This is a genomic window from Cryobacterium sp. Hh7, assembly GCF_004403155.1.
Classification (GTDB): domain Bacteria; phylum Actinomycetota; class Actinomycetes; order Actinomycetales; family Microbacteriaceae; genus Cryobacterium; species Cryobacterium levicorallinum.
Map to the genome: position 1 here is coordinate 1 of NZ_SOHG01000040.1, position 114,075 is coordinate 114,075.

103 protein-coding genes and 1 pseudogene are annotated in these 114,075 nt (G+C 65.5%); 28 read left to right on the forward strand and 76 right to left on the reverse strand.

Annotation, left to right across the window (positions count from 1 at the left end; translation table 11 throughout):
• Positions 1 to 856: 856 nt before the first annotated feature.
• Positions 857 to 1,396: a GNAT family N-acetyltransferase gene (locus E3T43_RS11535; RefSeq protein ID WP_092449814.1), complete on the reverse strand. Its 540-nt coding sequence runs from the start codon at positions 1,394 to 1,396 to the stop codon at positions 857 to 859.
• A 60-nt stretch (positions 1,397 to 1,456) separates the two neighbouring features.
• Positions 1,457 to 2,758 carry a tyrosine--tRNA ligase gene (tyrS, locus tag E3T43_RS11540; RefSeq protein ID WP_134442380.1) on the reverse strand — a complete coding sequence of 434 codons (1,302 nt, stop codon included), beginning with the start codon at positions 2,756 to 2,758 and terminating at the stop codon, positions 1,457 to 1,459.
• Positions 2,759 to 2,903: 145 nt separating this feature from the next.
• Here tyrS and E3T43_RS11545 point away from each other — a divergent pair, with 145 nt between their 5' ends.
• Both E3T43_RS11545 and E3T43_RS11550 read left to right on the forward strand, forming a co-directional pair.
• Positions 2,904 to 3,533, forward strand: coding sequence for a DNA-binding protein (locus E3T43_RS11545; protein ID WP_134472563.1), 630 nt, complete (start codon positions 2,904 to 2,906; stop codon positions 3,531 to 3,533).
• A complete protein-coding gene (locus tag E3T43_RS11550; protein ID WP_134472564.1) occupies positions 3,530 to 4,129 on the forward strand; it encodes a hypothetical protein in 600 nt (199 codons plus the stop codon). The genes E3T43_RS11545 and E3T43_RS11550 overlap by 4 nt, the downstream gene beginning before the upstream one ends.
• Positions 4,130 to 4,249: 120 nt before the next feature.
• On the opposite strand, the gene argH is transcribed toward E3T43_RS11550, so the two are convergent.
• The 17 genes from argH to infC all read right to left on the reverse strand — a co-directional run bounded on the left by argH (position 4,250) and on the right by infC (position 22,127).
• Positions 4,250 to 5,680: an argininosuccinate lyase gene (gene argH, locus E3T43_RS11555; protein WP_134472565.1), complete on the reverse strand. Its 1,431-nt coding sequence runs from the start codon at positions 5,678 to 5,680 to the stop codon at positions 4,250 to 4,252.
• Between the two features lie 7 nt (positions 5,681 to 5,687).
• A complete protein-coding gene (locus E3T43_RS11560; protein ID WP_134472566.1) occupies positions 5,688 to 6,887 on the reverse strand; it encodes an argininosuccinate synthase in 1,200 nt (399 codons plus the stop codon).
• A gap of 208 nt (positions 6,888 to 7,095) precedes the next feature.
• A complete protein-coding gene (gene argF / locus E3T43_RS11565; protein ID WP_134442389.1) occupies positions 7,096 to 8,025 on the reverse strand; it encodes an ornithine carbamoyltransferase in 930 nt (309 codons plus the stop codon).
• A 96-nt stretch (positions 8,026 to 8,121) separates the two neighbouring features.
• Positions 8,122 to 9,303: an acetylornithine transaminase gene (locus tag E3T43_RS11570; RefSeq protein ID WP_134472567.1), complete on the reverse strand. Its 1,182-nt coding sequence runs from the start codon at positions 9,301 to 9,303 to the stop codon at positions 8,122 to 8,124.
• The gene (gene argB, locus E3T43_RS11575) at positions 9,300 to 10,208 is read right to left on the reverse strand and encodes an acetylglutamate kinase (protein WP_134442392.1); all 909 of its coding nucleotides are present in this window, start codon (positions 10,206 to 10,208) and stop codon (positions 9,300 to 9,302) included. Before argB ends, E3T43_RS11570 begins: the two co-directional genes overlap by 4 nt.
• 2 nt (positions 10,209 to 10,210) lie before the next feature.
• Entirely contained in the window at positions 10,211 to 11,392 is a 1,182-nt protein-coding gene (argJ, locus tag E3T43_RS11580; RefSeq protein ID WP_134442394.1) for a bifunctional glutamate N-acetyltransferase/amino-acid acetyltransferase ArgJ, read from the reverse strand.
• The gene (argC, locus tag E3T43_RS11585; protein ID WP_134442396.1) at positions 11,389 to 12,435 is read right to left on the reverse strand and encodes an N-acetyl-gamma-glutamyl-phosphate reductase; all 1,047 of its coding nucleotides are present in this window, start codon (positions 12,433 to 12,435) and stop codon (positions 11,389 to 11,391) included. The genes argJ and argC overlap by 4 nt, the downstream gene beginning before the upstream one ends.
• A 170-nt stretch (positions 12,436 to 12,605) precedes the next feature.
• Positions 12,606 to 15,200, reverse strand: a complete 2,595-nt coding sequence (pheT, locus tag E3T43_RS11590) for a phenylalanine--tRNA ligase subunit beta (RefSeq protein WP_134442398.1) — start codon at positions 15,198 to 15,200, stop codon at positions 12,606 to 12,608.
• A complete protein-coding gene (gene pheS / locus E3T43_RS11595) occupies positions 15,200 to 16,258 on the reverse strand; it encodes a phenylalanine--tRNA ligase subunit alpha (protein ID WP_134442400.1) in 1,059 nt (352 codons plus the stop codon). The genes pheT and pheS overlap by 1 nt, the downstream gene beginning before the upstream one ends.
• Positions 16,259 to 16,278: 20 nt before the next feature.
• The gene (locus E3T43_RS11600; protein ID WP_134442402.1) at positions 16,279 to 17,193 is read right to left on the reverse strand and encodes an amino acid ABC transporter permease; all 915 of its coding nucleotides are present in this window, start codon (positions 17,191 to 17,193) and stop codon (positions 16,279 to 16,281) included.
• The gene (locus E3T43_RS11605; protein WP_134343670.1) at positions 17,190 to 17,837 is read right to left on the reverse strand and encodes an amino acid ABC transporter permease; all 648 of its coding nucleotides are present in this window, start codon (positions 17,835 to 17,837) and stop codon (positions 17,190 to 17,192) included. Before E3T43_RS11605 ends, E3T43_RS11600 begins: the two co-directional genes overlap by 4 nt.
• A 145-nt stretch (positions 17,838 to 17,982) precedes the next feature.
• A complete protein-coding gene (locus E3T43_RS11610; RefSeq protein ID WP_134472568.1) occupies positions 17,983 to 18,855 on the reverse strand; it encodes a glutamate ABC transporter substrate-binding protein in 873 nt (290 codons plus the stop codon).
• Positions 18,856 to 18,906: 51 nt separating this feature from the next.
• The gene (locus E3T43_RS11615) at positions 18,907 to 19,695 is read right to left on the reverse strand and encodes an amino acid ABC transporter ATP-binding protein (RefSeq protein ID WP_134442406.1); all 789 of its coding nucleotides are present in this window, start codon (positions 19,693 to 19,695) and stop codon (positions 18,907 to 18,909) included.
• 263 nt (positions 19,696 to 19,958) lie between these two features.
• Positions 19,959 to 20,759 (reverse strand): RNA methyltransferase, encoded by an 801-nt coding sequence (locus E3T43_RS11620; protein ID WP_092449846.1) that lies wholly within the window; start codon positions 20,757 to 20,759, stop codon positions 19,959 to 19,961.
• 125 nt (positions 20,760 to 20,884) lie between these two features.
• Positions 20,885 to 21,277, reverse strand: a complete 393-nt coding sequence (rplT, locus tag E3T43_RS11625) for a 50S ribosomal protein L20 (RefSeq protein ID WP_092449848.1) — start codon at positions 21,275 to 21,277, stop codon at positions 20,885 to 20,887.
• Positions 21,278 to 21,313: 36 nt separating this feature from the next.
• Complete coding sequence (rpmI, locus tag E3T43_RS11630) at positions 21,314 to 21,508, reverse strand: 50S ribosomal protein L35 (RefSeq protein WP_092341054.1); 195 nt, start codon at positions 21,506 to 21,508, stop codon at positions 21,314 to 21,316.
• Positions 21,501 to 22,127, reverse strand: coding sequence for a translation initiation factor IF-3 (gene infC / locus E3T43_RS11635; protein WP_104127223.1), 627 nt, complete (start codon positions 22,125 to 22,127; stop codon positions 21,501 to 21,503). The genes rpmI and infC overlap by 8 nt, the downstream gene beginning before the upstream one ends.
• A 289-nt stretch (positions 22,128 to 22,416) precedes the next feature.
• On the opposite strand from infC, the gene E3T43_RS11640 reads away from it, so the two are divergent.
• On the forward strand, positions 22,417 to 22,782 hold the full coding sequence (locus tag E3T43_RS11640) for a DUF1844 domain-containing protein (RefSeq protein WP_104132443.1): 366 nt from the start codon (positions 22,417 to 22,419) through the stop codon (positions 22,780 to 22,782).
• A 66-nt stretch (positions 22,783 to 22,848) separates the two neighbouring features.
• Here the strand turns inward: E3T43_RS11640 and E3T43_RS11645 are convergent, their stop codons facing one another.
• From E3T43_RS11645 to E3T43_RS11680, 8 genes are all read right to left on the reverse strand, one after another.
• Positions 22,849 to 23,637 carry a DNA-formamidopyrimidine glycosylase family protein gene (locus E3T43_RS11645; protein ID WP_134442407.1) on the reverse strand — a complete coding sequence of 263 codons (789 nt, stop codon included), beginning with the start codon at positions 23,635 to 23,637 and terminating at the stop codon, positions 22,849 to 22,851.
• Positions 23,630 to 28,393 (reverse strand): ATP-dependent helicase, encoded by a 4,764-nt coding sequence (locus E3T43_RS11650; RefSeq protein WP_134472569.1) that lies wholly within the window; start codon positions 28,391 to 28,393, stop codon positions 23,630 to 23,632. Before E3T43_RS11650 ends, E3T43_RS11645 begins: the two co-directional genes overlap by 8 nt.
• 48 nt (positions 28,394 to 28,441) lie before the next feature.
• A complete protein-coding gene (locus tag E3T43_RS11655) occupies positions 28,442 to 29,281 on the reverse strand; it encodes an SseB family protein (RefSeq protein ID WP_134442411.1) in 840 nt (279 codons plus the stop codon).
• Positions 29,281 to 30,027 (reverse strand): bifunctional 1-(5-phosphoribosyl)-5-((5-phosphoribosylamino)methylideneamino)imidazole-4-carboxamide isomerase/phosphoribosylanthranilate isomerase PriA, encoded by a 747-nt coding sequence (priA, locus tag E3T43_RS11660; RefSeq protein WP_092449858.1) that lies wholly within the window; start codon positions 30,025 to 30,027, stop codon positions 29,281 to 29,283. The genes E3T43_RS11655 and priA overlap by 1 nt, the downstream gene beginning before the upstream one ends.
• A gap of 93 nt (positions 30,028 to 30,120) precedes the next feature.
• The gene (hisH, locus tag E3T43_RS11665) at positions 30,121 to 30,753 is read right to left on the reverse strand and encodes an imidazole glycerol phosphate synthase subunit HisH (RefSeq protein ID WP_134472570.1); all 633 of its coding nucleotides are present in this window, start codon (positions 30,751 to 30,753) and stop codon (positions 30,121 to 30,123) included.
• Positions 30,750 to 31,373, reverse strand: coding sequence for an imidazoleglycerol-phosphate dehydratase HisB (gene hisB / locus E3T43_RS11670; protein WP_134442414.1), 624 nt, complete (start codon positions 31,371 to 31,373; stop codon positions 30,750 to 30,752). The genes hisH and hisB overlap by 4 nt, the downstream gene beginning before the upstream one ends.
• 9 nt (positions 31,374 to 31,382) lie before the next feature.
• Positions 31,383 to 32,507 carry a histidinol-phosphate transaminase gene (locus tag E3T43_RS11675; RefSeq protein ID WP_134442416.1) on the reverse strand — a complete coding sequence of 375 codons (1,125 nt, stop codon included), beginning with the start codon at positions 32,505 to 32,507 and terminating at the stop codon, positions 31,383 to 31,385.
• Between the two features lie 31 nt (positions 32,508 to 32,538).
• On the reverse strand, positions 32,539 to 32,952 hold the full coding sequence (locus tag E3T43_RS11680; RefSeq protein WP_134442418.1) for a LysM peptidoglycan-binding domain-containing protein: 414 nt from the start codon (positions 32,950 to 32,952) through the stop codon (positions 32,539 to 32,541).
• A gap of 290 nt (positions 32,953 to 33,242) precedes the next feature.
• On the opposite strand from E3T43_RS11680, the gene lexA reads away from it, so the two are divergent.
• Positions 33,243 to 33,947: a transcriptional repressor LexA gene (gene lexA / locus E3T43_RS11685; RefSeq protein WP_104132437.1), complete on the forward strand. Its 705-nt coding sequence runs from the start codon at positions 33,243 to 33,245 to the stop codon at positions 33,945 to 33,947.
• Between the two features lie 107 nt (positions 33,948 to 34,054).
• Here lexA and metE read toward each other — a convergent pair whose 3' ends face one another.
• The 7 genes and pseudogenes from metE to E3T43_RS11720 all read right to left on the reverse strand — a co-directional run bounded on the left by metE (position 34,055) and on the right by E3T43_RS11720 (position 41,276).
• Complete coding sequence (metE, locus tag E3T43_RS11690; RefSeq protein ID WP_134472571.1) at positions 34,055 to 36,400, reverse strand: 5-methyltetrahydropteroyltriglutamate--homocysteine S-methyltransferase; 2,346 nt, start codon at positions 36,398 to 36,400, stop codon at positions 34,055 to 34,057.
• A gap of 87 nt (positions 36,401 to 36,487) precedes the next feature.
• Entirely contained in the window at positions 36,488 to 37,453 is a 966-nt protein-coding gene (locus tag E3T43_RS11695; protein WP_174843055.1) for a methylenetetrahydrofolate reductase, read from the reverse strand.
• Positions 37,454 to 38,133: 680 nt separating this feature from the next.
• Complete coding sequence (gene chrA, locus E3T43_RS11700) at positions 38,134 to 39,537, reverse strand: chromate efflux transporter (RefSeq protein ID WP_134442421.1); 1,404 nt, start codon at positions 39,535 to 39,537, stop codon at positions 38,134 to 38,136.
• Between the two features lie 151 nt (positions 39,538 to 39,688).
• Positions 39,689 to 39,844 (reverse strand): annotated as a pseudogene (locus E3T43_RS19265) (chromate resistance protein ChrB domain-containing protein); the annotation flags it as partial.
• Between the two features lie 315 nt (positions 39,845 to 40,159).
• Entirely contained in the window at positions 40,160 to 40,456 is a 297-nt protein-coding gene (locus tag E3T43_RS19270; protein WP_134444466.1) for a hypothetical protein, read from the reverse strand.
• A 105-nt stretch (positions 40,457 to 40,561) separates the two neighbouring features.
• Complete coding sequence (locus E3T43_RS11715) at positions 40,562 to 40,861, reverse strand: helix-turn-helix transcriptional regulator (RefSeq protein ID WP_134444464.1); 300 nt, start codon at positions 40,859 to 40,861, stop codon at positions 40,562 to 40,564.
• Positions 40,862 to 41,150: 289 nt separating this feature from the next.
• Positions 41,151 to 41,276: a ribosomal protein bL36 gene (locus E3T43_RS11720; RefSeq protein WP_134444462.1), complete on the reverse strand. Its 126-nt coding sequence runs from the start codon at positions 41,274 to 41,276 to the stop codon at positions 41,151 to 41,153.
• A 47-nt stretch (positions 41,277 to 41,323) separates the two neighbouring features.
• Here E3T43_RS11720 and E3T43_RS11725 point away from each other — a divergent pair, with 47 nt between their 5' ends.
• Genes E3T43_RS11725 through E3T43_RS11735 form a run of 3 tightly spaced genes read left to right on the forward strand, consistent with a single transcriptional unit; the run spans position 41,324 to position 43,916 of the window.
• The gene (locus E3T43_RS11725; RefSeq protein WP_134444460.1) at positions 41,324 to 42,373 is read left to right on the forward strand and encodes a GTP-binding protein; all 1,050 of its coding nucleotides are present in this window, start codon (positions 41,324 to 41,326) and stop codon (positions 42,371 to 42,373) included.
• Between the two features lie 43 nt (positions 42,374 to 42,416).
• The gene (locus tag E3T43_RS11730) at positions 42,417 to 42,842 is read left to right on the forward strand and encodes a (2Fe-2S) ferredoxin domain-containing protein (protein WP_134444458.1); all 426 of its coding nucleotides are present in this window, start codon (positions 42,417 to 42,419) and stop codon (positions 42,840 to 42,842) included.
• 54 nt (positions 42,843 to 42,896) lie between these two features.
• Positions 42,897 to 43,916, forward strand: coding sequence for a GTP-binding protein (locus E3T43_RS11735; RefSeq protein ID WP_134444457.1), 1,020 nt, complete (start codon positions 42,897 to 42,899; stop codon positions 43,914 to 43,916).
• A gap of 239 nt (positions 43,917 to 44,155) precedes the next feature.
• Here the strand turns inward: E3T43_RS11735 and hflX are convergent, their stop codons facing one another.
• Entirely contained in the window at positions 44,156 to 45,736 is a 1,581-nt protein-coding gene (gene hflX / locus E3T43_RS11740) for a GTPase HflX (RefSeq protein ID WP_104132428.1), read from the reverse strand.
• Between the two features lie 40 nt (positions 45,737 to 45,776).
• Here hflX and E3T43_RS11745 point away from each other — a divergent pair, with 40 nt between their 5' ends.
• Entirely contained in the window at positions 45,777 to 46,385 is a 609-nt protein-coding gene (locus E3T43_RS11745; protein ID WP_134467661.1) for a class I SAM-dependent methyltransferase, read from the forward strand.
• Between the two features lie 172 nt (positions 46,386 to 46,557).
• Here the strand turns inward: E3T43_RS11745 and dapF are convergent, their stop codons facing one another.
• The 15 genes from dapF to thyX all read right to left on the reverse strand — a co-directional run bounded on the left by dapF (position 46,558) and on the right by thyX (position 62,238).
• Positions 46,558 to 47,439: a diaminopimelate epimerase gene (gene dapF, locus E3T43_RS11750; protein ID WP_134444453.1), complete on the reverse strand. Its 882-nt coding sequence runs from the start codon at positions 47,437 to 47,439 to the stop codon at positions 46,558 to 46,560.
• A gap of 9 nt (positions 47,440 to 47,448) precedes the next feature.
• Positions 47,449 to 48,447 (reverse strand): tRNA (adenosine(37)-N6)-dimethylallyltransferase MiaA, encoded by a 999-nt coding sequence (miaA, locus tag E3T43_RS11755; protein WP_241978953.1) that lies wholly within the window; start codon positions 48,445 to 48,447, stop codon positions 47,449 to 47,451.
• 5 nt (positions 48,448 to 48,452) lie between these two features.
• Positions 48,453 to 50,057: a tRNA (N6-isopentenyl adenosine(37)-C2)-methylthiotransferase MiaB gene (miaB, locus tag E3T43_RS11760; protein ID WP_134444451.1), complete on the reverse strand. Its 1,605-nt coding sequence runs from the start codon at positions 50,055 to 50,057 to the stop codon at positions 48,453 to 48,455.
• A 76-nt stretch (positions 50,058 to 50,133) separates the two neighbouring features.
• On the reverse strand, positions 50,134 to 50,829 hold the full coding sequence (locus E3T43_RS11765; RefSeq protein WP_134444450.1) for a regulatory protein RecX: 696 nt from the start codon (positions 50,827 to 50,829) through the stop codon (positions 50,134 to 50,136).
• Between the two features lie 39 nt (positions 50,830 to 50,868).
• The gene (recA, locus tag E3T43_RS11770; RefSeq protein WP_134444448.1) at positions 50,869 to 52,014 is read right to left on the reverse strand and encodes a recombinase RecA; all 1,146 of its coding nucleotides are present in this window, start codon (positions 52,012 to 52,014) and stop codon (positions 50,869 to 50,871) included.
• Positions 52,015 to 52,331: 317 nt separating this feature from the next.
• Entirely contained in the window at positions 52,332 to 52,556 is a 225-nt protein-coding gene (locus tag E3T43_RS11775) for a DUF3046 domain-containing protein (RefSeq protein WP_092449895.1), read from the reverse strand.
• 103 nt (positions 52,557 to 52,659) lie between these two features.
• Entirely contained in the window at positions 52,660 to 52,983 is a 324-nt protein-coding gene (locus E3T43_RS11780) for a helix-turn-helix domain-containing protein (protein ID WP_092449897.1), read from the reverse strand.
• A 156-nt stretch (positions 52,984 to 53,139) separates the two neighbouring features.
• Positions 53,140 to 53,715: a CinA family protein gene (locus tag E3T43_RS11785; RefSeq protein WP_134444446.1), complete on the reverse strand. Its 576-nt coding sequence runs from the start codon at positions 53,713 to 53,715 to the stop codon at positions 53,140 to 53,142.
• On the reverse strand, positions 53,702 to 54,295 hold the full coding sequence (pgsA, locus tag E3T43_RS11790) for a CDP-diacylglycerol--glycerol-3-phosphate 3-phosphatidyltransferase (protein ID WP_134444444.1): 594 nt from the start codon (positions 54,293 to 54,295) through the stop codon (positions 53,702 to 53,704). The genes E3T43_RS11785 and pgsA overlap by 14 nt, the downstream gene beginning before the upstream one ends.
• Before the next feature lie 3 nt (positions 54,296 to 54,298).
• Positions 54,299 to 57,199, reverse strand: a complete 2,901-nt coding sequence (locus E3T43_RS11795) for a DNA translocase FtsK (protein ID WP_134444442.1) — start codon at positions 57,197 to 57,199, stop codon at positions 54,299 to 54,301.
• A gap of 99 nt (positions 57,200 to 57,298) precedes the next feature.
• On the reverse strand, positions 57,299 to 58,528 hold the full coding sequence (locus tag E3T43_RS11800; protein ID WP_134444441.1) for an ABC transporter permease: 1,230 nt from the start codon (positions 58,526 to 58,528) through the stop codon (positions 57,299 to 57,301).
• Positions 58,525 to 59,226, reverse strand: coding sequence for an ABC transporter ATP-binding protein (locus E3T43_RS11805; protein WP_134472572.1), 702 nt, complete (start codon positions 59,224 to 59,226; stop codon positions 58,525 to 58,527). Before E3T43_RS11805 ends, E3T43_RS11800 begins: the two co-directional genes overlap by 4 nt.
• A complete protein-coding gene (locus E3T43_RS11810) occupies positions 59,223 to 60,284 on the reverse strand; it encodes an efflux RND transporter periplasmic adaptor subunit (protein ID WP_174844344.1) in 1,062 nt (353 codons plus the stop codon). Before E3T43_RS11810 ends, E3T43_RS11805 begins: the two co-directional genes overlap by 4 nt.
• 177 nt (positions 60,285 to 60,461) lie before the next feature.
• On the reverse strand, positions 60,462 to 61,439 hold the full coding sequence (dapA, locus tag E3T43_RS11815; protein ID WP_092449909.1) for a 4-hydroxy-tetrahydrodipicolinate synthase: 978 nt from the start codon (positions 61,437 to 61,439) through the stop codon (positions 60,462 to 60,464).
• Between the two features lie 88 nt (positions 61,440 to 61,527).
• Positions 61,528 to 62,238, reverse strand: a complete 711-nt coding sequence (gene thyX / locus E3T43_RS11820; RefSeq protein WP_104132419.1) for an FAD-dependent thymidylate synthase — start codon at positions 62,236 to 62,238, stop codon at positions 61,528 to 61,530.
• Positions 62,239 to 62,403: 165 nt separating this feature from the next.
• On the opposite strand from thyX, the gene E3T43_RS11825 reads away from it, so the two are divergent.
• The 4 genes from E3T43_RS11825 (at position 62,404) to E3T43_RS11840 (ending at position 64,826) form a co-directional block, all read left to right on the forward strand.
• Positions 62,404 to 62,871, forward strand: coding sequence for a thioredoxin family protein (locus E3T43_RS11825; protein WP_134472573.1), 468 nt, complete (start codon positions 62,404 to 62,406; stop codon positions 62,869 to 62,871).
• Positions 62,858 to 63,361 carry a DUF4395 domain-containing protein gene (locus E3T43_RS11830; RefSeq protein WP_134444433.1) on the forward strand — a complete coding sequence of 168 codons (504 nt, stop codon included), beginning with the start codon at positions 62,858 to 62,860 and terminating at the stop codon, positions 63,359 to 63,361. The genes E3T43_RS11825 and E3T43_RS11830 overlap by 14 nt, the downstream gene beginning before the upstream one ends.
• A gap of 133 nt (positions 63,362 to 63,494) precedes the next feature.
• On the forward strand, positions 63,495 to 63,926 hold the full coding sequence (locus tag E3T43_RS11835; protein ID WP_134444431.1) for an OsmC family peroxiredoxin: 432 nt from the start codon (positions 63,495 to 63,497) through the stop codon (positions 63,924 to 63,926).
• 9 nt (positions 63,927 to 63,935) lie between these two features.
• Positions 63,936 to 64,826, forward strand: a complete 891-nt coding sequence (locus E3T43_RS11840; RefSeq protein WP_134472574.1) for a TIGR01777 family oxidoreductase — start codon at positions 63,936 to 63,938, stop codon at positions 64,824 to 64,826.
• 11 nt (positions 64,827 to 64,837) lie between these two features.
• On the opposite strand, the gene E3T43_RS11845 is transcribed toward E3T43_RS11840, so the two are convergent.
• The 4 genes from E3T43_RS11845 to E3T43_RS11860 form a co-directional block, all read right to left on the reverse strand.
• Positions 64,838 to 65,278, reverse strand: coding sequence for a hypothetical protein (locus E3T43_RS11845; RefSeq protein ID WP_134472575.1), 441 nt, complete (start codon positions 65,276 to 65,278; stop codon positions 64,838 to 64,840).
• The gene (gene dapB / locus E3T43_RS11850; RefSeq protein ID WP_134472576.1) at positions 65,275 to 66,036 is read right to left on the reverse strand and encodes a 4-hydroxy-tetrahydrodipicolinate reductase; all 762 of its coding nucleotides are present in this window, start codon (positions 66,034 to 66,036) and stop codon (positions 65,275 to 65,277) included. The genes E3T43_RS11845 and dapB overlap by 4 nt, the downstream gene beginning before the upstream one ends.
• A gap of 44 nt (positions 66,037 to 66,080) precedes the next feature.
• Complete coding sequence (locus tag E3T43_RS11855) at positions 66,081 to 66,683, reverse strand: histidine phosphatase family protein (protein ID WP_092450135.1); 603 nt, start codon at positions 66,681 to 66,683, stop codon at positions 66,081 to 66,083.
• Between the two features lie 64 nt (positions 66,684 to 66,747).
• Complete coding sequence (locus tag E3T43_RS11860; RefSeq protein WP_134444424.1) at positions 66,748 to 68,091, reverse strand: pitrilysin family protein; 1,344 nt, start codon at positions 68,089 to 68,091, stop codon at positions 66,748 to 66,750.
• Positions 68,092 to 68,347: 256 nt separating this feature from the next.
• On the opposite strand from E3T43_RS11860, the gene E3T43_RS11865 reads away from it, so the two are divergent.
• Entirely contained in the window at positions 68,348 to 68,938 is a 591-nt protein-coding gene (locus tag E3T43_RS11865; protein ID WP_092449925.1) for a TetR/AcrR family transcriptional regulator, read from the forward strand.
• A gap of 3 nt (positions 68,939 to 68,941) precedes the next feature.
• Here E3T43_RS11865 and E3T43_RS11870 read toward each other — a convergent pair whose 3' ends face one another.
• The gene (locus tag E3T43_RS11870) at positions 68,942 to 69,946 is read right to left on the reverse strand and encodes an aldo/keto reductase (protein ID WP_241977648.1); all 1,005 of its coding nucleotides are present in this window, start codon (positions 69,944 to 69,946) and stop codon (positions 68,942 to 68,944) included.
• A 354-nt stretch (positions 69,947 to 70,300) separates the two neighbouring features.
• Between E3T43_RS11870 and E3T43_RS11875 the strand changes: the two genes are divergently transcribed.
• Positions 70,301 to 71,914, forward strand: coding sequence for a peptide chain release factor 3 (locus E3T43_RS11875; RefSeq protein WP_134472577.1), 1,614 nt, complete (start codon positions 70,301 to 70,303; stop codon positions 71,912 to 71,914).
• A gap of 81 nt (positions 71,915 to 71,995) precedes the next feature.
• On the opposite strand, the gene E3T43_RS11880 is transcribed toward E3T43_RS11875, so the two are convergent.
• Positions 71,996 to 73,681 carry a ribonuclease J gene (locus tag E3T43_RS11880; RefSeq protein ID WP_134472578.1) on the reverse strand — a complete coding sequence of 562 codons (1,686 nt, stop codon included), beginning with the start codon at positions 73,679 to 73,681 and terminating at the stop codon, positions 71,996 to 71,998.
• Between the two features lie 265 nt (positions 73,682 to 73,946).
• Positions 73,947 to 74,114 carry a hypothetical protein gene (locus E3T43_RS18785; RefSeq protein ID WP_166788382.1) on the reverse strand — a complete coding sequence of 56 codons (168 nt, stop codon included), beginning with the start codon at positions 74,112 to 74,114 and terminating at the stop codon, positions 73,947 to 73,949.
• 351 nt (positions 74,115 to 74,465) lie between these two features.
• On the opposite strand from E3T43_RS18785, the gene E3T43_RS11885 reads away from it, so the two are divergent.
• The gene (locus E3T43_RS11885; protein ID WP_134472579.1) at positions 74,466 to 74,969 is read left to right on the forward strand and encodes a glutathione peroxidase; all 504 of its coding nucleotides are present in this window, start codon (positions 74,466 to 74,468) and stop codon (positions 74,967 to 74,969) included.
• Positions 74,970 to 75,060: 91 nt separating this feature from the next.
• Here E3T43_RS11885 and E3T43_RS11890 read toward each other — a convergent pair whose 3' ends face one another.
• From E3T43_RS11890 to E3T43_RS11910, 5 genes are read right to left on the reverse strand one after another with little or no spacing between them, the layout of a single operon-like run.
• Positions 75,061 to 75,978, reverse strand: a complete 918-nt coding sequence (locus E3T43_RS11890) for a CoA ester lyase (protein WP_134444418.1) — start codon at positions 75,976 to 75,978, stop codon at positions 75,061 to 75,063.
• The gene (locus tag E3T43_RS11895; protein WP_092449936.1) at positions 75,975 to 76,487 is read right to left on the reverse strand and encodes a MaoC family dehydratase; all 513 of its coding nucleotides are present in this window, start codon (positions 76,485 to 76,487) and stop codon (positions 75,975 to 75,977) included. The genes E3T43_RS11890 and E3T43_RS11895 overlap by 4 nt, the downstream gene beginning before the upstream one ends.
• Positions 76,488 to 76,509: 22 nt before the next feature.
• On the reverse strand, positions 76,510 to 77,676 hold the full coding sequence (locus E3T43_RS11900) for an acyl-CoA dehydrogenase family protein (RefSeq protein WP_134444416.1): 1,167 nt from the start codon (positions 77,674 to 77,676) through the stop codon (positions 76,510 to 76,512).
• Entirely contained in the window at positions 77,673 to 79,757 is a 2,085-nt protein-coding gene (locus E3T43_RS11905) for a biotin carboxylase N-terminal domain-containing protein (protein ID WP_134472580.1), read from the reverse strand. Before E3T43_RS11905 ends, E3T43_RS11900 begins: the two co-directional genes overlap by 4 nt.
• 8 nt (positions 79,758 to 79,765) lie before the next feature.
• Entirely contained in the window at positions 79,766 to 81,373 is a 1,608-nt protein-coding gene (locus E3T43_RS11910; RefSeq protein WP_134472684.1) for a carboxyl transferase domain-containing protein, read from the reverse strand.
• A 113-nt stretch (positions 81,374 to 81,486) separates the two neighbouring features.
• Here E3T43_RS11910 and E3T43_RS11915 point away from each other — a divergent pair, with 113 nt between their 5' ends.
• Entirely contained in the window at positions 81,487 to 82,086 is a 600-nt protein-coding gene (locus tag E3T43_RS11915; RefSeq protein ID WP_092449943.1) for a TetR/AcrR family transcriptional regulator, read from the forward strand.
• A gap of 129 nt (positions 82,087 to 82,215) precedes the next feature.
• Here E3T43_RS11915 and E3T43_RS11920 read toward each other — a convergent pair whose 3' ends face one another.
• Positions 82,216 to 82,878: a VOC family protein gene (locus E3T43_RS11920; protein WP_134444412.1), complete on the reverse strand. Its 663-nt coding sequence runs from the start codon at positions 82,876 to 82,878 to the stop codon at positions 82,216 to 82,218.
• A gap of 347 nt (positions 82,879 to 83,225) precedes the next feature.
• Between E3T43_RS11920 and E3T43_RS11925 the strand changes: the two genes are divergently transcribed.
• Complete coding sequence (locus E3T43_RS11925; RefSeq protein WP_134472581.1) at positions 83,226 to 84,782, forward strand: HNH endonuclease signature motif containing protein; 1,557 nt, start codon at positions 83,226 to 83,228, stop codon at positions 84,780 to 84,782.
• 103 nt (positions 84,783 to 84,885) lie between these two features.
• On the opposite strand, the gene E3T43_RS11930 is transcribed toward E3T43_RS11925, so the two are convergent.
• From E3T43_RS11930 to pdhA, 3 genes are all read right to left on the reverse strand, one after another.
• Positions 84,886 to 86,352, reverse strand: a complete 1,467-nt coding sequence (locus tag E3T43_RS11930; RefSeq protein WP_134472582.1) for a dihydrolipoamide acetyltransferase family protein — start codon at positions 86,350 to 86,352, stop codon at positions 84,886 to 84,888.
• Entirely contained in the window at positions 86,349 to 87,308 is a 960-nt protein-coding gene (locus E3T43_RS11935; RefSeq protein ID WP_241978964.1) for an alpha-ketoacid dehydrogenase subunit beta, read from the reverse strand. The genes E3T43_RS11930 and E3T43_RS11935 overlap by 4 nt, the downstream gene beginning before the upstream one ends.
• An 86-nt stretch (positions 87,309 to 87,394) precedes the next feature.
• Positions 87,395 to 88,489, reverse strand: a complete 1,095-nt coding sequence (pdhA, locus tag E3T43_RS11940) for a pyruvate dehydrogenase (acetyl-transferring) E1 component subunit alpha (RefSeq protein ID WP_134472584.1) — start codon at positions 88,487 to 88,489, stop codon at positions 87,395 to 87,397.
• A gap of 131 nt (positions 88,490 to 88,620) precedes the next feature.
• Here pdhA and E3T43_RS11945 point away from each other — a divergent pair, with 131 nt between their 5' ends.
• The 7 genes from E3T43_RS11945 to E3T43_RS11975 all read left to right on the forward strand — a co-directional run bounded on the left by E3T43_RS11945 (position 88,621) and on the right by E3T43_RS11975 (position 96,574).
• Positions 88,621 to 89,085 carry an Lrp/AsnC family transcriptional regulator gene (locus E3T43_RS11945; protein WP_104132405.1) on the forward strand — a complete coding sequence of 155 codons (465 nt, stop codon included), beginning with the start codon at positions 88,621 to 88,623 and terminating at the stop codon, positions 89,083 to 89,085.
• 188 nt (positions 89,086 to 89,273) lie between these two features.
• On the forward strand, positions 89,274 to 89,759 hold the full coding sequence (locus E3T43_RS11950) for an NADH-quinone oxidoreductase subunit B family protein (protein ID WP_092449957.1): 486 nt from the start codon (positions 89,274 to 89,276) through the stop codon (positions 89,757 to 89,759).
• Positions 89,756 to 91,894 carry a proton-conducting transporter membrane subunit gene (locus tag E3T43_RS11955; protein WP_198414355.1) on the forward strand — a complete coding sequence of 713 codons (2,139 nt, stop codon included), beginning with the start codon at positions 89,756 to 89,758 and terminating at the stop codon, positions 91,892 to 91,894. Before E3T43_RS11950 ends, E3T43_RS11955 begins: the two co-directional genes overlap by 4 nt.
• On the forward strand, positions 91,891 to 92,862 hold the full coding sequence (locus tag E3T43_RS11960; protein WP_134444402.1) for a respiratory chain complex I subunit 1 family protein: 972 nt from the start codon (positions 91,891 to 91,893) through the stop codon (positions 92,860 to 92,862). The genes E3T43_RS11955 and E3T43_RS11960 overlap by 4 nt, the downstream gene beginning before the upstream one ends.
• 12 nt (positions 92,863 to 92,874) lie before the next feature.
• Positions 92,875 to 93,534 carry a hypothetical protein gene (locus tag E3T43_RS11965; RefSeq protein WP_092449961.1) on the forward strand — a complete coding sequence of 220 codons (660 nt, stop codon included), beginning with the start codon at positions 92,875 to 92,877 and terminating at the stop codon, positions 93,532 to 93,534.
• A complete protein-coding gene (locus E3T43_RS11970; protein ID WP_092449962.1) occupies positions 93,534 to 94,997 on the forward strand; it encodes a proton-conducting transporter membrane subunit in 1,464 nt (487 codons plus the stop codon). The genes E3T43_RS11965 and E3T43_RS11970 overlap by 1 nt, the downstream gene beginning before the upstream one ends.
• Positions 94,998 to 95,023: 26 nt before the next feature.
• A complete protein-coding gene (locus tag E3T43_RS11975; protein WP_134472585.1) occupies positions 95,024 to 96,574 on the forward strand; it encodes an NADH-quinone oxidoreductase subunit C in 1,551 nt (516 codons plus the stop codon).
• Between the two features lie 71 nt (positions 96,575 to 96,645).
• Here E3T43_RS11975 and E3T43_RS11980 read toward each other — a convergent pair whose 3' ends face one another.
• The 4 genes from E3T43_RS11980 to E3T43_RS11995 form a co-directional block, all read right to left on the reverse strand.
• Complete coding sequence (locus E3T43_RS11980) at positions 96,646 to 96,981, reverse strand: helix-turn-helix transcriptional regulator (protein ID WP_198414356.1); 336 nt, start codon at positions 96,979 to 96,981, stop codon at positions 96,646 to 96,648.
• 87 nt (positions 96,982 to 97,068) lie between these two features.
• Positions 97,069 to 97,914, reverse strand: a complete 846-nt coding sequence (locus E3T43_RS11985; RefSeq protein WP_134472586.1) for an SGNH/GDSL hydrolase family protein — start codon at positions 97,912 to 97,914, stop codon at positions 97,069 to 97,071.
• A gap of 168 nt (positions 97,915 to 98,082) precedes the next feature.
• Entirely contained in the window at positions 98,083 to 100,371 is a 2,289-nt protein-coding gene (locus E3T43_RS11990; RefSeq protein ID WP_134472587.1) for a polyribonucleotide nucleotidyltransferase, read from the reverse strand.
• Positions 100,372 to 100,554: 183 nt separating this feature from the next.
• On the reverse strand, positions 100,555 to 101,640 hold the full coding sequence (locus E3T43_RS11995; protein ID WP_134472588.1) for an LLM class flavin-dependent oxidoreductase: 1,086 nt from the start codon (positions 101,638 to 101,640) through the stop codon (positions 100,555 to 100,557).
• Between the two features lie 165 nt (positions 101,641 to 101,805).
• Between E3T43_RS11995 and E3T43_RS12000 the strand changes: the two genes are divergently transcribed.
• A complete protein-coding gene (locus tag E3T43_RS12000; protein ID WP_134472589.1) occupies positions 101,806 to 103,026 on the forward strand; it encodes a GAF domain-containing protein in 1,221 nt (406 codons plus the stop codon).
• On the opposite strand, the gene E3T43_RS12005 is transcribed toward E3T43_RS12000, so the two are convergent.
• Positions 103,023 to 104,552 carry an amino acid permease gene (locus E3T43_RS12005; RefSeq protein WP_134472590.1) on the reverse strand — a complete coding sequence of 510 codons (1,530 nt, stop codon included), beginning with the start codon at positions 104,550 to 104,552 and terminating at the stop codon, positions 103,023 to 103,025. The two genes, E3T43_RS12000 and E3T43_RS12005, sit on opposite strands and share 4 nt — an antisense overlap.
• 168 nt (positions 104,553 to 104,720) lie before the next feature.
• Positions 104,721 to 104,990, reverse strand: coding sequence for a 30S ribosomal protein S15 (rpsO, locus tag E3T43_RS12010; RefSeq protein WP_092112143.1), 270 nt, complete (start codon positions 104,988 to 104,990; stop codon positions 104,721 to 104,723).
• Positions 104,991 to 105,193: 203 nt separating this feature from the next.
• Between rpsO and E3T43_RS12015 the strand changes: the two genes are divergently transcribed.
• A complete protein-coding gene (locus E3T43_RS12015) occupies positions 105,194 to 105,532 on the forward strand; it encodes an ATP-dependent DNA ligase (RefSeq protein ID WP_134472591.1) in 339 nt (112 codons plus the stop codon).
• Here the strand turns inward: E3T43_RS12015 and E3T43_RS12020 are convergent.
• The 3 genes from E3T43_RS12020 to E3T43_RS12030 are packed head-to-tail and all read right to left on the reverse strand — an operon-like array spanning position 105,510 to position 110,598.
• A complete protein-coding gene (locus tag E3T43_RS12020) occupies positions 105,510 to 108,491 on the reverse strand; it encodes an aminotransferase (protein WP_134472592.1) in 2,982 nt (993 codons plus the stop codon). The two genes, E3T43_RS12015 and E3T43_RS12020, sit on opposite strands and share 23 nt — an antisense overlap.
• A gap of 47 nt (positions 108,492 to 108,538) precedes the next feature.
• Entirely contained in the window at positions 108,539 to 109,648 is a 1,110-nt protein-coding gene (locus E3T43_RS12025; RefSeq protein WP_092449976.1) for an AI-2E family transporter, read from the reverse strand.
• A gap of 50 nt (positions 109,649 to 109,698) precedes the next feature.
• Positions 109,699 to 110,598 (reverse strand): LLM class flavin-dependent oxidoreductase, encoded by a 900-nt coding sequence (locus E3T43_RS12030; protein ID WP_134472593.1) that lies wholly within the window; start codon positions 110,596 to 110,598, stop codon positions 109,699 to 109,701.
• A 182-nt stretch (positions 110,599 to 110,780) separates the two neighbouring features.
• Between E3T43_RS12030 and E3T43_RS12035 the strand changes: the two genes are divergently transcribed.
• Together E3T43_RS12035 and E3T43_RS12040 are read left to right on the forward strand one after the other, a co-directional pair.
• Positions 110,781 to 111,950 (forward strand): M4 family metallopeptidase, encoded by a 1,170-nt coding sequence (locus E3T43_RS12035; protein WP_241978965.1) that lies wholly within the window; start codon positions 110,781 to 110,783, stop codon positions 111,948 to 111,950.
• Between the two features lie 9 nt (positions 111,951 to 111,959).
• Positions 111,960 to 112,226, forward strand: a complete 267-nt coding sequence (locus tag E3T43_RS12040; RefSeq protein ID WP_134444391.1) for a protealysin inhibitor emfourin — start codon at positions 111,960 to 111,962, stop codon at positions 112,224 to 112,226.
• Between the two features lie 27 nt (positions 112,227 to 112,253).
• Here the strand turns inward: E3T43_RS12040 and E3T43_RS12045 are convergent, their stop codons facing one another.
• Complete coding sequence (locus E3T43_RS12045; protein WP_370449953.1) at positions 112,254 to 113,963, reverse strand: BCCT family transporter; 1,710 nt, start codon at positions 113,961 to 113,963, stop codon at positions 112,254 to 112,256.
• Positions 113,964 to 114,075: the final 112 nt, after the last annotated feature.

A 114,075-nucleotide genomic window follows, 5' to 3' on the forward strand; every position in this document is an offset into this window, starting at 1 on the left:
ACCCCGCTAGAAACGGGCCACAACCACGAGGTTTTTGGCATTTGACATTGTGCACGCTGTTGAGTTCTCAAGGATCGGACGCACCCGACTTCAGGCCCTAAACTGGGCTGTCGCTCCGGGGCAACTTGTCTAACTTAGACCCTCTAACCAGTCCCTGTCAAATCGAGGAAACACCCAGTTTCAGGCGCAAAACAGCGACCAAAACCACGCAACTCAACCAACCAGAAACAGCAGAAGGACTTACAATCCTAGCCCAACAACCGAGAACGTGAAACACGAACCGTGAAGTTGATCTGGCTAGAAGATGGTCCCACATGAGGCCGGAAAACACTGCGGCTTTCCGCACCTTTGGGGTACGTATAGATACATTACGGCCAGACCACCCACCCGTCAAAACGCCCCCCACCCGGGCGTGTCGCCCGGCCAGGTGTCAAGACACGGGCCAAAACGGCCCCACTCCTCGACCAGCGAGAACCACGAACCCGCTCCCCCACCATCAACTCGACGACCGGGCCCACCTTACGGAACCGGGCCCACGATAGAACATGGGCCCGGTTACCGGGCCCGGGCCCGGGAAGAAGCGAGAAGGCGGGCATCCGCTCCCCGACTCGAACGACCGGGCCCACCTTCGGGAACCGGGCCCACCTTCGGGAACCGCGCCCACCTTCGGGAACCGCGCCCACCTTCGGGAACCGCGCCCACCTTCGGGAACCGCGCCCACCTTCGGGAACCGGGCCCACGATAGAACATGGGCCCGCTTTCCGGGCCCGGGCCCCGAACATATCCATGGATGGACCGACCGGGGCTGGCTGCGGGTGACGGGGCAGGGCGGGGTGCCACACCCCACTGGAGACGGCTAAGTCGCGGGGGCCTCGGCGACGAAGAGCTCGCTCACGGAGTTGTAGTACTGGTCGGTTCTCCCCTTGTGCGTCATACCGATGCGCAGGCAGACCCGTTGCGACGGACGATTGCTCGGGGTGGTCACGGCCACCACCCGGTCGAGTCCCGTCTTCCACCCTTCGGCCAGTACAGCGGATGCCGCCTCGGTCGCGTAGCCGTGGTGCCACGCGTTCGGGTGAAAGTGCCAGCCGATCTCGGTATCCCCCGACGGTTCAAGCGGCGTGACCGGGCTCGAGGCTGGGATCGACTTGAGCAGCAGGTTCCCGAAGATTTCGCCGGTGTCAGCATCCGTTACGGCCCTGATGGCGTGAATGGGGTGTTCCATTCCCTGCCACCGGGTGATCACGGCGATCGCCTCGGCGCGGTCGGTCATCACCCGCGGATGCAACCCGATGTGTTGCTGCACGGACCACAACGAGTACAACCCGAAGACGAAGTCGGTGTCATCGAGGGTCCAGGGGCGCAGCAGCAGGCGTTCGGTTCGAAGAGTGTCCACGTCGACATCTTGCCACCCACACCTGCCCGACCCCTGCACCGAGCTCGCGCCTCGAGACAGCTACTCGACGAAAATGCCGGCGAGCGTCTTCTTACCGCGACGCAGTACAGCCACTCCCCCAGGAAGCACCGATCCTTCGATGGTCAGGTCGACGCTCGTGACCTTCTCATTGTTCAGGTAGACCCCGCCCTGCTGCACCGCGCGGCGCGCTTCACCGAGACTCTTCGACAATTCCGTGTCGACGAGCAACTGCAATACGGTGGCGTGCGGCGCCGTCGTGGTGTGCGGAAGTTCGCGCAGCGCGGCCTCGAGGGTATCGGGGTCGAGTTCGGCAAGGTCGCCCTGGCCGAACAGCGCCTCGGCGGCGTGGATGGCAGCATCCGTCGCCGCCTGGCCGTGCACGAGGCTGGTCACCTCGAGGGCGAGTCGGCGCTGCGCTTCCCGGCGGAACGGTTCGTTTTCGACAAGCTCGGCGAACCGATCGATTTCGATCCGTGACAGAAACGTGAACACCTTGAGCCGAAAAACCACGTCGGCATCGTCAGTGTTGAGCCAGAACTGGTAAAAGGCGTAGGGGCTCGTCAGGTTGGGGTCGAGCCAGACCGCGTTGCCCTCACTCTTGCCGAATTTGGTGCCGTCGCTGTTGGTGATGAGCGGCGTGCCGATCGCGTGCACGCTGCCGCTTTCGGCCCGACGGATGAGATCGGTTCCGCTCGTGAGATTGCCCCACTGATCGCTGCCACCGGTCTGCAACACACAGTTGTAGCTGCGGAACAGTTCGAGGTAGTCCAGGCCCTGCAGAATCTGGTAGCTGAATTCGGTGTAGCTAATGCCGGCATCAGAATTTAGCCGCGCGCTGACAGCATCCTTTTTGAGCATCGTGCCGACGCGGTAGTATTTGCCGATTTCGCGCAGAAAATCGATCGCGGAAAGCGGTGCGGTCCAGTCCAGGTTGTTCACCAGGGTGACGGCGTTATCGCCCTCTGAGCTCAAGAACCGCGAAACCTGGGCCTGCAGGTAGCCGACCCATTCTGCGACGGTATCGGTCGGTGTCAGCGTGCGCTCGGCGGTCGGGCGCGGATCCCCGATGAGTCCGGTGGATCCGCCGACCAGTCCAAGCGGATGATGCCCGGCCAGCTGCAGGCGCCGCATTAGCAGCAGCTGCACGAGATTGCCGAGGTGCAGGCTCGGCGCGGTCGGGTCGAATCCGCAGTAGTAGGTGATCGGACCGCCATCGAGCAGCGCTTTGAGCTCAGTCTCGTCGGTGGAGACGTGCACGAGGCCGCGCCAGTTGATCTCCTCCCAGACGGAATCGAAAGAGGGATCGTTGGTCTGCTGGGCGAGGATGGTGGGGTCTGACACGCGTTCAGATTACCAGCCGTGGCGGCCTCGACGAGTTGCGGGCGGCATCCGCCCGTCTCGAAGAGCAATTTAGCCTAAAACCTATATCTCACTTGATTTAGCCTGTGACCTGAATTATGCTGAATGCAGGACGGAGCCTCAGCCCATGTTTGTCATCACCGCTGACCAGATTGACAGCCGCAACGATCACGATCGAGCGCGGGAAATGATCGCGCGACTCGTGGACCAGAGCCCGCACGCATACAGTCTGCCGCCCGACCAGACGGCGGGCGATGAGATCCAATTGCTTGTCTCGACGGCCCGGCCGACGCTCGACGCCATTCTCACGCTGCACCGTTCCGGCCACTGGAGCGTCGGACTCGGGGTGGGCACCGTACGCACTCCCCTGCCGGCGTCGACCCGGCAGGCCACCGGTGGCGCGTTCATCGCAGCCCGCGAGGCCGTACTTCGGGCCAAGAAGACCGAGGCGCACTTTGCGCTCGACGTCGGTCAAACGGATGCCGCAGCCCCCGGCATCGAGGCACTCCTCACCATGCTCCTGCTGCTGCGTCAACGCCGCTCCCCGCAGGGCTGGCAGGCCGGTGATCTGTTCGAAAGCGGACTGGCCCAGACCGACATCGCGGACAGGCTCGGCATCACCACCGGGGCGGTGAGCCAGCGGCTCAAAGCGGCGCAGTACCGGGTCGAGCAGGCCGCACGGCCGGCGTTGGTTAGGCTGCTAGAGCAACTCGATGCTGGCCCGACCATCGGCCCGAACGAAACGGAACCCGCATGACTTTCACCGTTCTCACGTTTCTGTACTGGGTCGCCCTACTCCTGGGCACCCTCGCCGCGCTCACCAGCGCCGCGATCGCCTTCAAGTTGCATCGGCAGCTCTACGCCGTCGCCGCCATCGCTGGACTGGCCGTCGCGCTGGTGTTGGCCGCTGTCCCCGTCGGGCCCGGCCCGAGCGCTTTCGGCATTGTGCTCGGCATGCTCGCCCTGGCCCTCGCCGTCATCGGCGGCGGCCCCGTCGCGGTACTCGCCCTCGATCTCGCCACCAACAACTCGGTGCCGCCGGGCCAGCACGGTGGAATCATGGTTCTGAACGCCGGAAAACCGGCCCCGACCATGGCCGGACTCAGTGACCCGGAGACCCACGAGGTGCTGCGCGGGGGTGTGACCATCGGCATCCTGGAACGTCTCGCCGTGGCCGGCGCTATTCTGGCCGGCTTCCCCGAGGCCATCGCTGTCGTCGTCGCCATCAAGGGTGTCGGCCGGTTCACCGAGCTGGCCGCGGCCGAATCGCGTGAGCGGTTCATCATCGGCACCCTGTCGAGCCTCACCTGGGCCTGTGCCTGCGCTGCCCTCGTGCCGATGGCACTGGTCTAGCGCCGCTCTTTTCGACGGCCTGAACGGATGCCTCCCCCGGCATCCAAAACCACCACGGGGACACGATTCCACGCGGCAACCCCACTGACTCGTCAGCCGGGCTGGACGCGTTCGGCACGGTTACCGGCTGAGCGCCGCCGTCAAGTCGCGTACCCGGTTGACCAGGTGGGCCCGCTGCTCGGCGACGCGCACCGGCGCGGTTCCGCCGGCGCCGTCGCGGCTGTCGACCGATCCGCGGATGGTGAGCACCTCGCGCACCTCCGGAACGAGGTGCGGCGAAATCGCCAGCAGCGCCGCGTCGTCGACCTCGTGCAGGTCGAGTCCGTTCGTCTCGGCGAACTTCACCAGGGAACCGGTGATTTCGTGCGCGTCACGGAACGAAACGTGGCGTTTGACCAGCCATTCGGCGACATCGGTGGCGAGGGAGAACCCCTGCGGCGCGAGCTCGGCCATCCGCTCGGTGTGGAAGGTGAGGGTCGCGACCATGCCGGTGAAGGCGGGCAACAGTACTTCGAGGGTCTGGATCGAGTCGAAGACCGGCTCTTTGTCTTCCTGCAGGTCGCGGTTGTAGGCGAGCGGCAGGCCCTTGAGCGTGGTGAGCAGCCCGGTGAGGTTGCCGATCATGCGGCCCGACTTGCCGCGAGCGAGCTCGGCGATGTCTGGATTCTTCTTCTGCGGCATGATCGAGGACCCGGTGGAATAGGCGTCGTCGAGGGTGACGAACCCAAATTCGCGGGTGTTCCAGAGAATGATCTCTTCGGCCAGCCGCGACATGTCGATGCCGATTTGCGCGGTGATGTAGGCGAATTCGGCGACCAGGTCGCGGCTCGCGGTGCCGTCGATGGAGTTCTCAACCACGGCGGCGAAGCCCAGGTCGACGGCGACGAGATGCGCGTCGAGACCGAGGGTATTGCCGGCAAGGGCGCCGGAACCGTAGGGGGACGCATCCGCTCGCCGGCCCCAGTCCGCGAAGCGGTCGAGGTCGCGTACCAGCGGCCAGCAATGCGCCAGCAGGTGGTGGGCGAGCAGCACCGGCTGGGCGTGCTGCAGGTGGGTGCGGCCGGGCATGATGGCCCCGGAGTGCGCTTCGGCCTGAGCGGCGAGGGCGTCGATCAGTTCGATGACGAGGGACGCGAGAATGGCGGCGTGGTCGCGCAGCCACATGCGCACAAGCGTTGCGACCTGGTCATTGCGGCTGCGGCCGGCGCGAAGTTTGCCGCCCACCTCGACGCCGATGATGTCGATGAGGCCACGCTCGAGGGCGGAGTGTACGTCTTCATCGGCTTCGGCTGGCAGAAATTCGCCGGTCACGACGGCGCGCTCGAGTTCTTCGAGCGCGCCGACCATCTGGGTCAATTCGGTGTCGGTGAGATATCCGGCGGCGGCGAGGGCCCGCGCATGCGCGCGGCTGCCCTGCAGGTCGTATTCGGCCAGCATCCAGTCGAACTGGGTCGACTTGCTCAGCCGTGCCAGTTCCGGCGACGGTCCCCCGGCGAAACGGCCGCCCCAGAGGGCACCAGCTCGGCCGGCGCGGTTTTTCTCACTCGACACGGATGCCCTACTTCGCGGCGGCGTCGCGTCGTGCGGCGACCTTGCTCGGCAGGCTCCACAGCTCGATGAAGCCCTTCGCCATGGTCTGGTCGAAGGAGTCGCCGGTGTCGTAGGTGGCGAGGTTGAAGTCGTACAGGCTGGTCGTGCTCGAACGCCCCGTGACGACGGCAGTGCCGGCGTGCATTTTCAAACGGATGTCGCCGGTCACGTACTTCTGAGTGTCCTCGATGAACACGTCGAGGCTCTTCTTCAGGCCGGAGAACCACAGGCCGTCGTAGACGAGCTCGGCCCATTTGCTCTCGACGCCGCGCTTGTAGCGGGCGACGTCACGTTCGACGGTCATGTTCTCGAGCTCTTCGTGGGCGGCGATGAGCGCCATTCCCGCGGGGGCTTCGTAGATTTCACGGCTCTTAATGCCGACCAGACGGTCCTCGACGATGTCGATGCGACCGACACCCTGGTCGCCGGCGAGACGGTTCATGAGCTGGATCATCTGCAGCGGGGTGACCTTCTTGCCGTCGATGGCGACGGGTACACCCTGCTCGAAGGAGATGACGACTTCGGTCGGGGCGCGGGTGATCGACGGGTCCTGCGTGTAGGTGTAGAGGTCTTCGATCGGCGCGTTCCACGGATCTTCGAGGAATCCGGTCTCGACGGCGCGACCCCAGACGTTCTGGTCGACCGAGTACGGGCTTTTCTTGGACTGCACGATGGGCAGGTCGTGCTTGGCGGCGTACTCGATGGCTTTGTCGCGGGTCAGCGCGAAGTCGCGCACCGGGGCGAGCGAGGTCAGCTCGGGGGCGAGCGCGGCGACGGCGGCTTCGAATCGAACCTGGTCGTTGCCCTTACCGGTGCAGCCGTGGGCGACGCTGTCGGCGCCGAGTTCCTTGGCGGTGGAGGCGAGGTACTTGGCGATCAGCGGGCGACTGATGGCCGAGACCAGCGGATAACGCTTCTGGTACAGGGCGTTGGCCTTGAGGGTCGGAATGATGTAGTCGTTGGCGAACTCGTCCTTGGCGTCGATGACGATGGATTCGACGGCGCCGCAGTCGAGGGCGCGCTGACGGATCACGTTCATGTCTTCGCCCTCCTGTCCGACGTCGACGGCGAGGGCTACAACCTCTTTGCCGGTGGCATCTTTGAGCCAGCCGATGCCGACCGAGGTATCCAGTCCACCCGAGTATGCGAGTACAACGCGTTCCGCCATGGTTCTCCCTAAAATCTTGATCTGTCTAAAGTTTACGTGCTGTGGCGCGGCCCCCCGGTCGCCCGGTCGCCCGCCCGCTTCTCTCACTCTTTCCGGGCCCGGGCCCGGAAAGCGGGCCCATGATCTATCGTGGGCCCAGTGTCCGGGCCCGGGCCCGGGCCCGGGCCCGGTCAGAAAGCATGAGAGCGGATGGCCGCGCTCGGGTCGGTCAGGCCGCGTTGTGGGCGAGCAGCCAGACCAACAGCGCCTTCTGGGCGTGCAGGCGGTTCTCCGCCTCGTCCCAGATGATGCTCTGCGGGCCGTCGATGACGTCGGCGGTCACCTCGTAGCCGCGGTCGGCCGGTAGGCAGTGCATGAAGTGCGCGCCCGGCTTGGCTAGGCTCATCAGTTCCGCGTCGACCCGGTACCGGCCGAGGTCGCCGAGGCGCGCGGCCTTCTCCTCTTCCTTACCCATCGACACCCAGGTGTCGGTGATGACGACATCGACACCGGTGACGGCCTCGCGCGGGTCGGTGAACAGCGCGACCGAGCCGCCGGTCTGGGCGGCGATGGCGGTCGCATCCGCTACGACCTGATCGGTGGGGGTATACCCGACCGGCGACGCGATACGCACGTGCATCCCGGCAGTCGCGCCGGCGAGCAGGTAGGACTGGCCCATGTTGCAGGCGCCGTCGCCGAGAAAGGCGAGGGTCTGGCCGGCCAAGTCGCCGCGGTGTTCCCGGATGGTGAGCAGGTCGGCGAGCAGCTGGCAGGGGTGAAAATCATCGCTGAGCGCGTTGATGACCGGCACCGTGGTACCGAGCGCCATTTCTTCGAGTCCGGCCTGACCGTAGGTGCGCCAGACGATTGCGGCGACCTGGCGTTCCAGCACGCGAGCGGTGTCGGCGGCGGTTTCCTTGCCGCCGAGCTGGCTGTTCGCGGTGCTGATGATGAGCGGGCTGCCGCCGAGGTCGGCGATGCCGACCGCGAAGGACACCCGGGTGCGGGTCGAAGACTTGTCGAAAATGACCGCGACCGTCTGCGGGCCATTGAGCGGGCGCACCGCGAATCGGTCTCGCTTCAGCTCCAGGGCCAGGTCGAGAATCTCGGCTTGTTCGGCCGGGGAGATGTCGTCGTCGCGCAGGAAATGGCGGGTCACGGTGTCACTTTCGGTTGGAATGCTTTTAGCGGGCAAGCGGATGCCGCTCCAGCGGCCCCGCACGGTTCCCAGCAAGCACAGAGGGATTCGTCCAGCCTAGAGGCTGGCCAGGGCTCGCCCGAACCGGTCCTGGAAGTCGGCGACTTCGGTGTCACCCACGATCAGCGGTGGGGCGATTCGAATGCTGGTCTCATTGGCGGCGTTGACGATCAGGCCCTCGGCCAAAGCGGCAGCTCCCAGCTTCAACGCAACCGGTTCGGTCAGGCCGATGCCGAGCAGCAGTCCACGCCCACGCACTTCCTCGATCCAGGGAGAATTGAAACCGAGAATGATATCGCGCAGCTGCTGGCCCCTTAAGGTGGCGTTGGCGGCGAGATCGTCGCGTTCGATCACGCCGAGCACCGCGTTCGCGGTCGCGGTCACCAGCGGATTCCCGGCGAAGGTCGAGCCGTGCTGGCCACGGCGAAACAGCTCGGAGGCCCAGCCAAAGGTGACCAGCGCACCAATGGGAACACCGCCGCCCATCCCTTTGGCGATGGTGACAGCATCCGGAAGAATATCGGCGTGGTTGTAGGCGAACCAGGCGCCGGAACGAGCGATTCCGGTCTGGATCTCATCGAGGATGAGCAGCACACCGTGCTCGGTGCACAGCTCCCGCGCACGCTTCAGATAGCCATCGGGCAGGTCGATGACGCCGGCCTCGCCCTTGACCGGTTCGAGAAACAGTGCGGCGACGGTGTTGTCGATGGTCGCTTCGAGTGCCTTGATCGTGCTGTCGATGTGTTCGACGCCGCCGGGAACCGGTTCGAAGGCCTCGCGCATGTGCGGTTTGCCGGAGAGTGCGAGGGCTCCCATGGTGCGACCGTGGAAGGAGTCGTGCAGCGAAATAATGCGGTTGCGGTGGCCCTTATTGTTGAGGCGGGCCAGTTTGAACGCGGCCTCGTTGGCCTCGGCACCGGAGTTGCAGAAGTAAACCCGACCTTCGTCGCCGGCGCCGGTGATGCGCTTGAGACGTTCGGCCAGTTCGATCTGCGGCGGCGTGGCGAAATAGTTGGAGACGTGGCTGATCGTGCCGATCTGCTTCGTGACGGCGGCGACGACCTCGGGGTGGGCGTGGCCGAGCGAGTTCACGGCGATGCCGGCCAGAAAGTCGAGGTACTGGGTGCCTTTTTCATCCCAGACATAGCAGCCCTCACCGCGCACGAGCATGGCCAACGGCGGGCTGAAGGTTTTCATCATCGCGTCGGCGAAACGGTCTTGCCAGGGGTGTTGAGTCATGCGGGTACTACCTCCGTGCCGATGCCGCTTCCAGTAAAAATTTCGAGCAGGATCGAGTGCGGCACTCGCCCGTCGATGATCGCGGCCTTGGCGACGCCGCCGTCGACGGCGTCGAGGCAGGCGGTCATTTTGGGGATCATGCCCGATTCCAGCTGCGGAAGCAGACCGCGCAGCTCGACCACGTCGATGATCGACACTAGCGAATCCCGGTTCGGCCAGTCTCGGTACAGCCCGGCGACGTCGGTGAGAATCACGAGCTTCGCCGCGCCGAGCGCGATCGCGAGTGCGGCAGCAGCAGCGTCGGCGTTGACGTTGAGGGACTGGCCGGGGACATCCGTATCGGGGGCGATCGACGAGACCACCGGGATGCGGCCTGCCGCGAGCTGGGCGAGCACCGCTTCGGGGTCGACGTCGATGACGTCGCCGACCAGTCCGAGGTCGACTTCTTCGCCGTCGATGACCACGCCGCGGCGTCTTCCGCGGAACAGGCCGGCGTCTTCGCCGGACAGTCCGGCGGCGAGCGGACCGTGCTGGTTGATGTGGCTGACCAGGTCGCGGTTGATCTGGCCGGTGAGCACCATGCGCACCACGTCCATCGCTTCGGGCGTGGTCACCCGGTAGCCGCCGCGAAACTCGCTCTCGATGCCGAGGCGCTTGAGCATGGCCGAGATTTGCGGGCCGCCGCCGTGCACGACGACCGGGCGAATTCCGGCGTAGCGCAGGTAGACCATGTCCTCAGCGAAGGCACGTTGCAGCTCTTCGCTGACCATGGCGTTGCCGCCGAATTTTACGACGATGATCTGGTCGTGAAAGCGTTTGAGCCAGGGCAGCGCTTCGATCAGCGTCGCCGCTTTAACGGATGCTTCGGCCTGGCTGGTTTCGTCTGCGTGGGTGATGTCGGTCATATTCAGCTCGAGTACGCGCTGTTCTCTTCGACGTAATCGTGGGTGAGGTCGTTGGTCCACAGCGTGGCCGTTTCACTACCCGCGTGCAGGTCGATCAATACAGTCACGGCGCGGCCCGAGAGGTCGACGAGTTCGCGCGGCTGGTCGGGCTCCCCCGCTGTGCAGACCTGCACACCGTTGATGGCGACATCGATGCCGTAGGGGTCGAATGCGGCGTCCTGAACCGGTACCGTTCCGACGGCGGCGAGCACGCGGCCCCAGTTGGGGTCGTTGCCGAAGATGGCCGACTTGAACAGGTTGCTACGCGAGACAGCGCGGGCCACGGTGACGGCTTCGTCGTCGGAGACGGCGTTGGTGACCGTGATCGCCACGTCGTGCGCGGCGCCCTCGGCATCACCCTGCAACTGCAGGACCAGGTCGCGGCAGGTGTCGGTGAGCGCTTTGCTGAATTCCGCGTGGTCGGTGGGGACGGCACTCGCCCCGGAGCAGAGCAGGCTCACGGTGTCGTTGGTCGACATGCAGCCATCAGAATCGAGGCGGTCGAAAGTGACCCGGGTCGCCGCGCGGAGCGCAGTGTCGAGGTCGGTCGAGCTGAGCACGGCGTCGGTCGTGATGACGACAAGCATCGTGGCCAGTCCCGGCGCGAGCATACCGGCACCCTTGGCCATTGCGCCAATGCTCCAGCCGTGAGGCGAGGTGTGGGAGGCCTGCTTCGGGCGAGTGTCGGTGGTCATGATCGCTTGCGCGGCCAGGAGGCCGGCGTCGGGCGTGGTGGCGGCATCCGTTTTGATGGCGAGGGTAGCGTCCCAGACGCCGGCGGTGACCAGGTCGAGGTCGAGCTGTTCTCCGATCAGCCCGGTGGAGCAGACCAGGACGTCGCCGGAGGAGATGTCGAGGCGCGTGGCGACCGCTTCGGCGGTGGCATGGGTGGTCTGGAAGCCGATGCTGCCGGTATAACAGTTAGCACCGCCCGAGTTGAGCACGATCGCGCTGACCCGGCCGTCGCTCATGACCTGGGTGCTCCAGATGACGGGGTTGGCCTGGCAGCGGTTACTCGTGAACACGGTCGCGGCGTTCTGCAGCGGACCGAGATTTTGCACGAGGGCGAGGTCGAGCCCGCCGGACTTTTTCAGGCCGGCGGTGACACCGGCAGCAGCAAAACCGGCGGGAAGGGTGACACTCACGGAGCAACTCCATTCAGGGTCAGACCGAGCGTTTCGGTCAGGCCCAGGGCAATGTTGGCGGATTGGATGGCAGCGCCTGCGGTGCCCTTAACAAGATTATCGATGGCGGTGATCGTGACGACCCGGCCGGCTGCTATGTCGACGGCCAGGCCGATCAGGGCGGTGTTCGCGCCGAGAACGTCAGCCGTGCGCGGAAAGCGCCCCTCGGGCAGCAAGTGCACGAACGGTTCGTCGGCGTAGGCGCTCTGCCAGGCGGCGCGCACGGCCGCGGCGCTGGTGCCCGGCACAATTCGAGCGGTCGCGGTGGCGAGGATACCGCGGGCCATCGGCACGATCACCGGGGTGAACGAGATGGTGGCGTTGGTTTCAGAGCCGGCCCAGCGCAGCGACTGCACGATCTCGGGAATGTGCCGGTGGGTGCCGCCGACGGCGTAGGGGTTGGCCGAGCCGAGGATCTCGGCCGCGAGGTTGGGTAGCTTCAGGCTCTTGCCGGCACCGCTCGGGCCGACGGCGAGCACCGCGACGAGGTCCTGCGCCTCGATCACGCCGGCCTGGATGCCGGGAGCCAGGGCGAGGGCGACCGTGCTGGCGTTGCAACCGGGGGCGGCGATGCGGCGGGCACCGACCAGTCGGTCGCGCTGCTTGCCGGTGCCGATCAGCAGTTCGGGTACGCCGTAGCTCCAGGCGCCGAAGTAGTCGCCGCCGTAGAACGCGGCCCAGTCGTCGGGGTTCTCGAGGCGATGGTCTGCGCCGCAGTCGATGACGAGGGTGTCGGCCGGCAGGTGCGCGGTCAGCTCGCCGGATTTTCCGTGCGGCAGGGCGACGAAGACGACGTCATGCCCGCTGAGGTTTTGCGGAGTCGTGTCGACCAGGGTCAGGTGGGCGAGAGAACGCAGCGATGGTTGCACATCGATGAGGAGCTGCCCGGCATTGCTGTGCGCGGTGACCGTGCGCACCTCGAATTCGGGGTGTCCGGCGAGCAGCCGCAGCAGTTCGCCGCCCGCATACCCGCTCGCGCCCGCCACTGCCACCGAAAAAACCATGGGTTAAACCTAGCGCGGCCCCGGCGGCCCCGGTTCCGCATCGGCGCGCGGCGTCATGCGCGAGTTCGGTGCGGTCCCGGCCGCTTCCGAACGCTGCACCTCGCAGCCCGAACAGCGGATGCCGCGGGCCGACCCCGCAGGGTCGGGCCGCGGCATCCGCTCACCAGCGTTTACTCGCGCAGGGTCGCACCGAACCGGTCGGCCGCGAGAGCGACACCGGCCAGGCGCGCAGCGCTGGCTTCGGCAGCGGTCAGCGTGCGTTCCTCGCCGCGAAAACGCAGCGCGAAGGTGAGTGATTTCTGGCCGGGTTCGACTCCGGCACCGCGGTAGTCATCGACCAGTTCGATGCTCTCGAGCAGGTCACCGGCGCCCTCCGCCACGGCCGCACGCAGGTCAGCAGCCGGCACGGAGGCCGGCACGACGAGCGAGAGGTCCTGGGTGGCGGCGGGCATCGTGCGGATCGGCGTGACCGTATTGATCACTCCGGCCTGCGCGAAGACGAGCGCGAGGTTAATCTCTGCGACGGCGACGACTGCGGGCAGGTCGTAGTCGTCGGCTACCGCGGGCAAAAGTTCGCCGGCAAATCCGACCGACGCCGTGGCGGCGGTGCCCGGAGCAGCGACGAACAGTTCGGCGGTGCGCCCGGGGTGCATCGCCGGATGCCGACCCTGACGAACCTCGATGCGCACCCCGGTGGCCAGCGCCACCTGCTGCACGGCGGCCAGCGCCGACTGCCAGCCGGCGGCGACGGCAGCCTGACCCGGCTGGTGCCGCACGTCGTTGCCGATGAGAACGACGCCGACCAGAAGCGGCTGCGGCACAATTCCCGCGTTCAGCGCCGCCTCATCCTGCGTGCTCGGTCGTGCGGCCCCGGCGGGAAGCACAGCCATGCCGTAGCTCACCCCGGCCACGGGCCGAAAGACCAGGCCCTGCTCGTAGATGGCCACATCGACCAGCCCGCGAGAACGGTTGCGGTGCGCGATCTGCAGCATTCCGGGCAGGATCGAGGTGCGCAAGTACGGCGCCTCACCGTCGAGCGGGTTGGCGACCTTCATCTGGGGCACCGCGATCGGGGCAGCGGATGCCGCAGCACCGTCGGTGCTGTCAGCATCCGTCTGCGACGGCACGACGGCCACACCGAACAGGTTGTTCGCCTGCTCGGAGACGAACGGATAGGTCAGCACCTCACTGTGGCCGGTGGCGGCGAGGGTCTGCGCGACCGTGCGGCGCAGCGTCTGGGTGTGCGTCAGGCCGCGGCCGGGCGGCGCGACCGGCAGAACCGAAGGAATCTTGTCGTACCCGACAATGCGGGCGACCTCTTCGGCCAGGGTCCACTTGTCGGTGAGGTCGGGGCGCCAGGTCGGCGGAGTGACCTGCAGGTCGCCGTCGGCTTCCTCGAGGGAGGCACCGACGTCGACCAGGGCAGCACGCACCTCATCCCCGGTGTAGGCAAAGCCGATCAGACCCGACACGAATCCGGTCGGCAGCAGAATCGGCTGTGCGGCCGGCGCCTCGTTGTAAACCGACCCGAGGTCGTCGGCAACTCCCCCGGCAAGTTCCACCAGCAGCTGCACCACGCGGGCGGCGGCAACGGCAGCAACTTGCGGGTCGACGCCGCGTTCGAACCGCTTGCTCGCCTCGCTGGGCAGCTTGTGGCGGCGGGCCGAGCGCGCAATGGACACCGGGTCGAAGTTGGCGGCCTCGACGAGCACATTGACGGTCTCCGAGCTGATCTCGGTGTTCGCCCCGCCCATCACTCCGGCCAGGCCTATTGGCCCGGATTCGTCGGTGATCAGCAGATCTTCGATGTTGAGCGTGCGGGTGACGGCGTCGAGCGTGGTGAATTTCTCGCCGGCGGTCGCGCGTCGCACGATGATGCCGCCGGCCAGCTTGTCGAGGTCGTAGCCGTGCAGCGGCTGGCCGAGCTCGAACATCACGTAGTTGGTCACGTCGACTACGAGCGAGATCGAGCGGATGCCGACCAGCCCCAGCCGGGCGATCATCCAGGCCGGGGTTGGCCGGGTCGGATCGACGCCGCGCACGACGCGGGTCACGAACACCGTCGCACCGGTCCGGTCCCGAATCGGGGCCTGGTCGTCGATCGTGACCGGGAACCGAGTGACCGGGGCCACGACGGTGAGGGCGAGTGCGGGGTCCCGAAACGGTACGCCGGTCGCGTGCGAATATTCGCGGGCGACGCCGCGAATGGAGAAGGCGTAGCCGCGGTCAGGCGTCACGTTGATCTCGACGGCGCTGTCGTCCAGGCCCAGCAGGGGGATGGCATCCGTTCCCACCGGGGCGTCGATGCCGAGCGATGACAGCAGCAGAATGCCGTCGTGCTCGTCGCCAAGGCCGAGTTCACGGGCCGAGGCGATCATACCGTCGGAGACGTGGCCGTACGTTTTGCGGGCGGCGATCGGAAACGGTCCCGGCAGCGAGGCGCCGGGCAGGGTCACAACGACCTTGTCGCCGACGGCGAAGTTGTGCGCGCCACAGATGATGCCGTGCACCGCCGGGCCGCCGTCGGCGGCGAGTTCGCCCTCGGGGGCTACGCGCACCTGGCACCAGTTGATGGTCTTGCCGTTGCTCTGCTCTTCGCCGACGAATTCGAGTACCTCGCCGACCACGATCGGGCCGGACACCTCGAAGCGGTGGATCTCTTCTTCTTCGAGGCCGACACTGACGAGAGCGGCGTGCACGTCTTCCGGCGTCGTGCCGGGCGCGAGGTCGACGAATTCGCCGAGCCAGGACAGTGGTACCCGCATTAGATCGTCATCCCATACTGCTGGCTGAACCGGATATCGCCTTCGACCATGTCGTGCATGTCCTTTACGTCATTTCTAAACATCACTGCTCGTTCCACGCCGACGCCGAACGCGAACCCGGAGTACACCTCGGGGTCGATTCCGGCGGAGCGCAGCACGTTGGGGTGCACCATGCCACAGCCGCCCCACTCGATCCACCGCGCGCCGTCCTTGAAGGTCGGGTGCCAGACGTCGAGCTCGGCGCTCGGTTCGGTGAACGGAAAGTAGTTCGGGCGCAGGCGTACCTTGGCTTCGGGGCCGAACAAGGCCTGCACGAAGTGGTCGAGCGTGCCGCGCAGGTTCGCCATGGTGAGGCCCTTGTCGATGGCGATGCCCTCGATCTGGTGGAACACCGGCGTGTGCGTCGCGTCGAGTTCGTCGGTGCGAAACACCCGTCCAGGTGCGACGACGTACACCGGAAGCTCGCGGCTGAGCAACGCGCGCAGCTGCACGGGCGAGGTCTGCGTGCGCAAAACGAGGTGGGCATCCGTCGGTTCGACGAAGAAGGTGTCCTGCATGGCGCGGGCGGGGTGGTCTTCGTCGAAGTTGAGCCCGTCGAAGTTGAACCATTCGCTCTCGAGCTCCGGTCCTTCGGCTACTTCCCAGCCCATGGCCACAAACACGTCGGCGGCCCGTTCGGTCAGCAGTGAAATCGGATGCCGCGCCCCGGCCTTCCAAGCGGATGCCGCTGCCGTCACGTCCACCGTTTCGGCGAGCAGCCGGGCGGCGGCTTCAATCGCACCGATCTCGTCTTCGCGGGCGGTCAGCGTCTTGGTCACGGCGCCGCGGGCCTGGCCGACGAGCTTGCCGGCAGCGGCCTTCTGGTCGCCGGGCACGCTGCGCATGAGGGCATTGAGCTTCGACAGCGGAGAGGACTCCCCTGCGTGCTCGCTGCGTACGAGCTTCAGCGCGGCGGTCGTAACGGCTTCGGCGATGGCGGCCAGTGCGGCGTCAACCGCGGCGTTCACTGCCTCTTCGGTAATGGCGGGTGGGTCGATGGGACCAGCGGAATCAGACACAGTCCCTGAGTTTACCTGCCTCAGGCGCCCTGGCTTCTGCTCTGGGCACCCAGCGCGCGCGGGTCGGCCTGCACTGGGTCAATCGGAGATACCGAGTCGTCCTTGGTGACGCTGCCGGCCTGCGGGCCGGTGCGCTTGGCAATTCGGCGTGCCAGCCAGGACAGTGACAGGTTCATGGCCAGATAGATGGCGAGCACAATGAAGAAAAACGAGAATTTGTACTGCTCGCCGAAGAAATTGGCGAGCTGGTTGAGCCCGGCCCGAAGCAGTTCGTTGTAGCCCACGATGAAGGACAGCGACGTGTCCTTGAGTAGAACGACCAGCTGGGCGATGATGATCGGCAGCATCTGGCGAAAGGCCTGCGGGAACTCAATGCGGAACCGGGTGGCCACCGGGGTCAGGCCGATGGCGAGTCCAGCCTCGCGCTGCCCGCGCGGCAGGGCGTTGATCCCGGCGCGGAGCGCCTCACCGATGATGGCACCGTTATAGACAGACAGGGCAGCCACACCCGCCCAGAACGAACCGGTGGAGAACACCAGGAGGATGAACAGCATCATGAGCAGTACGGGCATGCCGCGGAAGAATTCGAGCAGCACCGTGGTGGGCACCCGGATCCAAGCGGATGCCGACAATCGCCCGAAGGAGAACAGCACTCCGATCACGAGTGCGAAGACGGCGGCGACCGCGGCCATGCGCAGCGTCGCAAGCGCGCCCAACCCGAGGGTACGCCAGACCAGCAGGTCATTGAAGACGTCCCAGCGGCTGATATCCCAGAGGCCGGGCTGCACCGCACCGTTGGCGCTGGTCTTGGGCAGGCCGAGCACCACAATCAGGGCGAGCAGGCCACCGGCCAGGATGATCGTGCCGACAACGGAGATGAGACGCGATCGCGCGCGGGACTTCGGTCCGGGGGCGTCGTACAGTACAGAACTCATCGGAGCACCGCCACCTTCTTCTCGATCCTGCCGGCGATCAGGCCAAGAGGAATGGTGATGACCAGGTAAAACGCTGCGACCGCGAGCAAAATCGGGATGACGGCATCACCACGGTCATTGGTCACCTTGCGAGCCGCGCCGAACAGTTCGAAGACGAAGAACGCACCGGCGACCGACGTGTTCTTGGTGAGAGCGATGAGCACATTGATCAGTGGCGGCACCACCATGCGGATGGCCTGGGGCATCACCACGAACGTGAGGGTCTGCCCGAAGGTGAGGCCCACACTGCGTGCTGCTTCGGCTTGCCCCACGTGCACGCCGTTGACGCCGGACCGAAGTGCCTCGGCGACGAAGGGCGAGGTGTAAACCGTGAGCCCGATGGCTGCCAGCTGGAAGTATCCGGGGCTGAACTCCAGAAGGGGCAGGAGGTAGGCGCAAAAGAACAGTACGAGCGTCAGCGGAGTATTGCGAACAAGTTCCGTGTAGGCGGTTGCGAACACACGGAAGGACGAGATCGGCGAGATGCGCATCGCTGCGACAACAAGCCCGATAACGGATGCGCCGACTCCGGCGATGAGAAGCAGGCCCAGGGTGTTCCGGAAGCCTTCCAGGAACAGCGGCAGGTTGTCGATGACTGCGTCCACAACTCACCTCCTCGTCTTTGTCTGTCTGTCTGTGGTCTATGCGTGGAACATGCTGATTTCGTCACCGTGGCGACCCGCCCCTGGGCGGATCGCCACGGCTCAATGCTGGTTAGCGCGAGCTAGCTAGCGATTAGCAGGGGTCGACCTAGTAGCGGTCGACGGCCGGCGGGGTGGGGGTGTCGAGCACGGTGCCGGCGGTGGATTCCCAAGCCGAGACCCAGCTTCCGTCCGCATACGCTTCTTCGAGCACGTCGTTGATGAAGTTGCGGAACTCGGTGTCGTCATGCGCGAGGCCGATGCCGTAGGGCTCTTCGGTGAATGCGTTGTTGACGACCTCGAACTGTCCGGCATTCTGGTCGGCCAGGCCGGCCAGAATCACGTTGTCGGTGGTCACTGCGGCGACCTCACCGCTGCGCAGCGGACCGAGGCAGTTGGAGTAGGTATCCGAGGCGATGATATCGGTCGTGTACTCGGCGATGTTCTTCTCCGAGGTGGAACCGCTCACGGTACACACCTTCTTGCCGGCGAGGTCTTCGGGGCCGGTGATCTTGTCGGGGTTGCCCGCGAGCACGAGCAGGTCCTGTCCGGCCGAGTAGTACGGTCCGGCGAAGGACACGACCTCTTTGCGGGTGTCGTTGATCGTGTAGGTCGCGATCACGAGGTCGACCTGGCCGTTCTCAATGAACGGCTCGCGGTTGGCCGAAACGGTCTCACTCCAGTTGATGCCCGATGCCGGGATGCCGAGCTTGGCCGCGATGAGCTTTCCCATCTCAACGTCGAAGCCGACGGGGTCGCCGCTGGGGCCGAGCAGGCCAAACAGCGGCTGGTCGAACTTTGTTCCGATGTTGATGGAACCGGCGTTGGCCAGGCGGGCCATGGTGCTTCCCTCGGGGAATGACACCGCGGTCTCCACGGGGGCGGCGTCGCCGGTGGGGGCTCCCGAGTCCGCGCAGCCACTGAGCACGAGCGCACTTGCGATCGCAATGGCCGAAATCACTAGACCTTTTTTGAGTCTCATGGTTTTTCTCCTGATTGCTGGTACTGCTGCTGTGTAAACCCTGTCCACCGATTAGTGGGCAAGTATTTTGGAGAGGAAGTCTTTCGCTCTCGTGCTTTGGGGGTTGGTGAAGAATTCCTCGGGCGTGGTCTCCTCCACGATCTCGCCCTCCGCCATGAAGATGACGCGGTCTGCGGCCTTGCGGGCGAAGCCCATCTCGTGCGTCACGACGATCATGGTCATACCGTCGTTGGCGAGGTCGACCATGACCTCGAGCACCTCATTGATCATCTCCGGGTCGAGGGCACTGGTCGGCTCGTCGAGAAGGATGACCTTCGGATCCATGGCCAGGGCACGCGCGATGGCGACGCGCTGTTGCTGGCCACCGGACAACTGTGCGGGCATCTTCTGCGCCTGGTTGGCTACTCCGACACGGTCGAGCAGTGCCATCGCCTTCGTCTCGGCATCCGCTTTCGACATGCCGCGCACCTTGATCGGTCCGAGCGTGACGTTCTCGAGCACGGTCTTGTGCGCAAACAGGTTGAAGGCCTGAAAGACCATGCCGACGTCCGCACGCAGGTGCGCCAGGGCTTTGCCCTCTTCCGGAAGCTTGACGCCATCGATGGTGATGACGCCGTCATCGATGGTCTCGAGGCGGTTGATGGCCCGGCAGAGCGTCGATTTTCCCGACCCACTCGGTCCGATCACGACGACCACCTCGCCGCGGTTGACCACGGCGTTGATGTTCTTGAGAACGTGCAGTTCTCCGTAGTGCTTGTTGATGTCCTTGACGACGACTAGCGGTTCGCCCCGACGAACGGTGATATTCGAGGTGGCCGGGGACGAATCTATTGGCTCCATACCCTCCAACTTAGAACAGATCACCGGATGAGGGGTGCCAAATTCCCGGACAGTAACGCATTTGTAACAGTCCAGGCATCGGTTGTCTGTGCTATGTAGCAGGTCTGCCGGCGGTCTCCGGCCGGGCACCAGCCGACCCCTCCAGCGGCTCGGCCGCCGCAGAAAAAGGGTCGGCTCGGCCATGCCCGAGCACACTCGCCCCGGGCATGCCGGATGCCCGGACGGAGCTGTCCGGGCATCGGGTTTTTGTGCGGAAGGGCAGGTCAGGCGCGCTGGGCGAACGCGCTTTCATACAGGCAAACGGATGCCGCGGTCGCCAGGTTCATCGACTCAGCCTCGCCGTAGATCGGCACGCTGACGCTGCGGTCGACCCGGGCGAGGTCTTCGTCGGTCAGGCCGCGGGCCTCGTTGCCGAACAGCCACACCGTCGGAGCGGCGAGCAGCCCCTCATTGCGGGCGGAAAGCAGGTCGGAACCCTTGATGTCGGCAGCGAACAGCTGCAGGCCGGCGGAGCGGGCACGGTCCAGCACGTCGGAGAGATCAGCCGCGATGGCGACGGGGAGGTGAAAAATGGAGCCGGTCGAGGAACGGATGACCTTGGGGTTGTACAGGTCAACGCTGCGACCGGTGAGGATGACGGCGTCCGCGCCAGCGGCATCCGCTGCCCGAATGATGGTGCCGGCGTTGCCGGGGTCGCGCACCTCTTCGAGAATGGCGACGAGCTTGGGGCCCGCGTTGAAGATCTTCTTGACCGAGGTGGGGAACTGGTGGCAGACAGCCACGAAGCCCTGCGGGGTGACCGTATCGGCCATGGCCTCGAGTACTTCTTCGGAGACGAACTCCACCTCGACCTGGGCGTCGACGGCCTTCTGGGCCAGATCGGTATAGCGATCGAGCGCGGTCGGCGTGGCGAACAGCTCTACGACGAGCTCTGGGCGAAAGGTGAGGGCTTCTGAGACGGCCTGCGGGCCTTCGAGTAGAAAGAGACCGGACTCGAGGCGCGCGTCGCGCTTGGCAAGTTTTGCGACGGCACGGACGCGCGGTGAACGTGGATTATCAAGCATGTGCCAAGTTTACTTGCAGAAAAGGAGCGGGCGACCAGGTCGCCCGCTCCTCACTGTGGAACTCTGACCGATTCACCACATTCACGCCCAGGAGGCAGCCGGTGGTGGTCAATCACGGTGAAGCATTACGCCTTGACGGCGACCTTCGGTGCCGACGTGTCGGCGGGAAGGGCTGCCTTGGCGCTCTCGACGAGGGCGGCGAACGTCGCTGCCTCGTTGACGGCCAGGTCGGCGAGGATACGACGGTCAACCTCGATGCCAGCCAGGCCGAGGCCCTGGATCAGACGGTTGTAGGTCAGGCCATTCGCGCGCGACGCAGCGTTGATCCGCTGGATCCACAGGCGACGGAAGTCACCCTTGCGTGCACGACGGTCACGGTAGCTGTAGGTGAAGGAGTGAGTGAGCTGCTCCTTCGCCTTGGTGACCAGGCGTGAACGCTGACCGCGGTAGCCCTTGGCGCGTTCGAGAATAACGCGGCGACTCTTGTGGGCGTTTACGGCCCTCTTTACTCTTGCCATTTTTTACAAATCCTTATTCGTTACGGGGGCCTGGTGTTACAGACCGAGAAGCTTCTTGATGACCTTCTGGTCTGACTTGGCCAGCACCTGGTCCTGGTTCAAACGGGACTTGCGCTGCGTGCTCTTGACTTCGAGGTTGTGACGAAGTCCGGCCTGCTGCTTCATGATCTTTCCGCTTCCGGTGACCTTGAAACGCTTCTTGGTTCCGGAGTGGGTCTTCATCTTAGGCATGTGGTTCCTCCTGTTTCGCTGCCTTGTCGGCAACCTTGTCTGCCTTATCGGCGACCTTGTCTGCCTTCTCGGCAGCCTTGTGGGCGTTGATCTCGGCCTTGGCTTCTGACTTGTTTTTCAACGGGCCAATCACCATGACCATGTTTCGACCGTCGATCATCGGAGTCGATTCCACGGAACCGTACTCGGCGACATCCTCGGCAAATTTTTGGAGCAGTCGTACGCCCTGATCAGGCCGGGACTGTTCACGGCCACGAAAAAGAATCATGGCCTTGACCTTGTCACCGCTCTTCAGGAAGCCTTCGGCGCGTTTGCGCTTGGTCTCGTAGTCGTGCGTATCAATCTTGAGACGGAAACGAACCTCTTTCAGGATCGTGTTCGCCTGGTTGCGCCTGGCCTCCTTGGCCTTCTGCGCAGCCTCGTACTTGAACTTGCCGTAGTCCATGATCTTGGCCACGGGCGGCTTGGCTTCGGGTGCAACTTCGACGAGGTCGAGGTCGGCATCCTGTGCCAGGCGCAGGGCAACATCAATCGCCACGACCCCGACCTGCTCGCCGTTGGGACCAACGAGACGAACTTCGGGGACGCGTATACGGTCATTTGTACGGGGATCGCTGATGCGTCTCTCCTCTTGGTTAACTTCGTGATCACAACCAGACAGCGGATGCCGCCTGGGGACGAAGAGAGGAAAATCACGCGATTTCCACGCCAACTTTTTCGTTGACGTGTTCCACACGGCACCCTGTCTACCCTCACGCTGCCATCTTCCCGAGGGAGGCGATAACGCGACGGCGGAGTGCAATCTACCCGGTAACCTTGATGAAGCGGTATGCGCGGGTGGGAGATTCTCCACTTTCGTACCGAGACTATTGTCCCGGAACCAAAGACGAGCATAGCAGAGGAATGCAGTGAGCCCTAGTTTTGAGCAAGATACGGATTTTGAGCAGGATGCAGCACAGGCCACGCGCGATATCGCTGATGTGGCCGCTGTGGAGATCATCACCACGGCCGCGGTGCACCTGATGAGTGCGGCCGCCGTCAAGTGCGGGCTCGCCGACGATCCCGATGCCCAGATCGACCTTGACGAGGCGCGCAAACTGATCACTGCTCTCGCCGGGCTGGTCACGGCTGCCGCTCCCGACATCTCCAGCCTTCATGCGGGTAGCCTGCGCGACGGGCTGCGCTCACTGCAGCTGGCGTTCCGCGAGGCGTCCGCCTTTCCCGACGCGATCGGCGAAGGCCCCGGCGAGAAGCTCACCGGCCCGGTCAACTGATTCCTCCCCTTACGAACGGATGCCGCCGGTCACCCGACCGACGGCATCCGTTCTGCGCAGCTTGAGTCAGGTCTGGCAGTGCGGGCACCAGAATGTATTGCGCTGCTCGACATCGCTGCGACCGAGAGTGCTGCGTTGAATGTGGGTTCCGCAGCGTCGGCACGCCTGACCGCCTCGCCCGTAGACCCAGGTCTGGGCGCCGCGGCGCAGGTTGCCGGTGGTCGTGCGTTCGTCGCGGTCTTTATTGGCCAGGAGCAGGCGCCGGGCCAGGGCGACGAGTCCGGGGACGTCGGTGACCTCGGCCAGGGGCCGGGTCGGCAATAGTCCGCGCAGAAAGCAGAGTTCGTTGACATAGACGTTGCCGAGCCCGGCGAGATTGCGCTGATCGGCGAGGGCCAGAATGACCGATTGTTCGGGCCGAGCAGCGAGGCGCGTGGCTGCCTCGGCGCTGTTGCCCGCACTCCATTCGGTGTCGAGCAGGTCGGGTCCGAGATAGCCGACCACCTCCGACTCGGCCCGGGTGGGAACCAGCTCCAGCACACCAAGCTCGAACCCGACCGCGACCCAGTCCAGGGTCTGCAGCACAATGCGCGCCTGGAACGCCGGCCGCTGCCACCGCGTGCCGGGCCGGTACAGGTGCCAGGCGCCCTCCATTTTCAGATGCGAGTGGATGCTCGTCTCGCCGACCCGGTGCAGCAGATGTTTGCCGCGACTGACGACCTCGTGCACGGTCTGGCCCGTGAGATCGACGGTCGCGAAGGCCGGCACGCGGATGTCGCAGCCGGTGAGAATACTGCCACGCAGCGCCTGGTCGAGGGTTCGGGCCGTGCGATAGACGGTATCGCCCTCAGGCACGAAGCCTCAGCCCTTTTGGAGTCTCGGTGAATCCCGCGGCGCGCAGAGCCGCACCCACCTCGGTGCCCATGACGAACACGCCGTTGGCCGTTTCGACCGCGATTTTCTGGATGCGACCCGTTGTGACCAGAGCAGCCAGGCTCGCCGTGGCGGCCGCGAGCGTGGCCTCATCCGTCTCGAAGGCGACCACGGTCTTGCCGCCGCGCTCGACGTAGAGCACGAGGGCGCCATCGACGAGAACGACGAGTGCACCCGCCTTCCGGCCCGGGCGATGGGTGGTGTCGCCGGGGAGCGCCGGCCACGGCAGGGCAGCACCGTACGCGTTCGCCGGGTCGGTCGCGGCCAAGGTCACCACGGCCGGATGCCCGACCGACGAGTCTGCTACCCCGGCGGCGAAGGTGCGCAGCCGGTCGATGGTGCCGCCGGTGGCGAACTGGGCAGCGCCGAGCCCCTCGATGAAGTAGCCGCGTCGGCAGCGCGCCATCTCCTCGAATCCGGTGAGCGTGCGGTAGACGAGGGAGAATCCGCCGATGACGTTCTCGGCCATGACCGCGCCGCGCGTCACGACTCCGTAGCGTTCGAGCAGGGTCTCCCCCAGGGCGTGCGCGCGGTGGGTCGGTGAGTCGTCGGCCACGGGCAGAATCGACCAGCGACCAGACACCGTCGGTGGTCCGCCGCGGCTCGCCAGGCTCGGCCGGGGCATCGACCGCCCGCGGTGCAGGCGTGCCCGGGGCACGGCCCGGCTCGGGCGATGCGCGGTGTGACCGCCGGAGAGAAGCGACCGGATCGGGGCGAAGGTGTCATTGGTGATCAGGCCGGCCCAGACCAGGTCCCACAGCGCATGCACCAATTCCTGGTCATTCTGGCTACCGACGGCATCGGCAAGTTGCCGAAAGAAGTAGGCACCATTACTGCCCAGGGTCGCCAGGATCTCCTGTTGCAGGGGCGTCGTTTCGACGTCGATCGGTACCGGCAGGGTGAGCTGGGCGGTTTCGGCGAGGTGCAGGCTCACCCAGCCGTCATTGCCGGCAAGCGTTCCCGCACCGGCCCAGAGAACCTCGCCCGCGTTGGTGAGTTCGTCGAGCATACCCGGACGGTAGTCGCTGACCCGGGCGGGCAGAATGAGCGTCTCCCACGCGGATGCCGGAATGCGCGCCCCCTCCAGCTGCTCAACAACGGATGCGACTCCGTCGATTCCGCGCAGCTTTCCGCCCACGTGCTGCCAGGCCGGCAGAAACCGGCCGATCGCCCGTTGGTCGACCGGTTCGACCTCGTGCCGGAGCGCGGCGAGGGAACGGCGGCGGAGCCGCCGCAGCACCTCGGCGTCACACCATTCCAGGCCGCTGCCGTTGGGTCGAAACTCTCCGGCCACGATGCGTCGGGCATCGGCGAGTCGGCCGAGGGCGATTTGGACGACGGCCGTACCGAGACCAAACCGGTCGGCGACGGCATTCGTTGTGAAGGGCCCGTGGGAACGTGCATACCGGCTCACCAGATCACCGAGCGGATCAGGCGCGGATTCGGTGAAGGCGGCGGGAACGCCGATCGGCAGGGGAACGCCGAGGGCATCGCGCAACCGGCTGGCGTCTTCGACCGCCGCCCAGCGATCCTCACCGCCGACGTTGACCCGGATGGCGCGGCGGGCATCAACGAGAGCGAGCAGGGCCTGCTCTGCCCCCATCGCACCGGGCACGTGCGGCGATTCGGGCGCGGGCAGGAGCATCCGCTCGGCGACCTCGCTGGTGTTGAGCGGCCCCAGGGTACGCAGCAGGTCCGCGACACCCTCAACGCCCTTGGCCCGGTAGTCGGGGGTGAGCCGCTGCAGTTCCCGGTCGGTCTGGTCGATGACGGCTGGGTCGAGCAGCTCCCGCAGCTCGACCCGACCCAGGAGTTCGGCGAGCAGGCTCGAGTCGATCGCGAGGGCGGTCGCCCGCCGCTCGGCCAGCGGGGTGTCGCCCTCATACATGAAGGCGGCGACGTAACCGAACAACAGGGTACTCGCGAACGGGCTCGCGGTGTCGGTCGTGATTTCGATCAGGCGCAGTTCGCGCGAGGCGATCTGTCGGGCCAGCACCCCGAGGGCCGGCAGGTCGTAGACGTCTTGCAGGCATTCCCGCAGGGTTTCGAGAATGATCGGAAAAGTGGGGAAGGTGCGGGCCACGTCGAGCAGTTGCGCCGCCTTCTGGCGTTGCTGCCAGAGCGGTGAGCGCGCCCCGGGCTTGTAGCGGGGCAGAAGCAGGGCTCGGGCGGCGCACTCGCGAAACCGGGACGCGAACAGAGCCGAGCCACCAACCTCGTCGGTGACCAGTTGCTCGAGCTCGTCGGGGTCGAACACGAACAGTTCGCTGCCGGGCGGCTCGGTTTCGGTGTCGGGAATGCGTACGACGATGCCGTCGTCACTTGCCACGCAGGAGCCGTCGATTCCATAGCGTTCGCGCACGCGGGCACCGACCGCGAGTGCCCACGGCGCGTTTACCGGGGTGCCATACGGGGAATGCAACACGACCCGCCAGTCCCCCAGCTCGTCCCGAAAGCGTTCGACCACGAGCGTGCGGTCGGTCGGCAGTTGCCCGGTGGCAGCGCGTTGCTCGCCGAGAAAGGCCAGCAGGTTAGTGATCGCCCGGTCGTCGAGGCCACCCACGGCGCAGCGGTCCCTGGCTTGGTCGGCCGGCAGGCTGCCGACCTCGCGCACGAAGGCACCGATGGCCTGGCCCAGTTCGGCCGGGCGGCCCAGCCCGTCGCCCTTCCAGAACGGCAGCCTCCCGGGCTGCCCAAACGCCGGCACGACGAGCACTCGGTCGTGCGTGATCTCCTGAATGCGCCAGCTCGTGGTGCCGAGCGCGAAGACATCATTCACGCGGGACTCGTAGACCATCTCCTCGTCGAGTTCACCGACCCGCTTGCCGGTGATCTGCTCTCCGCCGACCATGAAGACGCCAAATAGACCGCGGTCAGGAATGGTGCCGCCACTGGTGACGGCCAGCCGTTGCGCGCCGGGGCGGCCGGTGAGGGTGCCGGCGTCGCGATCCCAGACGATGCGCGGGCGCAGTTCTGCGAACTGGTCGGAGGGATACCGACCGGCCAGCAGGTCGAGGGTGGCCTCGTAGGCGGAGCGGGGCAGGGTTACGAAGGGTGCACTGCGCCGCACGGTGTCGAACCAGGTCTCGACGTCGATTGGTTCAAGCGCGCAGGCCGCGACCGTCTGCTGGGCCAGGATATCGAGCGGATTGGTCGGCACCCGCAGCGATTCGATGGCACCGGCGACCATGCGTTCGGCGGCGACCGCGGCGTGGATGAGGTCGGCCCGATGTTTGGGGTAGATGACCCCGCGCGAAATCTCACCCACCTGGTGCCCGGCCCGGCCGAGCCGTTGCAGCCCGCTCGACACCGACGGCGGTGACTCCACTTGCACGACCAAGTCGACGGCGCCCATATCAATGCCGAGTTCAAGGCTCGACGTGGCGACGACACAGCGCAGCCGCCCCGATTTCAGGTCGTCTTCAATGAGCGCGCGCTGCTCTTTGCTGACCGAACCGTGATGCGCGCGAGCGAGCAGCGGTTCGGCCCCCGCACTCTCGCCGCTCGCGCCCATGAGCTCGGCTGGCGGTCTGGCAGGCGCGGGGCTGCCCACCGCCCGGGCGTCCCCCTGCGACACCGTCACGAGAGCGGATGCCTCCTCCCCGGCCAGGCGCTCGGCATAGATTTCATTGAACCGGGCCGTGAGCCGTTCGGTGAGGCGGCGCGAGTTTGCGAACACGATGCTGGAGGAGTGTGCAAGCACCTCGTCGACGATGGCCTCCTCGACGTGGGGCCAGATCGACCCGGTCTGCGGCGCCGAAGCTGACGTGACTCCTTCGCGTTGCGGCACCGGACCGAGGTCGCTCATGTCGTCCACCGGTACGACCACCCGCAGGTCGAACCGTTTCAGCGCGGGCGGAGCCACGATCTGCACGGGTGCGGCGCCGCCGAGAAATCGGGCCACCTCGCTCTGCGGCCGCACCGTGGCGGAGAGCCCGATACGTTGCGCCGGCCGGCTCAGCAGGGCGTCGAGTCGCTCGAGGGAGACGGCCAGGTGTGCACCGCGTTTGCTCGCCGCGACCGCGTGCACCTCATCGATGATGACGGTCTGCACGCCGCGCAGCGATTCGCGGGCGGCCGAGGTCAGCATGAGAAACAACGACTCCGGGGTGGTGATAAGAATGTCGGGCGGCGAGGTGACCAGTTTGCGCCGGTCGGCGGCCGGAGTGTCTCCCGAGCGCACGCCAACCGTGACGCGCGGCGGCTCCAGGCCGAGCCGCTGGGCCGAACGGGTGATTCCCACGAGCGGAGCGGTGAGGTTGCGTTCCACATCGACGCCGAGTGCTTTGAGCGGCGAGATATACAGCACGCGAGTGATGGGCGTGGAAGCGGCGGGCACGCGAGTGATGGGCGTGGAAGCGGCGGGCACGCGAGTGATGGGCGTGGAAGCGGCGGGCACGCGAGTGATGGGCGTGGAAGCGGCGGGCACGCGAGTGATGGGCGTGGAAGCGGCGGGCACGCCCGGTGCGGCCGGTGCGGCCGACTCGGTGGCCAGCCGGTCAATGGCCCACAGGAACGCGGCGAGGGTCTTGCCCGACCCGGTCGGAGCCACCACAAGGGCGTGCGAACCCAACGAAATGGCCTCCCATGCTCCCAGCTGCGCTGCTGTCGGTGCCGCGAAAGCCTCGGTGAACCAGGCCCGAGCGGCCGGGGAGAATCGTTCCAGAACGTCGCTCATACCGTTATTGTCGCTCACCCCACCGACATTCGGATTTCACCCGGAAACCTACGCGGAGGCGACGAGCTTGACGCGCAGCGAATCCACGCCGGTCGTGATGATCTCGCTCTCCGACCACCGGGTGCCGAGGCGGCTCAGAATCGCGTCAAGGTCCGACTGGGTGAGGCCGTCGACCAATTCCAGTTGGACCACGAGTTCGGGACCTTTGAGCTGCGCCAGCGGGTCGCCCGCCATGAGCTGAACCGAGAGCACCGAGAGTTCCGTGGCGATTGATGCGGTGAAAGCGTCGGCGATGAAGTGGCTCGCGTAACTCGGAGTCCACGGCAGCGACTGGGCGATCGCCCAAAGCGCCGGTCGCCGAATGATGAATTCCCCGGGGGATGTCGGGTCGAGCACGACGAGGTCGGTGTCTTCCTGCGCGGCGGCCAGGGCGACGCGCACGGCATCCGCTGGTACGGGCCTTGCGAGGGGGTTCCACGCCGCCATGGCAGCGGTCGACGAGAAGACTGGGAGCACGGTACGGCCGTCCGGCCCTTCAACCGTGATGATCGATAGTTCCTGGGTTTTATCGATGGTCTGCCCGCGCGCGTTCACGGCGGCCTCGCCGAGCTTGGTCACCAGCGGAATGAGCAGGCGAGATCCGCGAATAGCATCGATGACGCTTTCTTCGCCGGCCTCTCGAGCTTGAAAACGGGCAAGCGCCGCGGCAAGGGCGGCGGGCGCGGCCCCGTCATCACCGGCGTCGAGGTTGGCCTCGAATTCCCGTCCGGCCCACGGCTGGCCGGCCGAGTCGGCCGTGTTGGCTGACTCATTCCCGTCGCCAGGTCGTCCTGAGCCCGGCTGCCCCGAGGGGTCTCCCGTTGAGCCGAGGTTTCGCGCCCGAGCCATTAGTCCCCCGCGACGTCCAGGGCCTCGGCCAGCGTGAACGCGCCGGCGTAGAGCGCCTTGCCCACGATGGCACCCTCAAGCCCCAGCGGCACAAGCTTGCGCAACGCTTGAATGTCATCAAGGCTCGAAATGCCGCCGGAGGCAATGACCGGCTTGCGCGTGCGGTCGAGTACCTGACGCAGCAGGTCAATGTTCGGGCCCTGCAGAGTGCCGTCCTTGGTGACGTCGGTCACCACATAGCGGGCACACCCGGCTGTTTCGAGCCGTTCGAGGACCTGCCAGAGGTCCCCGCCATCTTTGGTCCAGCCACGCGCGGCCAGGGTGGTTCCGCGTACATCAAGGCCAACGGCAACGGCCTCACCGTATTGTGCGATGACGCTCGCCGCCCACTCCGGGTTTTCCAGCGCTGCGGTGCCGAGGTTGATGCGTTTAACGCCGGTGGTCAGTGCCGCTTCGAGCGATTCGTCATCGCGGATACCGCCGGAGAGCTCGATGTTCACGCCCTTGACCTGACGAATGACCTTCTTGATCACACCCGTGTTGCTGCCACGGCCGAAGGCCGCGTCGAGGTCGACGAGGTGAATCCACTCAGCACCTTGCCTGGCCCAGTCGGCCGCGGCGTCGACGGGGTCACCGTAGTTCGTTTCCGTGCCGGCCTCGCCCTGGGTCAGGCGAACCGCCTTGCCGCCGGCCACATCGACGGCGGGCAGGAGGACGAGCCTCGGTGTCTTGTTGAACTCACTCATTGGTGTCCTTGATTGGTGCGGTCGCGCTGTGCGACCAATTGCAGGGGCTGTGGCTGTGATGCGGATGGGACTGTGAAGTCTAGGCTCGCCGGGCTAACTGTGCAGCGTGCCGATCCAGTTCTTCAACAAGCGGATGCCTGCCTCCCCCGATTTCTCCGGGTGAAACTGGGTGGCGCTGAGCGGTCCGTTCTCGATCGCGGCCAGGAACGGCGCCCCATGATCGGCCCAGGTCAGCCGGGGCTCTGGGAACGGCGGCATGACCTCAAGCGTCCAGGATTGCGCGGCATAGGAGTGCACGAAGTAGAACCGCTCGTCTTCGATGCCTCGGAACAATTCAGAGTTCGGTGCGCTCGTGACGGTGTTCCAGCCCGTGTGCGGAAGGATCTTCGCGGGAAGCTCGGTGACCGTTCCCGGCCATTCGCCGAGCCCCTCGGTGTCCACGCCACGTTCCACTCCATGCTCGAACATGACCTGCATGCCGACGCAAATTCCGAGCACCGGGCGGCCGCCGGCCAGACGACGGTCGACGATGTCGTCACCGCGAACGGACTTGAGCGCTGCCATCACGGCGCTGAACGCTCCAACTCCGGGCACGACGAGACCGTCGGCCTCCAATGCAGTCGTGCGGTCGCTCGTGAGGGTGACCTCGGCGCCGGCCAACTCGAGCGCCTTGACCGCGGAGTGCACGTTTCCGGTTCCGTAGTCGAAGACGACAACCTTCGTCATAGGGCTCCCTTGGTCGACGGAATACCGTGCACCAGCGGATCGAGGGCCTTGGCGAGTCGGAAGGCGCGGGCGAAGGCCTTGAATTCAGCCTCGGCAATGTGGTGCGGATCGCGCCCGCCAAGCAGGGTCACGTGCACGGTCAGGCAGGCGTGAAAAGTAATCGCTTCGAAGACGTGACGCACCATGGAGCCGGTAAAATGTCCGCCGATGAGGTGAAATTCAAAACCGGCCGGTTCGCCCGTGTGCACGAGGTAGGGGCGGCCGGAGATGTCGACCACGGCCTGGGCCAGCGCCTCGTCGAGGGGCACGAGAGCGTCACCGTAACGGGAGATGCCCGATTTGTCACCAAGGGACTGACGAATGGCCTGACCGAGCACGATTCCGACGTCTTCGATGGTGTGGTGCACGTCGATTTCGATGTCGCCGGAGGCGCGCACCGTGAGGTCGGTCAGGGAGTGTTTGGCGAACGCCGTCAGCAGGTGGTCGAAGAACGGAACCGAGGTACGGATGTCACTGACGCCGGTGCCATCAAGGTTCAGAGACAGGTCGATGCTGGATTCACTCGTCTCCCGTTGCAGGTGTGCGACGCGGGGTGCGGGAATGTCAGCAGGTGAGCTCATGGACCTAGTTTATTCGGCTTGGGCGGGCGCAATTTGACCGGGGCCACCACTGCGACCAAGTCGGGCGATGGCGTCGAGGAACAGGGTCGTCTCCTGTTCGGTGCCGGCGGTCACGCGCAGGTGGTGGGCGATGCCCACATCGCGAATGAGAATTCCCTCAGCCAGCAGCGCCTCGAAGGTCTCGTGCGGGTCGGCTACTCCCCCGAACAGTACGAAGTTGCTCCAGCTGCGGTGCGGGGCATAGCCCAGGCCCGCAAGCTCGACAACGAGTCGATCGCGCTGCCCACGAATGTCATCGACCATCGCGAGCATCTCGACGCTGTGCGCCAGGGCCGCGTTTGCGGCCGCCTGGGTCAGGGCCGAGAGGTGGTACGGCAAGCGAACCAGACGCAGGGCATCCGTTACGGCCGGATCGGCAGCCAGGTAGCCCACACGGGCACCGGCGAACGCGAAGGCCTTGCTCATCGTTCGGGAGACGAGCAGGCGTTCCCGGCCAGGCAGCAGGGTGAGCGCGCTCGGGGTGCCGACCGGAGCGAATTCGGCGTAGGCCTCATCGACCACGACGATGCCGTCGGTCGCGTCATAGGCAGCGGCGATGGTCTCGAGGGAGAGCGGCGTACCGGTGGGGTTGTTCGGCGAGCAGAGAAAGACGATATCGGGCTTGGTACGCGTGATCTCGCTCACGGCGGTCGCTGGCGACAGCTCGTAGTCAGCGTCGCGGGCACCGGCAATCCAGGTGGTGTCGGTTCCCGACGCGAGGATCGAGTACATCGAGTAGGTCGGGGCAAAGCCCAGCAGGCTGCGTCCCGGTCCGCCGAAAGCCTGCAGCACTTGTTGCAGCACCTCGTTGGAGCCGTTGGCCGCCCAGATATTCTCGGCGGTCAGTCCTTCGCCGAGGTAGCGGGCGAGCGCCTCGCGCAGGGCGGTGAACTCTCGATCGGGATACCGATTCACCGAGCGGATGGCCTCGGCCAGGCCGGCGAGGATGTCGCGGGCCACCGCTTCAGGAATGGGGTGCGTGTTCTCGTTCACGTTCAGGGCCACTGGAACATGCAGTTGCGGAGCACCGTAGGGCGTCAGGCCGTGCAGGTTGGTGCGGAGGGGAAGATCTTCGAGACTGGTCACCCTCTCCATGCTAGGGCCCCGTACTGCTGCCCATCACTACTTAGGAGTTGGCGGGGATTTCCAGGCGCTGGCCCGGCTGCAGCGTTTCCACCGACAGGGCGTTGATGCGCTTGATATCGGCGACAACGTCGCGCGGGTCGGCGGCGGGAAAGTTCTCTTCAGCAAGGTTCCAGAGAGTTTGGCCGGGTTCGACCGTGATGAATCGGGCTGAACCGACGTCGGTCGGTGAATAGGCCAACGTGGCCACGATGCCGGAGTCGGTTGTGTACGACACGAGATCGATGCCGGTGGCGGCCCCAGAGGCGCCCACCGCTCCCCCATTGACGGCAAATACAAGGGCGCCCAGAACGACCGGCAATGCGGCGAGCGTGGTGAAGACGACTCGCCCACGCCGGGTGAGGCGAAGACGTGTGACGGGCGGGAGAGAAACTGCGGGAGCAAATGCTGTGGTCATGTCAAACCTCCAAGGTAGGCGGGCTGCGAGTCTCGTATTCGGCCCTCGGCCGGGAGGACCGAATACGAAACTATGTTCCGAATATAACTTCGAACAATCGAACATGCAAGCTTTTTCTCGTCTCTGCCCGGAAAATCACGCAACACACTCGAATAAGTGTTTGTTTCAAGGCCGAGAACTGGATAAACTTTCGATAGGTCAATTGCTTGATTGCTACTCAACCAGACACCACCGACATTCCCGCGAGACGTCCTCTAACCCGCGCGGGACCGACGCAAGGAGCGCTTCTCGTGACACAAAGCACCGGCGGTACCCGCGACAAGGGCGGCACTCGGCGCCGCAAGAGTTTGAGCCCGCGCCAGCTCGCCATCCTCGACGTTATTCAGCGTTCGGTCAGCTCGCGCGGCTACCCGCCGAGCATGCGTGAGATCGGTGACGCCGTCGGCCTCGCCTCGCTATCGAGCGTGACTCACCAGCTCAACCAGCTTGAGCTGAGCGGCTATCTGCGTCGTGACCCGAATCGTCCTCGCGCACTCGAGGTACTCATCGAGATTCAACGCGCGCCCGAAGACGTCGGAACCGGCGACCAGGACAGTTTTCACCCGGGCGTGCAGGTCGGCGACGCTGCGATGGTTCCCCTCGTCGGTCGAATCGCTGCCGGCATTCCGATCACGGCAGATCAGCAGATCGACGAGATCTTCCCGCTCCCCCGCCAGCTCGTCGGCCAGGGGGAGCTGTTCATGCTCAAGGTCGTCGGTGAGTCGATGATCGATGCGGCGATCTGCGACGGTGACTGGGTTGTCGTTCGCCAGCAGAAGACCGCGGAGAACGGCGAAATCGTGGCGGCCATGCTCGACAACGAGGCCACCGTGAAGGTACTGCGCAAGCGCGACGGCCATACCTGGCTGCTGCCGCGCAACAGTAACTTCGAGCCCATCGTCGGCGACTACGCCGACATCCTCGGCAAGGTCGTCGCCGTATTGCGCTCGGTCTAGCGAGTCACCTTCAAGCAAAGAAGAGAACAGAAGCACGGCGCGAGGCCCGACCACTAACCGGTGATCGGGCCTGAAGACTACCGGCTGGCGCCAGGTACGCGAGTGAGCTACCGGGTGAGGCTAGCTCTCAGATCGGCAGCGCGGCGATCGCGCACCACCCGGGTCGCAGCCAGCATGTTGTGCAGGGACTGCACCGTCTCCTCGTAGCCACGCGTCTTGAGCCCGCAGTCCGGGTTCACCCAGACCTGGCGTTCGGGGATGGATTCCAGGGCGGTGTCCAGCAGGGTCGTCAGCTCGTCGACACTGGGTACTCGCGGCGAGTGGATGTCATAGATGCCGGCCCCGATGCCGTGGTTGAACCCGCCGGCCTCAATCTGCTGGACCACCTCCATGCGCGAGCGGGCCGCTTCGATGCTCGTGACGTCGGCGTCGAGGTTGCGGATAGCCTCGATGACGACGCCGAACTCCGAGTAGCAGAGGTGCGTGTGAATTTGAGTCGCTTCCGCGACCCCGGCCGTGGCCAGCCGAAAGGAGCCGACCGACCAGTCCAGGTAGTCGGCGTGGTCCTTCTTCTTTAGCGGCAGCAGCTCCCGCAAGGCCGGCTCGTCGACCTGAACGATCTTGATGCCCGCAGCTTCCAGGTCGCCGATTTCATCGCGCAGGGCAAGGGCGACCTGGCGAGCGGTCTCGCCAAGCGGCTGGTCGTCACGCACGAACGACCAGGCCAGAATGGTCACCGGTCCGGTGAGCATGCCCTTGACCGGCTTGGCTGTCAGGCTCTGCGTGTACACCGACCAGTCCACCGTGATCGGGGCCGGGCGCGAGACGTCGCCCCACAGAATGGATGGCCGGGTGCAGCGGCTGCCGTAGGACTGCACCCAGCCGTTCTCGGTCACGGTGAACCCGTCGAGGTTCTCAGCAAAATACTGCACCATGTCGTTGCGCTCGGGTTCCCCGTGCACGAGCACGTCGAGTCCGATCTCTTCCTGCAGGGCGACGACGCGGCCGATCTCGGCGCGCATCAGGTCGCGGTAGTCATCGGCTGGCAGGTTTCCTTTGAGAAACTGGGCGCGTGCCCGGCGAATGTCTGCGGTCTGCGGGAAGGATCCGATCGTGGTCGTGGGCAGCGACGGCAGCTGCAGCGCAACATTCTGAGCAGTCAGGCGATCGGCGTAGGCACCACGGGTGAAATCGGCGTCGGTGAGTGCGGCCGAACGCGCTCGCACCGAACCGTCGCGCACCCCCGGAGCGGCGAGACGCGCGGTCAGCGCGGCAGCGGCATCCGCGAGCGGAATGGCAATGGCCGCCTGCCCCTCAGCGAGGCCGAGCGCGAGGGTGACGACCTGGCCCACCTTCTGGTCGGCAAAGGCCAGCCAGCTGGTCAGGTCGAGCGGCAACGAGGTCTCATCCAGCACGTCGTGCGGCACGTGCAGCAGCGACGTTGAGGTGGATACGGTGACGGAGTCGGACAGCGCGCGCACGCTCTCGGCGCGCTCGAAAGCGCCTGCCAGGTCGCCGCGCCAGATGTTATGCCCGTCAATCACCCCGGCAACGAGGGTCTTGGCGGCCAGCCCGGGCACTGCCTGCGGCAGGGTGCCCCGAACCAGGTCGAGGCCGATCGCCTCGACGGTAGTACTGGCAAGAACCGGCAGGGCATCATCGAGACTGCCGTAGGGCGCCGCGACAAACAGGGCGGGGCGGCCACTGAGCCGACCGAGCACGCCATAAGCGGATGCGACCGCCGCCAGCGTGTCCCCGCGTGGCACATCGATCGATTCGCTGACCAGTCCCGGCTCGTCGAGCTGCACCCAGTCGGCGCCGGCATCCGCTAGCCGGGATAGCAGCGCTGCGTAGACAGGAAGGATGTCGTCGAGCCGGGACAGCGGGGAGAACCCGGCTGGCGCCTCATCGCTGGCCTTGCTGAGCAGTAGAAAGGTGACCGGACCGACGAGCACCGGACGGGTGAGGAAACCGGCCGCCTTGGCCTCGAGAAACTCGCGCACGATGCGGTCACCGGCCAACGAGAACACGGTCTCCGGGCCAATCTCGGGCACGAGGTAGTGGTAGTTCGAGTCGAACCACTTGGTCATCTCAAGCGGCAGGTTCTCGCCCTCGCCGCGGGCCAGGGTGAAATACCCGGCCAGGTCGATGGTTCCATCAGCACCGACGAGCGAGGCAAACCGGGTGGGAATCGCTCCAACGGCGACAATGGTGTCCAGCACCTGGTCGTAGTACGAGAACGACTCGGGGATCGACGAGTCGGCGCGGCCGAGCCCGAGGTCAACGAGCCGTTCCCGGGTGGCCGAGCGCAGTTCGGCGGCCACGCTCTCCACAGCGACCGCGTCGATCGCCCCAGACCAGAACGCTTCGACGGCCTTCTTGAGCTCGCGCCGGCGACCGATACGCGGGTAGCCGAGGATGGTACCGGTGGGAAATGCGGGTGAAATGGGCATGGAGATTCCTTCACTGGAGATTGGTCGTTGGAATGGCGCAAAATAACGAACGAGTTCGCGGCCTACACGCTGAAGCGGGCGTGAGGCCTAAAGCATTACTGCCGGCACCGGAAGCGCCCCACACCCCTCGAGAACCTGCAGCACTGTGTCGTGTTGGTTGAAGGCGTAGAGGTGGAGTCCGGGGGCGCCGCCCGCAAGCACATCCTGCCCGAGGCGCACGGCGTAGTCGATGCCGATCTGGCGCTGCCCTTCCTCGGTCGGTTCGACTTCAAGGTCGATGGACAGGCCGGCCGGCAGCTTCTCCCCGGAGAGCTGCAGAATTCGGCGCAACCGGTTCGGGCTGGTCACCGGCATGATGCCGGGAAGAATGGGAAAGAGCACCCCGGCCGAGCGAGCCCGCTGGATGAAGCTCAGGTAGTCGTCGGCGTGGAAGAAGAGTTGGGTGATGGCGAGGTTGGCACCAGCTGCTTGCTTGGCCAGCAGGGTGTCGATGTCCTGGCTGACCGACCGGGAGTTGGGGTGTCCGTTCGGAAAGGCCGCGACCCCGATGCGCACCTTGCTGCGTTCCGTTTTCACCCCGCGGGCGCCGGGCAGACCCGGAATCACCGTCTCGATGTACGGCACCCGTTCGGTCTGCACGCGGTGAATGAGCTGCACCAGCTCCCCCGCGCTGTGCAGATCCCCGAGAAAAGTGTTGTCGCCTTCGACCGCGCCCGGCGGTGCGTCGCCGCGAATGGCCAGAAAGCTGCGTATGCCGGCGTCGAGGAACTCCCGAATGAGGCGGCTGGCCTCTGCGTGCGAGGAGCCGACGCAGGTGAGGTGCGCCATCGCATCCGCTTCGGTGTGATTTTTGATGTAGCGCAGCACGTCCAGAGAAGAGTTGCGCGAGGAGCCGTTGGCGCCGTAGGTGACCGAGATGAACTCGGGGCCGGCGGCGGCCAGGTGGTCGATAGTGCTCATTAGAGCGGATGCTGCGGCCGCCGATTTGGGCGGGTACACCTCGAACGAGAACGCCGGGCGGGCGTTACACGCGGAAATTCCTGTCGTGGTCATGGTTCCTCATTCGGCAGAAGCAGTACAGCGGGTGATGGCCGGGCGGCCGCGGACGCGCCAGCGTGCTGGCGGTTCTTCGCGGGCGGATGCCGGGCTCGGCTGTCGCTCCATGCCGGGGAATGAATTCCGTCGGCAACGATTGATTAGACAGTAACAACACCAACGTCGAGCGATGCGAATATGACAGTTCGTGTCATCCGTGCGGTCAGACGGCATCTATCCGCTGGCCCAGGGGACGGGATAGGTGTTGAGGCCGCGCGGGTGGCTGGTCCCCTACGGTGTCACCGATTTCGGCGCTTCCCGTACTGCCGGAGACCGGCGGCTACGACGCCTATTCGTTACCTCAAGATCGCGCTGCACACTCGGCGTGATCGTCACCGTCCTCGGTGATGATTGGTCAAGCATCACGTCGAGTGGGTCTGCTGCGTTCATATGTTGCTCCAAGTCTGAAGGGTCCGTCACTACAGACATGTCCGGACGGACTCGAAACGATCATTCGGCAAGTTGATCTCCCTGACCGGATGTGATGAAGTCCGGACAAGGAGCGAGAACGTCGCCGATTTTTCACGCAGACTGAGACTGCGGTCGAATCGACGTACCATGTGGATTTTGCCGTTTGGTGGCGGCATTCTGTGTTCGCTATATGTCGCTGGCGGGGCGCCGAGCGTCCGGAAATATATCTATGCGGTGGCCAGCTCGAGTAGACCGGCGGCGAGACCGAGGAGGGCGCACACGCCGATGGTGCGCAGTGCGGTCCACCGGAGTTTCAGCATGAGCACCGCGGCGACTGCTGCGACGGCGACCGGCAGGATGCTCAGCGAGCTGAGCACGGGCAGCTGGAGTTGCAGCGGCCCGGAGTCGAGGCGGAACGTTTCGGAGAAGAGGATGTTGATGGCGAAGAAGACGGCGAGATTGGCGATGACTCCGACGACCGCCGCAGTGATGCCGGTGAGTGCGCCGGAGAGGTGGCGGTTGCCGCGGAGCCGTTCGATGTGGGGTGCGCCGAGGAAGATGAAAATGAAGCAGGGCACGAAGGTGACCCAGGTGGTCAGGAGTGCTCCGATGATGGCTGCGACCCAGGGGTCGAGGTCGCCGGGGTTGCGGTAGGCGCCGATGAAGCCGACGAACTGGACGACCATAATCAGGGGTCCGGGTGTGGTCTCGGCCAGACCGAGTCCGCGGGCCATTTCTCCGGGGGTGAGCCAGTGGAAGACCTCCACGGCTTGCTGGGCGACGTAGGCCAGCACGGCGTACGCGCCACCGAAGGTGACCAGGGCCATGGTGGAGAAGAACACGCCCTGCTGCGTGAATACCGAGCCGATCCCGGTGAAAAAAACTACGGCGATTATGGGCAGGATCCACAGTGTCAGCCCCACGGCCAGGACCTTGCCCGCGCTCACCGCGGAGGGCTTCCCGGCGTTGAGCGCGTTATCGGCGATGACGGGTTGGATTCCGTCGGGTGCATCGCCGCTGCCGTCGATCTTCTTCGCTACGCCGGGCACATAGCGTGTGAGGAGCCAGCCGGTCAGGGCTGCGATGAGGATCACAACGGGGAAGGGAACTGCAAACAGGGCCAGGGCGGCGAACGCAGCGACGGCGAGCACGACCAAGGCGGGGTGGACGAGGGACCGTCGGCCAACCTTCACAATGGCTTGACCCACGATGATCAGTGTGGCGGCGGCGATGCCGGTGAAGAGAGCTGCGACCACGGGGGCGTCACCGTAGGCCACGAAGATGGCCGACAGGGCAAGGAGGGCGACAACTCCGGGAAGGACGAACAGGGTGCCGGCGACCAGGCCGCCGCGTTTGCCGTTGAGCAGCCAGCCGATGTAGATGGCCAGCTGTTGCGCCTCGGGGCCGGGGAGCATGACACAGAAGTTCATGGCGTGCTGGAAGCGGCGGTGTCCGATCCACCGTTTCTCTTCGACGAGGATGCGGTGCATGACGGCGATCTGTCCGGCCGGCCCGCCGAAAGTCTCGAGCGAGACGAGGAACCAGACGCGCAGGGCGTCTCGGAACGGGACCAGGTCTCGGGTCTCGGCGGCATCCGTTGCGGACGCTGGCCGGGCATTCTTGGGTTTCACAGTGCAGTTCTCGTATCGTCAGGAGGCTTCGCGGCCGTGGAGCAGGCTGCGTCGAAGCGGCCATCGTCGAGGTCGGCCTCATGGACGATCTGGCCGATTTCCAGAGTACGGGATCGGCTAGTTCGTGCCGGCGCAGGATCGTTTCGAACGTGCAGTCAGCGCCCTGGTGGGAGTGCTCAGCGCCGCGCATGTCGAATGCCGTCGCACCTGTCGGAACGTCGGCCGGGTCGGCGACGAAGATGAACTGCGCATCCGCATCGATGAATCGGGTTATGAGCCAGGCGCATGCGGCCCGGTCGATATGCATATGTTCGCGCGTGGCCCACTTCACGATGGCTCAACCTCACCCGAGCCGCCGAGGCCCTCATGATGCCGTCCTCGGGAAAACCCTCACCGCGACCTTTCGCCGTAAATTCATCAACCTCACTGGAGAGTCTCCACCCCAGCACGCCGCATGACTCCGCCGCCCGTCATGCCGAAACCAGCGTCGGGATATGATTATCGAGTTTCCAAACCGGGACCGTTGCGCACGTTGCTCGTGGACGGGCTCCAGAAACCAGAAACGGCCCGCACAACGTGATGAACCGTTGGACGAGCCGTAGCCGGGAAGGACGCCGTCTAGCTAGTGCTCGTCGTAGTGGCCGTCGTGCTCGGCGTGCTTGTGGCCGTCGTGGACGTAGTCCACGTGGTCGTCGTGATTCACGGCCTCGTGGCCGCAGTCAGTGCCGTGAGCGTGGGCGTGGGGCGTGTGCTCGGCCTTGGATTCGTGCTCGTCGTAGTGGTCGCCGTGCAAGGCGTGGTGGTGCGTGCCGTGCACGTAGTCCGTGTGGTCGTCGTGGCTGATGGCTTGGTGGCCGCAGTTGTCGCCGTGTTGGTGGTCCGTGACCGCGTGCTCTGCATGGGTGTCGGTGAGGGGCATGCTGTTCTCCTTGTGGATCCGTCTAGGCAACTGCTAGTAGTTCTAGCCAACCAGATGCATAAGTAAATGGCAATGCGTTTATGCAATCGGTAATGGTTCCTGATATCAGGAGTTGTCAGCGGGGTCCTCGAGAACGTGGCTGATGGCGTCCTCGACGACATGGGTGACGTGGGAGTCGGCAACCGTGTATGTGGATTCGCGTCCGACCTTGACCACTGTGACGATATTTGCGAGGCGGAGCGTCTTGAGGTGTTGGGACACGAGGGGTTGCGACTGCCCTGTCGCGGCAACGAGTTGGGTAACGGTAGCCGGTGACGCACTGAGGAGGGTGAGAATTCGCAGGCGCGAGGAGGACGAGAGGGCCTTGAAGAGTTCGGCTGCTCGGGTGACACCTTCGTCCGTCATAAGTACAGATAACCACATCCATAAGCGATCGACGATGTATTCGTTCCCGGGTTGGGCATGTTCCGCAGGCGGCAGGGAAGACTCGAGTGGTGCCGTATTGTCACGCTTGTCGCGGCTTCATGCGCGGATGGGGTTTGCTGGACCACCACCTGGCAGCATGACGGCATCCCGCAGCGGTGCAGCTGTCGGTGATGACTGCGATCTCAACGGGTGCTCCGGCGGCTTGGTGGAGGGGGCGGTCTCACCGATTGACAGGTCTACCGCGTCTACGAAGTCGATGGCCGGCCGGTTACGGGTAGGACCAGCCGGCTGGGGCTTTCAGGCGCGGGTTCTTCTTGTCGATCACGAACACCCGGCCGCGCCGGTGCACGATTTGGGCGCCAGGGAGCTTCTTGAGCGAATTGCGTACCTTCATGACCATTTCTTCCTTATTGAGAATAAATATCAATTAGAGTAGCAGGCATGACATCGCCTTCATTCCTCACCCTGAACCTCGTGAGCGGCCTCGCCGGCGCCGGTAAGTCTTCCATCGCTCGCGCGAGCGGCCGAACCAGCATCAGTCTGGACGGCGCCGATCGGGCCACCGTCAGTGGGGCCATCGCGGGCACCGGCACTGGCACCGGCACTTGGCGCGAGGTCATGCTGGAGATCCACCCATCCGCCGTGCCGCTCGAGGTGGCCGTCGCGGTCGTGGCCGCCGGCGGTGACCTCGTTCTGCACTCGGAAGCCGGCGGCATCCGCCTGGGAAATTTCGTCAGCGTGCTCGATGCGTCCAGCTTCTGGCGGGACATACGCAGCGATAAACTTGCACCAGAGCCACCGCAGCCCTGCGCCGCCCACGGTGAGCACGACCGCACGGTGGCCGACGCCCTCGTGCAACAGATCGAGTGGGCCAGCGTGGTGGTGATCAACAAGACCGATCTCTCCACCGCCGACGAGTGCGCGGACCTGCGCGACTTCGTGAGACTGCTCAACCCGTCCTGCCAGGTGGTCTTCGCCCGTCACGGGCACAGCTCGGTCAGTGCGTGGTTGCCACCCCGGGTGGACATGCTCACGTGGCTGCAGCAGAGCCCCGGCTGGATCCGGCAGCTGAACGGCGAGGGGCTGTTAGCTTCGGGCCGCACCGGTCTCGGTTGCGTCGTCTACCGGGATCCCCGCCCCTTTCACCCGGGCCGCCTCGCCAGCTTCCTCAACGACACGTCCACCGAGTCCGGCGAGATCCTCCGCTCCCGTGGATTGTTCAGACTGGCATCGCGCCCGCACGTCGTCGGGTCGTGGGACAGCGCCGGTCCCACCATCGCATTCGAGCCGACCAGCATGGGCAGCCACGACCCCGAGTCGCCATGGGGTCAGGAGATCGCCTTCTTCGGCCGAAACCTCGACGGCGTCCGACTCACCGCGAACCTTGACGCTTGCTTGCTCGACGATCGCGAGTTCATCGGCGGTCCCAAGGAGTGGCGGAGCCTGACCGACCCGTTCCCGGCCTGGGACCTCGACCAGGATGACGACTGAATCGGCACCGCCCCATCCGCAACACACCGCAAGGGAGACAACTATGACCAGCCCCCACACTCACACCTCGATCGTTCCCGGCGCGAGCGGCCCACTCGTCGCTCTCTGCACCGGACACCGCTGCGAGGCTCTGCACCGGCTGGCCGATGACCAGACCGGCACCGACAGAGTGCGCACCACGATCGTGAGCGGTCGCGGCGCCGTGCTCGTGTCCGCACCCTGCTTGGGCGCCTGCGCCAATGGGGCAGTCGCCGCTGTTGCCCGCCGCGATGGAGTCACCGGCACGACCGGACCATCCGTCTGGCTGGGTGGCGTGGACCGGCCCGCAATCCTGGACGCGCTCCTCGGGTGGATTCGCTGCGGCGGACCGTTACCCGGCGAAATGCCAGCCAACGACATACCCCTCCTGCTGCAAGACGCCGTCCTCGGCGTCGGCAAACCCATCCAGGCCCACCCTAATAAGCGGTAGGCAGGGCCGGCTGGACCGCCGGCGGCGCGACCGAATGAAGGAGAGGCATCCACTGTGCGGCAAGTTCCGGTGATCGCTCTGACGGGCCACCTCGGCGCCGGCAAAACCACGGTGCTCAATCACTTACTGCGCGCCCCGGGCGCGCGTCTGGGCGTCGTCATCAACGACTTTGGCGTCCTCAACGTCGACGCTGGCTTGGCGATCGGCCAAATCGATGAGGTGGCGGGCATCAGTGGCGGATGCGTGTGCTGCCTGCCCGACGCGGGCGGCCTTGATGGCGCCCTCGATGCGCTCACCCAGCCGCGGCTGCGACTGGACGCCGTGATCGTCGAGGCCAGTGGCGTGGCCGAGCCGTCCGCTCTTGCCCACCTCATCCGCTACAGCGGAGTTGCCAGGGTACGACCCGGCGGGCTCGTGGATATCGTAGACGCCGTAGAACACTTCAAGACCATCGACACCGGTGTCCTGGCGCTGGCGCGGTATTCCGCGGCGTCTCTCATTGTGATCAATAAGACCGACCGTATCCCGCCGCCGGAACGAGAAGCCGCGGTCGCGCGCATCGTCAATCGGATTCGGCAGCGCAATCCCTCGGCTCGCATTATCAGCACGGCCCAGGGGCGCCTCGACCCCGCGCTAGTGTTCGACGCGGCGCTCGAACCGGCTCCAGATGGCGAGCTATCGTTCGCCGCGCTGCTCGGCTCCGGCCCGGTTCGCGACCTACACCCCCACCCGCATGCCGACGCCGTGACGGTGACGGCCCTTGCGCCGGTGGACGCCGGTCGGCTGGTGGATCTTCTTGAGCACCCGCCCGATGGGGTGTACCGGCTAAAGGGTGCGGTCACGGTAGGGGCTGGATCCCGTCGGCGCCGAATTTCGGTCAACGTCGTCGGCCGGCACATCCACATCGCCCCGCACCCGGTCGGATCGGGCGAAGACGGCTTGGTCGCGATCGGGATGCATCTAAACGTGGCGTCGGTGCGCAACCGCCTCGAAAGCGCCGTCAACCCGGCACGAAGTCTTTCACCCAACGACGGTCTCCGTCGGCTCACCCGGCTGCGTCGGTTGAGCCTCTGACCGATTTGACACGGCCCACTAACCGCAGGACGTATCGGTCAGGGTGACGCCCCGCTCGCGGGCCCGGCCGCCACTGGAAACGCCTCAGCCGAACCCTCGACCCCGACGGCTACGCGCAACAAGACTGGCCGGAGCGACCAGCATGAGAGCGGAACTAGATGCAACTACTACGACGAGGAAAACAAGGAACCGCGGAATAGATCGTTTCCTCGTGCGTCCACCCTACTTAAAGCGAACAGCTACGCGGAGAGCGCGGACAGAATCACGAACGGGGCGAACTGGGGCTCGATCTCGGGGGTGACGAACGCCGTCACGTGAGTACCGGCTTCCACGTACTCGGTCGCCTCGATGCGGCCCTGATCGTGCAGCACGGCGATGAGGTCGCCTCGATCGTAGGGAATGAGCAGGTCGAGTTCGATCTGCGGTGTCGGCAACAACAGCGCTACCGCGGTAAGCACGGTTTCGATACCCTCACCGGTTCGGGCCGAGACAAACGTCGCCTTCGGCTCGAGGCCGCGCAGCACAAGCCGGTCATCGTCGCTGATCAGGTCGCTCTTATTGAAGACGACCAGTTCGGGTATGTCGCGGGCGCCGACCTCGGAGATAACATCGCGCACGGTCGCCAATTGCGCGACCGGGTCGGGGTGGGAGCCGTCCACCACGTGCACGATGACGTCGGCATCGGCAACTTCTTCCAGGGTCGAACGAAACGCCTCAACCAGTTGGTGCGGCAGGTTGCGCACGAAGCCGACCGTGTCGGTGAGGGTGTACAGGCGGCCGTCGGCGGTCGTCGACTTTCGCACGGTGGCATCGAGGGTCGCGAAGAGGGAGTTCTCGACGAGCACACCGGCCTTGGTGATGCGGTTCAGCAAGCTGGACTTGCCAGCGTTCGTGTAACCGACGATTGCGACCGAGGGAACGGAGTTGCGCTTGCGATTGGCGCGTTTGGCCTCGCGAGCGGGTTTCATCTCAACCATCTGCTTGCGCAGCTTGGACATCCGGGTGTGAATGCGGCGACGGTCGAGTTCGATCTTGGTCTCACCGGGACCACGCGAGCCCATTCCGGCCCCGGTGCCACCGACCTGGCCACCGGCCTGGCGAGACATCGAGTCACCCCAGCCACGCAGGCGCGGCAGCATGTAGGCCATCTGCGCCAGTTCGACCTGCGCTTTGCCCTCCCGGCTTTTGGCGTGCTGGCTGAAAATGTCGAGGATCACGGCGGTGCGGTCGATGACCTTGACCTTGACCACGTCTTCGAGGGCACGCCGCTGGCTGGGAGCGAGTTCGGTGTCGGCGATGACGGTGTCGGCGCCGAGCGCCTTGACGATGTCGGCGACTTCCTGGGCCTTGCCCTTGCCCAGGTAAGTGCTGGGGTCGGGGGTGGCCCGACGCTGGAGCAAACCGTCGAGCACGGTTGCGCCGGCGGTCTCGGCCAGAGCGGCCAGTTCCCGCATAGAGTTTTCGGCGTCGTCGACGGTGCCGTGCGTGTAGACGCCCACCAGGACCACGTTTTCGAGGCGCAGCTGGCGGTATTCCACTTCGGTGACGTCTTCAAGCTCGGTGGAGAGGCCGCCGACGCGACGCAGGGCGTTGCGGTCGGCACGTTCGGACTGGTCACCGTCGTGGTCGCTGCCGTCATATTCACCGGAGGCCTGCGTTTGCAGGGCCTGAGCCGATCCGCTGCGGAACAGGGAATAGCCGGCAGCCTTACTGTCGGCGCTGGCCAACACGCGCGCCACGACATCATCGGCGTCAAGTGCCGGTTCTACGGGCTCGTTTTCTACTGCGTCGTTGCCGCGGGGCGCCGTTGGATCATTCATCCCATTAACCTTAGTTCAACGAAGTTGAAAGGTTCCTCCTATGTCGTCCGACCACTATTTTTCTCCGGCGCCCGGCACCGTACTGAAAACCCGACAGATCACAGTGCAGTTGCACGGGCAGGATCATGAACTCACGACCGCCAACTCGGTGTTCAGCCCCGCCCACATCGACACCGGCACCGAAGTACTGCTGAAATACGTCCCCGAGCCGCCCCTGACCGGTCATTTTCTCGACCTTGGCTGCGGCTGGGGTCCGATCGCGCTGCACCTCGCTCTGGCCTCCCCCGAGGCCACCGTGTGGGCCGTGGACGTGAACGAGCGCGCACTCGACCTCGTGCGCACCAACGCCGCGACCCTCGGCCTGACCAACGTCAAGGCCGTGCTCGCCGCCGACGTGCCCGCAGACATCAGCTTTCGCACCATTTGGTCGAATCCGCCCATCCGCGTCGGCAAGGACGAGCTGCACGGCCTCATGCAAACCTGGCTGCCCCGCCTCGAATCCGAAGCGGATGCCTGGCTCGTCATCCAGCGAAACCTCGGCTCTGACTCACTCCAGCGTTGGCTCGCTGCCGAGCTCCCCGACACCTTTGAGACCACCCGCGAGGCCATCAGCAAGGGCTTCCGAGTACTCCAGGTGCACCGCTCTTAATCCCCCAAATTCCGGTCAACCTACCGGGCGGCCGGGTTTTCCGCGGGGTTACGAATTTTCGGGTCTTTTGGGAGGTTTCCGCACGCTTTTAGCGGAGACCTCCCGGAAGGTCCGAATGTTTGAGCGAGGAGCGGATGACCCGCCGGCCCGGCCCCACCCCCAGAAACCGGCGTCAGCCCAGGTTCAGAACCCCGTCGAACACCAGCTCCGCCGGCCCGGACAGCGACACGTGCTCGCCATCCTCGGCCGGGAACATCCGTACCCCGAGCACGCCGCCGGGAACCTCGACCCGCCACTGGTGCGGTGCCGCTTCCCCGGCCCAGTGCCGGGTAGCCAGGGCCGCCGCGACCGCTCCGGTGCCGCACGACAGCGTCTCCCCGCTGCCACGCTCGTGCACGCGCATGCGGAACCGCCCAACGCCGTTGACGACGAGCGGGTCGTTCGGCACCACAAATTCGATGTTGACGCCGCCGACTGGTTCCGGGTCGAGCTGCGGAATGAAGGTGAGGTCAGCGGCATCCAGCTCGTCGTCGTCGGCGAGTGCGACAACCGTGTGCGGGTTGCCGACGTTAATGCCGAGGCCCGGACGGGCCACGGGCAGGTTCTTGGTGCGCACGAGCGGCTCGGTGCCGTCGAGCTTCCACCGACCGAGGTCGACCTGAAAACCGGAGGCGTTGCGCTGCACGTCGCGCACGCCGCCGCGGGTGCCGATAATGAGGGTGTCACCGGGTAACAGCTCGGCAAGGTTGTTTTCGATCAGGAATTTGGCGTAGACACGGATGCCGTTTCCGCACATTTCCGAGACGGTACCGTCGGCATTCCAGTAGTCCATGAACCACTCGGCCGCGTCGTCTTCGGCGAGGGCGGCAGCACCGTCGGGCAGGTTCTGGCTGCGCACGGCACGGATAATGCCGTCGGCACCGACTCCGAACTTGCGGTCGCACACGGCACGAATCTGTGCCGGGGTCAGTTCCAGTTTTCCGTCTGGATCGGCGAACAGCACGAAGTCGTTCCCCGTGCCGTGGCCCTTGGTGAAGTTCAGAGTGATGCCCATGCTGCCAGTTTACGGGGCGGTCGCTGCGTACTCTGCGGTCACGGCGCGGTCGACGTGAGCGAGCGCGTCATCGACCCGGTCGGCCGCGTCGGATTCGATCCAGTGCGTGTGGGCGTAGCGCTTGAACCAGCTCACCTGGCGGCGGGCATAGCGGCGGGTGAGTTGCTGGGTTGCCTCGATCGCCTCGGCCTGGCCGAGCGTTCCGTGCACCTGGCCGAGGGCCTGGGCGTAGCCGATCGCGCGGCTCGCCGTCACGCCGTCTTCGATGCCGCCCGCGAGCAGCCCGCGTGCTTCGTCGACGATGCCGGCCGCCCACATCCGCTCTACTCGGGCGTCGAGCCGAGGGGTCAGTTGTTCACGCGCGGTGCGGAGGCCGAGCAAGACGCTGGGGCGCCAGTAAACTGGCTCGTCCGGCAGGGCGGCCAGGTGTGGGGCACCGGTCAGCTCAACGATTTCTAGCGCCCGCACCAAGCGGCGGCCGTTGCTCGGGCCGATGCTCTGTGCAGCCTGCGGGTCGACGGCCTGCAGCCGGGCGTACATCAGGCCGGGTCCAATGTCGATCAACTCCGCTTCGAGCCGGGCGCGCAGCTCCGGATCAGTGCCGGGAAACCGAAAGTCGAACACGACCGAGGAGACATACAATCCCGAGCCGCCGACCAGGATCGGCACCGCGCCACGCGCGATGATCTCGGTGATCGCTGCACGGGCATCCGTTTGGTAATTGCTCACGGTGGCCTCGGCGGTCACCTCAAGCACATCGAGCAGGTGGTGCGGAATTCCGCGGCGTTCCGCGAGAGTGAGTTTTGCCGTGCCGATATCCATGCCGCGATAGAGCTGCATGGCATCGGCGTTGACGATTTCGGCCGGCTGGCCGCGCGCGATCAGCCGTTCGGCCAGATCAAGGGACAACGCCGACTTACCGGTGCCGGTCGATCCGACGATCGCGATCAGCACCGGCGAGGCAGCTGACCCCAATGGTTCGGCTGGCACCGGTTTCTCAGGCGACACCGTTCCTAACGCTCGTCGTCGTTCACGTTGTAGATGGGGATGGTGCTCGAGCCGCTCTCGACTCGCAGACCGATGGTCGGCAGGCCAAGCGAGACCGGACCTGCACCGCCAGCTGCTCCACCGTGTGACGGAACGCCGCAGGATTCGGCTTCAAGGCGGTCCCAGGCATCGCCGGCACGGGTGGAACGGATGCGCAGGGGCGCTTCGGTGGTCGAGTCAGCGATCAGGTGGAACGGTGCGGCCTGGGTGACAACGACCGTAACCACGTCGCCGGGACGCGGCCGTGGCGAACCGGCCGGCACGTCGAAGTGCACGAGCCGGCTGTCGGGGGCGCGCCCACTCAGGCGGTGGGTGTCGCTGTCCTTGCGACCGCCGTTGGCGACGAGCAGTTCAACCTCGCGACCGATCACGGCCTGGTTTTCTTCGAGGGAGATACGTTCCTGCAGGGCGGCGAGACGCTCGTAGCGGTCTTGCACGATGGCCTTGGGAACTTGGTCGGCCATCGTCGCGGCCGGGGTACCCGGACGAATCGAGTACTGAAAGGTGAACGCAGTGGCAAAGCGAGCCTGTTCAACGACCCGTAGGGTCTCTTGAAAGTCTTCCTCCGTTTCGCCGGGAAAGCCAACGATGATGTCGGTGCTGATGGCGGCGTGTGGCATCTGTGCACGCACGCGGTCGAGGATGCCGAGGAACTTCGCCGAACGGTAGGAGCGGCGCATTGACTTGAGGATGCGGTCGGACCCGGACTGCAGGGGCATGTGCAGCTGGGGCATAACAGAGGGCGTCTCCGCCATGGCGTCGATGACATCATCGGTGAACGCGGCTGGATGCGGGCTGGTGAAGCGGATGCGCTCCAGCCCGTCGATCTTGCCGGCCGCGCGCAGCAGCTTACCGAAGGCGAGGCGGTCGCCGAATTCAACGCCGTAGGAGTTGACGTTCTGCCCGAGCAGGGTGACCTCGATGGCGCCGTCGTCGACGAGGGCCTGAATCTCGGCGAGGATCTCGCCCGGACGGCGATCTTTTTCTTTGCCGCGCAGGGCAGGCACGATGCAGAAAGTGCAGGTGTTGTTGCAGCCAACCGAAATGGAGACCCAGCCGCTGTAGCTGGAGTCACGTTTGGTCGGCAGGGTGGACGGGAAGGTTTCGAGCGACTCGAGAATCTCGAGCTGCGCCTCACCGTTATGGCGGGCCCGCTCGAGCAAGCTCGGAAGAGAGCCCATGTTGTGCGTTCCGAAAACGACGTCCACCCAGGGCGCCTTCTCGAGGATGGTGTTCTTATCCTTCTGCGCGAGGCACCCGCCGACGGCAATCTGCATGCCCTCATGCTTGCGCTTGACCGAGGCGAGGTAGCCGAGGTTACCGTAGAGCTTATTGTCGGCGTTCTCTCGCACGGCGCAGGTGTTGATCACGACGATGTCGGCCTCCCCACCGTTCGCCGAGACGTAGCCGGCGGCTTCGAGAGAGCCGCTCAAGCGTTCGGAGTCGTGCACGTTCATCTGACAGCCGAAGGTGCGCACCTCATAGGTACGCGCACGCCCCGAGGCGTCGATCGCGGCTACCGAGGGGGTGATCACGGTTCGGCGGGCAAGTGCGGGGGCGACGATACTCATAGTGGGTATAGTTTACGCGAGCAATTCGGTGTGCGAGCCGTGTGCGACGCGCGGTCAGGAATAACGGGCGGCAGCATTAGCGGAAGCGCACACGCGAGCCGCCACCGCGGCTGTCCATTGCGGCTTTGACTGCCAAGCGTACGGCGGCCGAGCTATAGCCCTTGCGCATGAGAAAACCGGTGAGTCGACGGTCTATGGTCTGGTCGTCGAAACGTTCCATCTGACCCATGCGTTTGGTGGCCAAGTCGATGGCGCGTTCAGCTTCGTCGTCGGGAAGCTCTTCGAGCTTGTCCATCATGACGCTCGGATCGAGCTTGCGCCGCCGCATTTCAGCCTCAACACCGGTGCGACCGAGACCCTTGCGCACGTTGTGGCTGTGAATGATCTGGTCGGCGAGCTTGGCCTCATCGAGGTACTGCAGCTGAATGAACTTCTCGATGATCTCACTCGCCTCGCCGGAGTCTACCCCGGTGCCGTTCAAGACAAGCAGGGCCTCGACGGTGGACAGGGAACGGCCACGCAACCGGTGCAACAGCACCTTCTCGGCCCGCTCACGCTGGTCGAGCGCGTCGGCGTCTGCATCGGTCTCGGCGTCGACTTCGACTTCGGCGGCGTCGGTCTCAGCGTCGGTCTCAGCGTCGGGTTCGCCGGCCGCTGCCTGCAGCGGCGAGCGGCGCTTCATTCCCGGGGCCGCACCGGGCAGGTAGGTCACGGGAGCCAAGCCGGCGTCTGCTTGTGGTGCTGCGTCATTCTTGGGTTCGAAGTGAACCATTCCCGTGACCTGCCTTTCGTTGTCGTTCCGTGGTCTCGGTTAGGCGCTCTTGCGCGCTGCCGGTGCCTTGATGGCGACCGGACCACCATCGAGTACCGCCGCCGCATCCGCTTCCGCCTTAGCCTTCGCTTCGGCCTCGGCGACAATCGCCGCTGCGGCCTTCTCGGCGGCCTTGGCCGCGATGCCCTCCGGGCCGATGCCGAGCTTGATCAGAATCTTGCTCTCGATCTCGTTGGCCATCTCGGGGTGCTTGAGCAGGAAGTTGCGCGAGTTCTCTTTACCCTGGCCGAGCTGGTCGCCGTCGTAGGTGTACCAGGCACCGGACTTCTTGACGATGCCCTGGTCGACTCCGAAGTCGATCAGGCTGCCCTCGCGCGAGATTCCGATGCCATAGATGATGTCGAACTCAGCCTGCTTGAAGGGCGGTGCCATCTTGTTCTTGACGACCTTGACCCGGGTGCGGTTACCGATGGCTTCGGTTCCGTCTTTGAGGGTTTCAATGCGGCGAATGTCGAGGCGCACCGACGCGTAGAACTTGAGTGCCTTACCGCCCGACGTGGTCTCGGGGCTACCGAAGAAGACGCCGATCTTTTCGCGCAGCTGGTTAATGAAGATCATGGTGGTGTTGGTCTGGCTCAAACCACCGGTGAGCTTGCGGAGCGCCTGCGACATGAGCCGGGCCTGGAGGCCCACGTGGGAATCACCCATCTCGCCCTCGATCTCAGCACGCGGCACGAGGGCAGCAACCGAGTCGACAACGATGAGGTCGATGGACCCACTTCGCACGAGCATGTCAGCAATTTCGAGGGCTTGCTCGCCCGTGTCGGGCTGCGAGACCAGCAGAGCATCGATGTCGACGCCGAGCTTCTTGGCGTATTCCGGATCGAGGGCGTGCTCCGCGTCGATGAACGCGGCGATGCCACCGTTCTTCTGCGCATTCGCGATGGCGTGCAGGGTGAGCGTGGTCTTACCCGAGGATTCCGGACCGTAGATCTCCACGATGCGGCCACGCGGCAGTCCACCTACGCCGAGCGCGACGTCTAGCGCGATCGACCCAGTCGAAATGGTTTCAACGGGGGCACGCTCGTCGCTGCCGAGGCGCATGACCGAGCCCTTGCCAAACTGACGATCGATTTGCGCGAGGGCGGTTTCGAGGGCCTTCTCGCGGTTCGCTTGTGATGCCATGGTCTTCATCTCCTGGGTTCTGCACGGTCGCTAGCTTTGAACGGAGCTTCGGGACGTGCATGGTGGCGCCTATAGGCTGTCGGCCCGGTCATCGAGAGGACCCCGATGCCCGTTTCGACAAGGCAATCGCCGACTTTCTCTGACAAATTCGACTGTACGCCGCACCTCCGACATTGGCCGGGAGCACGATCGACCAGTGGAGAACCTGTCAGAAAGTCTGCTGTTGAGGAGCCTATCAAAGCCGAACAGGTATTCGAGCATTCCCGGATATTGTGCACGGCGTGTCGAATCAGAGGCCTAAGGTGAAGTCCAGTCTGTTACAGGCGAGGGGCCGGGATGCCGGCGCCGTACCAACGACTGCGAGGCACGTCGACCGCGGCGCACAGTGCCAGCCACACGTCACGGGCCGGGACGCCGGCTGCGAGTGCCTGATCGGCCGTGCGTCCGCCGAGCGGGGTGAGCACGAGGTCACGGGTGAGCACTCGGCCGTAACCGTCGCCGAATTCTTCCTTCAGCGCGGTGCGAAATTCACTCAATCGCACGGCGCTGGCTCCACCCGAATCTGAACACACACACTCCTGAAAGACAACCACCGCCGACACAAGGTGTCGACGGTGGACTTATTGTTTTGAATCGGTGGGGCGACTAGCGCGCGCCGCTGTCTAACGACATCAGCCCGGAATCGAACGTGGTGACGAGGTCGTCGGGTACCGTGTCGGGGAACTGATCCATTCCCTCGATGACGGCGAGACGGTCACCAACTTCACGCATGATGACCGAAATCGGGGTTTCCAGTGCATCGGCCACGGACGCGAGAATCTCCGAGGAGGCTTCTTTCTGTCCACGTTCTACCTCGCTGAGGTAGCCGAGCGCGACGCTGGCTTTGCTTGCGACCTGACGCAGGGTACGCCCCTTTTGCAGGCGGAAGTCCCTGAGCACATCGCCGATTTCCTGACGAACAAGAATCATCGGAACCTCCTTCTTATACCTTAATAACTCGAGCCCAAACTATTGGAGTTCCAGTTGGTGCCTACACTACGTCATTCCTCTGACAAGCTGACACTAACCGAAAGACGTTGGACTTTGCTTGTGTATTCCTTCGATGTAACCAGCCTGTAAGAAGAACTATTCCGCGTCACCGCGCGCTATCAGCGCACGCACAGCAAGGATGGCTTGGCGCACCGTTTCGGTGCGAATTTCGGCTCGGTCTCCATCAAGTTGCAGGGGCACCGCCCAGGATCCGGTGCCTTTGGAGAGCCCGATGTAGACGGTTCCGGCCGGGTGGCCACCATCGGGGCCCGGTCCGGCCACGCCCGTCGTGGAGACTCCGACGTCGGCGCGCACATCATTGACGGCGAGGAGTGTGCGCACACCGACGGCCATCTGCTTGGCGACGTCGGCGTGCACGGGGCCATGAACGTTGAGCACGCTGCTGTCGACCTGAAGCAGGCTCCGTTTGAGGTCCGAGTCATAGGCGACGACTCCCCCGCGCACCACAACGGATGCCCCAGGGATGCGTACGAGTTCGGCCACGAGCAGCCCGCCGGTCAGTGACTCGGCGACCGCAATGGTGAGGTGCCGAATGGCGAGTTGCGCGATCAAATCGGCCGTTGCATCCGCTTGCAGATCGCCTGAAGCGGTGCGGGCGCGAAGGGTGACGTCGGGGAGGTCGATCGAGTCGGCCGAGTCAGGCAACGTCATGCTTGCGCAGTCGCCAGGCCGACAGCAGGTAGTCAAGCCCGGATGCCACGGTCAGTACGAGAGCAATGGTCATGGTGGCCGTGTTGACCCAGTCCACCCAGTCGCCGAAGACCAGCTGGAACGGGAGTAGCGCTAGCGAGATAGCCACGGACTGGGCAATGGTTTTGAGCTTGCCGCCGCGGCTGGCCGGAATGACCCGGTCACGCAGCATGACGAACCGAAACACGGTGATGCCGATTTCGCGCACCAGGATGACGATGGTCACCCACCAGGGCAACTCTTCGAGGATGGAGAGGCAGACCAGGGCGCCGCCGGTGAGGATCTTGTCGGCGATCGGGTCGAGGATCTTGCCGAGGTCGGTGACGAGGTTGTGGCGGCGGGCGATCATGCCGTCGATTCCATCGGTGGCGATCGCGATGATGAACAGCACGGCGGCGGCCCAGCGCAGTGCGTCGTGGGCGCCGTTGTCGGCCAGCAGCATCCAAATGAAGACGGGGGCGAGCAGGATGCGTACGACCGTGATCAGGTTGGGCAGGTTCCAGTTGCTCGGGCGGGCGACGGATGCTTGCGGTGATGCCATGGTTCAGTCCCTGCCCGTTAGTTTCCAGGCATCCTCGTCGTCCTCGGTGCCGTCGACCTCAGGATACCCCTGCGACATTTTCTCCACCGGGTCGTCGGCGTAGCGCGGGTCAGGTGCCGCGGCTGCACGGGAATCGTCGGATTGCGCCTTGAGGGCGTGCTGTTCGTCGTCGGAGCCGCGCAGGCGGGCGAGCACGCTCGGCAACTGTTCGGCGTTGACGAGCACGTCGCGGGCCTTGGAGCCCTCGGAGGGGCCGACGATTTCGCGAGACTCGAGCAGGTCCATCAGGCGGCCGGCCTTGGCGAAGCCGACCCGCAGTTTGCGCTGCAGCATGGACGTGGACCCAAACTGGGTGGAGACGACGAGTTCTGCGGCGGCGAGCAGCACTTCGAGGTCGTCGCCGATGTCGGAGTCGATCTCTTTACGCGGGGCGACCATGGAGACATCGGGCCGATAGTCGGGCCTGGCCTGCATGGTGACGTGCTTGACGACCTTTTCGATCTCGTCTTCGGTTACCCAGGCGCCCTGCACGCGCACGGCCTTGGACGCGCCCATTGGCAGGAACAGCGCGTCCCCCTGACCGATGAGCTTATCGGCGCCCGGCTGGTCGAGGATGACTCGGGAGTCGGTGACGCTCGTCACGGCGAAGGCGAGCCGGGAGGGCACGTTGGCCTTGATCAGCCCGGTGACGACGTCGACGCTTGGACGCTGCGTGGCGAGCACGAGGTGGATACCGGAGGCGCGGGCGAGCTGGGTGATACGCACGATCGAGTCTTCGACGTCGCGCGGGGCGACCATCATGAGGTCGGCCAGCTCATCGACGACGACCAGCAGGTACGGGTACGGCTTGAGCTTGCGTTCACTGCCGACCGGCAGCACGATCTCCTCGTTATTGACGGCCTTGTTGAAGTCGTCGATGTGGCGAAAGCCAAAGCTGGCGAGGTCGTCGTAACGCATGTCCATCTCTTTCACGACCCATTGCAGCGCTTCGGCCGCTTTCTTCGGGTTCGTGATGATGGGCGTGATCAGGTGGGGCACGCCGGCGTAGGCAGCGAGCTCGACCCGTTTCGGGTCGATCAGCACCATGCGCACGTCGCTCGGCTTGGCCCGCATCAGCAGGCTTGTGATCATGGAGTTGACGAAGCTCGACTTTCCCGAACCGGTGGAACCGGCCACGAGCAGGTGGGGCATTTTCGCGAGGTTGGCGATGACGAAGCCACCGCCAACGTCTTTACCGACGCCGATGGTCATCGGGTGCGTGGCGTTGGTGGCGGTATTCGAGCGCAGCACGTCGCCGAGGGTGACGATTTCACGGTCGGTGTTGGGAATCTCGATGCCGATGGCGCTCTTGCCGGGAATCGGCGAGAGAATGCGCACCTCGTTCGAGGCGACCGCGTAGGAGAGGTTCTTGCTCAGGGCGGTCACCCGCTCGACCTTGACGCCCGGGCCGAGTTCGATCTCGTACTGGGTGACCGTGGGGCCACGCGAGAACCCGGTGACCTTCGCGTCGACCTGGAACTGACGCAGCACTTCGGTGATCGACTTGACCACGTCGTCGTTGGCGGCCGAGCGGGCCTTGGCTGGCGGTCCGGCGGTGAGAGTGGATGCTGCCGGCACGAGATACGGAATGGCCGGGTGGGGATCTGTGGAGGCGAGAGGCGGCAGAGTCGCGCCGTCGGCATCCACTGCCTGACTCAGTTCGGGGAAGACGTCGTCGAAGCCGGGAAGGACCTCGGTGTGGCCGGCCGGGTCGTCAGAGTGCAGGCCGGTGGACGGACCCGCGCCGAGGTCGACCTCTCCGGTGAATCGTTTGACGGCGAGCTCGGCCTTGCGCAGGTCTTCGAGCACCTCGGTGCCGTAATGGTCGCGTTCCGGCGGGGCGGTGCGGTCGGTGACTTCGGGTTCGATCGCGCTGTCAAAACCGCCGCGGGACTGGTTGCCGCCGAGCAGCACGCTCATCGGGTCGGCGGTGTCCGCCGCCTTGGCGTCGGCACCTCGTTTTTCGGTCGAGAGTGCACTTCCGAAGTCGGGGTCTTCCTCCCGCTTGCTGTTGTTGCGGCGCCACCAGGGCAGCGCGCCCTCCGGGCCGTCTTCGTCGACCCCGTCGAGTTCGACCTGAACGGTCTTGCCCGATTTGGCACCCTTGCTGGCGGCCGCGCGTTCTTCGTCGTCGGTCAGTTGCGCGCCGAACAGCCAGTCGTAGAGCTCGCGGGAGCGCTGACCGATGCGATTCGGCGGCGTCTTGGTGATGATGAACAGGCTCAGCAGCAACAGCAGGATGACGACGATGGTCGCGCCGATGGACGTGGTCAGGAGAATGAGCGGGGCGGCAATCATCCAGCCGATCACGCCGCCGGCCAGGGCGAGGGCCGGCATGCCGTCTTGCGGCTCGGGTTGCACGCCGAAGATATGGCAGAGCCCGGAGATGGTGACGAGCAGCAGGCTTAGCCCGATGCCGATGCGACCGTTGTCGTGCACCGAACTCGGTTTGCGAAACAGCCAGACGGAGAACAGCAGAAGGATGACCGGGAGGGCGAAGGCGACCCGGCCGAACAATCCGCCGAAGGTGTAGGCGTCGAGCCGCTGAGCGACGACGTTATTGATCAGGAACCATTCGACGATGGCGCCGGAGATGGCGAGCAGAACGAGAAAGAACGGCAGACCGTCACGGCGTTCGTCTTTGGAGAGTTTTTCGGGGCCGAGGGCACGCGCTGCGCCGCCGGTCAGGTGGGCCAGGCCCATCCAGGCGCGGGCTCCGAGGCTTGGTTTCACCTCGACGGCGGTGAATTTGACGGTCTTCTGCGCGGCCGTGCCGCCGGCTCCCCGCGTTGCGGGTTTGCGCGCCGGAGCGCCCTTCGCTGCGGGGGTGCGGGCACGCCCGGTCGACTTAGTGCTCGTAGCCATGAAATAACGCTACCAAGCACCGGTGACATTCCCTCGGCCCCACGCCTACGGCCCGCGTGACTGGTCCGCGAAAGCCTGGCCGCGGCATCCGTTTTGCTGCTAATAGCGGATGGCGTCGATCACCTTGACACGCACCGCGACGAGCGCGGGGATCAGCCCGGCGAGGGCGCCGACGACGGTGGCGCAGACCAGGCCGAGGATGGCTGCCTCAACCGGGAACGGCGGGAAGTCGGTGACCTGGCCCTGGCTGATGAAATCCTCGACAAAAGGACTCTTGACGATGAGGACGGCTCCGATCACGCCGACGATTCCGGCGACGACGGTCGCGACGACGCTTTCCATCATCACGGCGAAGAACACCCGCCCGGCCGTGGCGCCGAAGCTGCGCCGGATGCCGATCTCCCGGATGCGCTGCTTGAGGGTGACCAGGGCGATATTGACCAGGCCGAGCGCGCCGAGCAGCAACACCAGCCCGGCGATGGCGCCGACCGTGAGTTTGAGCGAGAGGTAGGGGTCGGTGTCCTGGTACGCCGCGTAGTCCTGCCGGTTCACTGAAACGGATGCTTCACTTCCGAGCGCGCCCTGTACGTCGCGTTGCAGCGCGGTCACCAGCTGCTCCGACACGTCAACGGGCACCCACAGCTCGTAGGACGGCGGTCCGAATTGTTGGAGGTTCGGGTCGCTGACGACGGGCGTAATGGCAGTGAGTGCGTCGGCGAGCATGTACATGGCCGGTTCGGTCTCCCACGAGAGTGAGGGGTAGACGCCGGTGACGACGGCCGTCGTGGTGCGTTCACCGATCAGGGTCGCGGTCGGGTGCGTGCGCAGGTCTGGTCTACCGAGACGGTTGTAGAAGATGGAATTGACCAGCACGGCAGGGGCGAGCCTGGCCTGGTCGTCCTCGGTAAACCAGGCGCCCTCTTCGAGGGTGATGCGGTGCATGGTACCGTAGGGCGGGTCGATGCCGAGGGTCTGCACCGGTACGGCTCCGTCGGCGAATTGCACGGTCTGGCTGGCGTTCACGACCCGGCTGGCGTAGTCGATTTGGTAGCGTTCGAGGGCAGTCCGCCAGATTTCGGGCATTCCCGGCGGGGTGGAGCCATCGTTCATCGATGCCGACAGAAAGAGGCTCGCGGCGCGCCCACCGGAGCGTTCGCTCGATTCGACGGTCGCCTGTTGGGCGACCGCGCCAAGCCCGACCACGGTGGTGATGGCGCAGACGGCGACCGCGACACCGATCAGCGACAGCATGACGCGGGTCTTGTGGATGCGCAGTTCCTGCCAGGCCTCGATCACCGCGCCTACCAGATTGCTGACGGCGCGCTTCATGCCGGCACCGTGCTGGTGGCCTGCAGCACGCCGTGGTCGAGGCGCAGGTGTCGGCTGGCTCGGGCGGCGATGGCGGGATCGTGCGTGATGGTGACGAGGGCTGCGCCGGATTCGGTGGCGACCTCGTCGATTAGGTCCATCACCGTTTCGCCGGTCTCGAGGTCGAGAGCGCCGGTGGGTTCGTCGGCGAGAATCAGCCGTGGGCCGCGCACGAGCGAGCGGGCGATCGCCACCCGCTGCTGCTCACCGCCACTCAACTTGTCGGGCAGTGAGCCGAGCCGGTCGCCGAGCCCGACGCGTTCGAGCATCTCGGTGGCGATTCGGGTGCGCTGCCAGAACTGGCGGCCCTCCGCGTAGAGCAGCGGAGTCATGACGTTTTCGAGGGCGGTGCGTCCCTGCAGCAGGTTGAACTGTTGAAAGATGAAGCCGACCTCTCGGCCGCGCAACCGATCCCGCGCGCCGGAGGACAACGACTGCACGGGGCGGTCTTCGAACAGCATGCTGCCGCTCGTGGGGTTGTCGAGCAGCCCGAGCAGGTTGAGCAGGGTGGTTTTGCCCGAACCCGAACCCGAACGGCCGACGATCGAGACGCGGTCGCCCACGTCGACGTCGAGGTCGATGCCGGAGAGAATCGTCAGCGGCGGCGCATCGATGAGCTGCACGGTGCGGGTGACGCCCTCAAGATGTAGAAGACTCAATGGGAGATCGCTCTGCTGGAGATGCTCGGCATGTAGCAGACTTGGCTGCCATCGGGTTGGGTATCGCAGCCGTCGGCTCCCGGTGCCACGGGGGCACCCGGCACGAATTGATTGATCACATCGCCCTCGATCAGTCCGTCGATCACCTGTACGTTGACGCCGTCGGTCATGCCGAGCGTGACCGGTCGTTCCTCGGTGCCGCCGTCGGCCAGCACAAACCAGACGACACCGGTCTCGGCCGAGCCTTCGACAGCGGTCGTCGGTACGACCAGCACGTTTTCGGCGAGGCCGGCGGCGATGGTGATCTGCGCGGCGAGGCCGGCGAACACGGTCACCTCGGCCGGGATGGCGCAGCTGACGGTGGTGCCGCCCATTCCTGCTTCGCCACCGACACCCCCGTCGCCACCGGCCGATTCCCCGGCCAGCGGGGTGGTGATGGTCAGGCCGGTACAGGTGAACGGTGCCGGCCCCTTCGTGATCGCAACGGATGCCTCGGTCGGCTTGCTCAGCAGCCGATACTGCTGCTCGGGGCTGAGCGAGCCGCTCACCGAGAAGCTCGGCGGCGCAACCTGCCCGGTGGCGTCGCCGACGGCCACGCTCTGACCGGGAATCACGGTGAGCGAGCTGAGAATTCCGGTGATCGGCGCGAATACCTTGGCGAAGGTGACCACTGGTTTCGGCTGGGTGATGGTCACGTTGCCGTCGGCATCCGTTGTTTCGACCGGATCCTTGATCGTCTCAACTCGAATGTCGTAGATCTTGTCGTCTTTGTTCACTGCCTGGCCAGCCGCGATGAAGATCTCGTCGACCGTTCCGACGGCGGTCGCCTTGATGGCGACGGCCGGGTCGGCACTGACCGTGCCCGGGAGGGTGACATCGTTGCTGATCGTTCCGAGAACCACCGGAATTTGGGGCTCGACGATGACGCCGGTGGGCTCGGCCGGGTTGCTGTCGGCGGCGGCGTCTGGGTAGAAGGCAATCTTGACCAAGGCAACGGCGATGGCCGCAATCACGATCAATCGAAGTATGGGAAAAACCCATTTGCGTGCAATATTCACGAGACTCCCCACCCGGCCGACCGGACCTGGTCAAGCTCGATGGCCTGAGCCTAGCGTTTTGTGGCAAGGTGCATCGCTCGCGGGGTTTGCCGGGCTCGCGGCACTCGTTGCAGTTCGCGGCGACCCTACGGACGGGTGCCGCGAACGTTAACGAGTGCCGCGAGCACGATCAATGCTTTAGCGGGTGGTGCCGGCGACCTTGGGGAGCGATCCGCCGGCCGCAGCGTTGCGGTCCGGACGGAAGTTAGAGAAGTCCACGCCGGGGATGTCCTGCACGAGCGAGAGTTCGTCCTCGATCTGAGCGGCTTCGGAGTCCTCCGGGCCGACCAGGGGCAGGCGCACCCGCGGGCTGCCGATGCGCCCGAGGCCGTGCAAAATGTACTTCACCGCCACGGTGCCGGGAACGTGTGTCATCACGGCGCGCACGAGTGGTTCGAGCTGCTGATGGGCGGCGGTCGCGACCTTGAGGTCGCCACGGTTGACCGCGTCGACCATGTGCCGGTACGGGGTGGCCGTGATATTGCCGGTCACGCCGATCAGGCCAGTCGCACCGATCGAGAGGTGTGCCAGAACGTTGGGGTCGTCGCCGGAGAAGTACAGGAGGTCGGTCTGGTTAAGTACCCGGCTGACCTGGGCGAAGTCGCCCTTGGCATCTTTGATAGCCAGAATATTGGGGTGCTTGGCCGCGCGCAGGATGGTCTCGTAGGCGATCGCGACGCCGGTGCGCCCCGGAATGTCGTACAGAATGACCGGAAGGTCGGTAGCATCCGCGATCATGCGGAAGTGGGTGAGGATACCGGCCTGGGTCGGCTTGTTGTAGTACGGCGTGACGATCATATTGCCGTCCGCACCGGCTTTTTCACTCTGCCGGGCCAGCTGCATGGCGTGAGCGGTCTCATTTGAGCCACCGCCGGTGATGATCTTGGCGCGGCCGTTGGCGACCGACTTGCCGACCTCGACCAGGCGGATCTTCTCCGGGTCGGTCAGCGTGCTGGTCTCACCGGTCGTGCCCGTGACGACGATGCCATCGGCCCCGGCGTTGATGACGTCGTCGATGTGCTTCTCCACCCCAGCCCAGTCCACTTCGCCATCAAAGGTAAACGGGGTGACCAGTGCGACCAGCACCTGGCCAAAGGGATTCGTAGAGGTAGACACGAGCTACAGGCTATCGTCTCCACGCCCTCCGCCCGGCGAGAGCCCAAAAAGTGCCCGTGTGAACCGGGCACTTCTGAACGAAATCTCGTTACGGCGAAACGCGACCGTTCTTATTGAAGGATGCATGGGTCAGCGGCATCAGTTTCTCGAAGTGCGTCTCCATCTGCTCGGCACACATCTCGATCTCACGCTGCGGGAAGGACGGGAACTGACTACCCTCCCGCTTAGTGCGCAGGCTGAGAAAGTTCATCAGCGAACGAGCGTTGAGTGTGACGTACATCGAGGAGTAGATGTTCAGCGGCAGCACGATGCGGGCGACCTCGCGCGCGACGCCGGCTTGGAGCATCCGCTGGTACGCCTCGTAGGCGTGAATCGCGGCGGCACGGGTCTGCTGCTGCACCAACGCGGTCTGCTCGGCGGTTCCGGGCAGAAAGTCATAGGCGCCGGCCTTGCCGACCTGTACGAGGTTGCGCTCGTTGGAGGGTACGTAGAACACCGGGCCCAACTCCCGGTAGCGGCCCGATTCTTCGTTGTAGGAGGCAATGCGGTGCCGCATGAACTCGCGGAACACGAAGATGGGCGCGCGTACGTAAAACGTCATCGAGTTGTGTTCGAACGGCGAGCCGTGGCGGTCGCGCATGAGGTAATTGATCAGGCCGCGGTCGCGTTTCTCGTCGGCCTCGCTCTCGGACCCCTCGAGCTGACTCTGTTCCAAGGTCTGCTCCCCCAGGGTCGATACCCGGGCGGCAAACAGCACATCGGAGTCGTGGGCACTCGCGCGCACGAGTTCGACGGTCATTTCCGATCTAAATTCGATTTCAGGGCGGGGCTCTTGTTCGGCGATATCAGACACTGAATCAGGTTAGTCGCATCCACCGCAGGTAGGGGCCGGGCCACACCGTGAGCCGGCGTAATCTCTCGTCACAGTGCGAGATTCACAGTACGCCCGCGTAGCGTTGCAACCATGAATCCCCTCGAAGCTATCGGCCTGCTGTTGGCACTGCTGGCCGGCGCGACCGTGCTCGGCCTGTTCTGGCGGGCCAGACAGGGTCGCGTCACCCAGATTTCCGGCCAGATCATCAGGCCAGCGGATGTCGCGGCTGCGACCCCGTTCGGCGCTGCGGCAACCCTGTTGCAGTTTTCGACCGAGTTGTGCGCCCGCTGCCCGGGCACCCGCCGACTACTTGGTGCCGTGGCGGATTCCCGCCCCGGCGTCGTGCACGTCGACGTGGACCTGACCCATCGCGCGGATTTAGCGAACCGGTACTCCATTTTGCAAACACCGACGACCCTGATTCTCGATGGAGCAGGACGGGTGCGCGCACGAGTGGGTGGCGCGCCGAACCGCGCTGCCATCGCCGCTGCCCTGGACAATTTCGAGCCCGATTCGGGTCGGTCCACAACCCTTCGGAGTTCCTATGTCAACCGCTGATTCGCCCATCACGACGCCACCCAGGGCGCGCCCCCGGATCGATCCGCGCGGGCCCAGGTTCGGTGCGGCGATCACCGCCGTGTTACTGCTCGCCGTGGTCTTTTTGTCGGTGACCGGGGCATCCGTTGCCGCGTTGATCCTGCTGTCGGCGCTGACCGGACTATTCGCGTGGGGCGCTGCGGCCGGAGCCGGACGGCATCCCTATGGCGTGCTGTTCAAGAAATTCGTACGACCCCGCCTTGCTCCCCCGGCCGAACTCGAGGATGCCGCTCCACCGACCTTTGCCCAGGGCGTCGGCCTCGCGGTCACGCTCGTCGGCGTGGCTCTCGGGCTGGCCGGAGTGCCCGGCGCGGTCGGCATCGCCGCGGCGGCAGCCTTCGTCGCGGCCTTTCTCAACGCTGTGTTCGATTACTGCCTCGGCTGCCAGATCTACTTGCTGCTCGTACGATTCGGCTTGCTGAACCGGGGTGCACGGGTTCGAGGCGCCTGAAGGTGTTCCAGGCCCAGCCGGGAAACTGGGCCGGGGTCGTGTCGGGCTGGCTCTCAGGAAGTTCCCAGACGGGACAGGTTCGCCGGGCAGGTCTGACGGATAGGGTGGAATTCAATCACCTGGAGGTAACACCATGCCCACGACACTCACGAGTGAAGCAACCACCGTCTGGACCGGCGATCTTCCGACCGGTTCCGGAACCGTCACGCTCGATTCCTCACATACCGCGGAATTCTCGGTAAACTGGAAGGCTCGCGCCGAAGGGGTATCGAACACCACCAACCCCGAGGAATTGCTCGGCGCCGCTCACGCAGCGTGCTTCTCCATGGCCCTCGCCAACGCCCTCGGCTCGGCTGGTCATACCCCCGAGAGCATCCAGACCACCGCCGCCGTCACCTTTGCGGCCGGAACCGGCGTCATCGGCAGCCACCTGCTGGTCAGCGCGAAGATTCCCGGTCTGACCGAGGCCGAGTTCGAAACGTTTGCACAGGATGCCAAGGAGAACTGCCCGATCTCGAAGGCGCTCGCCGGCATTCCGATCACCATTGAAGCAGAGCTGGCCTAGGCCCAGGCCATGCGCGTTCTGATTGCCGGCGCATCCGGTCTCATCGGCAGGGAGCTCAGCCGCCAGGTCGAAACTGCCGGCCACACCCCGGTGCGGCTGGTACGACGCGAGGCCCTCGGTCCCAACGAGATTCGTTGGGACCCGGCCACGTTGGTTTTGGATCCGAGCGTGCTCGACGACATCGACGCCGTCGTCAACCTGTCCGGGGCGTCGCTGGCGCGGCTGCCGTGGACAAGCGGGTACCGCCAGGAAATCCTGCAGTCCCGTCTGCACGCCACGCGCACGTTGACCGACGCGCTGCGTCGGTCAACGAACCCGCCGACCGTTCTGCTGAACGGCTCTGCGGTGGGGATCTATGGGAATCGGCCGGGGGAGGTACTGAGCGAGGCATCCGCTGTCGGCACCGATTTTCTCGCCGAGGTGGTCACACGCTGGGAAGCCGAGGCGCAACTCGCACCCGAATCGACCCGCGTCGTCACCCTGCGGACCGGTCTGGTTTTAGCCAAGGGCGGTGCGCTCAAACCCGTGCTGCCGCTGGCCAAACTAGGCCTGGCCGGGCCGCTCGGCAGCGGGATGCAGCACTGGGCCTGGATCAGCCTGCACGACGAGGCCGCGGCGATCGTGCACCTGTTGACCTCGACCCTGTCCGGCCCGGTGAACCTGGTCGGGCCGACCCCCGCGACGGCCAACGACATCATCAGCACACTCGCCGCAGCGCTGCACCGGCCGTTCCGACTGCCGGTACCGAAACCGATACTGACCTTCCTGTTACAGGATGCCGCCCGCCAACTGCTGCTCGCCGACCAGCAGGTGAGCGCCCAGAAGCTGCTCGACGACGGATTCGAGTTCGCTCAGCGTACGCCGGCCACCGCGATCGCCTGGATGCTGCGACAGCCGTAGCGGCGCTGGCTCTAGCGCGTGCGCTCGAGGGTGATCGCCGTGCGGATCGCGCCGCGCGCACGTTTGCGGTCGCCGGAGGCGTCGTAGGCCAGGCCCAGACGTAGCCAGGACTGCCAATTCTCGGGTTCCGCCTCAACCTCGGCCTGGGCCGCCGGAAACTGAGCGTCAGCAGCGTCCCGATAGGGACGACCGCTCGGACGCACCGGCAGCTCGTTCGACGGAAGCCCCCCGAGTTCGTCGAGCTGATGCACCAGCCGCTCCGATCGGATGCCGAAGGTGATCTCCCGCGCGAGCGCCCAGAATCCGATCAGCGGCAAGACGAGCAGCGCCACGCCGATCGCTATCCCGACCGGTTCCCCACTCTGGATGAACGCAATGGCGCGCACTCCGGCAAGCAGTAGGTAGAAAACCAGGAGTACCGCCATGACGATGACGGCGATTTTGCCCTTCATTTGTTTGCTCCCGCGGTGTCCGGACCGAATCCAAGGTCGACGATCTGGTCCAAGCCCACCGTCACCCCGGTGGCGGTGCGTGTCGCGGCGAGGGCCAGCAGGATGCCGCTCTCGTAGGCGCTCGGCGACAGGGTGTTGTGGCTGATCGTGAGCGTTTCACCGGTCCCGCCCAGAATCACGTCCTGCCGGGCGAGCAGTCCGGCCAGGCGCAGGCTGTGCACGGGCACACTCGAGACCTGCTGCCCGCGGGCCCGCTGGTCGGTGTGCGGAGCAGACACCGGGCCCAGTTCGGCGCGGGCACGACCGATCAGTTCGGCGGTGCGCACAGCGGTGCCCGACGGCGAATCAACCTTGCCGGGTTGGTGCGCCTCGACGATCTCGATGGAGTCGTAGAATCGGGCGGCCAGGGCGGAGAACGCCGTGGCGAGCACCGATCCGATCGAGAAGTTGGGAATGATAATGACGCCGGTATCGTCGCGGCCCTCCAGGCGGTGGCCGAGTGCGTCGATGCCCTCCTGGCTCCAGCCCGAAGTGCCCACGAGCACCCGCAGACCGTGCTCGGTGGCGAAGTCGACGACGGTGCGGCTGACGTCGGGACGGGTCAGGTCAACGGCGATCTCGGCGCCGAGCATCTCGCTCAGCTCGCTGCGGGAATCAAGCCGGGCGACGACCTCGTAGCCCTCGGTTCGGTCGATCAGGTCGGAGACCAGGCGGCCCATCTTGCCCGTTGCGCCGATAATGGCCACCCGTGTTGTCATGGAACCAATCTACCAATTGATCTCTGTCAGCAACGCCCGGTCGATTAGAACATCAGCGGTTCGGGCAGTCCGGTGCGCAGCTCGACCGGCAGGTGACCGAGATCGTTGTGGGTGACCAGCGTCCAGGGACGGCCGGGTTTCTGCTGCAGCACGGTCAATCCGCAATTGGCCTGGTTGATGCCGACCCAGCGCCAGTCGGGAGCTCCGAGCACCTCACGCACAAACCAGGCGATCACGAAATTGTGGGTGATCAGCAGGTCGTGCCGCTGGCTGCGACGTGGCTGCAGAAATTCGGCGACCGCGTCTTCCATCTGGGCGCGTCCGGCAGCGATTTCGTCCTCTGTGACCGAGCCGAAGAAGGGGTCATAGGCCTTGGGTGTTTCGGCCGCCCGGCCAGAGGGAATGCAGTCGAACAGCAACGCAGACGATTCGCTCTGCACCGACGGCAACCGTTCGGCCATGATTTCGGCGGTTTCGGCCGCTCGCTGCAGCGGTGAATGCCACGCGCCGGTGAAGGGAACGCCGCTCAGCCGGTCGGCGATCAGTAACGCCTGACGTTTGCCACGCGGCGACAGTGGACCGTCATGCAGGCCGTGTTCGGCATCCTGCTGCTCGCCGTGGCGTACCAGGTAGATGTACTGGGGCATCATTGTCCATTTCGAATTTCAAGGAGTCCGCGCGTGCGGATACTGCAGAAGCTTTGCGGCCGGCTCAGCCGGGGAGGATCGCCGCGAAGGCGTCATCGTCAAGCGCGCCAACGGCGGAGATCGACACGGGCCCGCTCGCGAGCTCGGCGGCGAGCTCCTGCACGTCGGCCGCGGTGACGAGCGCGAGGCGGCGCAGGGCCTCATCGAGATCGGCGAACTCACCGAGGGTGATCTCGGAACGACCCAGCCGGGACATCCGCGTGTCCGAGTCTTCCAGCGCGAGAGCGGATGCTCCGCTCAGCTGCCCCGACGCCCGCTTCATCTCGTCGGTGGTCACGCCGGAATCGGCGAGGCGGTGCAGTTCGCTGAGCATGAGCTCGGCGACCTGGCCGGCCTTGGCCGGTGTGCATCCGGCGTACATGCCAAACAGCCCGGCGTCGGAGTAACCGGGAGCGAAGGAGTAGACCGAGTAGGCCAGGCCGCGCTTCTCGCGCACCTCCTGGAACAATCGGCTCGACATGCCGCCACCGAAAATCGAGGTGAGCACGCTCATGGTGACGCGGCGGTCGTCGGTGGCCAGCAGCCCGGGCATTCCGAGCAACAGATTGGCCTGTTCCAGTGGCCGTTTGACGATGGTGAGCGCCTGCCCCTGCGTAATGGAAGCGGGAACACCACCACGGCGACTGACCGGGGTCTGGGCAACGCTGAGGTCCCAGCCGGCCAGTTCGAGGGCGCGGGTGACGGCGGCGACGAGCACGTCGTGGTCAACGGCACCGGCGACAGTGACGACGAGGTCCTGCGGTCGATAGTTGGCCTGGTAGTGCTCCCAGACGGCCGACCTGGTGGCACCGCGAATGTCGTCGGCGCTGCCGCCGATCGGGCGACCGAGCGGATGCTGCCCCAGCACGGCTTCAAAGAAACGTTCATTGGCGACATCGGCCGGGTCATCATCGGCCATGGCGAGTTCTTCGAGAATGACGCCGCGCTCGGTTTCGAACTCACCAGCATCCAGTTTGGACGAGGTCAGCATGTCGGTGAGCACGTCGATGGCCATGCCGAGGTCGCGGTCCTGCACCTTGGCGTAGTAGCAGGTGTACTCCTTGGCGGTCATGGCGTTGTGCTCACCGCCGACCGCGTCGAAGGAGATGGCAATGTCGAGCGCTGACCGGGTGGGCGTGCCCTTGAACAGCAGGTGCTCGAGAAAGTGGGTGGAGCCGAAATGGCCGGGCTGCTCATCGCGCGACCCGACGGCAACCCAGTAGCCGATGGTGAGGCTGCGGGCGCCCGGCACCTGCTCGCTGAGAATGCGCACCCCACTCGGCAAAACGGTTCGGCGCACGAGGGCATCACCGGCGGCCCGAAACGAGAGTTCGGCCTGGTCTAGGGGAAAGTCGACTGCACCGTTCATATCACCCACAACCTTACTTGACCGCTCCGGTCGCGCCGGTGTACCCGCAGGAAGGCGCCGCCACAACGCTGGGACCAGTAGTGTTCCGCTGAACACCAGTACCGTTCGATACCCCCAGTTTGGCCAAATCGCACCGAGCCGTCAGATCCGACAGACTGGTCTGTCTAGTGTGTGTTACAGTCTGGGGGCTGACCTGCCCAAACCCGCGGTTTTGCGCTGATCTGGGCCCCAAACGGCCCCCGACAGAGGAGCCCGAATGACCACGCTGACAGATGAGGCCGTTCGGCCGGCGACACACGCGAAGGTGCGCATTCTCGCCACCGCCGACCGTCTGTTCTACACCGAGGGCGTGCACACCGTGGGTGTGGACCGAATCATCAGCGAGTCCAAGGTCACCAAAGCCACCTTCTATAAGTACTACCGTTCCAAGGACGCCCTCATCGTGGTCTACCTGCAGGGTCGGGACCGACGCGCTCGGGAGCTTCTCGCCGAGCTGGAGCGACGCTTCGACACCCCCGAGCAACGCCTGCGCGGTGTCGTAGCCGAAATTTCGGCTCAGGTGATCCGCGAGGGATTCCACGGTTGCCCGTTCATCAACGCTGCAGCGCAGTTCACCGACCCGACGCACCCGGTACGTCAGGCTGTCGCCGCTCACCGCGATTGGTACGGCCGCAGCGTCGAAGACCTGTTCCGCGGCATGGGTCATGCCCGGCCCGGTGACGCGTCGGACGACTTCTTTCTGGCCAGGGACGGTGCCTTCGCCGGCGCCAACCTCGGCGACCCGATCGGCGCCCACACCGCGCTGATTCGTGCCGTGCAGCGCGTCCTCGACGAGTCGAGCGACTAGCAGTCAGACGGTCGACACCCGATCCAGGTCGGCCAGATCGGTGCGACCGAGACGGATGCTCGCCGCCGCAAGTAGCGACGCCACGTGGTCAGGTTGCCCGGCCCCAGCGATCGGTGCGACCACATCCGGCCGGGCCAGGAGCCAGGCCAGTGCGATCGTCGCAGGCGGGACGCTGTGGGCGGCGGCGATGCGATCGACCACGGCGAGCACGCGCAGGGACCGCCGGTTGACATAAACTCGCGCGAGCTGACCGCGGGCGGTACCGGCGGCATCCGCTTTGGTGCGATAGGCACCGGCCAGAAAACCGTGGGCCAGAGCGAAGCCCGGCATGAGACCGAGATTCTGTGCACCGGCCGCAACCGCGATACTCGGTTCCAGTTCGGTACGGTGCACGAGGTTGTACGGCGTTTCGACGGCGACGAACTTGGGCAGGCCTAATGCCGAGAGAACCCGGGCCTGCATCAGGCGCTCAGCCGAGAAGTTGGAGGCCGCAAGATGGCGCACCTTGCCTGCGCGTACGAGCGTGTCCACGGCAACCAGGCTCTCTTCGAGGGCGACGGACTTGTCGTCGAAGTGAAAGTAGAGCAGGTCGAGATAGTCGGTGCCGAGCCGAGCCAGGCTGGCCTCGACGGCGCCGACGATGCTGCGCTGGCTCAACCCGGGGTTGTCGAGGTTGTGTCCGATCTTGGTGGCCACGATGGTCTCGGCGCGCGCTCGACGCGAACGCAGCCACCCACCGATGATCACCTCGCTGCGACCGGCGGCGAAGCTGTCGGCCGTGTCCAGAAAATTTCCACCCAGATCGCGGTGAACGTCGAGAATCGCGGTTGAGGTTTCACCGTTAGCCGTCCAGCCGAAGGCGTTGCAGCCCAGAGCTAACGGATGCACGAACAACTCAGTCCCCGGAATCTGGCGCCGGACCACAGGCGCACCAACGGTTAACTCGGCCAGCCCGGAACGGTCGATCGACATCGCGTCGAGGGAGGATGAGACCGTTTGTCTGGTCATCGTGATTCTCCTCCCGCGGGGTGTTCGCCGGGCCAGTCGTTTCTGCCGGATTTTTGATGCGTGAAGCTTGCTATTGGCCCGACTGTAGGCGAGGCCACCGACATTTCCCGACGGCACGCTAAACCGTTACCAAAACGTGCGTCGGAACAGGGCGAATTGGTGCTGCTGACCCTCGAGGCGGGGCCAGACTGCGTTGGTCGACAGTCGGTACCCGCATGATTTGTTAGACTGGCCGTTGCGCGAAAATTGGGCTGAATGTGCAGGCGCACATCCGCCCTGGGCCGCCGGTTATCGAATCGACTATTCGATCTTCTGGCGAGGTATCCTGCCCGAATCAGCCGCAGGAAAGCAGCCATGACCACCGACGCCTCCGCGCCCAACCCTCAGGTTCCCCGTGAGGCTCGCAGGCGCCGCACCTTCGCCGTGATCTCCCACCCGGACGCCGGAAAGTCCACGCTGACCGAAGCACTGCTGCTGCACGCCCGCGCCATCACTTCCGCCGGCGCCACGCACGGCAAGGCCGGCCGCAGCGGTACCGTCTCCGACTGGATGGAGATGGAAAAGGCCCGCGGCATCTCGGTCACGAGCGCCGCGATTCAGTTCGAGTACCACGACGCCGTGATCAACCTCGTCGATACCCCCGGCCACGCCGACTTTTCCGAGGACACCTTTCGGGTGCTCTCGGCAGTGGATGCCGCGGTGATGCTCGTCGACGCCGCCAAGGGTCTCGAGCCGCAGACCATGAAGCTGTTCGCGGTCTGCAAGCAGCGCGGGCTTCCCGTCATCACCGTCATCAATAAGTGGGACCGGCCGGGCGACACCCCCCTCGCCCTGATGGATGAGATCCAGACCCGTACCGGTCTGCTGCCGACGCCGTTGAACTGGCCGGTCGGCGAGGCCGGCGACCTGCGCGGTGTGCTCGATCGCCGTTCCGGTGATTTTCTGCGTTACACCCGCACGGCTGGTGGCGCGACGGTGGCCGAATCAGTTCGGCTGGATGCGGCTGACGCGGCCAAAGAAGAGGGCCCGGCCTGGGCATCCGCTGTCGAAGAATCTGAGCTGCTCGACGCTGAGTCGCAGAATCACGACTCCGAGCTGTTTCTCGACGGCCAGACCACCCCGGTGCTATTCTGCGCGGCCGTGGCGAACTTCGGGGTGCAGCAGCTGCTCGACACCCTGGTCGAGTTCGCGCCGCCGGCCGAAGCCCGCATCGATATCGATGGCAACCCGCGCAAGGTCACCTCGCCGTTCTCGGGGTTTGTGTTCAAGGTGCAGTCCGGCATGAACTCGGCGCACCGCGACCACGTGGCCTTCGTGCGCGTCTGCTCCGGCGAATTTCGCCGCGGCATGATCGTCACCCACGCCGCGACCGGCCGGCCCTTTGCCACGAAGTATGCCCAGCAATTGTTCGGCAAGGAACGTACCGTCACCGACCGGGCCTGGCCCGGCGACATCGTCGGACTCGTGAACGCGTCGGCGCTGCGGGTGGGCGACTCGATCTTCGAAGACGAGCGGGTGGAGTTTCCGCCGCTACCGCTGTTCTCGCCCGAACACTTTCGCGCCATTCGCCCGGTAGACAGCAGCAAGCACAAGCAGTTTCGCCGCGGCATCGACCAGCTCGACCATGAGGGCGTCATCCAGGTGATGCGCTCAGAGGTGCGCGGCGAGCAGGCCCCGGTGCTCGGCGCCGTCGGACCGATGCAGTTCGAGGTCGTCGAAGACCGCATGGTGCACGACTTTCACGCCGATATCCGCATGGAAGCGCTGCCATACCAGGTGGCCCGCAAGACCGACAAGGAGAGCGCGCTCGTGCTCGCCGGAACCCGCCAGGTGGAGGTGTTCACCCGCTCCGACGGCACGCTGCTCGCCCTGTTCAGCACGCCGTGGCGGTTGCAGGCCATTGCCAAGGAGAACCCGAAGCTCGTGCTGATCGACATTGCGAACGCGACGGCCGACGACTTTATGTAGCGTGTTTCACTAACCAGAAAGGCCGCATCCTCGTGGAGGATGCGGCCTTTCTCGTGCTGTAGCAGCTAGGTGATGCAGCGGTTACGCGTCGACGACCACGGAGGTGATGACGGGGCTGCGACGGTACTTGCGGTTCATCCAGCGGCTCACGGACTGCGTGAACAGATCCTCGAGCTCGGCGCCGTCCACGATCTTGATGCGGTTCGCGGCCTTCATGGCCTCATCGATGACCTTGGTGGCGCCCTTGACCCACTCGTCGTCGTGCACGAATCCGCGCGCCAGGAACTCGACGGGCTCGGAGAGAGTGCCGGTCTTGGCGTTGAGGATTCCGAGAATGGTGATGGTGCCGTCCTCGGCGAGCTTACGACGATCTTCCATCGCAGCGGATGCTGCCCCGCCGACGGTCATGCCGTCAACGAAGACGTAGTCGGCGACAACGCGGCCGGTGACCTTGGCGTGGCCGTCGACGAGGTCAACAACGACGCCGTCTTCGACGACGATGACGTTCTCCGAGGGGACGCCGGTCTGGATGGCGAGGTCGGCGTTGGCCGTGAGGTGACGCCATTCACCGTGGATCGGCATGACGTTGACCGGCTTGACGATGTTGTAGCAGTAGACGAGCTCGCCGGCGCTCGCGTGGCCGGAGACGTGCACCTTGGCGTTGCCCTTGTGCACGACGTTGGCGCCCCAGCGGATCAGGCCGTTGATGACGCGGTAGATGGAGTTCTCGTTGCCGGGGATCAGCGAGCTCGCGAGCAGCACGGTGTCGCCCTCGCCGATCTTGATGACGTGTTCACGGTTGGCCATGCGGGAGAGGGCGGCCATCGGCTCGCCCTGCGAACCGGTGCAGATGAGAACGACCTTGTCGTCCTTCATGCGCTCGAGCGCCTTCATGTCGACGATCAAGCCCTTGGGAACGTTGAGGTAGCCCAGCTCGCTCGCAATCCCCATATTGCGCACCATGGAGCGGCCGACGAAGGCCACCTTGCGGTTGTGCTTGACGGCAGCGTCGATGACCTGTTGGATGCGGTGCACGTGGCTGGCGAAGCTCGACACGATAATGCGGCGCGGGGAGGTGCGGAAGACGGTGTCGATTGCCGGTCCGATATCCTTCTCGGCAGTGGTGAAGCCGGGAACCTCGGCGTTGGTCGAGTCGGTCATGAACAGATCCACGCCTTCTTCGGCCAGACGCGCGAAGGCGCCCAGGTCGGTGAGGCGCTTGTCGAGCGGGAACTGGTCCATCTTGAAGTCACCGGTGGCGAGCACGAGGCCGGCCTCGGTGCGGATGGCGATGGCCAGGCCGTCGGGGATGGAGTGGTTCACGGCGATGAATTCGAGGTCGAACTGACCGATCGTGCGGCGCTCGCCCTCTTTCACCTCGATGAAGTTTTGGCTGAGGCGGTGCTCCTGCAGCTTGGCGGCGAGGAAGGCCAGGGTGAGCTTGGAGCCGACGACGGGAATGTCGCCGCGTTCCTTGAGCAGGTACGGTACGGCGCCGATGTGGTCTTCGTGACCGTGGGTGAGCACAATGGCTTCGATGTCCTGCAGGCGGTCGCGGATGGCCGTGAAGTCAGGCAGGATCACGTTGATGCCCGGCTGGTTGTCCTCGGGGAAGAGAACGCCGCAGTCGATGATGAGCAGCTTTCCCTTGTGCTCGAAGACGGTCATGTTGCGGCCGATCTCGCCGAGGCCTCCGAGCGGGATGATGCGCATGCCGCGGGCCGGCAGTGCCGGCGGAGTGCTCAGGTCGAGGTAGTGGTTATTCATGAATCTCATTTCGTTGTCTGCGATACTGCATGTCCAGGTGTGTGGGGACCGAGATCGGGCATGCGAAAGACCGACGAGCAATACTCAGGGGGCCTCAGCGCGCATACGCGTACCTCGTGTCGTGTCTGGCGGGCAAGCAAAATACCGGCCAGATACCTCCCTAGTCTACCGACGCATCCACGATCGGAGTTTCGGGCACGAAAAAGGGGCCCCGCGCTCGGCGGAGTCCCCTGATTCGTGTCATCGACCTTGGCGGTCGGTCTGGTTAACGACTACACGGCGCGGCCTGCGCCGACACATATCCGCCGGCCTCAAGGTGCTGCGCGGTGCCGCTGACATAGCCGGTGGCGGTGATCGCTCGGCGAACGTCGTGGGTGACGTACTCGTTGGCGGTGGTCGTGCGTGTCGTGGACTTCGATACGTAGGAATTCATGGTGCTCCTGGTGCAATTGAGTGAAAGCGGATGCCGACAGTCAGACAGAGCACCCAGTCACGTTCGAGAGTCCTCGCAAAACGCACAGGCGTGGCTGCGAGGAGCTGGTTCGAGTGAAACTGGGGTGATGGCCCGGTCGGCGGGAAAAATGCGCTGCGCCGCGCGGGCTGCAGAAACCCGGATCCTCTAATGGACCGCCATGATTTCTGAGCGGATCTAAGAATACCGCAGCGTGTCACCCATTTGGGGGAAATGCACAATCTACACAGGCGCCATGCAGTTACAGGATGGCCCGCAGCTACACAGGTACCGTGCAGCCAGCACGGAGACTAAAGTCGATAAAATTCTGTAATGACTTCTTCTGCGCTGTATGACATTCCCCTCACCCTCATCGACGGAACAGAAACCACCTTCGGCGCCTACCAGGGCAAGACGGTTCTCGTCGTCAACGTGGCCTCGAAGTGCGGCTTCACGCCGCAGTACGTCGGACTGGAGGCACTCTACGAGCGTTACGCCGACGACGGGCTGGTCGTGCTTGGTCTGCCGAGCAACCAGTTCATGGGCCAGGAGCCCGGCACCGAGGAGGACATCGCCCAATTCTGCGGCATGACCTACGGCGTGACCTTCCCGATGACAGCCAAGGTCGATGTGCGCGGAAAGCACCAGCATCCGCTCTACGCGGAGCTGACGAAGTTCAAGCAGGGCCTGTTCCCCGGTCTGATCAAGTGGAACTTCGAGAAGTTTCTGGTGACACCGACCGGTGAGATCGTGGACCGCTTCGCCTCCTCGGTGGAACCGGAGTCGACCGAGATCGTCGACGCGATCGAAAAGGTTCTGGCCGCCAAAGCCGCCTAGCCCCTCGCGTCTCTACTTCCCGGGCCCGGGCCCGGGAAGTGGGCCCATGCTAGATCATGGGCCCAGAACTCCAAGGTGGGCCCGGAGAATTTCAGCCAGCGGCGCGGCGCAGCACGGCCTCGGCGTGACGCAGCACGGGGCCGTCGATCATGCGGCCCTCGTGCTGGAAGACGCCGCGCGCACTGGCGGCGGCCTCGAGCAGCCCGAGGGCGTAGTCGACCTCGGCGGTGGTCGGCTGGTACGCCGACCGAATGACCTCCACCTGGCTGGGGTGGATGCACGCGGTGGCGGTGAAACCGCTCGCGACGGCATCCGCAGCCTCGTCGCTGAGCCCGGCCGTGTCGGTGATGTCGAGGTGCACGGTGTCGATTGCGGCCTTGTCGTGGGCTCGGGCGGCCAACAACACCTGGGAGCGGGCCTGGCGAGCGACGTCGCGGTAGCGGCCGTCGGCGAACCGGCTGGAGCTGCCACCGAGTGACGCGACCAGGTCTTCGGCACCCCACATGAGCGCGACGACGTTTCGTGCCGCGGCAATCTCGGGCGCGGAGATGACACCGGCGGCGGTCTCGCAGAGCGCGATCACTCGGAAGTCATCGAGCATCTCGACCTGGCCGAAACTGACCGTCTTGGCGAGCATCACATCGCGGTACTCCGTGCGCTCCAGCGCGGCCAGGTCGAGCGCGAAGTCGGCAGTGTCGGCCGGATTGATGCGCACGATCGTGCGCATCGGGTCGAGCGGATGCTCAATCAGCGCCCGACGCGCGTCGGCCCGGGCTGCGGGCGCGACGGCGTCTTCGAGGTCGAGAATGACCGCGTCGGCGCGCTCAACGGCCTTCGCGTAGCGTTCGGGACGGTCGGCGGGGCAGAACAGCAGCGCCGGCCCGAGTGTGAACGGGGCCGGAGTAAAGGGGCTCAACCCGCTCGGGCTGTCGTCGAAGGGGTCGGGGCCGGACGGATACTCATCAAACGGGTCGGAATCGAGTGGGCCCCCGTCAAACGGGCCGCTCATTCTGCTGCCCCCCGACACCAGACCAGCACGGTGCGCACGGCCGTGCCGACGATGACGCCGTGCTGGTTGCGTCCCCTGTGTTCGAGCGTGATGATGCCCTGCCCCGGCCGGCTCTTCGACAGCCGTTTGTCGGTCACGATGGTCTCCGAATAAAGGGTGTCGCCGTGGTGCAGCGGATGCGGAAACGTCACGGCCGAAAAACCCAGGTTCGCCACGATCGTGCCCTGGGTCAACTGGGCGACCGAACTGCCCACCATGGTCGAGAGGGTGAACATGGAATTGACCAGGCGTTCACCGAACGGCTGCGTTGCCGACCAGGCCGCGTCGAGATGCAGGGATTGGGTATTCATGGTCATCGTCGTGAACAGCACGTTGTCGGCCTCGGTCACGGTGCGGCCGGGGCGATGCTGGTAGAGCGCCTTCAGGTCGAACTCCTCGAAGTAAAGGCCGCGCTGCTGAACCGGGTGGCGCTCCTCCGGCTGCAGTTCCTTCGTACTGGAATCGGGCATCCGCTTCTCCAATTTCGTCAGGTCAGCCGGCGAAACCCAGGGCCCGCGAAATGACCATGAGCTGCACCTCGGTTGTGCCCTCGCCGAGCTCGAGCACCTTGGAATCACGATAGTGCCGGGCGACCGGGTTTTCGTTCATGAATCCGTATCCGCCGAAGATCTGGGTGGCATCGCGGGCGTTGTCCATGGCCGCTTCGCTGCCGACCATCTTGGCGATCGAAGCCTCCATCTTGAACGGATTGCCGTTGATCATTTTCAGCGCCGCGTCGTAGTAGGCGAGACGCGCGGTGTGCACGCGCGCCTGCATCCGAGCGATCTTGAAGGCGATGTGCTGGTTGGAGCCGATCGAGCGGCCGAACACGTTGCGGCTGTTGGCGTAGCGGATCGATTCCTCCAGGCAGCCCTGGGCGGCGCCGGTGCACAGTGCGGCGAAAGCGACGCGACCCTCGTCGAGGGTCTGCACGAAGTTCGCGAAACCACGGCCGCGCTCCCCGAGCAGGTTGGCTTCCGGCACCCGCACATTGTCGAACACGAGCGGATGCGTGTCCGACGTGTGCCAGCCCACCTTGTCGTACGGCGGCAGTGCCGTGAAACCGGGGGTCGGCGTCGGCACCAGGATGGCGGTGAGTTCCTTCTTGATCGAACCGTCCGCGCGGGTGGACTCCCCCGTGACGGCGGTCACCGTGACGAGCCGGGTGATGTCCGAGCCGGAGTTGGTGATGAACTGCTTCGTGCCGTTGATGACCCATTCGCCGCCGTCCAATGCGGCGGTGGTCTTGGTGCCCGCGGCGTCCGATCCGGCATCCGCTTCGGTGAGGCCGAACGCGGCGAGCGCCGAGCCACTCGCGAGGCGCGGAACCCACTCCTCTTTCTGTGCCTCGGTGCCGCTGCGGTACACCGGCATGATGCCGAGGCCGACCCCGGCTTCGAGGGTGACAGCGATGCTCTGATCGGCGCGCGCAAGCTGCTCGACCGCGAGGCAGAGCGCGAAGTAATCGCTGCCCTGGCCGCCGTACTCCGTCGGGAACGGAAGACCGAAGAGCCCCAGCTCCCCCATCTGGGCGATGATGCCATAGGGCAGGCTGCGCTTGGTGTCGTATTCGTAGGCGGCGGGCGCGACCACGGTGTCGGCGAAATCGCGAACGGTGTCGCTGAGCGCCTGGTATTCGGGGGTGAGTTCGTAGCTCATTCTGAGTCTTCCTTGTCTGCGCTGGTTCCGGGGGTAGTGCTGGTTTCTGGTGTGACGGTGGCGACGATCTGGTCGAGGGCCACGAGGTCGCCGGTCTTGAGGTTCACGGTGACGCGGCCCGCCGTGGCGGCCACGAGTTTGTGTTCCATCTTCATGGCCTCGACCACGAGGATGGTCTGCCCCGCTGTGACAGTGTCACCGGTGGCGGCGTGCACCGCAATGACGGTGCCGGGCATCGGCGAGCGCACGTCTGGACTGACCGCACCAGGCACCCGGTCGCGGCTGACGAGGTGTTCCGCGAGCTGCTCGGCCCGGGAGCGATGGCGTAGTTCGAGCGAGAAGCCGTCGGCGCCGATATACACGCTGGCCCCGGACTGTTCGATGGCATACACCCGGGTCTCGCCGCCGTAGTCGACGCTGCACGCGCCGTCTCCAACGCGCAAGAGTCCGGCTTCGACGACCGGGCCGTCACCGATAGAAACGGATGCCATCCCCGGCTCCCCCACCACCCGCACATCCATGGACTCGGTCGCGCTCACTCCCAGGGAGTAGCGCACCGGTCGTGGCGAACCCGCCCGCCACCCGCTCGGCCGCGTCCACACGCCGTTCACGCCGGCCAGACTAGACCCGGCCAGACCAGACGCGGCCAATTCCGACCCGGTGAAGGCGCGCCCGTGCAGGAACAATGCCACGGCCGCGAGTACGTGCTCGTCCGCTCCCTGAAACGTGAGGCCCGGAAGCTTGCGTTCGATCAGACCGGTGTCGAGGCGGCCGGCGCGCACGTCGGCATCCGCTAAGAGCAGCCGCAGGTACTCGGTGTTGGTCTGCACGCCGAGCACCACGGTGTCGGCGAGCGCCCGGTCGAGTCGGTTCAACGCCTCCAGCCGGGTGGGAGCCCAGGCGATCACCTTGGCGAGCATCGGGTCGTAGTGCGAGGCGATGGTCAGACCCGGCATCAGCGAACTGTCGACCCGAACTCCCTCGCCGGTCGCCTCGTGCAGCTGCAGCACCGTGCCGACGGTCGGCAGAAAGCCGCGCCCGGGATTCTCGGCGTAGACCCGGGCCTCGATCGCATGCCCCGTGAGGCATATGTCGCTCTGGGTGACCGTGAGCGGCTCCCCCGCGGCAATGCGCAGCTGCCAGTCGACCAGGTCAAGGCCGGTGACCAGCTCGGTGACCGGGTGTTCCACCTGTAGGCGGGTGTTCATCTCCATGAAGAAGAATTCGTCGGGCGCGGTCGCGGAGACCAGAAATTCCACGGTTCCAGCGCCGCTGTAGCCCACGCTGCGGGCTGCGGCGCAGGCTGCCTCCCCGATGCGCGCCCGAGTCGCCGCGTCGAGCAGGGGCGACGGCGCCTCCTCGATGACCTTTTGATGCCTCCGCTGCAGCGAGCACTCACGCTCGCCGAGGTGGATGACGGCGCCGTGGTTGTCGGCGAGCACCTGCACCTCGATGTGCCGCGGGGTCGACACGAGCCGTTCGAGCAGCAGGGTGTCGTCGCCGAAGGCGCTCAGCGCCACGCGGCGGGCCGTCTCGAGGACGGCGGGCAGGTCCTCAGCGCGTTCCACCACGTGCATTCCCTTGCCTCCGCCGCCGGCGGAGGGCTTGATGAGCATCGGATAACCCACATCGACGGCCGCCTGGATCAACTGCTCGTTGCTGAGGCCCGGCTGAGCGACCCCTGGGATAATCGGCACCCCGTAGCCGGCCACGTGGTTCTTCGAGCGGATCTTGTCGCCCATCACGTTCAGCGCGTGCACGCTCGGCCCGATGAACACGATTCCGGCGTCGGCGCAGGCCTGGGCGAAGGCCTGGTTCTCGCTGAGAAATCCGTAACCGGGGTGGATGGCCTGCGCTCCGGTTCGCGCCGCAGCGGCCAGAACGGCCTCGAAGTTGAGGTAGCTGTCGGCCGGGGCGGCGCCGCCGAGGCGCACCGCGGCATCCGCTTGGAATACGTGTCGCGCGGTGCGGTCGGCGTCGCTAAAGACGGCGATTGAGCGGATGCCCCGCTCCCGCAGCGTGCGGATGATGCGGCACGCGATCTCCCCGCGATTGGCGACCAGCACGGTGTCAAAGGTCATGGGCTCACTCACATTCGGAAGAGGCCGAAGGCGGACTCGCCGAGCGGCGCGGTAGCGCAGACGGCCAGGGCAAGCCCGAGCACCGTGCGGGTGTCGGCGGGGTCGATGACGCCGTCGTCCCAGAGCCGGGCGGTGGAATAGTACGGGCTGCCCTGGGTCTCGTACTTCGCCAGGATCGGGTCCTTGAACGCGGTCTCGGCCTCGGCCGACCACTCATCACCGCCGCTCTCGATCTGCTCCCGCTTCACGGTCGCGAGCACGGCGGAGGCCTGCGGGCCGCCCATCACGGAGATGCGGCTGCCCGGCCACATCCACAGGAACCGCGGCGAGTAGGCCCGGCCGCACATGGAATAGTTGCCGGCGCCGAAGGAGCCACCGATGACGACGGTGAGCTTGGGCACCCGGGTGGTGGCGACGGCGGTGACCATTTTGGCGCCGTGCTTGGCGATACCGCCGGCCTCGGCGTCCTTGCCGACCATGAACCCGGAGATGTTCTGCAGAAAGAGCAGCGGTATGCCGCGCTGGTCGCATAGCTCGATGAAGTGGGCGCCCTTGAGCGCGGAGTCGGCGAACAGGATGCCGTTGTTGGCGACGATGCCCACCGGGTGGCCGTGGATGTGCGCAAACCCGGTCACCAGCGTGGTGGCGTACTCGCGTTTGAATTCGTGGAATTCACTGCCGTCGACGAGGCGCGCGATGACTTCGTGCACGTCGTACTGGCCCTGCACGTCGACCGGGACGGCTCCGTAGAGTTCGCTCTCGTCGGCGACCGGGTCGATGGTGGGCAGTATCTGCCACGCCGGGGCTTGAACGCGCGGCAGGGTGGAGACGATGTCGCGCACGATCTGCAGGGCGTGCTCGTCGTTTTCGGCGAGGTGGTCGGTGACGCCGGAGACGCGGGCATGTAGGTCGCCACCGCCGAGTTCCTCCGCCGTGACGATCTCGCCGATCGCGGCCTTCACGAGCGGCGGGCCGCCCAGGAAGATGGTCCCCTGATTGCGCACGATCACGGTTTCGTCGCTCATGGCGGGGACGTAGGCGCCACCGGCGGTGCAGGATCCCATGACCGCGGCAATCTGCGGGATCTTGGCCGCGGACATCCGTGCCTGGTTGTAGAAGATGCGGCCGAAGTGGTCGCGGTCGGGGAAGACCTCGTCTTGCATCGGCAGAAAAGCGCCGCCGGAGTCGACGAGGTAGATGCAGGGCAGTCGGTTCTCGAGGGCGATTTCCTGGGCCCGCAGGTGCTTCTTCACCGTCATCGGGTAGTAGGTGCCGCCCTTGACCGTGGCGTCGTTGGAGATCACGAGCACGTAGCGGCCGTGCACGAGCCCGATGCCGGCGATGACGCCAGCGCCGGGGCTGTCGTCGTTGTACAGGCCGGTCGCGGCGAGCGGCGCGATCTCGAGAAACGGGCTGCCCTCGTCGAGCAGTTGGTCGATGCGCTCGCGCGGCAACAGCTTGCCGCGGGCGAGGTGACGCTGCCGGGACTTCTCCGGCCCGCCGAGCGCGGCAGTGGCGAGGCGCTGTTTCAGGTCGGTCACGAGCTGCCGCTGGGCGGCGTCATTGGTGACAAAGGCTTGAGCAGAGGAGTCGAGCTGACTCGTGAGTGTCTCCATCGACATCTTCCCATTGGTGAGGCCAGAGCACCCGGCATCAACTACAGTTAGTGATTACTAACTGAAATTCAGGTTAGTCGGGATTAACTGAAATGTCTAGTTGAAAGGTTCCCATGAGCGCCCCGATAGAAACGACGCCGCGCAGCCAGGCCAAAGCCGACCGTCGTTCGGCCCTGCTCAGCGCCGCGGCCACGCTCTTCTCCCAATCCGGATTCAACGGGGTCTCGATCGAAGACCTCGGCGCTGCCGCCGGAGTGAGCGGGCCCGCCGTCTACCGACATTTCAGCGGCAAGCAGGCCGTGCTCGCTGCGCTGCTCATCGACGTGAGCCAGGATCTCGTGGCCGGCGGCCATGCGGTCGTTTCCGAAACAACGGATGCCGCGGCCGCCCTGCGCGAGCTGGTGCGCTTTCACGTGCACTTCGCCCTGTCCAACCCCGATGTGATCCGAGTGCAGGACCGCGACCTGGACAGCCTCGCCGAGGCCGACCGCCACCGGGTGCGGCTGCTGCAGCGCGAGTATGTGGAACTCTGGGTGGAGGTACTGAAGCGCGTGCACCCCTCGGGCGACGAAGCCCTGCTCCGCATTCGGGCCCATGCGACCTTCGGGCTACTGAACTCAACACCACACAGCGCCCGCACCTCGGCGCAGCCCGCCGTGCGCGCCCTGCTCGAGGAGATGGCGCTCGCGGCTCTGGGCCTGCCGAGCGCCTAGCGATCCCGAGCGCAGTATTCCTCGTTAATGACGTACGGATCGGGCTGCGGTCGGAATCGCGACCCGTGACGGTCGCGCCCTACGGAACCAGAACGCAGTCCACACCTCAAGACCAGCCGGAAAGCGGCGTCAGAAGGCGGCGGTGCAGACGCAGAGCTCGTTGCCTTCGACATCGGCGAGTACCCACCAGTCGGGTGCGTGTTCGTCGGTGAGCAGCACGCCGCCGACTTCTAGTACGGCCGCGACCCGGTCTTCGGCATCGTCACTCGGAACGTAGACGTCGAGGTGGATGCGGTTGCGGGCGGTGCGGGCGATTTCCATGTGCTGAAACCAGACCTTCGGGGCGAGGCCGCGCGGGTCGACGAGTTCGATGCCGTCGTCGCCGGCGACTTCGTTATAGCCGAGGCCGACCCGCCAGAATGGGCGCACGGCATCCGCGTCGGTGCAGTCGATCGCGATGTCGTAGCGGGTCGGCTGTTGGTCGTGGGCAGTGGCACCGAGGGTATCGGCGATCTGCTGAACTCGCACGGCGAGCTCTAGGTCACGCGCGGTGACTCCCCCGGCATCGTGCGAGGTCAGGGTGAGTGAGACGCTGCCGTAGCCGAGGCGCACGTCGGGGTGGTGGTTCATCGACTCGGCCACGTCGCCGACCCGGTTGACCAGTTCCAGGGCGGAGGCGAAGTCCTTGGTGCGGAAAGCGGCGTGCAGGACTCCGTCGAGGTGCACAAAAGCGGTGCCCGTCAACTGCTTCTTCGTCGTGAAGGGGGCGAGGAGTGCACCGTGAGCGTTCATGCCTCAACTGTCCTCCGCCGCCGCACCCGGGTCAACTGCCCGCGTCGACTGAAACCCGATTGCGCAAGCTTTGATGGTGATCCGCCTACCCCGTACTGACCCGGCAATCGAAGCCATGACGGATGGTCGGCAGTAGGCCGTCACGGCCCTGCGCGGATACTACGGCGTTGCGCGTCTGCCTGAGCTCGCGAAAACGGGGCAACGGTTGCTCCAGGAAGGCCGAAGCAACAGTTCAACCGCTCTCGGATGCGAATTAATTTCTGATTTCAGGTCACCAAAAGGGTGAGATTTACTCGCATTTGGGGTTGTTGTCGGCTATAATCGTGGGTGAAGGAGGCATCGACGCCATGACCCTCACTGCCCCGCCCGCCGCAGCCGGCTCCGTACCAGAGGGGTCCCGCGTTTCGGTCATTGCCCAGGCCTGTGCGTTGCTCGCTTCTGTGATCGATGGCGTGCGGTTTGGTCACCTCGACGATGCCGAAGCTGTTGCCGTTCTCGCGGCGTTGGAAGGGCTGGGCCGCAAGGTCGATGGGGCCAGGCTACGCGCTACCACCGACATCGGTGTGCGCGCCGAAACCGACCTCGGCAACGGGTCGCTGGCCTACCAGAACGGATGCCGCAACCGGGTCGAGTTCATCACTCAGCTCGCCGGCATCTCCGGCCGCGAGGCCAAACGGCGCCTCAAGCTCGGTGAGACCGCGGTGGAACGCACCCCACTCGGCCTGCCCATCCCCGCCCGGTACCCAGTCATCGCCGACGGCCTGGGCAGCGGCGAACTCGGGGTGGAATCAGCCGAGATCATCGCCAGCACCCTCACCGCCCTCCAGGGGAAAGTCCTGCCGGGCGACCTCGACCGAGTTGAACGCGCCCTCGTCGCCACCGCCACTGGTGCCATCACCCCGGAGACGGCCGGACTGCCCGGCGCGGGCATCCGCTTCGCCCCCGACGTGCTGCGCGCGCAGGCAATGGAATGGCAAGCCCGCCTCGACCCCGACGGCACCGCCCCGAACGACGACGTGACCGAGGCGACGAGCACCCTGACGTTCGGGCTGCTGCGCAACGGGCTCTACCCGCTGCGGGCCGACGTCACCCCCGAACTGCGCGGCATCATGGACAACCTCTTCGACACCTACCTGTCGGCCAGGTCACGCACCCCCATGTTCCGGCCCACTGAATCCCTCGACGGCAGCACCGACGGCGCCACACAAGATGGTATTGATGAGTCAGCCGGAAACACCGAACGCTTCAGCGCCGAACAGTACAGCTCTGAACAGTGCAGCGGGGACACCCGGTTCGACGGGGACCGCCGCACTGCGGGTGAGAAACGTGCCGACATCCTCCGCGACGTCTTCCAGGCGGCCGGGCGCGACCCCAAGACCCCGACCATGGGCGGCGCCGCCCCCACCGTCATGATCCACGTCAACGCCACCGACCTCAACGCAGGCCGCGGCGTCGGCTGGATCGACGGCGTCGAAGCCCCCGTCAGCCTGCGCCGGGTAAAAGAGACCATCTGCTCCGGCGGCGCCCAAAAAGTCATCTTCGGCGACAACGGCGATGTGCTCTACCTCGGCGATAAAGTCCGCTGCTTCACCCCCAAACAGCGCGCCGCCATCGCCGCCCGCGACGGAGGCTGCATCATCCCCGGCTGCACCATCCCCGCCCGCTGGACCGAAGTCCACCACGTACTCCCGGACGGAAAGGGCGGACCGACCAACGTCGACAATGGGTGTCTCCTGTGTTGGTTCCATCACCACACGATTGAGACCAGTGGATGGAAAATTCGCATGAAAGACGGTCGGCCTCAAGTACGCGGCCCCCTGATCTGGGACCCGTCTCAGACGTGGCGCCCCGGACAAAGCCACCGGGCCAACACTCCCAGCCCCGAACCGCCCTGGCGCACGTGAAATCCATGCGGATTAGAGCGGTTGACGCTGCTGGTGCAAGACCTGGATCAACGGACCAGGGCGCCTGTCAGCGCCACCGCACCTCCGCCGTGCTGTGAGGGGGCTAGACCATGGTCAGAACCCGAGCGGGGTCGGCGAGGATGGTGCCGATGTCGGCGAGAAAGCGGGAGCCCTGCTCGCCATCGACCAGACGGTGATCGAACGACAGGCTGAGCGTGAGCACCTTGCGCAACGCAATCTGACCGCGATACTCCCAGGGCCGCGAGCGAATGGCGCCCATCGCGAGGATCGCCGCCTCCCCCGGGTTCAAAATGGGCGTTCCGGCATCGATGCCGAACACCCCAATGTTCGTGATCGTGATCGTGCCGCCGGACAGTGCGGCCGGGGCTGTCGTGCCAGCCCGGGCCGCCGTCGTCAGTTCGGCGAGCGCCGCGGCGAGGCCGCGCAGGTCGAGCCGGTCGGCGTCGACGATGTTCGGCACCATCAGTCCACGCGGGGTGGCCGCGGCGATGCCGAGGTTCACGTAGTGGAACTGAACGATTTCGCCGGCCGATTCATCCCACCGGGTGTTCACCGCGGGCGTGCGGCCAACGGCGAGGCAGAGTGCTTTGGCCACCACGGTCAGGATTCCGATGCCGGCATCGGCAAAGGCCCGGTCAGCGCGCAGGGAATCGAGCAGTTCCACGGTCGGCGTGACGTCGATGGTGAGGAATTCGGTCACGTGCGGCGCCGTGAATGCGCTCTGCACCATGGCCTTGGCCGTGAGCTTGCGCAGGCTCTTGATCGGCGCGCGGGTCTCACGCTCGAACACTCCTGACCCGGATCCGTCGGGCGTCGATACGAGCAGACCGGTCGTCGGCACCGACTCGGTGATGTGGGCGCGCACGTCATCTCTGGTGATCAGGCCGTCGCGCCCGGTCCCGGTGACCGTGGTGAGGTCGATACCGAGATCGCGGGCCAGGGCGCGCACCGGCGGGGTCGAGCGCGGCCGGTCTGCAACGGATGCTGCGGCGGGCTGGTCGGAGACGGCAGGCGTTCCGGGGGCTGCCGCTGCCCGGTCGGTGACGGCAGACGTTCCCGGGGCTGCCCGACCGACGGACGCAGCCGGCACTGCCGTGTTGCCAACGGCCTGACCGCCAGCGGAACCATCAGCCTCAGCAACGGCGGGCCCGCCGGCTGAGACCGTCACGCCGTCACCCGGCCGGGCCCGGCGCTGCGGGTGCCCGCCGCTCTCGACGGCAGGTCCGTAGCCGACCAGGTTGGCCTCGCGCTTCTCGGCTTGGGCGGGTGCCGCAGCATCCGTTGCACCGGTATCGGGGGTGTCGGCGTCGCCACCCACGTCGAAGCTGACGATCGGCTCGCCGACGTGCACGACCACACCGGCCGGACGGTGCAGCTCGCTCACCACACCGGCGAACGGGCTCGGCAGTTCGACCACGGCCTTGGCCGTTTCGACGTCGGCGATGTGCTGGTTGAGCGTGACCGCATCGCCCGGCACCACGAGCCAGGCGACGATCTCTGATTCGGTGAGCCCCTCACCGAGGTCGGGCAGCTTGAAGACCTTGATCATCGTCGCCCCATCGCCCGGTCGACGCCGTCGAGAATGCGGTCCAGGTCGGGAAGGTGGTGACTTTCGAGCTTGGCCGGCGGATATGGCACGTCGAAGCCGGTCACCCGCACCGGGGCGGATTCCAGATAGCTGAAGCAGCGTTCAGTGACGGTCGCGATGATCTCGCCGCCGAGTCCACCCGACTGGGCCGCCTCGTGGGTCACGACCAAGCGCCCGGTCTTGCGAACGGATGCCTCCACCACCACGTAATCCACCGGGGACAGCGACCGCAGGTCGATGACCTCGATCGACACGCCCTCGTCGGCCGCAGCGAGCGCCGCATCCTTCGCGGTCGACACCAGCGCGCCATAGGTGAGGAGCGTGACATCCGTTCCCGGAGTGACGATGACGGCCTGCTCCATCGGGGTGCCGAGCTCGGGAACGACCTCGCCCTTGACGTGGTAGCGACGCTTGGGCTCGAAGTAGAGCACCGGGTCGTCGCTCGCGATGGCCTGCCGGATGAGGCTGTAGGCGTCCTGAGCGTTGGAGACGGCGATCACCCGCAGGCCGGAGGTGTGGGTGAAGTAGGCCTCCGGTGATTCGGAGTGGTGTTCGGCCGCGCCGATGCCGCCGCCGAACGGCACCCGAATGGTGATGGGCATGCGCACGGCCCCCTGGGTGCGGTAGTGGAACTTGGCGACCTGGCTGACGATCTGGTCGAAGCCGGGAAAGATGAAACCGTCAAACTGAATCTCACAGACCGGGCGGTAGCCGCGGTAAGCCAGTCCGACCGCGGTGCCGATAATCGCGGATTCGGCCAGGGGTGTGTCAATAACCCGGCGAGCGCCGAACTGAGCGAGCAGATCGCTCGTGACCCGAAAGACACCGCCGAGGGCCCCGATATCCTCGCCGAGGAGCACCACCTTGGGGTCGTCGAGCATGGCCTGGCGCAGGCCCTCATTGATTGCCTTCCCCATGGTGAGGGTCTTGGTCTCGGTCAGTGGGACCGGTTTCGGGGCATCAAGGCCGGGCAAGCTGGCGGGGGTCATCAGGGTGGTCATGGTCATCGTCCTTCTCCAGGTGTGCCGAAGCTCGTGAGGTAGCCGGCATAGTCGGTGCGCTGGCGCTCGAGGGTCGCGTTAGGGGTGGTGTACACGTGGTCGAACACGCTCAGCGGTTGTGGGTCGGCCAGGCCGATGCAGCCGGCGCGTAGTTCGGCAGCCACCTGGTCGGCGATGGCCTGGGTCTCGGCTTCGACCTCGGGGGTGATCACGTCAAGCCGCTCCAGCAGCCGGTGCAGCCGCAGCAGCGGATCGCGGGTCTTCCATTCGGCGAGTTCGGCCGGGTCGCGGTAGCGGGTGGGGTCATCCGCTGTGGTGTGCGGTCCCATGCGGTAGGTGACCGCTTCGATGAAGGTGGGGCCGCCGCCGGTGCGGGCCCGGTCGAGGGCGATCCTGGTCGCCGCCATCACCGCGATCACGTCGTTGCCGTCGATGCGCAGGCTCGGGATGCCGAAGCCCGGTGCCCGATCGGCGATGTTGCGGTGTGCTTGCAGCCCGACCGGTTCGGAGATGGCCCACTGGTTGTTCTGGCAGAAGAAAACCACCGGGGCCTGAAAGCTTGCGGCGAAAACCATGGCCTCGTTGACGTCGCCCTGGCTGGTGGCGCCGTCGCCGAAGTAGGTGATGGCGACCGAGTCGACTTCGTCGCGCTGGGCGCCGAGCGCCCACCCGGTGGCGTGCAGGGTCTGCGCGCCGATGATGATGTTCGGCGTGGCCATATTGACCGTGTAAGGGTCCCAGCCGGACTGGGCGTTGCCGCGCCAGACCTTGACGATGTCGGTCAGGTTGACGCCGCGACAGTAGGCGACGGCGTTCTCCCGGTAGCTCGGAAAGATGAAATCATCGTCACGCAAGGCACGGGCCGAGCCGATCTGCGCGGCTTCCTGGCCGAGCAGCGGCGGCCACAGTCCGAGTTCGCCCTGGCGTTGCAGGGCGGTCGCCTCGGTGTCGATCCGGCGCACTACGACCATGTCGCGGTACAGGGCCAGCAGTGCCGGCCCGTCTAGATCGTCGACCCACGGGTCGAAGTCGGGCCGGGGCATCCGCTCGCCGTCAAGCGAGAGAAGTTGCACCAGCTGAGGGGAGAAATCAATCATGGTTCGCTCCGAGCGTCATTGCTAAAGTTGACGTGAGCCTATGTCGACCCCGCAGGGAGCACAACCACTGACGAAAAAAGTGAGCAGAGTGCCCTATTCAGACTCGTCGGACCGTGTTAAAGTTTTGCACTATGTACAGCCTTGACAAGACCGACACACAGCTCCTGCAAGCCCTCTCGGCCGACCCGCGCAGCACCTTCGTCGCCCTCGCCGACACCCTGGGGCTGTCGCGCAACACCGTGCAGGCCCGCATGAAGCGATTGGAAGATTCGGGCGCCTTTCTCGGCTTCGACCGCCGCATCAATCCGGCCGCTCTGGGCTACCCGCTGACCGCGTTCATCGAGGTGCATGTGCAGCAGAAGCGCCTCGCTCAAATCGTGATCGATCTCGCCAAAATTCCCGAAATCGTGCAGGCGCACGGCATGAGCGGGCAGGCCGATCTGCTCGTGCGCGTGGTCTGCACGGATGCCGCTGATCTGTTTCGGATCGATGGCACGATCCTCGCCTGTGATGGGGTCGAGCGCACCGAAACCTCGCTCGCGATGGGCGAGGTCATCCCGTATCGCCTCACCCCGCTGCTCGACCGGCACGCCTAAGCACGATTCGATCTATTTGCTAAATTCTTCATATAGTTATATAAAGAAGTAATGAAGTTAATCGCGCTGGTAGTCTTGCACCCAACCAGACGCACCGCAGAATCCGTCGCCTGCCCAGCACCTTCGACTTTCACGCTCCCCACAGAAGGCTCCAGCTTCGTGAACATGCATGCAGACCAGGGGCTCCGATGAGCTTCCTTCGATTGGCCACGCTCATTCGCCACGGCGGACGTATCGCCGAACCGGCACCGACCGCCCCGCCCCTGTTTCCCGGAGCCGAAGTCTTCGGCGGAAGCGTACAGGTGCGCTACATCAACGCCGGCGGCTGCAATGACTGTGCCCTGGAAGTTTCTGCCGCGTTCGGCCCGGTCTACGACGTGGAACGCTACGGCGTCCGCCTGGTGCCCTCGCCGCGGCATGCCGACGTGCTGCTCATCGTCGGCAGCGTGACCCGCAATATGGCCGAACCGTTGCGCCGCACCATCGAGGCCACCCCCACCCCCCGGTTTGTGATCGTGGTCGGCGACTGCGCCATCCACGGTGGCGCCTTCCGCGACGGCTACGGCATTATGGGGCCCGTTTCTGATTTCGTGCACGTCGATATCGAGGTACCGGGCAGTCCGCCGGAACCGACCGAGATCGTGCAGGCCCTGCGCCGGATGACCGGCCGATGACGGGTAGCGGAGCCGGGCTCCTGCTGCACACCGAGACCGGAACGGGCCTGCTCATGCAAACGGGTAGCGGAGCCGGGCTCCTGCTGCACACCGAGACCGGAACGGGCCTGCTCATGCAAACGGGTATCGGAGCCGGGCTCCTGCTGCAACTGGGCCTCGGCGCGCTGGCCGTGGTGACCGCCCTGCTGGCCGCACCGTCCCTGCGGTCGCGGGCCGGCGGCATCCTCTGCACCCTGATCGCCGTGACCGGTTTCGTCACCGGCCTCGCCGCGATGCTCGGCTCGACCGGCGGCCTGCTTATTCCCCTGGCTCTGCCGATGGACCCACTGCTGCTGGCCCCCGACCGTCTCGGCGGTCTGTTCATGCTCATCGTGTCGGGCGTCGGCATACTCGTCTCGCTCTACTCGATGAGCTCGACCAGCGGACCCGACGCGAGCCGCACCGCCTGGGTCGCCATGCCGGTGTTCCTCGTGGGCATGCAACTCGTTCCCGCGGCGACCGACTCGGTGTCGTTCCTGCTGGCCTGGGAGGTCATGACCCTCGGCTCCACCGTTCTCCTGCTGGCCGATCACGCCAGCCGCGCCTCGGTCGCCTCGGCCGGCATCTGGTACTCAGCCATGTCGCAGTTGAGCTTCTTCTTCATCCTCGCCGGATTCGCCGTGCTCGCCGCCGCTTCGGGCGGCACCAGCTTCACCAGCCTGCAGGCGATCGAACCCGGTGGCTGGGCCGCGAACGTCGCCTTTGTCCTGTTCCTGCTCGGTTTCGGCGGCAAGGCCGAACTCGTTCCGCTGCACGTCTGGGTACCCCGGGTACTGCCCGAAGCCCCGAGCCACGTCTCGGCTGCGATGAGCGGCGCTATGGTCAAGATCGGCGTCTACGGCGGCCTGCTGGTCTGCGTGCGTCTGCTGCCCGACGGTCCGGCCTGGTGGGGCATTGCGATCATGCTGGTCGGTGGCGCATCCGCTTTGTACGGCATTCTGCAGGCCTCCGTGTCGAGTGACCTCAAGGTTTTGCTGGCGTACTCGACCACCGAGAACATGGGTCTGGTCTTTCTCGGCCTCGGCGCGAGCATGCTGCTGCGCGGCTACGACGCGCAAGCGGCAGCGGATGCCGCGCTCGTCGCCGCCCTGCTGCTCGCCGTCAGCCACGCCGCATTCAAGTCCACGCTGTTCCTCGGTGCTGGCGCCATTATCCACGCCACCGGCGAACGCAACCTCGACCGGCTCGGCGGCCTCGGCGCCCGTATGCCCGTCACTGCCGCCGCGTTCGGCATCGCCAGCCTCGGCGCGGCCGCCATCCCGATCACGAGCGGTTTCGTCGCCGAGTGGATGCTGCTGCAGTCCCTCATTCACGGCGGTCGCCTCGATGGGGCGGTCGTCTCGGTCGCGGCATCCGTCGCTATGCCGCTCGCCGTCGCCGTGATCGCCCTGACCGCCGGTCTGGCGCTGCTCACCTTCGTCAAGGCCTACGGCATCGCCTTCCTGGCCCGGCCACGAAGCACCGCCGCAGCGGATGCCCGGGAAGTGCCGGCGCTGATGCGCATTTCACTCGCCCTCGGCGCCCTGGCCGTGCTCGCTCTCGGCTTGCTGCCGGGACCGATCGCCGCCCTCGTGGCGACCACGGTCAGTTCGGACCCGACGGCCGCGGTGCGGTCGGTCGGACTGGGCGGGGTATCGCTGCCGGGCATCGGCGCGGTGCTCGACCCGATCATGCTCGTCGTCCTGTCGGCCCTCGTCGCCATCCCGGTGATCGTCGCGATCATCATCTCGGCCCGCCGGCATCCGCACCGTATCGTCGACCTGCCCTGGGGTGGCGGCGGATCTCGAGCCCGGCCACGCATGCAGTACACCGCGACGTCGTATGCGGAGCCGCTGGTTCGCGTTTTCGACGACGTGCTCAAGCCCTCCCGTGACGTGCAGGTCACCCACGTGGCCGAGTCCCGCTATCTGGTGGAACGCGTGCGGGTGGAACAGAGCGTCTCCGATGTGATCGAAACCCGGCTGTACCGTCCGGTGCTCAACCTGTTCCAGCGCTACGGCGTGGTCGTGCGGCACGTCGCCAACGGCAGCATCCACCGCTACCTCTCTTATTCCTTTGTCGCGCTGCTGATCGTGCTGATTGTGGTCTCCCTATGAACAATTACGACGCGAATGCCACGGACGTCAGCGCCATCATCATCGCCCTCGTGCAGGTTGTCTTGTTCGTGTTCCTCGCCCCGCTGCTGATGGGTGTGATCCGGCAGGTGCGAGCCACCATCGAGGGCCGCGCGGGCGCCGGAATCTGGCAGCCCTGGCGCGACCTGCGCAAGCTGCTCGCGAAGAACCCGGTGCGCGGCACCGACAGCAGCTGGATGCTGCGAGTCGGTCCGGTCGCCCTGGTCGTGTCGAGCCTGCTGCTCTGCGTGCTGCTGCCGCTGGTCGGCACGATTCCGTTCGCGCTGATTCCCAGCGACCTGTTCGTCATTGTCTCCATCATGCTGATCGGCGTCGTCGCCCTCGCCCTGGTCGGCCTCGACGGCGGCACCGCCTTCGGCGGCATGGGGTCCAGCCGACACATGACGGTTGCCGCGCTGGTTGAGCCGACCCTGCTGCTCTCGGTCTACGCGTTCTCGATTCCGGCCGGAACCAGCACCCTGTCGGTCATCGTTGAAACCCGGCTGCTCTCCCCCGAGCTGATCATCTCGCCGGTCAGCGTGCTGGCCCTCGTCGCGCTGTCGATCGCCATCATGGCCGAGACCGCCCGACTGCCCATCGATAACCCTGGCACCCACCTTGAGGTGACCATGCTGCACGAGGCGATGACGCTCGAAGCGAGCGGACGCGACCTCGCCTGGCTCGAAGTCGGCTCCTGGCTGAAGCTAGCTGCCCTGCTCGGTCTGGTCAGCAACCTGATCGTGCCGTGGGGTGTCGTCACCGATTTCAGCGCCCTGGGCCTCCTGATTGGCGTCGTCTCGATCGCCGTGAAGGTGCTGGTGCTGGGGGTGCTGCTCAGCGTCGGCGAGATCTTTCTCGCCAAGGTACGCCTGTTCCAGGTGCCCGAGCTGCTCGCGGGCTCGTTCGCCCTCGCCTTCCTGGCCGTCACCGCCTCCTATCTGGTCGCCTGAGGAGCATCCGTCGTGTTTGAAACCTTCTTTCCGCAACTGATCGGTCTCTGTACCGGAGCCCTGCTGCTGACCAGCGCGCTCATGGTCTGGCGACACTCGCTGCTCGCGTCCATCCGTCTGCTCGCGCTGCAGGGCGTCGCCCTCGCCGCGCTCGTTGCGGTGATCGGCATCGCCGAGGGTGAGTCCGAACTCGTGCTCGTGTCGCTGCTCATCCTCTCGGTCAAGGGCATCGGACTGCCCTGGGTGCTCGCGCACCAGTCCAAGGCGTCGATCAAGCAGATTCAGGAGTCACCCCGGCTCAATCCGACCGCCGCTCTGCTGGCCGTCACGCTCCTGACGATTCTCAGCTACGTCGTCGTCAGCCGGATCTTCGGGCTCGGCGACACCACGACAGGCCATGCCGCCCCGATCGGGCTGGCCATGGTCCTGATCGGCTTCCTGCTGCTGATCAGTCGGCGTCGCGCCCGCTCGCAGCTGATCGGCTTTCTGCTGCTCGACAACGGAATTGCCACCATCGCGTTTTTGACCAGCGGCGGCGTACCGATTCTGCTCGAGTTCGCGGTCTCCCTCGACGTGCTGCTGGTCGTGCTCATTCTGCATGTTTTTGCCGGCCGCATGCGCACCAAGTTCGGCGGCACCGCCGTCGATCAGCTCAGAGAGTTGCACGATTGATGTCAGTTATTCTGTGGATGCCCCTCGTCGGCCCACTCGTCTTCGCCGGTCTCAGCCTGCTGCTGCGCGGGTCTTCGCTCCGCCGTTTCGTCGGTGTCGCCGCATCGAGCGCCGTGCTGGTTTCCGGCCTGTTCCTGATCGGTGCCGTGCTGGGCGGCGATGTGCCCTCCGCTGGCGGCGGTATGCTGCGCGCCGATGCTCTCTCGGCCTATATGCTCAGTGTCGTCGGAGCGGTCGGACTCGTCTCCACCTGGGGTGGTCTCAGTAGCGCGGCGTCGAGCCGCACCCGAGATGCCGCCGGCTACGAAGCGCTTATCGCTCTGTTCCTGGCAGCTATGTCCCTCGCCGTGCTCGCCGACAGCATCGGCCTGATGTGGGCGGCCGTCGAAGCCACGACCATCGCCACAGCCTTTCTGGTCGGCCACCACCGCACCCGGCGGTCGCTCGAAGCCGCCTGGAAATACGTCATCCTCGGCTCGGTCGGTGTCGCGATCGCGCTGCTCGGCATCGTACTCATCTACGCCGCTTCGGTCGGCACCGACACCCCCACCCTGTCCTGGCGTCTACTGAGCCAGGCCGACCTCGGCCTCGACCCAGCACTCATCACCGCCGGCGGCGCCCTGGCCGTGCTCGGATTCGCGACCAAGTCCGGCCTGGCCCCGATGCACAGTTGGCTGCCGGATGCCCACAGCCAGGCCCCGGCGCCCGTTTCCGGCCTCATGTCCGGCGTACTTCTCTCGGTCGCCCTCTACGCCATCCTGCGCATCCAGTCGATCACCAACCTCGTGATCGGTCCGGAGTTTCTGCGCACCATGCTCTGCATCGGCGGGCTGCTGTCCCTGCTCGTTGCCGCATCCCTGCTCATTCGGCAACGCGATTACAAGCGGATGCTCGCCTACTCCAGCATCGAACACATGGGGCTCATGGCGATCGGTGTCGCCATCGGCCCGGCTGCCCTCCCGTCGGTGTTGCTCTACATTCTCGGCCACGGCTTGATCAAGGCGACCCTGTTCGTCATCTCCGGACGCATCCTGAAGATCGAGGGCACCCCGGTGATCGCCGATGTGCGGGCTCTGCTGGTGCGACGACCCGGGCTCGCCATCCCCTGGCTGATGGCGATGGCGGCGATCGTTGGCTTTCCCCCGTTCAGCATCTTCTTCTCCGAGGTCGGCATCATCATGGCCGGCTGGTCGGTGGGACTCGGCGGAGTCGTCGGCGCGGCCCTCCTGCTGCTGCTCGTCATCTTCGCCGCCTTCACCCGGCTGACCGTGCAGATGACCATCGGCGCACCCGCGGCCACCGTGCCCCCGAGCCCCCAGGCGTTCACGCCGGACTATTCCACCCACGGTCCAATTTTGCCCATCATCCTGGCCCTGGCGACCACAGCGACGATCGCCTTCGTGGCCGAGCCGGTCGGCACTCTGTTGCTGCAGGCCACAGCCGTTCTGGGAGGTACCAACTGATGCGCGATGACCGACGAGCCAATGACATGACGCCTGAAGACCACGCCGCCGATGAGTTGGCCTCCGGCCGCTCCACCGAACGCGGCCTGGCCGCCGGCGACGGTGCCGAGCTACGCCACCTCGACCGTTCGAAGCTGGCGACAACAGCCGGTGCCCTGTTGGATGCCGGCAGTCGTCTGGCCCTGATCGCCTGCCACGAAGACAGCGACCAGTTTCGCATCGTGTATTCCTTTGTCGGAGCAGACCCGTCCCTGCGCGCTGATCTGTCAGTGAGCGTGCCACGCACGGACGCCTGGATTCCCAGCCTCGCCGAACTGTCGTTTTCGGCCGGGAACTTCGAGCGGGAGATTCGCGATCTGTACGGTGTCGAGCCGCGGGATCACCCGCAGCCCCACCGGCTGGTGCGCCACGGCCACTGGCCGCGCGGCTGGTATCCGATGCTCAAGGCCAACTCGGTCGTACCCGAGTTCGAGCCCGACGTGGAATCCTTCCCGTTCGTCCCGGTCGAAGGTCCCGGGGTTTATGAGATCGCCGTCGGACCGATTCACGCCGGGATCATCGAGCCCGGACACTTTCGGTTCTCGGTCGTCGGCGAGACGATCGTGCGCATGGAAGCGCGCCAGTGGTACCTGCACCGCGGCGTCGAGAAGGTCTTCGAGGGCAAGAACGCGGCTGAGGGCGTGCTGCTCGCCGAGCAAATCAGCGGGGACACGGCCGTCGGCCATTCCCTCGCCTTCGTCATGGCCGTCGAGCAGGCCACCGGCACCCCGGTCTCCGAACCCGACCGGCTGTTGCGGGCCTTGCTCCTGGAACTGGAGCGGCTGTACAACCACATCACCGACCTGGGCTCACTCGCTAACGATGTCGGCTTCGGCATCATCGACGCGCACGCTCAGGGCCTGCGTGAGCAGCTCATGCGCATCAACAAATCGGTCACCGGGCACCGCCTGCTCCGCGGCGCTCTCAGCATCGGTGGCACCAGGGTCACCGCCCTGCCGAACGCCGACGATCTGGCTCGCATTGCCGCCGACATGGCCGAACTGGCCGAGATCACGCTCGGCCACGCCATCGTGCGCGGCCGCTTCACCGGCACGGCCCGCCTGTCCCGGGCCCATGCGACCACGCTTGGCACGCTCGGCTACGTCGCCCGCGCCTCCGGCATCGAGACCGACGCTCGCCTTGAGCATCCGTTCGTCAATCTCGGCGAGGTCTTTCACATCGTGACCGAGGACGGCGGCGACGTGCTGGCTCGCTACACCGTGCGCGCTCGGGAAGTCGAGGTGTCGACCGCCATCGTGCTGGACTTGCTGAAACGACTGCAGGGGCACACGGGGACCGCGTACAGCGTCAACCCGACCGCGGCCGGAACCGGGCTGGCCCTCGTCGAGGCCTGGCGGGGTACGGCAACCCACCGAGTCGAGCTCGCCGCCGACGGCACGCTCGCCCGGGTCAAGATCGTCGACCCGTCGTTCCTGAACTGGCCCGCCGTGCCGCAGGCCCTGTCGGAAACGATCGTTCCCGACTTTCCGCTCACCAATAAGAGCTTCAACCTCTCCTACGCCGGCAACGACCTGTAGACCGCGTCGGGCGGGCCGACCGTGGCGAGCGGGCCGACCGTGGCGAGCGGGCCGACCGTGGCGAGCGGGTGTTACTCCTGCTCGAGGTGGCGCAGTAGTGCGTGCGAGTCGGTGAGGCTGGCCAGCACCATGCGCTTGGCCGCGGCCAGCAGCTCCACCGCGCCCTGGTCGCGCAGCGCATAGAAGATGGAGTTGCCCTCGCGCCGGGTCACCACGACCCCCGCCCGCCGCAGCACACCGAGCTGCTGCGACAGGTTGGACAGCTCGCAGCCGAGTGCCTCGGCGAGTGACCCCACCGAGCGTTCACCGGCGACGAGCTGTTCCAAAACCTGCACCCGCAACGGATGCCCGAGCGCCTTGAACAGGTCGGACTTCAATTGGGCGGCGGGCAGACCAGAAGACAACACAGGTTCAGTATATCGTTACCTAATGATTCTTTCAATTAGATGGCTGCCGCTGAATGCGTAACGCTGAATACGTACGCTGAATCGCCGTTAGCGGAGGCGCAGCACCCCGTCATTCACGAGGGCACGAGTGTAACCGAGGCTGTTGCCAAGCGCGTTCGGGTGAAAGTTGGCCGGCGCGAACGGGTTCAGCGCATCAAATGCAAAGTATGGAACGCGCGACCCGATGCCGTGTGCGGCGAATTCCTGCGCGGCGTCGACAAAGCGGATGCGTGGCGTCGCCATCGCCGCGACGGATCCCGCGATAACAGTGTTCAGTGCGTCGGTGGCACCATTGAGCACGTCGCCCAGCGGGGAGAATCCCGGCTTGAACTGGCGCGGATAACTGAGCACCGCGATCTTCGCCTGCGGCAACGTCGCCGCCACGAGACCGTAGGTACCCACGAGCTTGGGGGCGAGAACGCTCAGCTGAGCCACACTGTTTTGGATGGCGCCGAGGCAGACCGAACTGGCCGGGTCGGGCGCACACGCCGCCAAAACGATGTTGGAGCCGGCATCGATGCCGCCGACGGTCAGCGTGACCAGAGCGGTGCTCTGGCTGACCCCGAGAAGCTGAGCGGGAACATCCACTGTGCTGGCTCCGGAACAGGCTTTGTTCGACACGAGTTTGAACGGACTGACCAGGTCCGCGAAGATCGGGTAGCTGGCGCGCTTGGAACGCAGGCACGCGGTGCCGTCCGGCACGTAGGGCGGGGCACCCTGACCCGAGGTGAACGAGTCGCCGAGAGCGACATAGCTGGTTGCGGAGGCTTTGACGGACGGAGAGGTCTGCGCGAGCGCCGGGGCGCTCACCGCACCGGCCAGCAGGGCAACAGTGACCAGGGCGACAGCGCCGAGGCGAGGCAAAAACCGTGAAGCCAATCGTTGATTTGTCATGCCACGAACGTAGACCCGGTGCGGGGCCTCAACAAGGCGTGCGCGGGCCGTCTTTCGCGTCAGGAACGCGAAAAGGCCCGCACTGCAAGCAGTGCGGGCCTTCCGTCTACCCGACCGACCTGGCGAGAGGTGATCGGGAGATCTATTGGGGCAAGGTGTTCGTCAGTACTAAACCTCGACTGAAGCGTCTGCGCTGTCGGAAGCCGCAGCGCGACCTTCGGTGTCAGCAGCCTCATCGAGCACCGGAGCGAGCGAGAGCTTGCCACGGTCATCGATCTTCGTGATTTCCACGAGAACCTTCTGGCCGACGCCGAGCACGTCTTCGACGTTCTCGACGCGCTTGCCACCAGCAAGTTTACGCACTTCGGAGATGTGCAGCAGACCATCCTTGCCCGGGAGCAGCGAAACGAAGGCACCGAACGCGGCGATCTTGACGACGGTTCCGAGGAACTGCTCGCCGACCTCGGGGTTGGTCGGGTTCGCGATGGCGTTCACCTGAGCTCGTGCGGCTTCGGCTGACGGCCCGTCGACGGCTCCGATGTACACGGTGCCGTCTTCCTCGATCGAGATGTCGGCACCGGTGGTGTCCTGGATCGAGTTGATCGTCTTGCCCTTCGGGCCGATCAGCTCGCCGATCTTGTCGACCGGGATCTGCACGCTGATGACGCGCGGCGCGGTGGGCGCCATCTCGTCGGGAGCGTCGATCGCCGCGTTCAACACGGAGAGGATCGTGGTGCGGGCATCCTTCGCCTGGTTCAGCGCGCCAGCCAGGACCGAGGCGGGAATACCGTCGAGCTTGGTGTCCAGCTGGATCGCGGTGATGAATTCGCTCGTGCCGGCAACCTTGAAGTCCATGTCGCCGAGGGCATCTTCGGCACCGAGGATGTCGGTCAGCGCCGCGTAACGAGTCTGGCCATCAACGGTGTCGCTGATCAGGCCCATGGCGATACCCGCGACCGGGGCGCGCAGCGGCACTCCGGCGTTCAGCAGCGACAGGGTCGAAGCGCAGACGGAACCCATCGAGGTGGAACCGTTGGAGCTGAGCGCCTCGGAGACCTGACGGATAGCGTACGGGAACTCCTCACGCGTGGGCAGCACGGGGACCAGGGCACGCTCAGCGAGCGCTCCGTGGCCGATCTCGCGACGCTTCGGCGTTCCGACCCGGCCGGTTTCACCGGTCGAGTAGGGCGGGAAGTTGTAGTTGTGCATATAACGCTTTTTGGTGACCGGGTTCAGCGAGTCGATCGACTGCTCGAGCTTCAGCATGTTCAGCGTGGTCACGCCCAGGATCTGGGTTTCACCGCGCTGGAAGATGGCCGAACCATGCACGCGCGGGATGACCGCAACCTCGGCATCGAGCGGACGGATGTCCGCCAGTCCACGACCGTCGATACGGATGCCGTCGTTGAGTACGCGTGAGCGAACGACGAGCTTGGTGACCGACTTGTACGCCGCGTTGACCTGGTTGTTGGCGCTCGCGTCGAGCTCGCCGGCTTCAACCTTGGCCGCGATGGCGGTCTTGACGGATGCCTTGAGCGCGTCGTCAGCGTTCTGACGCTCGACCTTGTCGGCGATCGTGTAGACCGTCCCCAGCTGGTCGTAGGCCAGCGCGGCGACCGCGTCGTAGGTGGCCGGCTGGTACGGCGGGAAGAGCGCGAAGTCGGCGGTCGGCTTGGCGGCGGCATCCGCTACCTGCTGCTGCGCGAAGACGAGCTGCTTAATGAAGGGCTTGGAAGCCTCGATGCCCTGGGCAACGACGGCTTCGTTCGGCGCGATGGCGCCGCCCTTGATCAGGTTCCAGGCTGCGTCGGTCGCTTCGGCCTCGATCATCATGATCGCGACGTCCTGCACACCGTTGGCGTCCGTGACAACACGGCCGGCGACGACCATGCTGAACACGGCGTCATCAAGCTGCGAGTGCTTCGGGAAGGCAACCCACTGGCCGCCACCGTTCTCGTCCGGGATGAGGGCGACGCGAACGCCACCGATCGGCCCGGAAAACGGCAGGCCGGCGAGCTGCGTCGACATGGAGGCCGCATTGATCGCGAGCACGTCGTACAGTTCGTCGGGCTCGATGGCCAGAACGGTGATGACAACCTGGATCTCGTTGCGGAGACCATCGACGAACGACGGGCGCAGCGGCCGGTCGATCAGACGGCAGGTGAGGATGGCGTCGGTCGAGGGACGACCTTCGCGGCGGAAGAAGCTGCCCGGGATGCGGCCGGCTGCATACATGCGCTCTTCAACGTCGATGGTGAGCGGGAAGAAGTCGAAGTTGTCCTTCGGCTGCTTGCTGACGCTCGTGGCGGAGAGCAGCATCGTCTCGTCGTCAATGTAGGCGGCGGCAGAACCCTGCGCCTGCTGGGCGAGACGCCCGGTTTCGAAACGGATGGTGCGCTTGCCGTACTTGCCGTTATCGATAACGGTTTCGGCGAACGTGATTTCTGGACCCTCCATGTGGGGGTTTTCTCCTTTAAGTTTGCTTCTCGCCATGCTGGCGACGAAGGCTCGCGTGCCCGTATGACAGGCGAGTTGGACGGGTTGATCTCACAATCAACCCGGCCAAGTCTAACAGACCTGTTAGAAAGCGCCCATCAGGCCGACGGCCTAGCCGGCAACCGGCGTGGCAGCATCCGTCGTTCAGATGGGTACAGCCGCTGCGGCGGCCGACAATGAGGCGTGGGTAGGCCCGGAAGGCACGGTGGCCGGTCGATTTTTGGCAAACTCGCGGCGCAGCACCGGCACGACCTCTTCGCCCAGAAGGTCGAGTTGCTCCAGCACGGTTTTCAGCGGCAGACCGGCGTGATCCATGAGGAAGAGCTGGCGTTGATAGTTACCGACGTAGTCGCGGAAACCGAGGGTGCGGTCGATGATCTGCTGCGGGCTGCCGACGGTGAGCGGGGTTTGCTCGGTGAAGTCTTCCAGCGACGGGCCGTGTCCGTAGACGGGTGCGTTGTCGAAGTAGGGGCGGAATTCCTTCACGGCGTCCTGGGAATTCTTGCGCATGAAGACCTGGCCGCCGAGACCGACGATGGCCTGCTCGGCGGATCCGTGTCCGTAGTGCTCAAACCGCTCGCGGTAGTAACCGACCATTTTCTGGGTGTGACTGGCCGGCCAGAAGATGTGGTTGGCGAAGAAGCCGTCACCGTAGAAGGCGGCCTGCTCGGCGATCTCCGGGCTGCGGATACTGCCGTGCCAGACGAAGGGCGGCACACCAGCGAGCGGGCGCGGCGTTGATTGAAAATCCTGCAGCGGGGTGCGGAACTGGCCTTGCCAATTCACCACGTCTTCACGCCAGAGTTTACGCAGCAGCGCATAGTTCTCCAGGGCCAGCGGGATGCCCTGACGGATGTCCTGGCCGAACCACGGGTACACCGGGCCGGTATTGCCGCGACCGAGCACGAGATCGACCCGACCCTCGGACAGGTGCTGCAGCATTGCGTAGTCCTCGGCGATCTTCACCGGATCGTTGGTCGTGATCAGGGTGGTCGCGGTCGAGAGGATGATGCGGCTCGTCTTTGCTGCGATGTAGCCGAGCATGGTGGTCGGGGACGACGGCACGAAGGGCGGATTGTGGTGCTCACCGGTGGCGAAGACGTCGAGGCCGACTTCTTCGACCTTCTGGGCGATCGTGACCATTGCCGAGATGCGCTCGTGCTCGGACGGTTCCCGCCCGGTCGTGGGGTCAACGGTGCGATCGCCGACGGCGAAGATTCCGAACTGCATGTAAACCTCCAGAAAAATCAATGCGTTTGCATTGATATTACCAGTAACTGCGGCCGGGTTGACCGCATTCCCGGCAGTAAACCGCCCCGAACTGGTGCCATGAGAATGGGTGGCACACGTTCCGGTGTCAGACAAAGTGTTAGTGACTGAAATGAGGATGCGCCGATGCAGGGACTCGCGCGGGTGGCGGCAGCCGGAATGATGCGTGCCTGGGCCGCGATCAGCATGCAGGGCAGCGTCACCATTCCGCAGCCCAGCGACACCCCGGTGGCCCACTCCCCCGGCATCGACAGCGATCGCATTCTCGTGCTCGGCAGCGGGCCGGCCGCCGGCTGGGGCGTCAGCAGCCACGACCTCGCGTTGCCCGGTTCGCTCGCTCGGGCGCTTTCGGGGCGCACGCAGCGCGGAGCGGACGTGGCCCTCATCGCCAGCTCGATCGGGCTGCTGGCCTCCGTGCAGGTACAACTGCGCGGGGCTGACCTTCGACGCCTCGATGCGATCGTCGTCGTTCTGGGCGTCGGTGACGCCCTGCACCTCACGGCCGAGCGAACCTGGCAGGCCGACCTCACTCGACTCCTGAATTTTGTCGAGCGACACACGAATGACAGCGCGTACATTTACGTTCAGGGTATCCAACCCATTCGTGCCATTCCGATCTTCAACAGCCTCGGCGGAACAATCGCCGATCGGCACGCCCGATCGCTCGACGCGATCACCGAACGGGTCTGCCTGTCGATGCGTCGCTCCGTTTTCGTCCCCGTGGCGGACGTCGAATTTCCAGCCTCCGCTGGTCTGTCGGATTCCACCGATTATCGCCACTGGGGCGAATTTCTAGCCAAGAAGATGGCGGGGCGTCTGGAGGTCGTGCAGCGCAGCCGCTATCCGGTACCGCTCGGATCCACCGATGCGCCGCCCAGGACGGCACCCATCCGTGGCGGTGACCAGCGCCGCCTCAGACGCGGCTGTGACACCCGGTTGGATCATATTGTGGCGCTGGCGCAGCAGTCTTTCGGTACGGCATCCGCTCTCTTCGCTATTCGGGACAGTAATCGCCTGCAAATTCGGTCGAGTACCGGCCCCGCCTTGCCGACCCCGGCCTGGAGCGATTCGATGTCGGCGATGGTCGTGCGCGCACGCGGTGCCGTCATCGTGCCCGACACGCTCGCCGATCAACGCCTGCGGCGCAAAGCCTTCGTCACCGGCGCGCCCCACATGCGTTTCTATGCCGGATTCCCCATCGAAGCAGCCTCGGGCGAGCGCATCGGCGCCCTCGGCGTGTTCGATCCGGAACCGCGCGCGGACTCGGGGGTCGATGCGGTCCTCCTGCGCCAGCTCGCCCTCATGATTCAGGAAGAGATGAACACGAACGGCGAGTTCGCCGGCTAGTCGACGGGCTTGGTCGCGGCGCCAGCTTCGACCCTGGCCGCTTCGGCAGCAGCCGCACGCTGCTTGATGCCGAGCACGGAGTGGCGGCGACCGTAGGCGAAGTAGACAAGGAACCCGACGGCCAGCCACACCCCGAACCGTGCCCAGGTGAGGGTTGTCAGGTTGAGCATCAGCCAGACGCAGAGCACGGCCGACAGGATCGGCAACACCGGCGAGAACGGCACCTTGAACGCGCGCGGCAGGTCGGGACGCTTCTTGCGGAGCACAACGACGGCGATACTCACCAGCACGAAGGCCGACAGTGTTCCGATGTTGATCATCTCTTCGAGCACCCCCACGTCGGTGAGCCCGGCGATGAGAGCGACGGCGGTACCAGAGATGATCTGAATGCGCGCCGGCGTGCGGCGTTTTTCGCTCGTGACGCTGAGCCAGCGCGGCAGCAGGCCGTCGCGGCTCATGGCGAACAGCACGCGGGACAGGCCGAGCAGCAGCACCATGATCACGGTGGTGAGGCCGACCAGGATTCCGATCGAGATCACCTGAGCGGCCCAGCCGGCGCCGACCGCGACGAATGCGGTCGCGAGGGAGGCGTTCGGGTCGTCGGCCAGTACGGTGTACGGAACCATGCCGGTGAGGACGAGGCTGACGCCGAGGTAGAGCACCGTGACGATCGCCAGGCCGGCGAAGATGCCGCGCGGCAGGGTCTTCTGCGGGTTCTTGACCTCTTCGGCGCTCGTGGCAACCACATCGAAGCCGATGAACGCGAAGAACACCAGGGATGCACCGGCCAGCAGGCCGAACAGGCCGTACTGCGCCGGGGCCGCCCCGGTCATGAAGGAGAACAGGGACTGCATCCAGACGTCGCCCTCGCCGCCGGCCCTGGGAACTTCGGCCGGAATGAACGGCGTGTAGTTCGCGGTGTTGATGAAGAACGCGCCGACGATGATGACGAAGACCACGATGGCGACCTTGATGATCGTGAAGACGCTGGCGACGCGGGCGGAGAGCTGGGTGCCGAGCACGAGCAGGGCGGTGAAGATGGCGACGATGACGAAAGCTCCCCAGCTGACGTCGAGGCCGATCACGGTGATCGTCGCTGGAATGTTCCAGCCGGCCAGATCGAACACGGTGCTGAGGTAGATGCCCCAGTACTTGGCGATGACGGCGGCAGCCGTGAGCATCTCGAGGATGAGGTCCCAGCCGATAATCCAGGCGAGCAGCTCTCCGAGGGTCGCGTAGGTGAAGGTGTAGGCGGACCCGGCGACGGGCACGGCCGAGGCGAACTCGGCGTAACACATGATCGCGAGGGCGCAGGTGAAGGCGGCGAGCAGGAAGGCCAGGGTGACCGACGGCCCGGCGTAGCTGCCGGCTGCCTTGGCGCCGACCGAGAAGATTCCAGCTCCGACGGCGACCGCTACGCCCATGATCATGAGGTCCCAGGTGCCGAGGGTGCGTTTGAGGCTGTGGCCCTTTTCCAGCGAGTCTGCTATCGAATCTTCAATACTCTTGATGCGCCTAAGACTCATGCTGATTTCCGTTCGTTATTGCCAACCACCTATGTTAGCAAGCCGCTGTTCTACCCCCGCTCGCCGGCGGCACGCACAACGGGCCGCCACCTAAAAGGTGACGACCCGTTGTGAAGAAGTTCGCGTTGTCAACGCTGCATTCGCTTCGTGCAATTGAACTGCACGAAATTAGCGACGCAGGCCGAGGCTGCCGATCAGTGTGCGGTACCGAGTGATGTCGATGTCCGACAGGTAACCGAGCAGACGGCGACGCTGACCAACCATAAGAAGCAGGCCACGACGTGAGTGGTGGTCGTGCTTGTGCTCTTTCAGGTGCTCGGTGAGGTCAAGAATGCGCTGCGTGAGCATTGCAATCTGAACTTCCGGGGACCCGGTGTCGCCTGGGTGGGTAGCGTACTTTTCGATGATCGCCTTCTTAGCATCTGGTTCGAGTGCCATAAAGTGGGATCCCCTTTCTCTCACTGCGCGGTGCCCTTGGCAGGATGCCTGAGCTCTCTTTATCCGCGGCCGTTGAACGGCAACCTTGATACCCTAGCAGAGCACACGGGTAAAACCGGCACACCCTCCCGTTTTGGTGCCATGCGCCCGGTCTGTTCCCGCCCGCTCATAGCGCTACAGTGGGGGAATAATCGAGGAGGTGCATGAACGTGGGTACGTTGCTGTATGGCAATCCGGGTATCGTGATCACCTTCGACGATCGTGCCCTCATGCACCTGCAGATCGTGATCAGCACCAAGCTGCGGCGCCGGGAGAGTTTCATTTTCACCTGGTCCGATTCGGCCGACGAGGGAAGTGGTCGCAGCGCGATCTGGCTCGACCCGACGAGCACGCTCTACTACCGATATTTTGGCAGTCGCACCCCGTCGATCAACCGGGACTGGATCGAAGCCCTCATGCTCTCGGCCAACAGTGCCGGCGGCCTGGCGTTCATCGCCGAGCCGACACCGTCGCCGAGCATCAGCGCGAAGACGCGGCGCTAAGCGTCGGGAACTGCGCTGCTCTGGGGGCGATGGCACCCAGCGCGTCGGCCAGCGCGGCCAGAAAATGGTCGGCGCTGGCGATACTGAGACAGAGCGGCGGCTTGATCTTGAGCACGTTTTTGAAGTCGCCGGTGGGCTGCACGATGCAGCCGCGCAGCAGTAGTTCGTCGCAGAGCCGCGCGGCCGCGCCCGTCGCTGGAGTGAAGGCGGCGCGGTCGCTGACCAGCTCGACTCCGAGGTAGAGCCCCATTCCGTACACCGCGCCGATCAGATCGAAGCGTTCGCCGAGCCGTTCCAGGCCCCGTTTGAGATGCCGACCGACGACCTCAGCATTGTGTTGCAGGCCTTCGTCGCGCATGATGTCGAGCACGGTCAGGCCGATGCGGCAGCTCAGCGGGCTGCCGCCAGCCGACGAAAAGAACGGTCCCTCCTCGCTGAAGCGCTCCGCAATGTCGCGGCGGGTGATGACCGCGCCGAGTGGATGCCCGTTGCCCATCGCCTTGGCGATGGTGATGATGTCGGGAACCACTCCTTGTTGCTCGGTACCCCAGAAGTGCTTGCCGAGCCGGGCGTAGCTCACCTGCACCTCGTCGGCGATGCAGAGTGCGCCGCGGGCGCGCATCCGCTCGTAGACGCCGGCCAGGTAGCCGTCGGGCAATAACACGCCGCCGGCATTCCCGAATACGGGTTCGGCGATGAACGCGGCTACCGTGCGCCCGGCGTCGGCCAGGTCCCGCAGATCGCCGTCGAGGTCGTCGAGGTACTGCGGGGCAGACTGCATGCCCCGATATTTGCCGCGCACGGCGTTCGGCGCTTCGACCAGGTGCACCCAGTCCGGCCGGGTGTCGAGCGCCCGGGGGTTGTCGGCGACCGAGGAGGAGACGGCATCCGCTGCCAGCGACCAGCCGTGATAGGCCTCGCGCACCGCGAGCACGGTGTCCTGGCCGGTGTAGCTGAGGGCGAGGCGCAGGGCGAGGTCGACGGCCTCGGTGCCGCTATTGACCAGAAAGACGGTGTCGAGCGGGTCGGGGGCGAGTGCGGCGAGGCGCTCGGTGAAGCGCACGAGCTCCTCGTAGTGAAAGCGGGAGTTGGTATTCAGCAGCGACCATTGGCTGCGCGCGGCCTCGGCAATGCGCGGATGCCCGTGTCCGACTGTCGTGACATTGTTCACCATGTCGACGTAGGCCTGGCCGTGAGTATCGATGAGGTGATGCTGCCAGCCACGTTCGATCTGCGGCGGGGCTTGGTAATAGTGTTCCTGCACGCGCGCAAAGGACTGGTCCCGGCGCTGCAGCAGGGCGCCGGCATCGGCCAGTGAACGGGCGGTTTCCAGCCCGAGCAGCGCTGACGGGTCGGGGCAGACCCGCTGCCAGAGCGCCGCGTGTGACGGTGCGGCGAAGAACGGCGGGCGGATGCCGCGAAGCCGGCTGGTCTGCAGGGTCACGCGGGCCACTCGGGCGGCGTGGCGTGCACCGGCCGAACTGGCCTGAGCCGCACCGAGAGCGGTACCGAGAGCGGTACCGAGAGTCGTTCCGGCTTCGACGGTCTGGCCGTCGATGGCCGCGGCGTCGATGCCGGTCAGCCACAGGTCAAAGTGGGCGGCCTCGAGCCGCACCGTGTCGGAATCGACGACCACAACCGTCCCCGCGATCGGCGCGGTGATGTGGCTGCCGGCCGGCAGGATCACCTCGACGCCGAGGGCCAGGGTGACCGATTCCTCGGCCGTGTTAATGCGCGTTTGGGAGAGCCGGTATTCGCCATAGCGGGTGACGGCGTGGCCGAGCTGGGCTGCGGCATCCGCTGTAATGCGCGCATCAATGTTCGGTTCCAGCCAGACTCCGGCGTCGTAACCGGCGCTCGTCACGGACAGGTCGATGATGGCCGCTGGATCGAGCGGCCCAGCCAGGGGGTAGTCGGTTGTCATGATGGGGGCGTCGGTGCCCGCCAACGTGAACCGGATGAGGGCTTCAACCTCTGCACCATCAAGGTCGGCGGCCGTGGCGAAGGCGAGCCACTCGCGGGCACGGTTGGCGTCGGCATAGTCGTTGTCATCATCGAGCTGCACCTGCGCTTCGCCGCTCACCACGAGCACCGCCGTGCGCAGCACGATGAGGGGCCAGAGAGCGGTGAGTTCGGCGTCGGAGAGCGGCACCTGCCTGACGAAGGCATCGATGGTGTCGAGAATGGCCAGCGGATGCCGCGGGCTGCGATACAACACACAGGCGCAGGTCGCGGCGAGTTCGGCGACTAGCCAGCCCTGGGCGACGTCGCCGAAGTCGATGACGCCGGAGATGCTGTCGCCGTCCCGGCTCACGACGTTGTCGTCGGTCAGGTCGCCGTGGATCGTCTGCACGCGCAGGTCACCCTTGAGCGGGGCGAGCTGCATTCGGGCGGCGTCGGTCACGGTGCGCAGATGTTCGCGGCGCGCGTCGTCATTGACCTGGCCGAGGAGTGCGTCGATGACCTCGCCCCCACGCCGGAGGTCCCACTGCAGAAAGCGGTCGGTTCCCGCGTGCTCGAAGTTGGACAGGCCACGCACGATCCGGCCGGCCACATCGCCGAGCGAGCGCACCTGCCCGGCCGTGAGCCGCACCGAATCGGTCAGCGGATGCCCGTCGACGTAGGTCAGCAGGCGCAGGTCGAGGGTCTGCCCGTCGATCGTGATGCGCTGGATCTCGTTGCCGTCGATCGCCCTGACGGCAGCGGGCAGGTCCAGGCCCAGATCGCCGAGGTGCGCCAGGGCAGCGTTCTGCGCCTCAAGCTCGACGGCCGCGATGGCCGGGTTGGAGACCTTGAGTACGACCGTGGCGGCATCCGTGTGAATGCGAAAGTTGCGGTCCTGGTTGCTGCCCAGCTCGGTGACGACGCCGATGACGTCGAACCGCTCGCGGGCGAGATCGGCCGCCTGGTCGAGCGTTAGGCGCGGGCGCGGCAGGTGGAAGTGGCTCTGCTCGGTCATGGTTCTCCAGTCATGCGGGTGGCAGCGGTGGCACGAGCAGGATGGGTTTAGCGCTTGCGCACGAGCCGCTTCGGCAAAATGGCGCGTGGGGCATCCGGGGTGTTCCAGGCCTTGGCGATGGCCCAGGCGACGGCAGCGATCGGCACCGAGAGCACGGCACCGACAATGCCGCCGAGAATGGTTCCGGCGGTCAGGCCGACCAGGATGACGAGCGGATGCAGCTTGAGTGACTGCGCCATGACGACCGGCTGCAGAAAGTTTCCCTCGAGCTGGTTGACGGCGACCACGATGATGAGCACGATGAGCGCCACGACCGGGCCACTCGCGACCAGGGCCACCAGCGCGGCGAGCACTCCGGCCGCGGTCGCTCCGATCAGCGGAATAAACGCTCCGAGGAACACGATGACCGCGAGCGGCAGGGCGAGCGGAACCTGCAAAATGGCCAGGCCGATGCCGATCGCGGTGGCGTCGACGGCGGCGACGATCGCAGTGCCACGTACGTACCCGCCCAGCACGCGCAGGGAGGTGTGACCGATGCGTCGGCCACGGGCCAGGCGCTCTCCCTTGAACGGACTCAGGAAGAAGTTCCAGATCTGGCCGCCGTCCTTAAGGAAGAAGAACAGAATGACCACGAGCAGCACGGACCCGGTGATCAGTTCAAAAACAGCGGAGGCCCCGGCCAGCGCCCCCGAGCCGAACTGACTGCTGGTGAGAAAATCGACGACACTATTGCGGGCGTCGGTAATCTGCTGCTCGTCGACCTGGATCGGTCCGTCGATGAGGAACTGCTGGAGCTTGTCGATGCCCTCGGAGGCCGAGGAAAACAGTTCGTTCCACTGGTCGCGCACAGCGAACACGATGAGCGTGATGATGCCGCCGAACACGGCGATGCCGCCGAGCAGGGTGATCCAGGTGGCCAGAATAGCGGCGACGCCGCGCTTGCGCAGTCCGTTGATCACCGGACTCAGAGCCGAGGCAAGGATGATGGCGATCAAGACCGGGATGACGACGAGCTTGAGCTGCACGAGTCCGTAGATGACGGCGGACGCGAGCACGATGACGAGGAGAATCTGCCCGCTGCGCAGGCCGAGCCAGCCGAGCCGGTCATTCAGCGGAGTGCGAGGGACCAGGGGCGTGGGGTCGTCGTGTGCGCGCATGCACCCAGCCTAGACAGGCATCGGGCAGAAAACCCGATCGACCGGCTACTTCATTTGATTTCGGTGAAGGTGTCCGCCACCGCTTCGAGTACGGCTTCGTCGCCGGCGTAGATTCCACTGGCGCGCGGCCAATGGCTGATGACGTCGGTGAAACCGAGGTCGGCAGCGCGGCCGACGGCATCCTCGAACGCATTCATGCTCTGCAGGGAATATGTTCCGCCGCTGTCGAGTGAGAGGTAGCGGTCGATGGCGGCCGGGTCTCGGCCTTCAGCGGTCGCCACGTCGTCCAGCCGGTGCGTGAGGCCGCGCACGCCCTCCCACCAGTCCTCCCCCGAGGCTCCATCCTGGCCGGTCGTCACCCAGCCCTGCCCGAACCGACTGACCAGTCCCAGGCCTTTGGGGCCGTTGGCGGCGATGACGAACGGTACGCGTTGGCGCACCGGGGCGGTCGACCTGGGCAGCACCATGCGCGCATTGACAGCCGAGTACCAGTCACCAGCGAAACTGATTCCCGCGGTGGAACCCGCCTCCTCGCCGCGTAACAGGAGGTCGAGGTCGGCGACGAATTCGGCGAACCGTTCGTGCCGCTGCCGGGGCGTGTACTCGGGCTGGCCCAGAACGGTGGCGTCGAAACCGGTGCCGCCCGACCCGACCCCGAGCAGAAACCGTGCGTTCGACACGTCGTCGACGGTGGCTATGTCCTTGGCAAACGGCACCGGATGCCGAAAATTCGGTGAGGAGACAAAGGTGCCCAGAACGATGCGTTCGGTCACGGCCGCTGCGGCGGTCAGGGTGGGAATGGTTGCATTCCAGGGTTCGTCGACGAGCGACCGCCAGGACAGGTGGTCGTAGGTCCAGGCGTGGTCGAAGCCGTACTGCTCGGCACCGAGCCACTTCTCGCGCGCACGCGGCCACGGGTCTTGCGGGAGAATGACGATTCCAAAGCGCATGGGGCGAGTCTATTCAGCGGGGCGCTTCGACCTGTTGCGATGTCGGTGCCCGGTGCCAGACTCTGCACATGGACACTCCGCAGATTCACACTCCGCAAATCCACACTCCGCAAATCCACACTCCGCAGATCTACACGCCGCAGATCCACCCACACTGCACGATCGTGCCGCCGTACCTGCTGATGCGATTGGCACAACTGGACGTTCCCAAATTCGCGCGGGCCGCGGCTGCCGCCAGGGACTCGCTACTGCGGGACTCGCGGATTCGGCAATTGCGCGGTGGCACGCATCCACGCGCCCACCCGAGTGCGCGCAGCCTGCCCACCCGCACACCGGGGGAATCCGATCGCACCATTTCGGATGCCGGTGGCCTCGAACGCCTACCCGGTCGCCGGGTGCGCACGGAGGGTCAGCCCGCCGGAACCGACCCTGCCGTGACCGAGTCGTATGACAGCCTCGGAGCCACCCAGGCGATGTACTGGAACCAGTTCGGACGCGACAGCATCGATAACGGTGGTATGCCGATGGATGCCACGGTGCACTATGGCCAGAAATACGACAACGCCTTCTGGGACGGTGAACGCATGGTGTTCGGCGACGGAGATGGCCAGGTTTTCAACCGGTTCACCATTTCGCCGAGTGTGATCGGTCACGAGCTCACGCACGGCGTCACCCAATTCACGGCGAACCTGGAGTACCAGGGTCAGTCCGGCGCGCTCAACGAGTCCATTTCCGATGTGTTCGGCGCGCTCGTCGAGCAAAATCTGCGGGGACAGCCGACCAGCGCGGCCAGCTGGCTGATCGGCGAGGGCCTATTCACCGAACAGGTTGAGGGCATCGCCCTGCGCTCGATGAAAGCGCCCGGCACAGCGTACAACGATGATGTGCTCGGCAAGGATCCGCAGCCGGACAGCATGGCCGGTTATATCGAGACGGACGACGACAACGGCGGTGTGCATATCAACTCGGGCATTCCGAACCGCGCCTTCTACCTCGTCGCCGAGGCCATCGGCGGCAACGCCTGGGAAATGCCGGGCCGCATTTGGTATGACACGCTCACCGGACCGCTGCTTCGCCCGCAGAGCGATTTTGCTGCCTTCGCGGCGGCGACGGCGGATACCGCGGCCCGCCTCTATGGAAACGGTTCGACCGCCCACGACGCGGTCTTGCGGGCCTGGGCGACGGTTGGGGTAGTGGCCGCCGTTCCCTCGCCGCTGCCCAACACGACCGGCACTCCGAGCGCCCCTGGTATCTCCCTGCCGCCAGCGTATTCGGCACCTCTCGTCGACCCGCTGGCACCGATGCCGCCGGAGCAGCCACGCGGGCCGACCGCGGGGCAACCATCGGGGTAACCTTTCGGTATGAAAGTCATTGTCTCGCGCAGCGGCGGGATGGCCGGGATCCGCCTCACCTGGGAAGTCAGAGTTGAAGAGCAACCCGACCCCGCAACCTGGGCGGATTTTCTCGATTCGCTGCCCTGGGACGACGTTACCGACAGCGTGGCAACTGCAGACCGGTTCGCCTATCGCATTCGATGCGCCCCGCACGAGGTGGTGCTCGCCGAGCCCGAGGTGAACGGTCCGTGGCGCGAGCTGGTCAACCGCGTCAAGGCCGCCAACGGAATGTAGGCGGCCCTGAACCGGCGGTGGTGCTGGTTATTCTTTCGAGCGACGGCCCCAGCGGGGGCGACGGGCTGGATCGTCGGTCAGCGCGGCCTCGATGTGGCCGTCGACCTGATCGCCGAAGTGGTCGTCGAAGTTCTCCTCGAGGTGCGCGGTCACGGTCTTGCCGATGCGGCGCGCCATCTCCTCCCGACGCTGACGACGTTCAGCACTGACCAGAACCTCGTGCTCGATGCGGAACGCCTTGTAGGTGGCAATACACATACCGATCATGACGATGCTGACCGGTATCGCGGTCAGAATCGCGCCGGTTTGCAGGGCAGCGAGTCCGCCGGCCAGCAGCAGGGCGATCGCGACGATTCCGCCGAGGCTCGCCCACATGATGCGGCTCCACTTGGGCGGGTTGGTGTCGCCACCCGAGGCGAGCATGTCGATCACGAGCGAGCCAGAGTCGGCCGAGGTGATGAAGAAGATCGCCACCACGATGACCGCGATAACCGAGAGGATGCCGCCGAGCGGAAGCTGCCCGAGGAAGTTGAACAGCACGTTCTCGGAGATGATTCCGACCGCGGGGTCGAAGAGACCGCCGCCGTCGCCTTCCCAGGCCAGTTTGATGGCGCTGCCGCCCATGACGGCGAACCAGACGAAGGTGACCAGCGTCGGCACGAGGAGTACGCCGGCGATGAACTCACGCACGGTGCGGCCACGCGAGATGCGCGCGATGAAGACACCGACGAACGGCGCCCACGAGATCCACCAGCCCCAGTAGAAGACGGTCCAGGCGCCCTGCCAGGCGGTACCGGCTTCCCCGGTGAAGGAACCGGCGTCGAAGGTGAGTCCGATCACGTTCTGAAAGTACCCCCCGATGGACTCGACGAGCACGCGCAGCAGGTACAGGGTGGGTCCGAGGGCCAGCACGGCGATCAGCAGCAGCCCGGCCACGCCGAGGTTAATGTTGGAGAGCCATTTGATGCCCTTGCCGACTCCGCTCACCACGGAAACGGTGGCGATGGCGGTGATCACGATGATGAGCACGACAAGGAGGGTGTTGTTGACTTCACCCACGACGCCGAGGTAGCTCAGGCCGGCCGCAATCTGCTTGACCCCGAGACCGAGTGAGGTAGCCACGCCGAACAGGGTTCCGACGATGGCAATGACGTCGATGGCGTCACCGAGGCGGCCCTTGACCCGGTCACCGAGGAGCGGCTCCAAGGCCCAGCGGATGGATACCGGACGGCCCTTGCGGTGGATGGAGTAGGCCAGAGCGAGTCCGACGACGGCGTAGATTGCCCAGGCGTGAAAGCCCCAGTGCAGGAAGGTCTGCGACATGGCGGCGGCGGCGAGCTCCTGCGAGTCTCCGGTCACGCCGGGTTTCGGGTTGGTGAAGAAGGTGAGCGGCTCGGCCGCTCCCCAGAAGACGACGCCGATGCCCATGCCGGCGGCGAACAGCATCGCGAACCAGCTCATGATGCCGAATTCCGGCTTGTCGTCGTCCTGGCCAAGTTTGATGTCGCCGAAGCGGCTCGCGCCCATCCAGATGGCGAATACCACGAAGGCGGCCACGATGACCATGTAGTAGGGTCCGAGACCGGCGACGACCCAACCCTGCAGCAGGGCGAGCACGCTGCCGGTGCGTACCGGGAAGGCGATGGCGACGATCACGACGGCCAAAATGATGCCGAGCGCCGGATAAAAAACTCGAGGAGCCGGAATAACAAATCGCCGGGGTCGAGGGGGACTGATTTTCGGCGTTTTCGCCGGTAGTTCGGGTAGCGCACTCACTGTGAAACTTTCTCAAAGAATAGATTGTGGCGGACGAAAGAAACCGTTGCTGAGCCGCCAGGTATGTGCTCCT

Coding starts and splice junctions, on each gene's coding strand:
- E3T43_RS11545 (WP_134472563.1), top strand. CDS start 2,904: ATGTTTGTCATCACCGCTGACCAGATTGACAGCCGCAACGATCACGAT.
- E3T43_RS11550 (WP_134472564.1), top strand. CDS start 3,530: ATGACTTTCACCGTTCTCACGTTTCTGTACTGGGTCGCCCTACTCCTG.
- E3T43_RS11560 (WP_134472566.1), bottom strand. CDS start 6,887: ATGGCGGAACGCGTTGTACTCGCATACTCGGGTGGACTGGATACCTCG.
- E3T43_RS11570 (WP_134472567.1), bottom strand. CDS start 9,303: ATGACTCAACACCCCTGGCAAGACCGTTTCGCCGACGCGATGATGAAA.
- argB (WP_134442392.1), bottom strand. CDS start 10,208: ATGACCGACATCACCCACGCAGACGAAACCAGCCAGGCCGAAGCATCC.
- argC (WP_134442396.1), bottom strand. CDS start 12,435: ATGGTTTTTTCGGTGGCAGTGGCGGGCGCGAGCGGGTATGCGGGCGGC.
- pheT (WP_134442398.1), bottom strand. CDS start 15,200: ATGCGGGTACCACTGTCCTGGCTCGGCGAATTCGTCGACCTCGCGCCC.
- E3T43_RS11600 (WP_134442402.1), bottom strand. CDS start 17,193: ATGAGTTCTGTACTGTACGACGCCCCCGGACCGAAGTCCCGCGCGCGA.
- E3T43_RS11610 (WP_134472568.1), bottom strand. CDS start 18,855: ATGAGACTCAAAAAAGGTCTAGTGATTTCGGCCATTGCGATCGCAAGT.
- E3T43_RS11615 (WP_134442406.1), bottom strand. CDS start 19,695: ATGGAGCCAATAGATTCGTCCCCGGCCACCTCGAATATCACCGTTCGT.
- E3T43_RS11620 (WP_092449846.1), bottom strand. CDS start 20,759: ATGCTTGATAATCCACGTTCACCGCGCGTCCGTGCCGTCGCAAAACTT.
- rplT (WP_092449848.1), bottom strand. CDS start 21,277: ATGGCAAGAGTAAAGAGGGCCGTAAACGCCCACAAGAGTCGCCGCGTT.
- rpmI (WP_092341054.1), bottom strand. CDS start 21,508: ATGCCTAAGATGAAGACCCACTCCGGAACCAAGAAGCGTTTCAAGGTC.
- E3T43_RS11650 (WP_134472569.1), bottom strand. CDS start 28,393: ATGAGCGACGTTCTGGAACGATTCTCCCCGGCCGCTCGGGCCTGGTTC.
- E3T43_RS11655 (WP_134442411.1), bottom strand. CDS start 29,281: ATGGCTCGGGCGCGAAACCTCGGCTCAACGGGAGACCCCTCGGGGCAG.
- priA (WP_092449858.1), bottom strand. CDS start 30,027: ATGAGTGAGTTCAACAAGACACCGAGGCTCGTCCTCCTGCCCGCCGTC.
- hisH (WP_134472570.1), bottom strand. CDS start 30,753: ATGACGAAGGTTGTCGTCTTCGACTACGGAACCGGAAACGTGCACTCC.
- hisB (WP_134442414.1), bottom strand. CDS start 31,373: ATGAGCTCACCTGCTGACATTCCCGCACCCCGCGTCGCACACCTGCAA.
- E3T43_RS11675 (WP_134442416.1), bottom strand. CDS start 32,507: ATGGAGAGGGTGACCAGTCTCGAAGATCTTCCCCTCCGCACCAACCTG.
- E3T43_RS11680 (WP_134442418.1), bottom strand. CDS start 32,952: ATGACCACAGCATTTGCTCCCGCAGTTTCTCTCCCGCCCGTCACACGT.
- metE (WP_134472571.1), bottom strand. CDS start 36,400: ATGCCCATTTCACCCGCATTTCCCACCGGTACCATCCTCGGCTACCCG.
- E3T43_RS11695 (WP_174843055.1), bottom strand. CDS start 37,453: ATGACCACGACAGGAATTTCCGCGTGTAACGCCCGCCCGGCGTTCTCG.
- E3T43_RS19270 (WP_134444466.1), bottom strand. CDS start 40,456: ATGCCCCTCACCGACACCCATGCAGAGCACGCGGTCACGGACCACCAA.
- E3T43_RS11715 (WP_134444464.1), bottom strand. CDS start 40,861: ATGACGGACGAAGGTGTCACCCGAGCAGCCGAACTCTTCAAGGCCCTC.
- E3T43_RS11720 (WP_134444462.1), bottom strand. CDS start 41,276: ATGAAGGTACGCAATTCGCTCAAGAAGCTCCCTGGCGCCCAAATCGTG.
- E3T43_RS11725 (WP_134444460.1), top strand. CDS start 41,324: ATGACATCGCCTTCATTCCTCACCCTGAACCTCGTGAGCGGCCTCGCC.
- E3T43_RS11730 (WP_134444458.1), top strand. CDS start 42,417: ATGACCAGCCCCCACACTCACACCTCGATCGTTCCCGGCGCGAGCGGC.
- hflX (WP_104132428.1), bottom strand. CDS start 45,736: ATGAATGATCCAACGGCGCCCCGCGGCAACGACGCAGTAGAAAACGAG.
- E3T43_RS11745 (WP_134467661.1), top strand. CDS start 45,777: ATGTCGTCCGACCACTATTTTTCTCCGGCGCCCGGCACCGTACTGAAA.
- dapF (WP_134444453.1), bottom strand. CDS start 47,439: ATGGGCATCACTCTGAACTTCACCAAGGGCCACGGCACGGGGAACGAC.
- miaB (WP_134444451.1), bottom strand. CDS start 50,057: ATGAGTATCGTCGCCCCCGCACTTGCCCGCCGAACCGTGATCACCCCC.
- E3T43_RS11765 (WP_134444450.1), bottom strand. CDS start 50,829: ATGGTTCACTTCGAACCCAAGAATGACGCAGCACCACAAGCAGACGCC.
- recA (WP_134444448.1), bottom strand. CDS start 52,014: ATGGCATCACAAGCGAACCGCGAGAAGGCCCTCGAAACCGCCCTCGCG.
- E3T43_RS11780 (WP_092449897.1), bottom strand. CDS start 52,983: ATGATTCTTGTTCGTCAGGAAATCGGCGATGTGCTCAGGGACTTCCGC.
- E3T43_RS11785 (WP_134444446.1), bottom strand. CDS start 53,715: ATGACGTTGCCTGACTCGGCCGACTCGATCGACCTCCCCGACGTCACC.
- pgsA (WP_134444444.1), bottom strand. CDS start 54,295: ATGGCATCACCGCAAGCATCCGTCGCCCGCCCGAGCAACTGGAACCTG.
- E3T43_RS11795 (WP_134444442.1), bottom strand. CDS start 57,199: ATGGCTACGAGCACTAAGTCGACCGGGCGTGCCCGCACCCCCGCAGCG.
- E3T43_RS11800 (WP_134444441.1), bottom strand. CDS start 58,528: ATGAAGCGCGCCGTCAGCAATCTGGTAGGCGCGGTGATCGAGGCCTGG.
- thyX (WP_104132419.1), bottom strand. CDS start 62,238: ATGACCGTCGAACTCGTGCGCGCGAGTGCCCACGACTCCGATGTGCTG.
- E3T43_RS11825 (WP_134472573.1), top strand. CDS start 62,404: ATGAATCCCCTCGAAGCTATCGGCCTGCTGTTGGCACTGCTGGCCGGC.
- E3T43_RS11830 (WP_134444433.1), top strand. CDS start 62,858: ATGTCAACCGCTGATTCGCCCATCACGACGCCACCCAGGGCGCGCCCC.
- E3T43_RS11835 (WP_134444431.1), top strand. CDS start 63,495: ATGCCCACGACACTCACGAGTGAAGCAACCACCGTCTGGACCGGCGAT.
- E3T43_RS11840 (WP_134472574.1), top strand. CDS start 63,936: ATGCGCGTTCTGATTGCCGGCGCATCCGGTCTCATCGGCAGGGAGCTC.
- E3T43_RS11845 (WP_134472575.1), bottom strand. CDS start 65,278: ATGAAGGGCAAAATCGCCGTCATCGTCATGGCGGTACTCCTGGTTTTC.
- dapB (WP_134472576.1), bottom strand. CDS start 66,036: ATGACAACACGGGTGGCCATTATCGGCGCAACGGGCAAGATGGGCCGC.
- E3T43_RS11855 (WP_092450135.1), bottom strand. CDS start 66,683: ATGCCCCAGTACATCTACCTGGTACGCCACGGCGAGCAGCAGGATGCC.
- E3T43_RS11860 (WP_134444424.1), bottom strand. CDS start 68,091: ATGAACGGTGCAGTCGACTTTCCCCTAGACCAGGCCGAACTCTCGTTT.
- E3T43_RS11865 (WP_092449925.1), top strand. CDS start 68,348: ATGACCACGCTGACAGATGAGGCCGTTCGGCCGGCGACACACGCGAAG.
- E3T43_RS11870 (WP_241977648.1), bottom strand. CDS start 69,946: ATGACCAGACAAACGGTCTCATCCTCCCTCGACGCGATGTCGATCGAC.
- E3T43_RS11875 (WP_134472577.1), top strand. CDS start 70,301: ATGACCACCGACGCCTCCGCGCCCAACCCTCAGGTTCCCCGTGAGGCT.
- E3T43_RS11880 (WP_134472578.1), bottom strand. CDS start 73,681: ATGAATAACCACTACCTCGACCTGAGCACTCCGCCGGCACTGCCGGCC.
- E3T43_RS18785 (WP_166788382.1), bottom strand. CDS start 74,114: ATGAATTCCTACGTATCGAAGTCCACGACACGCACGACCACCGCCAAC.
- E3T43_RS11885 (WP_134472579.1), top strand. CDS start 74,466: ATGACTTCTTCTGCGCTGTATGACATTCCCCTCACCCTCATCGACGGA.
- E3T43_RS11890 (WP_134444418.1), bottom strand. CDS start 75,978: ATGAGCGGCCCGTTTGACGGGGGCCCACTCGATTCCGACCCGTTTGAT.
- E3T43_RS11895 (WP_092449936.1), bottom strand. CDS start 76,487: ATGCCCGATTCCAGTACGAAGGAACTGCAGCCGGAGGAGCGCCACCCG.
- E3T43_RS11900 (WP_134444416.1), bottom strand. CDS start 77,676: ATGAGCTACGAACTCACCCCCGAATACCAGGCGCTCAGCGACACCGTT.
- E3T43_RS11905 (WP_134472580.1), bottom strand. CDS start 79,757: ATGACCTTTGACACCGTGCTGGTCGCCAATCGCGGGGAGATCGCGTGC.
- E3T43_RS11910 (WP_134472684.1), bottom strand. CDS start 81,373: ATGGAGACACTCACGAGTCAGCTCGACTCCTCTGCTCAAGCCTTTGTC.
- E3T43_RS11915 (WP_092449943.1), top strand. CDS start 81,487: ATGAGCGCCCCGATAGAAACGACGCCGCGCAGCCAGGCCAAAGCCGAC.
- E3T43_RS11920 (WP_134444412.1), bottom strand. CDS start 82,878: ATGAACGCTCACGGTGCACTCCTCGCCCCCTTCACGACGAAGAAGCAG.
- E3T43_RS11925 (WP_134472581.1), top strand. CDS start 83,226: ATGACCCTCACTGCCCCGCCCGCCGCAGCCGGCTCCGTACCAGAGGGG.
- E3T43_RS11930 (WP_134472582.1), bottom strand. CDS start 86,352: ATGATCAAGGTCTTCAAGCTGCCCGACCTCGGTGAGGGGCTCACCGAA.
- E3T43_RS11935 (WP_241978964.1), bottom strand. CDS start 87,308: ATGGGGAAGGCAATCAATGAGGGCCTGCGCCAGGCCATGCTCGACGAC.
- pdhA (WP_134472584.1), bottom strand. CDS start 88,489: ATGATTGATTTCTCCCCTCAGCTGGTGCAACTTCTCTCGCTTGACGGC.
- E3T43_RS11945 (WP_104132405.1), top strand. CDS start 88,621: ATGTACAGCCTTGACAAGACCGACACACAGCTCCTGCAAGCCCTCTCG.
- E3T43_RS11950 (WP_092449957.1), top strand. CDS start 89,274: ATGAGCTTCCTTCGATTGGCCACGCTCATTCGCCACGGCGGACGTATC.
- E3T43_RS11955 (WP_198414355.1), top strand. CDS start 89,756: ATGACGGGTAGCGGAGCCGGGCTCCTGCTGCACACCGAGACCGGAACG.
- E3T43_RS11960 (WP_134444402.1), top strand. CDS start 91,891: ATGAACAATTACGACGCGAATGCCACGGACGTCAGCGCCATCATCATC.
- E3T43_RS11970 (WP_092449962.1), top strand. CDS start 93,534: ATGTCAGTTATTCTGTGGATGCCCCTCGTCGGCCCACTCGTCTTCGCC.
- E3T43_RS11975 (WP_134472585.1), top strand. CDS start 95,024: ATGACGCCTGAAGACCACGCCGCCGATGAGTTGGCCTCCGGCCGCTCC.
- E3T43_RS11985 (WP_134472586.1), bottom strand. CDS start 97,914: ATGACAAATCAACGATTGGCTTCACGGTTTTTGCCTCGCCTCGGCGCT.
- E3T43_RS11990 (WP_134472587.1), bottom strand. CDS start 100,371: ATGGAGGGTCCAGAAATCACGTTCGCCGAAACCGTTATCGATAACGGC.
- E3T43_RS11995 (WP_134472588.1), bottom strand. CDS start 101,640: ATGCAGTTCGGAATCTTCGCCGTCGGCGATCGCACCGTTGACCCCACG.
- E3T43_RS12000 (WP_134472589.1), top strand. CDS start 101,806: ATGCAGGGACTCGCGCGGGTGGCGGCAGCCGGAATGATGCGTGCCTGG.
- E3T43_RS12005 (WP_134472590.1), bottom strand. CDS start 104,552: ATGAGTCTTAGGCGCATCAAGAGTATTGAAGATTCGATAGCAGACTCG.
- rpsO (WP_092112143.1), bottom strand. CDS start 104,990: ATGGCACTCGAACCAGATGCTAAGAAGGCGATCATCGAAAAGTACGCT.
- E3T43_RS12015 (WP_134472591.1), top strand. CDS start 105,194: ATGAACGTGGGTACGTTGCTGTATGGCAATCCGGGTATCGTGATCACC.
- E3T43_RS12020 (WP_134472592.1), bottom strand. CDS start 108,491: ATGACCGAGCAGAGCCACTTCCACCTGCCGCGCCCGCGCCTAACGCTC.
- E3T43_RS12025 (WP_092449976.1), bottom strand. CDS start 109,648: ATGCGCGCACACGACGACCCCACGCCCCTGGTCCCTCGCACTCCGCTG.
- E3T43_RS12030 (WP_134472593.1), bottom strand. CDS start 110,598: ATGCGCTTTGGAATCGTCATTCTCCCGCAAGACCCGTGGCCGCGTGCG.
- E3T43_RS12035 (WP_241978965.1), top strand. CDS start 110,781: ATGCGATTGGCACAACTGGACGTTCCCAAATTCGCGCGGGCCGCGGCT.
- E3T43_RS12040 (WP_134444391.1), top strand. CDS start 111,960: ATGAAAGTCATTGTCTCGCGCAGCGGCGGGATGGCCGGGATCCGCCTC.